Below are 115343 nucleotides of genomic sequence, written 5' to 3'. Positions count from 1 at the left end.
GGAGTTCGCGAGCCCGGTCGATGCGGGCGGCGGCGATCCAGGCACCGGTCGAGGTTCCCGTCTCGTCGCGGAACCGCCGGACGAAGGTCCGTCGCGACAGGTGTGATCGGCGAGCAAGCTCATCGATCGTGTGCGGATGATCCAGGTTTCTCAGCATCCAGGCTCGTGTTTCCTCGAGGGTGCCGGAGGTGGCGGTGGGTAGGAACTGGCGTGTGTATTGCGCTTGACCTCCTTCGCGTACCGGCGGCGCGACAAGATCGCGGGCACGCTCGTTGGCGACGGCAGCGCCGAAGTCCTTGCGGATGATGTGCAAGCACAGATCGATCCCGCTGGTGACGCCCGCCGAGGTCAGCACGTCGCCATCGTCGACGAAGAGCCGATCGGGTTGAACCTCGATGTCCGGGTATCTGCTCTGGAGCAAGGCTGCGGCGCGCCAGTGCGTCGTTGCCGGCCGGTTGGTCAGCACCCCTGCGGCGGCCAAGGCGAAAGCCCCGGTGCAGATCGATACCAGCCGCGCGCCACCCGAATGCGCCTGACCGAGGACGTCGGTAAGTGGATCCGGCGGTAGGTGGTCGAACCCGGCGTAACCGGGCATCACGATCGTGTCGGCATCAGCCAAGGCATCCAGCGTGATCGTCTCACTTGATTGCCAGGGAACCCAGGTGGCGGCACTACTCGATGCCGGGCACACGACAAGGTCGTAGTTGGGGTCGGAACCGAATACATCGATCGGAATCGCGGCGTCGAGCATGACGACCTTGTCTGGCACTACCACGGCGACGCGCCGTTTCCCCGCCCCCGCTGACATGGCCCGATCGTAGCGTTTCGCGGCACCAGGGCCACTCCCGCAATCGTAAGCGTCGAAATAGCCTGGCTTTCATGGCCTTTCGTATTCAATTACCATCCAGTCGACTGGCTGATGCCGCTCTCGCGATCGTGCGCCGGTCGGAGGCCGAAGCGATCGTCAACCACAGCATCCGTAGCTATCTCTTCGCCGAGATGCTCGCCGACCACGAGGGCTTGCACGCCGATGCAGGCTATGACCGGGATCTGTTGGTCGCGGCCACGGTCATGCACGATCTCGGCACGGGCGAATTGGCTTCTGGCAAGGAACGTTTCGAGGTCGAGGGCGCCGATCTCGCCGCCGGAGTCCTCTCCGATCACGGTCTTCCGCAACCGGATGTCGACCGAGTGTGGGAGGCGATCGCGCTGCACACCTCGCCCGGGGTCGCCGAACGGCGCGGCGTCTTGGCGTACTTGACGGCAGAGGGCAGCAAGATGGACATCGGCTTCCACGCCCACCTGACCGAGTCGAATCAGGCAGCGATCCACGCCGCCTATCCTCGACTGCGGATGGTGAAAACGCTGACCGATGCGGTGGTCGACCATGCAGACAGATCGGAAACCGCGGCACCGATCTACTCGATGGAGTATCTATTCAGGCTCGAACGACGCGAGAATGGCGCCACACAGCTGGAGAGCCTGGTAGCAGGCCGGTCTCCCTGGGGCGAGTAGCGACCTCGGGAGACGTTCGCCGGTTGTGGGACCTGCCTGTTGGAGAACTCGTACAGGGGGCATCAACGTATGTGAGCCGGTTGGCCGTGGTTCTCTACCGGCACCGCTGATCAGCGACCACCCGAGAATCGCCAGATCCGTCAGGGTCATCCGGTGAGCTCACGACTTCGGATACACGACCCTGCGATGGGCGTATTCGCAAGAACACGGGGGTTCGCCTTCGCATCCGTCGAAGTCTTCGGCGAGGTGGACCAGCACGCAGGCGCCATCGGATCGCGTGAGTATCCACAACCACGGCTGCGGCTCGTCGCCGAAGCCGCAGAGGAGGTCGCAGCCGATCTGTGCTGCGAGCAGGACGACGAATCCTTGGTTGTCCAGGGCATCATGTCCGGATGGTGGCGGATCCGCACTGATCGAGAACGCTGCCGCGAAGTCCCCGCCGACCGGCCCGTATGTGCAGAAGACCGCGAAGGGGCCATCCCTCTGGACATCCCGGAGCGCCTGGTCGACCAGGTCGTCGCTGCTGACGAAGATATCCGAATCAGGGACTTCGAAGCATCGCCGCAAAAAGGTGCGGAGTTCCATCGTGTCGAGAGGACGAGTGCACAGCCCGTCGCATGCGATCACTCGACGAGCGTACTGGGCTGACGCCATGCAGTTCGTCTGACCGAGCTCGGTGCCGGTCTTCGCCGACTCGAGGCCGCCCTGCGTCAGCGACGAGAGTGCGGGAGGATGCACATCATGGCGTCGCACGATGGGACCTTGCACCGCAGGCTCGGACTCACCGATTCGGTGATCATCGGGCTCGGAGCGATGATCGGGGCGGGCATCTTCGCGGCGCTGGCGCCAGCGGCGGCCTCGGCCGGCAGCTGGTTGCTGCTCGCGCTGGCGGTGGCGGCGCTGCTCGCGTACTGCAATGCGATGTCGTCGGCGCGGCTGGCGGCGCGGTATCCGGTCTCCGGGGGAACGTACGTGTACGGGCGGGAGCGGCTCGGGCCGTTCTGGGGCTACCTCGCCGGGTGGGGATTCGTCGCGGGGAAGACTGCCTCATGTGCGGCAATGGCATTGACGGTCGGTAGTTACGCCTGGCCCGAGCAGGCGCATGCGGTGGCGGTTGGGGCGGTGGTGGCGATTACCGCGATCAACTACACGGGGGTGCAGAAATCGGCGTTGGCCACTCGGGTGCTCGTCGCGGTGGTGCTCGCGGTGCTCGCGGTGGTGGTCGTGGCCGGGGTGTTCGGAACGCACTCGGCGGCAAGGACATTGCCCGACCGGATCGGTCCGCGCGCCGTTCTCACGGCGGCCGGGCTGCTGTTCTTCGCGTTCGCCGGATACGCCCGCATCGCCACCCTCGGCGAGGAGGTGCGCGAACCGGAGCGCACCATTCCGCGCGCCGTCATGATCGCGCTCGGACTCGCTCTAGCGGTCTACGCGCTGGTGGCGGTCGCGGCGCTGAGCGTGCTCGGGTCCGCCGGACTGGCCCAGGCGACCGACCCGCTGGTGCGAGTGGTCACCGCGGCGGGCGTCCCGGCGGCGGCCCCGGTGGTGCGAATCGGCGCGGTGATCGCAGCGGCCGGATCGCTGCTGGCGCTGATCCTCGGTGTGTCCCGGACGGTGCTAGCCATGGCGCGGGACCGCTATCTGCCGGGTGCGCTGGCCGCGGTGCATCCGCGCTTCGGCGTGCCGCATCGCGCGGAAGTGGTGGTCGGCGCGGTCGTCGCGGTGATCGCCGCGGTCTTCGATCTGCGCGCGGCGATCGGCTTCTCCTCGTTCACGGTGCTCGGCTACTACCTGATCGCGAACATCTCCGCCGCAACACTGACCGCCGAGGAAAACCGCCCGCCCCGCTGGATTCCCATCGTCGGCGCGGCGGGCTGCGTCATTGTCGGATTCTCGCTGCCTCTCAGTTCCGTCCTCGCCGGACTCGGCACACTTGTCCTCGGCGCCGTGCTGTACGCGCTGCGTATGCGATCGCGTGGATAGGAACGAGCAAACCCTCCCGCCTGTTGAACGTGCGATCACATCCGGGAGCGCTAGCCTTTTTCACATGCGGCGTTTTGGTGGATTCCGAGCGGGAATCGCGGCGGTTTCGCTGGTAGCTGTCAATCTGCTGGTCGGGAGCGCACACGCCGCGCCCGATGATCAGGTGCGGTGCGCGGTTACCTCGAGCCGTGACCTGGAGCGGGCGGCGCCGGAGCAGGTCGGGTTGGATTCCGGGCGGCTGCAAGAAGCGTTGCGGTTCGTGGCCGGGCGAAACCGGTTCAACGTGCAGGTGTTCCGGCACAACTGCCTGATCGGCGAGGGGCTGACGAACAATCAGACCGATAACGTCGCGTGGAATATCTGGAGCGCGACCAAGAGCGTCGTCTCCGTGCTCACCGGAATCGCCTGGGACCAAGGCAAACTCGAACTCGACGCGCCGATCGACCGGTACCTGCCCCCCGGGCTCGGCGGCCCCGCGCACCGGTCTATCACCGTGGAGAATCTGCTCACCGAGACGTCGGGCATGCGGGTCGGAGTGGTGACCGAGGGCATCACCGGCGTGATCCCCATCGACCCGAACAGTGCGGTGCAGGCGCTCGGTGTGCCGCTGGACAATCCGCCGGGCACGGTCTTCACCTACAGCCAGCGCAATGTCGACCTCCTGGCTTACGTGCTCGAACTCACCGTGGGTGAACCACTGCAACAGTTCGCGCAGCGTGAATTGTTCGATCCGCTCGGCATTCCACGTGGTGACTACTACTGGGCCCGCGACCGCTCCGGACATACCTACGGCTACGCACACCTGATGATTCCGCCGAAGGATTTCGCGAAGCTCGGACTGCTGGTGAGCAACGACGGACGGTGGGGCGACCAGAGCATCGTCTCCGCCCAGTACCTGCGGAAGGCGCGCACGCCCTCGCCTGCGAACTCGTGCTATGGATACCTGTTCTGGCTAGGGCCCGGTTGCGCCGAGACCGCGGATTTCCTGCCCCGCGACGTCTACACGATGGCGGGCCTCGGGATGCAGAACGTCTTCATCATTCCGAGCTTGGATCTCACCGTGGTGTGGACCGGCGTCTTCGGAAATGTCAGCAGGCAGGGCGTAAGCGGGATCATCCAGAACACCCAGGAACTGCCCTATGAATTCTTCCGCAAGGTATTCGACGCGTTCGACGAGCGGCCGGTGCCGGACCCTGGCCCCTACATCGAGCCGCCGGTGCGGCTGGACCCTCGCCGCTTCGTCGACAACGACATCCTGATCGCGGTCTTCGGCCTCGGGCCAGCCGCCTACCCTGGCTGCAACGTCTTCGCCTGCCTGAATTACCCGCTGGACCCGCCATTCGCGGACAGCCCGCCGGGCTGCGCCATCGTGGCTTGCCTCGGGCCGGATCCACGCACCCCGGGCATCCGCTGAGCGGAACAAGCTCGATCGCACCCGCCGTTCTCGGACACCCGGGCAGCCGCTGGGCCGAACAAACTCGGTCGCACCCGCCGTTCTCGGACACCCGGGCAGCCGCTGGGCGGAATAACCCTCGGGCGCGCCGGTACCGTTTCTTGCCTGTCGACTTACCGCACCGTGCGGGTGCGCGCGGCTAAGCGGACAGATCCGTAACCCATCCGTGCACGTCGTCGGTGCGCAGCGCGGCGTAGTGGCGCTTGCGTAGCGCCTGCGAGATCGGCCCCGGTACGCCGTCGGCGATCAGGCGGCCGTCCACTTCCACGACCGGAGCCGCACCGGAAGACGTTCCGGTGACAAAGACTTCGTCGGCGATGTACAGCTCGGTGAGGTCCACGGAACGTTCCACCACCGGAATGCCGTCCTCGGCCGCCAGGGTGAGGACGGTCCTGCGGTTGATGCCGTCGAGGATGTCGCAGGACACATCCGGGGTGATCAGCGTGCCGCCCCGGACGAGGAAGATATTGGCCGCGCTGAGTTCGCAGACATGACCGTTGCCGTCCAGGAAGACACAGTCGTCGTAGCCGCTGTCGATCGCGTCCTGCTTGGCCAGGACCGAATTCACATACGCGCCATTGACCTTGGCGCGAGACGGGATGGCGTTGTCCGGAATGCGCCGCCACGGACTGGACTTCAGCCGCATCCCGTCCTGTGGGACGATCGGTACCGCGTCGTAGACGAATATGCTCACCTGGATCGCACAGCCACGCACCCGAGTGCCGGGAATGGATTCGACCACGTGCACCGTCGCCCGCACGAAGACATCCTCGGCGGGGGCGTTCGCCGCGACCAGTTCCACCACGGCGGCGCGAAACCTGGCGAAGTCCCACTCCACGGCGAACCGATCGATACCGATGATCTTGCACGACTCCTCGAGCCGCCGGAAATGATCATCCAGTCGAAACGCGGTCCGTGCCGCCCCCTCCACGTGCACCGGGAAGACGGTGTAGACGCTCAGTCCGTACAACACCGCAGACGAGGCGATACCGACCACGGCCGCATCGGCCGCAACGATCCGGTCGCCGAGATACACGTGGGGATGAGGGTTGACCATCGCCGCAGGCTAACAGCGCGACGGCCGGGCGGGCGAACCTATTTATCGGTAGCGCTTGCCGACCTTGGCGATCCAGAGCGCATCATCCACCACTCGATAGACGATGCGGTGTTCCTGCGTGATTCGACGGGACCAGTAACCCGCCAGGTCATGCTTCAACGGCTCGGGCTTGCCGATGCCTTCGAGAGGATCGGACAGGGTCGCCTTGATCAGCACGTTGACCTTCTTCAGCACAACACGGTCGTGCTGAAACCACGCCGAGTATTCCTCCCATGCGGACTCGGAAAAGACGACCTTCATTCGATGAGGTCGCGTTCGACACCGCCACCGTTCTCGAGTTCCTGGATCGATCGACGTAGGCGCGCCCCATCGCGCCCGCTCAACAACTCGACGGTCTTCGCCGGATATTCAGCGGTTGCTGAGCAGCACCTCGGCGATCTGAATCGTGTTGAGGGCGGCGCCCTTTCGTAGGTTGTCGCCGGAGATGAACAGCGCGAGACCGCGACCGTCGGGAACGCCGGGGTCTTGGCGAATGCGGCCGACGAGGGAATCGTCGATACCGGCCGCGGCCAACGGGTTCGGCACATCGACCAGCTTGACGCCGGGGGCCTTGGCCAGGATTTCCTTGGCGTGCTCGACGGAGAGCGGCTCGGCGAACTCGGCGTTCACCGACAGCGAGTGACCAGTGAAGACCGGGACGCGCACGCAGGTACCGCTCACCGCGAGATCCGGGATGCCAAGGATCTTGCGGCTCTCGTTGCGCAGCTTCTGATCCTCGTCGGTCTCGCCGGAGCCGTCGTCGACCAGCGAACCGGCCAGCGGAAGCACGTTGAACGCGATCGGCGCGACGTACTTGTTCGGCGCGGGGAAGTCGACGGCGCGGCCGTCTTGGGTCAGCTTCTCGGCATCATCGATCACCGCGCGCGCCTGACCGACCAGCTCCTCGACACCGGCCAGGCCGCTGCCGGACACCGCCTGGTAGCTGGACACGATCAGGCGGCGCAGACCCGCGATGTCGTGCAGCGGCTTGAGCACCGGCATGGCCGCCATCGTGGTGCAGTTCGGATTGGCGATGATGCCCTTGACCAGGTTGCGCGTCTGTTCCGGGTTCACCTCGCTGACCACCAGCGGGACTTCGGGGTCCTTGCGCCAAGCCGACGAATTGTCGATCACGGTGACACCAGCCGCCGCGAAACGCGGGGCCTGCACCCGGGACATGGTGGCCCCGGCGGAGAACAGCGCGATGTCCAAGCCGGACGGATCGGCGGTCTCGGTGTCCTCGACGACGATCTCGCGGCCGCGCCACGGCAGCGTCTTGCCCGCCGAACGCGCGGACGCGAAGAACCGCACCTCGTCGGCGGGGAAGTTGCGCTCGTCCAGCAGTTTCCGCATGACGGCGCCGACCTGTCCGGTCGCGCCGACGACTCCTACCCGAATGCCCATGGCCTATCGCCCCGTTCCCGCGTGGACCACCGCGACCTCGTCGCCGCCGAGGTCGAACGCCTTGTGCAGCACCTTGACCGCCTCGTCCAGTTCGGTGTCCTTGACCAGGACCGAAATCCGGATCTCCGAGGTGGAGATCAGATCGATGTTCACACCCGCCTTGGCCAGCGCCTCACAGAACGTGGCGGTGACCCCGGGATGGCTCTTCATGCCCGCGCCGACCAGCGACACCTTGCCGATGTGGTCGTCGTAGAGCACCTGGGAGAAACCGATGTCGTCCTGGCGCTTGGTCAGCATCTCGACGGCGCGGGCGCCCTCGGTCTTGGGCAGCGTGAAGGTGATGTCGGTCTTGCCGGTCTCGACCTTCGAGATGTTCTGCAGGACCATGTCGATGTTGATCTCGGCGTCGGCGACGGCACGGAACACCTTGGCGGCGTAACCCGGCTCGTCCGGCAGCCCGACCACGGTCACCTTGGCCTCGCTGCGGTCATGTGCGACGCCGGTGAGGATTGCTTGCTCCAAGGGGATGTCCTCCATCGATCCAGAAACGTAGGTGCCCCGCTTGTCGGTGTAGGACGAGCGCACATGCACGGGCACGTTGTAGCGGCGGGCGTATTCGACGCAGCGCAGCATCAGCACCTTGGCGCCGCAGGCCGCCAGTTCCAGCATCTCCTCATAGGAGACCTGCTCGAGCCGCTGCGCGTCGGGCACGATCCGCGGGTCGGCGGTGAAGACGCCGTCCACGTCGGTGTAGATCTCGCAGACGTCCGCGTTCAGCGCGGCGGCCAGCGCGACCGCGGTGGTGTCCGAACCGCCGCGGCCCAGCGTGGTGACGTCCCTGCTGTCCTGGCTGACGCCCTGGAAGCCGGCGACCAGCACGACGAGGCCCTCGTCCAGCGCGTCCCGGACACGGCCGGGCGTGACGTCGATGATCTTGGCGTTGCCGTGCGCGCCCGTGGTGATCACGCCGGCCTGCGAGCCGGTGAACGAGCGGGCCTCGGCGCCGAGGGAGTGGATGGCCATGGCGACCAGCGCGTTGGAGATGCGCTCGCCCGAAGTGAGCAGCATGTCCATCTCACGGGCGGGCGGCGCCGGCGCCACCTGCTGCGCGAGATCGAGCAGCTCGTCGGTGGTGTCGCCCATGGCGGAGCAGACGACCACCACGTCGTGGCCCTGCTTCTTGGTCTCCACGATCCGTTCAGCGACGCGCCGGATGCGCTCGGCGGTCGCCACCGAGGATCCTCCGTACTTCTGAACCACGAGAGCCACGACAGGGTCCTCCAAGATCGACAACAAACTGGTAACAGTCATCCAGACTACCGGCCGGGTGCCAGCGGTTTTGCCGATACCTACCCGGCTTGTGCAAAAACCCACAGCCGCATCCCATCCCGGGCAGGCCGCGCGGCCCGCGCGCGATGAGGGACCATGAGCTTATGAAGAGCACGCTGCTCGACGTGAGAACGGGCCACAGCGAGGTGGTGCAGGACATCACACCGCAGTGCGCGACATTCGTCCGCGAAGCGGGCGGCGACGGGCTGCTGCACGTCTTCGTACCGCACGCCACCGCGGGGATCGCGATCATGGAATTGGGCGCACGCAGCGACGACGACCTGCTGGCCGCGCTGCGCGAGCTGCTGCCCGCCGACGACCGATGGCGGCACGCGCACGGCTCCCGCGGCCACGGGCGCTCACACGTGATGCCCGCACTGATCCCGCCGTACGCGACGGTCCCGGTGCTCGGCGGGAAGCTGGCCCTCGGCACCTGGCAGTCGATCGCGCTGGTTGATCTCAATATCGACAACCCCGACCGCCAGGTACGGCTGTCGTTCCTCTCCGACGCCGGCTGAGCAGGCTCAGGCCCTGGTGAACCAGCTGACCTGAACGCCGTTGCCGAACTGCTTGCGCTCGGTGGGGCGGAACTGCGTGGGACGGAACTCGCCCGCGAACCCGGGAACGCCGGTGCCCGCGACCACCGGATAACTCTTGATCACCAGCTCATCGATCTCCTCCAGCAGCGCTGCGGCGAACTTGCCGCCGCCCGCCAGCCAGATGTCCATGCCGTCCTGCCGCTTGAGTTCGCGGACCAGGCCGACCGGATCACGCTCGACCAACTCGACGCCCGGATCATCGATCCGGCCCAGCGTGCTCGACACCACGTACTGCTTCATGTGTGCGTACGGGCTGGTCACGCCAATGGACAGGGCCGGATCGTAGGTGCCGCGACCCATCACGAGCGTGTCGAATTTCTGGTTCGGCGCGTCCACGTCGAGCCCGACGTGGGGGCGCACGTGGGTGGGCAGCGTCTCCGGATACTCCGCGCGCATCCATTCCCACATGTCGTCTGCTACCGGGTAGAAGTCGATTTCGCCATCCGGGCCCGCGATGTAGCCGTCGAGTGAAACACCGACGAAGTAGACGAGTTTTCGCATGGGATTACCTCTTTCTGTGGATTTCGGTGGCGGTCAGGCGCGGGTGAACCAGGTGACCTGCGCGACGTTGCCGAATTCCTTGCGCTGAGCTGGAGTGAACAGCGTCGGACGGAACGCGCCGGAGAACACGGACACGCCGCCGCCCGCGACGACCGGGTAGCTCTTGATGATCATCTCGTCGATCTCGCCGAGCAGTTCGGCGGCGAGCTTGCCGCCGCCGACGAGCCAGATGTCCCCACCCTCGGCCCGCTTCAGCCCCCGCACGAGCTCGACGGGGTCGCGTTCGACCACCTCGATGGCCGGATCGTCGACTGGACCGAGCGTGCTGGACACCACGTACTGCTTCATGTGCGCGTACGGGCTGGTCACACCGAGGGACAACGCGGGCTCGTAGCTGCCCCTGCCCATCACCGCGGTGTCGAACCGCTTGTTCGGCTCATCCACCGCCATTCCAGCCTGCGTACGCAGGAAGCTGGGCACGAACTCCGGATATTCGCCGATGGCCCAGGCCGTCATCGCGTCGTCGAGAGGGTAGAAGTCGAACTCCCCCGCGGGGCCTGCAATGTAGCCGTCGAGCGACACACCCACGTAGTAGACAAGCTTTCGCATACCTATACCGCCTAACACGTTGTACTCTGTCTGTAGTGATTTGAAATGTAGTACTACGACTGGAGTGGTGTCAAGTGCGGACCAACCCGGAGCGACGACAGGCGCTGGTGGACGCGGCGATCGAAGTTCTTGCGCGCGACGGCGCACGCGGACTGACCTTTCGCGCGGTGGACAAAGAGGCCGCCGTACCAGCGGGCACGGCGTCGAACTACTTCGCCAATCGCGACGACCTGCTGACCCAGGCCGGCGGCCGGTTCTACGAGCGGCTACAACCGAGTGAAGCGACCATGGCCAAGCTGACCGAGGGGCCGAAGACCCGTGCGAATATCACCGAGCTGATGCGGGAGACGGTCGGGCGCATCGAAGCCTTCCGCACCGGCTACCTGGCCCTGCTCGAATTGCGACTGGAGGCGACTCGGCGACACGAGCTTCGCGCCGTGCTGACCGAGCGTGTGCGCCAGGACATCGAGTTCAACGTGCGCAACCACCTCGAGTCCGGCCTGCCCGGCGACGAGAAATCAGTGCTACTGCTCTATCTGGCACTGAACTGGTTGATCGTGGATCGGCTCACCCTGCCCGAGGTGTTCACCGAGGAACAGAGCCAGGCATTGATCGAGGCCGCCGTCGAGCGGGTCATCGGCGGAGACGAATGAATCGACTCGCCCACAGCTTCGCGGAACGGTTGTGACGCGCAGCACTCCGTTCGATAATGGGGCGATGATCGCACATGTAGGAGATCGACTCTGCGTACACGGACACGTGGTGGGAGAAGTGGATCACCTGGCCGAGATCATCGAGGTCCGCGGCCCGGACGGGACGCCGCCCTACTTGGTGCGCTACTCCGACGGTCACGAGTCTTTGGTGTATCCAGGACCTGATGCGGTGGTCGAGCCCGCCAACTGAACGCCACGCCGGATCGAGCGCTAGGCCGCTACCTCGCCTGCGCTCGGTCCGGCGCAGGCTACGGACGGACTTCGTCCGGCAGCGCCCTTCATGCGGCTACTCGCCTGCGCTCGGTCCGGCGCTGCCGCGGCTACCACCCCTTCGTCGCCCGGCGCAGGCTACGGACGAACCGCGTCGGGATGCGCCCGTCAGTCGTGTAGCGAACGCGGCGCGCCAGCGCAAAAGCGAGGATTCCCGCGATCAGCACCTTGCCGGCCGTCTCGATGATCGCGTTGACGTCCACGGCCGGGTGCCAGGTGAGTCGACCGTCGCGCAGGACGTACGCGCCGACGGGCTTGGCGCCCACACCGAACGCCACTCCTTCGCCCCCGCCCTCCCCCTGGCCATCTTTTCCGCCACCGCCGCCACCGCCACCGCCGCCTCCGAGCGAGGCGGCGGGAATGATCACTGCCCCATTGGATTCGTACGGCTCCCCGTAGACCCGGCGAACCGTGATCGTGTCCCGCACCTGCGCCAGCAGTTCGGCGTACTTCATGACAACCTCCCACCCGTGCCGACGGAGTCGGACAGCGACGATCTTTTCGATCCGATCGTATGCGAGCGGGCCGAGCGCGAGCCCTTCCACACGAAACCTGCTACTCGGAAGTTGTTCGGGCAGTGGCCAATCCCCGATCTCGAGCAGATAACGGCACGTTATCCGTGGTAATCGAGAATCGCGCCAGCGGTCAGGTTGACGACGCCGACAAATGGCGGCGACAATCGGCCGACTTGTCCACGTGGGGGTCGGAGGTATGCCATGCGCACCAAAACAGATATCCGATTCCTCGTCGACATCGCCCCCGAACAGGTCATGGACGCCCTGATTGCGGTCGAATCACTACCGGAATGGTCGTCCTCCTACAGCGACGTGCGGGTCGCGACGCGCGATCGGTGGCGCAGGCCGCGACGCGTCTTCGTCAAGGCGGAGCTGCTCGGCAGCGCGGACCTGCAAGTGCTGGAATACGATTGGACCGATGACCGGTGCTCATGGATCGTCGCCGACAGCACTCGCGGCGTCCGGGGCGGCGGCTGGTTCGAGGTGTCCGAGAGCGTCGACGGCACGCACGTCTGGTACCACGTCGAGCTGTATCTACCCCTCCCGATTCCCGGCTTTCTGCTCAAACGCACGGTCCGCAAGGCCAATGAAGTAGTGGTGGAGTGCTTCATCGATTTCGCCGAGCATTTCCCGGAACCGGAAACCTATCAACACATATAGCCAAAGCAAATAACTGCCCGCGGCGCTGCGCTCTGCGCGAAATCGCCGGGCCCGCCACGCGGCGAACCGGCGCCGAACCGGCCGGAGTGCGACGATATGCACCATGATCGGTACCAAGCGGGTTCGGTTCCAACCGACGGCGGAAGGCGCATCGGTAACCCAGCTCGAGCTGTTTTTCGACCTCGTGCTCGTCTTCGCGTTCACCATGGTCACCGGCCTCGTCGCCGAAGAGCCCAGCGCGAAGAACATGCTGCGCGCCTTGCTGGTACTCGCGGTGATGTGGTGGTTGTGGATCGCTTACTCCTGGCTCGGCAACGTGGTCCGCGCCGACGAGGGCATCGCACGGATCGCGATGTTCGTGGCCATGGGCGGCGGCTTCCTCGCCGCACTCACCATTCCCGAGGCATTCGACGACCTGCCCGGCGGCTGGTTCGGCCCGCTGGTCTTCGCCATCGCCTACTTGATCGTCCGATTGGTACATGTCGGGATGTTCTGGCTGGCCAGCGCCGAGGACTCACGCCTGCGGAACCAGGTGCTGCGCTGGGCGCTCGGGTCGATCAGCATCGGCACCACACTGCTGGTCATCGCCGCGATGACGTCCGGCGTCGTGCAGATCGCGCTGTGGATCGCCGCCGTCGCGGGCGACTACCTGTGGACGCTGTTCGCGGGGACCGATTGGCGGTTGAATTCGGCCAGGCATTTCGTCGAGCGGTACGGGCTCATCATCATCGTCGCGCTCGGTGAATCCATCGTCTCGATCGGCATCGGGGTGGCCGGACTGCCGATCTCCTGGCCGATCGTGCTCGGCTCGATGCTCGGTCTCGCCATTTCCGGTCTGCTGTGGTGGGCGTATTTCGACGTCGCCGCCCTATCGGTGGAGCACGAGCTCGTGCGCGCCGAAGGCACACGTCAGATCAAGATCGCGACGGGTTCCTACACCTTTTGGCATTTTCCGATGATCGTCGGGATCATCGCGCTGTCGCTCGGGCTGAAGAAGGTGCTCTACTACGTCGGCGACTCCTCGCACCACACCCTGCAAGACGCGCTCTACGGAATTCCGCTGTACGCCCTCTACGGTGGTGTCGCGCTGTATTTGATCGCGCTCGTGGGGTTCAAGCACTACGCCACGGGCGCCGTCACGGTGCCCCGGGTGGTCGCCGCGGCGGTGCTGCTCGCGCTCATCCCGCTGGCCTGCGCGCTGCCCGCGCTGGCGTCACTGTCCCTGCTGTGCGTGCTCCTGATCGGGCTGATCGCTTGGGAGACCGTTCGATTCGCGCAGCCGAGAGACGAGATCAGGCACGCGGCAGCCGACTGAGCTGGTGCCGCACGCCGTTCTCGGGCGGCGTCGGGCCGTACGCGGACGGCGGCACCCGGACGCCGTCGCGGACCGCGTCGCGGATCTGATCGATGTTCTCCCGCAACATGTCCGAGACGAGTTCGTCGGTCCGCGGGTCTTCCAGCACCTGGAACACGATGCGGAACGTGGTGTCGGCGATCAGCCGGATGATGTCGTCGTGGAACGGGATGTAGCGCACCCGGCCCGCCTGCGGGTCCTTCTTGATCAGTTCGAGGATCATCTCGTCCAGTTCGGCGCGGTTCTCCTCCAGTGCCGCCGCGATGTTGCGGGTGTAGTGGCCGGTGCGCAGCACGTGCGCCACCTCGTCCATCACCGCGATCGTCATCGGACGGCGGATGGTGTCCACGATGGTCGCCACGAAGTGGTTCACCACCGCGGCCGTCACGCGGTCGCCGAACACCCGGTCGGCCACCCGGGCGAGGCGGACGATGATCACCACGATCCGCAGCAGCCGGAAACCGCGGAAGAACGGGCTGGTCACCGGGATCATGCCGAGGACTTCGTACCAGTAGACGAGCGGGAAGGTCCACGGCCAGCCCGCGCGGCGCCAGCGCCACAGGAACTCCGCGGCGAACACCGCGCACAACGACCAGTCGACGAACACGATCACGCGGTAGGTGTGCCCGGAGACCGGGAAGAAGGTGATCCAGACGACCAGCGCCACCGAGACGATGGCCAGCGCCAGCATCACGAAATCGGTCCACAGCTGGGGCGGCTTGCGCGGATACTCCTGCGGGTGCGGTGCTTCCCGCAGACCGTATCGCTCGAGAGACGAGCCATCGAGGCCCGAGCGGGGGGTTGGAGCGGACACTGCGGATCCCTTCGACGCCGAACGGTGCCCCGACAGTAGTACGCGGCAAGCACGCTCGGCACGGTTGAGGAGAACACCGCGCACGGCCGGAGCGAAGGCGGAGGTACGTCTACGGGAAGCGGCGCCGACGCGATCAGCGACCGGCGCGGACGATCGCCTCGATATTGCGTTCGGCCAGTGCGGCGATGGTGAGCGACGGGTTGACCGTTCCCGTGCTGCCGGGCACCGCGGCGCCATCCATCACGTACAGCCCGGGGTGGCCGTGCACGCGCCCGTAGTTGTCGGTGGCCCGCCCCAGCACCGCGCCGCCGAGCGGATGCGCGGTGAACAACGCGTTCGCGTCATAGCCGAGAGCGCCGTATTCGACGAGCGCGCCCGCGCGTTCGGCGATCCGGTGGTCGACCGCGCGCGCCGCGGCCACGATGTCGTCGCGGTTCTTCGCCGACCAACTGAGCCCGACGCCGTTCGTGGCCCGGTTGTAGCCGAACCGGGTGCGGGTCGGGTCGAGCACCATGCCGAGCGAGGCCAGCGCGCCGGTCTCGAACGGAATACCGGGGATGTACCAGCTCTCCAGGGTCAGCGGCACACCGGATTCGTCGAAGATCCGGCTCGCGCTCGGCACGCCTTGGCCGTGCCCGGCCAGCACGCTCGCGCCACGGGCGAGCACCACGTCGCCGTTGGTACCCCAGCCGTCGCCGATGTGCTCGTTCAGGCGGGGCAGCGCACCGGTGGCCTGGGCGCGTACCAGCAGCTCGGAGGTACCGATCGAACCCGCGCCGAGGAACAGCCGATCGCAGGTGAGTGTGCGGGTGGCCAGCACCTCACCAGTGGGCGACAGCTTCGCCACGGTGACCGCGTAGCGGTCGCCATCCTGCGCGATGGCGTCGACGCGGTGGCCGGGGAAGATCGCACAGCGGCCGGTGTTCTGCGCGTACCCCAAGTAGTTCTGATTCAGGTCGAATTTGGCGCCGTTGGAGTTGCCCAGATTGCTCCTGGCCGCGGTGGCCGAAGGCCGTGTGGCTCCGGCGAGTTCGCCGCGCAGGATGTCCCAGTTGAAGATCGAGTCGTTCGGCTGCGGGTGGTAGCCCGCCTTGCGCACCTGGTCGTCCCAGGCGCGGGAGTGCGTGAACGGCGAGGAGTGGTAGATGTCCGCTGGCATCGCGCTCAGCCGCAGCATCTGCCGCACCCGCGGGTAGTAGACGCGCTCCATCTCGCCGTAGTCGACGGTGCCACCGAAGACGTGGTCGAAGAAACGGCGTTCCGGGGCGACCATGGCTCCACTGAAGATCACCGAGCCGCCGCCGACCGCCGCCGCCCGCCAGACATCGATGCCCGGGTATTCCGTGCAGTCCAGCACGCCGCCGAAGCTGGCGAACCGCATCGGTACCTTGGTGACGCCGGTGAAGTGGGTGCGGTGCCAGAAGCCGCGACCGTCGGGCAGGTCGTCGCCGGTGAAGATCTCCCGCCACGGGTCGTTCGGCCAGCGTGAACCGCGTTCCAGCACGGTGGTGGCGATCCCGGCCTCGGCAAGGCGAAGCGCGGTGACCGCGGCGCCGAAGCCTGAGCCGATGACTATCGCGGGCGAGTGCTGCGGTGGATCGGGAAGGGGCGCAAAGATTTCCGGTACCCACCCGCGGAACAAGGCCTCCCAGGCCGGGTCCGTGGACGCCGCGCTCGTACCGGCCATCGTTCCCACAGCACCGAGCAGCGCGGCCGTGCCCGCCGCCTTGAACAAGGCACGTCTACGCACCAGTCACCTTTCATCATCACGCCTAGCGTGCGCAGACTACCGGTATTCCCGTTTTGTGAACAGATATCCGATTTTGCTATCGACCGAACGGCGTCTCGTCGGCGCGGCAGGTGGCCCCCGGAGCGGGCAGCTGCACGTCGATGAGGTAGCGCTCCCGCAGCTTCCGGGTGCAGTCGTTGAGCGGGGTGTGCCCATACCCGCCGTCCACGACGACCAGCCTGGCGTTCACCAATTCCTGCTGTGCGCGCCGTGCGGCGGTCAGCGGGGTGACCGGATCGAATCGGTTGTTGACCAGCAGGGCAGGGGTGTCCGAGCGCAGGATCCACGGTCCGGTGTAGCGCTGGCCATATCCCTCGGGCGGTGCTGGCCAAGACGCGCAGGCTTGGTGCATATACAGCCAGAACGCGCCGTAGGTGGGGCTGATGGCGGCGAGATCCCTTGCCAGCGTCGGCCATTGGTCGGGATCACGCGGGAAGGTGTTGTCCGCGCACGAGATCGCGGTGAACGAATCCAGGAAGTCGTCCGTGGCCGCCGTTGTCGTCAAGATCTCGTGCACGGCGTCCGGGTTGCCCTGCGGACCGCGCTCCAGCTCGGCGAGCAATCCGGCCAGCGCGGGCCAGCCCTCTTTCGGGTCGTACAGCAGCAGCGCGTGCGATGACATCGCCTCGGAGTAGGTGACCGTGCGCGCCCGCTCGCCCGTCCCGACCACGATCGGTGCCTCCCGAAGCCGTTGCAGTACAGCGTCGTTGCGGGCACGCAGACCGGTACTACCCTGTGCTACGGCTTCGTTCGAGCCGCTCTCGGGCGCGAAGGCGCAGCGCGGCCGTCCCGCCTCCGCGCACAGTCGCAGGAACTCGCTCAGTACCTGCTCGGTACCGGCGGCGGTGCTCTCGATCGAGCTTCGCGTGTCGTTGGTGTACGCGTTCGGGTCGATCAGCGAAGGCAGGTGCAGCGCGCGTACCCGGTCGCCGAACAGCGCGCCGTACACCTGGCCCAGATAGCTTGCGTAGGAACCGCCTTCGTACGTCAGCCGCGGTTCGCCGACCGCGCGGCGCAGCAGGTCGAGATCGCGCGCGACATCGACGGTGGTGAGGTGCCCGAGCAGCTCGCCGCCGTGCTCGGCACATCCCGCCGCCAGCTCGCGGCTCGCCGCGGCGGCGGCGCGCTCCTGTTCCGGATTCGCCGGCGGCAACCACGCTCCAGACCAGAATTGTTGCTGCTGTTCGGCATTCGGGAAACACCGGACCTGGCCACTGCGACCGACGCCACGCTGGTCGAAGGTGATCACGTCGAACCGGCGCGCGATCTCGCCGCCGGACAGCTCCCCCTCCGCCGCCCAGCGCAATCCCGAACCGCCTGGACCGCCGACCGCGGCGAACAACGTGCCGATCCGCCGATCCGGGTCGGTAGCCCGCTGCCGCACGACCGCGAGCGGAAGGGTCGGGCCGTCGGAACGGGCGTAGTCCACCGGCACGGCCGCGGTCGCGCACTCGAACTTGCTCAGCCGCGGTTCCGCGCACGGCGCCCAGTCCAGCCGCGGTGTCGGCGCCGCATCGGCCTGTGCGACCAGATCGGCGACAGCCGACTCCTGGCGGCTCGGCGTTCCGGCACAGCCGCTCACCGCCGGTAGCACGATGACGAGAGCGACGACGACCAACTTCCAGCTACGCACGGAGATCATCCTGTGCCCACACACGGGCGGGCGTCGTCCTCCTCAGGGCTGACATCGGACCCTGAGATTCCCCGGCCGCCCCCTGAAAGACGCAGCCGGACGAAGTCCGCCCCCACCCCGCGCCGGACCGAGCGGAGGCTGAGGCAGCCGCATGAAAGACGCAGCCGGACGAAGTCCGTCCACAGCCCGCGCCGGGCCGAGCGGAGGCGAGGCAGCCGCTTATGACGTCACCAGTCGGACCACCGCGATCAGACCGACCACGACGATGACCGCGCGCAACACGGTCGGCGGCATCCGCCTGCCCATCTTGGCACCGAGCTGGCCACCGATGATCGAACCCAGCGCGATCAGCGCGGCCGCCCGCCAGTCCACGTCCGCGATCACGATGAAGATCACCGCGGACACGGCGTTCACGATCAACGCGAGCGCGTTCTTCGTCCCGTTGAGGCGCTGGATGTCGTCGTGCACGAAGACGCCGAGCAACCCGATCAGCAGTACGCCCTGCGCGGCGCCGAAGTACCCGCCGTAGACACCGGCCGCGTAGATCGCGGCGAAGAGGATGGCGCCGCCGTGCTCCGGGACCGGCGCGCCGTCGTTCTCCCGCCTGCGCTTCACCCAGCTCGCCAGCCGCGGCTGCACCACGACCAAAACCAACGCCAAAGCGATCAGCACCGGTACGATCGCCTTGAACGCCGCGGGCGGAAGCACGAGCAGCAGTACCGCCCCCGTGATGCCGCCGAGCAGCGACGCGGTGCCCAGCCGCAGCAGCCGGTCCCGCTGCCCGGCGAGTTCGCGGCGGTAGCCGTGCACACCACTGAGCGAACCGGGGACCAGGCCTATGGTGTTGGACACATTCGCGGTCACCGGCGGCAAGCCGAAGGCGAGCAATACCGGAAAAGTGATCAAAGTGCCCGAGCCGACGATCGTGTTGATTCCGCCCGCCGCGATGCCAGCACCGAAGACGGCCAATTGCTCCAGCCAGGTCATAGCTATCCTTCGACGTCCCGTCGGACCCCTGGGCCCGTACAAGCGTGTCCACTATCGGACCGAACCGTAGCGGGTCATCGGATCACCCGACGACGGCACCACTCTTCCCGGCGGTAGGACGGCACGGTAAACTCGCGGACATCATGCAGCGGGCACTTCTTCTCGACCGCCGCGACGGGGTCTGATCGGACCGGCTCCCGTCGCGGGGTTTTGCCGCGCCGGTCGACCCAGCCCTATGGGAAAAACCACACCCCACGGAGAGACTCCCCATGTCCCCTGCTGACGCGTTCGTTTCCGGTGCGAGGACCATCACGGCGCCGAGCAAACCCGCTCCCGCCGGCCAGCCGGCCTGGAACAAGCAGAAGAACTCCTCCATGCCGGCCTTCCGCTATCGGCCCTTCGCCGAGGAGGTCGAGCCGATCAGTGTGCCCGACCGCACCTGGCCGGAGAAGGTCATCGACACCGCGCCCGGCTGGTGCGCGGTCGACCTGCGCGACGGTAACCAGGCGCTGATCGACCCGATGAGCCCGGCTCGCAAGCGCCGCATGTTCGATCTGCTGGTGCGGATGGGTTACAAGGAGATCGAGGTCGGCTTCCCCTCGGCGAGCCAGACCGACTTCGATTTCGTCCGCGAGATCATCGAGGACGGCGCGATCCCCGACGACGTGACCATCCAGGTGCTGACCCAGTGTCGCCCCGAGCTGATCGAACGCACCTTCGAGGCCTGCGCCGGCGCGCAGAACGTCATCGTCCACTTCTACAACTCGACCTCGATCCTGCAGCGGAAAGTGGTGTTCCGCGCCGATCGCGCGGCGGTCAAGAAGATCGCGACCGACGCCGCGGCGCTGTGCCTGGAGATCGAGAAGCGCTACCCGGACACCAACTGGCGGTACGAGTACAGCCCGGAGTCCTACACCGGCACCGAGTTGGAGTACGCCAAGGATGTGTGCGACGCGGTCTCGGAGATCATCGCGCCGACACCGGACAAGCCGCTGATCATCAACCTGCCCGCCACCGTGGAGATGGCGACGCCGAACGTCTACGCCGACTCGATCGAGTGGATGAGCCGCAACCTGGCCCGTCGCGACGCGATCGTGCTGTCGCTGCACCCGCACAACGACCGCGGTACCGCCGTGGCCGCCGCCGAGCTGGGCTTTCAGGCCGGCGCCGACCGGATCGAGGGTTGCCTGTTCAGCAACGGCGAGCGCACCGGAAATGTGTGCCTGGTCACGCTGGGGATGAACCTGTTCTCCCGCGGCATCGATCCGCAGATCAACTTCTCCGACATCGATGAGATCCGCCGCACCGTCGAATACTGCAACCAGTTGCCCGTGCACGAGCGCCACCCCTACGGCGGCGATCTGGTCTACACCGCGTTCTCCGGCAGCCACCAGGACGCGATCAACAAAGGCTTGGACGCGATGAAGGCCACGGCCGACGCGTCCGGCGCGGACGTCGCCGACATCGTGTGGGAAGTGCCCTACCTGCCGATCGATCCGAAGGACGTCGGCCGCACCTACGAGGCGGTCATCCGGGTCAACTCGCAGTCCGGCAAGGGTGGCGTCGCCTACATCATGAAGACCGATCACGGGCTGGCGCTGCCGCGACGTCTGCAGATCGAGTTCTCCCAAGCGATCCAGCGGATCACCGACGGCGAGGGCGGCGAGGTGACGCCCAAGGAGATGTGGGACGTCTTCTCCGAGGAGTACCTGAGCCCGATCCGTCCGCTGGAGCGGATGCGCCAGCGGGTCATCGCGTCGGAGACCGACGGCGGGGTCGACTCGATCGTGGCGGTGGTGAAGGTCGACGGCGTCGAGCAGGAGATCACCGGCAAGGGCAACGGACCGCTGGCCGCGTTCGTCGACGCGATCGCAAGCGTCGGCTACGACGTCGAGGTCTTGGACTACTCCGAGCACGCGATGTCCGCGGGCGACGACGCGCAGGCCGCCGCTTACGTGGAATGCGCGATCGGCGACAAGGTGGTGTGGGGCGTCGGCATCGCCACCTCGATCACCACCGCGTCGCTGCGTGCGGTGGTGTCGGCGGTCAACCGGGCGCACTGAGCGAGTAGCACGGCCGGAGCGAAGGCGGAGTACGCATCAAGGACGCAGTCGGACGTAGTCCGTCTCGAGCCTGCGCATGGCCGGAGCGAAGGCGGAGGTACGCCTGTCCCGGAACGTGTCCGGCGAGGGCGCCGCGGCGGTTCGTCCGCCCGGCGCCCGATCTCGCTGTCGCAGACCATTTGTCGATGGCGTGTCGCTCGGCGCGGCCGCCTTACCTACCGCGACACGGCGCAGCGAACCCCGTGCTAGCGTGGATTCGCACTCCAAGCGCCGAGCTCTCTGCTCGAACTCCCGAGCAGATGGGGGAACCCGTGACAACAAACGACCACAATCCGACCTCTCCGCCCTGGCTGCAGAGTCATTCCGTGGACACGGCCGAAGTCACCGAGGCGGAGTCATCGTCCACCGACCCGTCGACCGAGCACACCGGCGGCGTGGAAGCGAAGGAAACCGACGTGGCGGATGGGCTGGATCAGCCGGACGCACAGCCCGAACAGCCGGAGCCGCAGAGCTCGACCGAGCAAACCACTGTCTACCCGCATGCTGCCGGGCCCGCGCAGTCCTACGGTCCGCCGCCGTCCGGTCCTCCCGAGTCGTCCGGTCCTCCCGAGTCGTCCGGTCCTCCCGAGTCGTCCGGTCCTCCCGAGTCGTATGGTCCCCCCGAGTCGTATGGTCCGCCGCCGTCCGGTCCTCCTGAGGCGTACGGTCCGTACTCCGCACCGGGCGCCGGTCCGTACGCGCCACCGGCTTTTCCCGGTGAGCCGTTCCCTACCGGCGCATTTCAACCGCCGCCGAGCCACAGCGTCAGTCACCCCGTCCCCCAGGGGCCCGAGCACAGCTACGACGAGTACCGCCAGGAGATCGGCCCCGACGGCTTGGTCCGGCGCGTACCCGTCGACTCCGCGCAGCCGGAATCCGCTGCGCCGCAGCCCGATCAGCCCGGCGGGCCGATCTACAGCTGGGCTCCGCCGCCTCCGCCGGTGACGCATCAGCCACCGCCGCCCGCCTACCAACCGCCGCCGCCCCCGCCACCGGTCGGGCAACCCCAGGGGCCGGGCTGGCTGGACGGGCCGAATCCGCACCAGACCGCACAGCCGTTCCAGCCGCAGCATGTGCCGCAACCCGGACAGCCGGGGCACTCGGTGAACGATCTGAATCTGCTCCGACGGGCCCGCAGGGCGCCGCGCAGCGGGTGGCGCCGTGCCGTGCACAAGGCCTCCGGCGGCATGATCAATCCGGGCGAGTCGGCCTCCGACATCGTCTATCAGGACTTGGTCGACCGGGTGAATCAGCCGGTGCGCGGCGACTATCGGATCGCGATCCTCTCGCTGAAGGGTGGTGTCGGCAAGACCACAACTACGGTCGGCCTCGGCTCCACCTTCGCATCGCAGCGCGGTGACCGGGTGATCGCGATCGATGCCAATCCCGACCTCGGCACGCTGGCGCACCGAGTGCCGCGCCAGACCAGGTCCACCGTACGCAACCTGCTCGAGGACCAGCACATCTCCAGGTACTCCGACGTGCGGGCGCATACCTCGCAGGCGCCGAGCCGCCTGGAAGTGCTTGCCAGTGAACAGGATCCGGCGGTGTCCGAGGCGTTCAGCGAGGCGGACTACCGCAAGGCGATCGGCATCCTGCAGTCGTTCTACAACATCATCCTGACCGACTGCGGCACCGGCTTGATGCACTCCGCAATGGCGGGCGTGCTCGACATGGCCAGTTCGCTGGTGCTGGTCACCTCCCCGGCCATCGACGGCGCGCGCAGCGCGTCGGCCACCTTGGATTGGCTCGATCACCACGGCTACGGCAAGCTGGTGGAGCGAACGGTCGTGGTGGTGAACGCTTCCCGGCGCGGCGCGTCGACCGTCGATCTCGATCAGCTGCGCAAGCTGTTCCTCGACCGCACCCGCGCGGTACAGGTCGTGCCGTTCGACGACCACCTCGCCGAGGGAGCCGAGATCGATCTGGAACTGGTGAGCAAGCCCACCCGGCGGGCGCTGCTCGAGCTGGCCGCGATGGTGGCGGACGACTTCAACTACGTCGGCGCGCAGTCTCAGCACCCTTACCGTTACCCCGGGCCGCCCGGAATGTGATCGACGCGCCGGGCAATTCTCGATATTGCCCGGCGTGCAAGCACATCCACCGCGGCGCGGCGAGGTCGTCACGGCTCGGGACGCCGTGCTATTCGCTGGTTCTCGCGGAGTCGGCGGTCGCCAGCGCGGCGGCCGACTCGAAGGCGGCGAGCACGGCGGCGATAGCCGGACGGGCGTCGGCGCGCGGGCGGGTGGCCAGTTCGTACATCCGGGCGGCGCGCACGCCGGACAGACGCAGCACCGCGAGCGTGGGATCGCTCACCGCGTAGCGCGGCATGAGCGCGACGCCGTAGCCGGTGGCGACCAGCGTCTCGATGACGCGGAAATCGTTGAGACGCTGCGCGATACGCGGTTGCACGCCGGTCACGGTGGCGATGGAGCGCAGCACGTCGTCGACCGGGAAGCCGCCGCGCACACTCAGCCAGGTCTCGTCGGCGAGTTCCTCCGGCGCGACGGCCGAGCGCCCGGCGAGCCGATGCGTCGGAGCCGCGACCACGTCGATCGGTTCGCGCATGAGCATCCGGATCGCGACGCGTGGATCGGCGATCGGCGCGGCGCGTTCGTCGCGATGGGTCAGCACCACGTCGTAGTCGGCGAGTAGTCGCGCCACCTCGGACGGGGGCACGTCTTCGTCTCGCGCGACCACGTCCACACCGCTGTCCGCCATGCCGCGCAGCACATGCGGCAGCAACAGCGCGCCACCCGAAGGGAACACCGCCACGCGGACCCGGCCGCGCGGCGAGCCGCGATAGTGGGCCATCTCGGCGACCGCGCGATCCATCGCCGCGAGCACCTCGTCGGCACGCACCACCAACGCCCGCCCGGCGTCGGTGAGCCGGACGCGGCGGCCGTCGGGTTCGAGCAGGGCCACGCCCGCTTCCTTGGCCAGCACCTTGAGCTGCTGTGAGACCGCGGAGGGCGTCATCGACAACGCGGCTGCGACGGCGGCGACGGTGCCGCGATCGGCGAGTTCACGCAGCACACGCAGCCGTTCCAAGGCCATGGGCGGGCCGGGCACGGCCTTCTCGAATCCGGAAACCATTAAGCGAAACTACATTATCGATCCATATTTATTCGATTGTTCTGATGGTTGGGCGGCCGCACGATGAAACGCGTGACCACTCGCGATCGCCTGCTCGGCTGCACCGTCGTCCTGCTCTGGGGACTGAACTTCCTCGCCATCCGGGTGGGGCTCGATCACTTCCCGCCGTTCTTCTTCGCGGCACTGCGTTTCGCGGTGCTGGCGATTCCCGCGCTGCTGTTCATTCCGCGCCCACCGGTGCGGACGCGCTGGATCCTGCTGTACGGCACCGGTTTCGGCATCTTGCAGTTCGCATTCCTGTTCACCGCCATGCGGGTGGGGATGCCGACCGGGCTCGCTTCGCTGGTGCTGCAATCCTCGGCGCCGTTCACCGTGGTGCTCGGTGCGCTGGTGCTGGGCGAGCGGATTCGGCCGGTGCAGGTCGCCGGCATCGCCGTCGCGGTCGCCGGAATGGCGGTGATCGGGTGGGACCGGCTGGAACACGCCACTCTGCTTCCGGTGCTGCTGACGCTCGCGGGCGGACTGGGCTGGGCATTCGGCAACATCGGCGCACGTTCGGCCGGTACCGAGTCCCCCGGTGTCAATCCGCTGCACCTGATGCTGTGGACCACCGCCATTCCGCCATTGCCTCTGTTCGTGTTGTCCGTGTTCACGGAAGGGCCGACCACCGGTTTGCACGCTCTCACCGATTCGTTCTCGCTCGCCGGTTGGCCCGCCCTGGTGGCGCTGGCTTACATCGCCGTCCTGGCCACGGTCGTCGGCACTGGGCTGTGGACCTATTTGATGGGCCGCTATCCGGCGGGCACGGTCGCCCCGTTCTCGCTGCTGGTTCCGGTCGTCGGGATCGCTGCGGCCTGGGCATTCCTCGGCGAGGCCCCTACTCCGCTGTCGCTTCTCGGTGGTGTGGTGGTGATCACAGGCGCCTTTGCCGCGACCTCGAGCAAGCCGCGACCGGTGGACGCCGCCGCCCCGCCGACGGAGGCCCTGATAGGTACGGGACGGCCTGCCGGGGCCTGAAGCAAAACGGGATGATCAGCTCCCCGAGGCGCCGCTCGCCCTCCACGGGTGGGCGGCACGCTCGGTAGCACTCGACCGCACCGACAGGACGATAATCGGTTTGCGGGGTCGATGCGACCGGGAAGACCTACCGCTTTACAGTAGTGCCCGAGCGTGGAAGTTGGTCCCGAGGCTAGACAGCAGATCGGCGCATGGCAGAACATCAGTGGACCGTCTCGCGAAGAGCACTGCTTCGTGGCACGGTTGCGGCGGGGGTGGCAACGGCGGGGGGACTGACGGCGGGTGCGCTGAGACCGGCGGCGGTCGCGGCGAGTCCGGGCGGGCCGCGGGTCGCGGTTCTCGGTGGCGGTGTCGCCGGTCTGACCGCGGCGCATGAGCTGGCCGAACGTGGATTCCGGGTCACCATCTACGAAAGACGCGCGTGGGGCGGCAAAGCCCGCAGCGTCGGGGTGCCAGGAACCGGAGCTGGGGGACGGGCGGACCTCCCCGGGGAACACGGGTTTCGCTTCTTCCCCGGCTTCTATCAACACGTGCCGGACACCATGCGGCGAATCCCGTTCCCGGGTAACCCGAATGGCGTCTGGGACAACCTGGTCGCGGTGCCCGAGGCGCGCTTCGCCCGGCACGGTGGCGACGACTTCCGCGTGCCGCTCGGTCCGCGCGCCCGCTCCGGATTCACCCCGGACGGCTTCCGGGAGACGCTCGGCGCCACGCTGGCGACCACGCTGAAAATGCCTCCCCGAGAGGGGATCTACTTCGCCGAACGCCTGCTGGTCTTCAATTCCAGCTGCGATGCCCGCCGCCTCGGGCAGTGGGAGCACACCTCCTGGCACGACTTCGTCGGTGGGCACGCGCGCTCGCACGAGTTCCGTGCGCTGCTGTCCCGCACACTGACCAGCATCATGGTCGCCGCGAAGGAAAACGCGGCGAGCGTGCGCACCATCGGCACCATGGGCGAGCAGTTCCTCGGCAATCCCTTCGAGATCGGCAACGACGGCGGGCTGGACCGCGTGCTGAACGGCCCGACCAACGCGGTCTGGATCGACCCGTGGATGCGGCGGATCCGCGAGCTGGGCGCGGAATTCGTGCTCGGCACCGAAGTGCGCGGGCTCCAGGTGCGCGACCACAGGATCACCGCCGCCAGCGCGGTGGACGAAACCGGCACCGAGCGCACCATCGAGGCCGATTACTTCGTCGTCGCGCTGCCCGCCGAGCAGGCCCGCACGCTGTGGTCACCGCAGGTGCTGGCGGTGCGGCCCGAATTGGCCGGGATGGACCGGCTGGTCACCGACTGGATGAACGGCATCCAGTTCTACCTGCGCCGACCGGCCGACATCTCGCGCGGCCATACCGCCTACGTCGACGCGCCGTGGTCGCTCACCTCGATCAGCCAGAATCAGCTGTGGCGCCACAAGCTCACCGAATTCGGCGACGGCAGCGTGCAGGACTGCCTGTCGGTGGACATCTCCGACTGGAACACTCCCGGCATGGTGTTCGGCAAACCGGCCAAGGAGTGCACACACGAGGAGATCGCTCGCGAGGCATGGGCACAGATCAAGGCCCACCTCGACGATCGCGGTGAGGTGCTGCGCGACGCCGATCTGCACTCCTGGTTCCTCGACCCGGGGATCAGTTGGGAGGAGGGACAGCGGCGCAACGCCAACGCCGACCCACTGCTGATCAACACGGCCGGTTCCTGGGAGTACCGCCCCGCCCCGCACGGCGCGCTGGAAAACCTGTTCCTGGCAGGCGATTACGTGCGCACGAACGTCGATTTGGCCACCATGGAGGGCGCCAACGAATCCGCGCGCGCCGCGGTGAACGCGCTACTGGACGTGGCCGGATCGAATGCGGAGCGCTGCCGGATGTTCACGCTGTACCGGGCGCCGGAACTGGAACCGTTGCGCAGCATCGACGCCGACCGCTACGCGGCCGGGCAGCGGAACATGTTCGACGTGCCGGTCTGATCCCGGCCGGGCGATCGATCTCCACACACCCGAAGGGAATTCGATCGCCACACCGTCCGGGCCGATGTTTGAATCGAAGTATGCGCGAAAGCACCGTCCCGAACGAGATCACCGACCCGGCGGACCTGCGGCAATTGCTCGGCGAAGTGATGCCACGTGCCGCCACCAAGGAGCGGGTCGCCCTGCACGCACGGGACCGGGAGTGGATCGCGAACTCCCCGTTTCTGGTGATGAGCACCAGCGACGCGGACGGCAACTGCGACGCCTCGCCGAAGGGCGATCCGGCTGGGTTCGTGCGCGTGCTCGATGACACGACGCTCGCCATCCCGGAGCGTCCCGGCAACCGGCGCGCCGACGGCTACCTCAATATCCTGGCCAACCCGCACGTCGGCCTGCTGTTCCTGATTCCGGGCCGCCGCGAGACGTTGCGGATCAACGGACGCGCCCGGCTGGTGCGTGACGCGCCCTACTTCGACGACATGGTGGTGCGCGGCCATCGCCCGATCCTCGCCGTCGAGGTGGACGTCGAGCAGATCTTCTTCCACTGTGCCAAGGCGTTCATGCGCAGCCATCTGTGGGAGCCGCGGCAATGGCCGCAGGACACCCTGCCGAGCGCTGCCTGCCTGGTCAAAGAGGTGCAGAAGGACGTCACCGAGACGGTGGAGCAGCTGGAGCGCTACTACGCGCCGGAGAACTACGAGGCGAAGCTCTACCGCGACTGAGCCGGGTGGCCCACGCCCCTGGAGACCGCGCCGCGCCCGGATCGCGGGGCGAACATAGACTCGCGACGTGGCAGACATATCGGTGCGCGGACGGCTCGCGCTGGCGGCGGCGGCCGCGGCGTCCTGGGCCTCGCAGAAGGCGGGTCGCGGCAAGGGTTCGATGATCGGCGGCCTGATCGCGTTGAAGATCGATCCGACGGTCATGGACCAGCTCGGACGGCAGCGGCGCACCGTGCTGGTGACCGGCACGAACGGCAAGTCCACCACCACCAGGATGACCACCGCCGCACTCAGCACGCTCGGCCAGGTCGCGACCCAGGCCGACGGCGCCAACATGGACGCGGGCATCGTCGCCGCGCTCAACGCCCACCGGCGCGCTCCGCTGGCCGCGATCGAGGTGGACGAACTGCATCTGCCGCACGTCACCGACTCGCTCAACCCTTCGGCGGTGGTCCTGCTGAACCTCAGCCGCGACCAGCTCGACCGGGTCGGCGAGATCAACATGATCGAGCGCAAGCTGCGCGCGGGGCTGGCGAAGCACCCGGCCACCGTGGTGATCGCGAACTGCGACGACGTGCTAGTCACCTCGATCGCCTACGACCACCCCAATGTGGTGTGGGTGGCCGCGGGCAGCGGCTGGGCGATGGACGCGACCAGCTGCCCGCGCAGTGGTGAGCCGATCATCTGGGAGGGCGCGCACTGGCGCAGCACCGGTGCGGATTTCCAACGCCCCGAACCGGATTGGTGGCTGGACGGAGACGATCTGATCGGCCGCGACGGCGCGCGTTTCCCGTTGCGGCTCGCACTGCCGGGGCGGGCAAATCGCGGCAATGCCGCACAGGCGGTGGCCGCCGCCGTCGCGCTGGGCGCCGACGCCGCGCAGGCTGTCGCGGCCGCGGGCACAGTGCGTGAGATCGCGGGTCGCTACCGCACCGTGCAGGTCGGCGAGCACGACGCCCGTCTGCTGCTGGCGAAGAACCCGGCCGGGTGGCAGGAGGCGCTATCGATGATCGAACCGACCTCGGCGGGCCTGGTGATCGCGGTGAACGGCCAGGTGCCCGACGGCGAAGACCTCTCCTGGCTGTGGGACGTACGGTTCGAGCACTTCGAAGGCGTGCAGGTGGTCGCGGCGGGCGAACGCGCCGCCGACCTCGCGGTACGGCTGACCTACGCAGGCGTGGCGCACACCACGGTGCCGGACCCGGTGCGTGCCATCGCGTCCTGCCCTGCTGGCCACGTCGAGGTGCTGGCGAATTACACCGCGTTCCGTGATCTCAACCGCGACCTCGAGCAGCGGACGGCATGAGCGGTCGAGCCCGGAGGCGGCAGCGAAGCGTGACCATGGAGGGCTCCGCGCATGGCAGAGAGGACACAGTATGAGTGAATCGACCATCCGCATCGGCTTGGTTCTGCCGGACGTAATGGGTACCTACGGCGACGGCGGCAACGCGCTCGTGCTGCGTCAGCGGCTGCGTATGCGCGGCTACGACGCCGAGATCGTCGATATCACGCTGCCCGACCCGGTGCCCGATTCGCTGGACATCTATACCCTCGGCGGCGCGGAGGACTCCGCGCAGCGGCTGGCCACCCGGCACCTGCAGCGCTACCCCGGCTTGCAGCGGGCGTCCGCGAAAGGCGCTCCGGTCCTGGCGATCTGCGCGGCCATCCAGGTGCTCGGCCAGTGGTACGAGACCTCGGCGGGCGAGCGGGTCGACGGCGTCGGCCTGATCGACGTCACCACATCGCCGCAGCACAAGCGTGCCATCGGCGAGGTGACGACCACACCGCTGCTCGACGGGCTCACCGCGGCGCTCACCGGCTTCGAAAACCACCGCGGTGGCACCAAACTCGGCGGCGATGCGACCGGCCTGGCCCGGGTCTCCCGCGGGGTCGGCAACGGTGTCGGCGACGGGCTGGAGGGCGTCGTCCAGAGTTCGGTGATCGGCACCTACATGCACGGCCCAGTGCTGGCGCGCAACCCTGAACTCGCCGACCTGCTGCTGACGCGCGCCCTCGGCGTCACCGAACTGGCCCCACTCGATCTCCCCGAGGTCGACCAGCTCCGCCGCGAACGCCTGCGCGCCTGAACCACGGCTCGGCCGGATCGGGTACGGCGAGTCTCAGTTGTCGGTTCGCCACAAGATCCACTCGGGGTTCATCGACCAATACCCCAGTCGTCCACCGAGGGTCTCGCCGACATCGCTCATGGTGTCGTCGTCGATCTTGCCGAGCGCGGATACCGACACGACTTGCACCTGCCAGCGGCCCTCGTGCCCGGCCGGGCCGAGGTTGACGCAGACCGAAGGACGCATGCCTGCCGCCTCGAGCTTGTCCCAGGCCCGGCCCAGTTCGTCGATGGTCGGACGGTTGTTCACCCACTCGACCGATTCCAGGCCACCGATCAGCGAGTGCCATCTGACCGGTGCGTTGAGCTCGCAGACCCACGGGCCGCCCTCGACCTCGGGCACATCGATGCCGTACACCTCCGGGTGCCACCATCGTGGTTCGGCGGTCCACGGCCGCAGGATCAGCCACAGCGCATCCGGAGGATCTTCCGCCCGGATCCGCCCCACCAGCTTGCGCAGGTCCTCGTGTGATACGTCCGGCCGGAATCCGAGCTCGTCTGCCGCCCACGTGTCGGTCATGTGCTTGCTCATTTCGTCCCCATTCCGGCGTCAGTTCCCCGAAACTCCGGCTGGTACCGCGGCGCCGCCGGACGGTCGGCTACGGGCTACCTATGATGTTTCCACAGTTCGCGCCCCGCGCACGCCGAGTGCAAAGCGTGTGACCGGCCAGACAGCGGGCCGAGGCCGTGCGCACGGTGATCACCCGTCGACCTCGGAAACGTCGACGGAGACGGTGATGACGCTGTCTTTCGCGTCGGTGTAGATGATGCCGCGCAACGGAGGTACGTCGGCGTAGTCGCGGCCCCATGCCACGGTGACGTACCGCTCGTCGCCGAACTGGTCGTTGGTGGGATCGAAGTCGATCCAGTGGCCGGTACGGTCGTGTTCGCCGGCGCCGGGCAGCCACACGGCCGCCCAGGCGTGGGTGGCGTCGGCGCCGACCATCCGCTCCCTGCCCGGCGGCGGATCAGTGGCCAGATAGCCGGACACGTACCTGGCGGCAAGACCGTGCGACCGCAGGCAGGCGCAGGCGAGCCGCGCGAAGTCCTGGCAGACGCCGGCGCGGGCGGCGAACACGTCGGCGACCTTGCTCGACACGGTCGTGGCGCCGGACATGTAGGTGAAATCGGTGAAGATGCGGGTGTTCAATTCGGCCACCGCGTCCAGCAGCGGCCTGCCCGGCCGGAGGGACTCGGCCGCGTACGCGACGATCTCCGGAGTGATCTCCCGCGGGTGCAGGTCGAGGGCGAACTCCGTCGCGAGCGGTCCATTCGCACTGGTCGGACGCGCTATCTCCCACAGCTGCGCGGTGTCGGCCGGATCGCGAACGGGCACGTCGACCTCGACCAGCGACGCGCCGGTGACGGCGAGGACGCGGTGCTGCGTGGTGACGTGGAAGAAGGAGGTGACGTTGCCGTACACGTCCCCGCCGACCGACCGGTCCGACGGCGTCGGGTCGATGTGGACGTCGTGTGTCAGTAGCCGTTGGCCAGGCAAATCGCGCGGCGTCAGAAACGCGCGTCCATAGGAGCTGATGACCTCCCCGGAATACGAATACGTAGTGCGGTGCTCCACCCGATAGCGCCGGGCCGCGCCGCCGGCGATCATCCGACAACCCGCGCGCTGCCCCATAGTGGCTGGATGCCGACCGGCAGCGACAGTGTGGTGGTCTCGAACGATTCGGACAGCTTGCGCAACCGCACGTGCACCCCATCCAGGAGTTCGGCCAATTCGGTCCGCCGATCGTCCGTGTCGGTGACTTCGAGGTCGTCGGGGTCCAAGCGCCGCAGCATGCGTTGCGCGTCCGCGAGGAGCCGCCGCGGGCGCGACGATCGCGCCGCACCGGGCAGCGCGCGGAAATCGGCATCGAGGCGGTCCAGTTGATACGCCAGCGACCGCGGGTTGCCGGTGTCGAACAGCAGCAGCGCGGCGACGGCGGCGATCCGCACCGAATCCCGGTGCCTGCGGCGGTAACTCACCGACGACTCCGTGACGCGCAGCACCCATTCGGTGACCTCGCGTTCGGTCTCCTCCGGATACTCCTGGATCAGCGCGGCCGAGAGCAGTGCGGTCAGCGTGAGTCCGCGCTCGATGCGCTTGCCGATGTCCATCACGTACCAGCCGGGTTCACGTACCAGCGACTCGGCGTCGATTCCGGACAGCGCGAGCAGGCCGGCCAGGGTCAGCGAATGCACCTGCGAGAGCTCCGCCTCCTCGTCACCCGCCGTTCCGCGATAGTCGGCCAGTGCTCGGTCGACCGCGCTGAGAATCATCCAGGTGTCCACCGATAGCTGGTCGCGCACGGCTCGCGCCGCGATGCCGTACCGGTCGATCGCGAAAGCCAGCGACCCGGGCTGCTCCCGGTCGATCGTCAGCGCGACGAGGTAGTCGTGTCCCGCGCGCGAGGCCGAATTCTGCTGCGCAGCAAGGTCTTGCCCCTGTCGACCGAACGGGCTGTCGGTCGGTGCGGCGGTGGTGGTGGTCCGGCCGACGGCGGCCAAGAGGACCGGCAGCGCGTCCGCGCCTTCCAGCCAGGGACGGTAGCGGAACTCCTGATAGCGATCGTGGGTGGCGATCAGCAGGCGCGCGGTGGTCTCGGCGCGCTCGCCGTAGCGGCCCATCCAGAACAGATCGTTGAGTACACGTGGGGAACTGATCGATTCCACGACCGGGACGGTGGGCCGTTCGCGTTCCTCACGCGGCGGCTCGGCGCCGACCGCGGCGGCGGTCGTCGGCGCGGCACGCACCCAGATGTCTTTGGCGGCCACCTTGGTCACGACGCCGTCGGGCACCACGCGCTCACGCACTTGGCCGAGACCACCGGACATCACGGTGTAGCCGCCGCGCCGGGCCAGCGAGAACAGCCGCATACCGACCGGAGCCGCGGCGAGCCCACCGTGCTCCCGCACGGCCGGCGCGACGGAGAACTGCGCCGGTTCCTGACCGACCCACTGCCATCCGCACGCGTCGATCCCGGCGATCAAGTCGTCCCGCTGATCCCGGCTCAGTTCGGGTCCGAACAGCGTGGCGCCGTCGACCGCCGAGCGGATGATCAGTGTGTCCAGATTCGCGAGCAGGTGCGCGCGCTCCCGGTCGTCACCACCCCAATACGACGGCGCGCTCTCCAGCAGCAAGTCCTCCCCCAGCAGCGAGCGCGAGAGCCGAGGCAGGAACCCGGCCAGCGCCGGATTCTCCAGCAGCCCGCTGCCCAGCGTGTTCACCACGGTCACCGCTCCGCGCCGCAGCACTTCGACCAGTCCCACCACACCGAGCCGGGAATCCGGGCGCAGGTCGAGCGGATCGGAGTACTCGGCGTCCACCCGCCGCAGCACCACGTCCACCCGCTTCAGCGTGCCCAGCGACCGCATCCACAGCGCCCCGTCGCGCACTACCAGATCCGCGCTCTCCACCAGGGGAAAGCCCAGCGTCGAGGCGAGATACGCCTGATCGAACGCGGTCTCGGAGTGCACGCCGGGGCTGAGCACCACGATCACCGGCTCGTCGTCGTCGGCCTGCGCCGACTCGATCAGCATCGCCCGCATCGCCCTGGCGAAGGGCGTCAGCGGCCGGGGATTGGCGTGCTCGAACGACTCCGGGATCGCCGTCGCCACTACCCTGCGATCGGCCAGCGCGTATCCGGCACCCGACGGCACCTGCGCCCGGTCGGCGATCACCCGGAATCGGCCGTCGCTCCAGCGGCTGAGGTCGCAGGCATGCAGGAACAGCTGATGCCGCCCCGGCACGGTGATGCCGTGCGCGGCTCGCACGTAACCGCGGTTGCCGAACACGACTTCCGGCGCGAGCAGTCCCGAGCTGAGCGTCCTTCGCGGGCCGTAGATGTCGGTGAGTACCTCATCGAGTACTCGGGAACGCTGTTCCAGGCCCGCCTCCAGCCGGGTCCAGTCGTCCGCGGAGACCAGCAGGGGGATCGGGTCGAGGCGCCACGGGCTCGGTGCCGCGCTTTCGGCCGACGCACCGGCCTCGAAATAGGTGATGCCGTCGTCATCGACCAGCCTGCGCACCCGGCTGTCCAGCCGGTCGAGTCCGTCGCTGCCGAGGTCGACGAAATCGGCCGACAGTTCCCGCCACATCGGCCGCACCTTGCCCTCGGCATCGACCAATTCGTCGTGATAGCCGGCGGTGGGCCTGCCGCATTCGTCGTACGCGGCGGTGCCGGCACCCTCGGCGCGGTAGCGCGCGAACTGCTCGCGCGCATTCGCACCGGTCGCCGTGTCTCGCGGCTCATCACGCACCGCCACCGCGCCGACCTCACTTCCGCCATCAAGGATGCTAAGCAGTCGCCGGAAACTCTCGAGCATTCCGTCCAGACATGCGGTGAGCGGGTTCGACGAACTGCAATCGGTGGACTTTGCTGTCATTTTCGCACGTAACAGCTCTAGAGACATGGAGAGTTGGGAACGAGATCCGTCACAAAGAAAAAGTTGCGACATGATTGCTGAATGATCGAGAAAGCGCGGCAACACACGCCACAATGGTCCTGCCGCACCCGGTGCGGCGCCGATATCACCGAATGACAACTCCGGTCTCTCCAGGAGGTCACATGGGCACAACAGGTTGTTCATCCTGCGACTCCGCGTTCGACCACTGCCACGGAACCTTGATCGTGCATGCGGGGCGGATCTCCGAATGCACCGACGAGCTGTGCATCGATCCCGCCCATGCTCGACACGCCTTCGTCATCGATTGCGGCGATCTCGCGGGCGGCTGCCGGTGCACGGAAGGCGACGGGACCCGTCGGCGGGTTTTCGCGGTTCCGTACCCTGGCCGAGGTGAGCTATGACCACGTGTTGCTGCCTTCCGGTGTCGCGTCGTCGATCGCGCAGGTCGACGCCTACCTGAGCACCCAGCAAGGCATCCCCGAGGCGGGTGTGGTCGCGCAGATCGCGGCCGAGCTCAACAGACGCAACGCGGAACTACCCGAAGAGGACAGCTTTCTCAGCACTGCCCCGGTGGGCGGCACCGCGACCGGCGCGGCGCTGTACGTACCTTGCCCGTATGACGCGATCGGCTTCGTGCGCCACCTGCTGTTCGAACTCGCGACACCACTGAACTACGCCGTCTACGACCCGCAGCTGGCCTGGCTGATCGATCCCGCCGGGCACATCGCGGCCACCGTCACCCACGGCGGCGCGGGCGAGTTCCCGTACCTCACCAAAGCGCTCGCCGAGCAGTGGGTTCCCGAGCTGAGCCCGCCGAACCCTTACCTCGTCGTCGAGCGCGGCGAGCAGTTCTATATCCAGACCTACCGCGAGAACACCGGGGTCTACACCCTCGAATACCGGGACGGCTCCCCTGAGAAGCACTTCGGCACCACCGTCGCCGATCCCGCCACCGTAGCCGCCGTCATCTGGGACTGGGCCAACGACAACCGGGCTCGCTTCCCCAGCCTCCCTTGGTCCCGCGTCGAACTCTGACCGCCCACCGCCGCGCGCTTCCCGGCTCCGAGCGGAAGTCCGCTCACTGGTTCTGGGCGGCGAGACGGCCTGCGAGGGCGACGAATGAAGCGCCGAAGGCCCGGCGCATCCAGGTCACCGCGGCGGGGCGCGAGATGACCTGGTCGCGCACCGCGGCCGCGCAAGCGCCGTAGATCGCGAACACCACGAAGGTGGCGAGCATGAAGATGCCGCTCAGTTCCAGCATGCGCGCCAACGCGTTCGGCGCGCCGCTGGGCACGAACTGGGGCAGGAACGCGAAGAAGAAGATGGTCAGCTTGGGGTTGAGGATGTTGAGCAGCACCGCTGAGGTGATCACTGTGCGCGCTGGCGGTGCGGCGTGCTCGGCCTGCTCCGGGACCGCGAGCGCGCCCTTGTCCCGGAACGTGGTCCATGCCATGTACAGCAGGTAGGCGACGCCGAGGTATTTCAGTGTCTGGAACGCGACCGCGCTGGCGTTGAGGACCGCGGCCAAGCCGGTGATCGCCGCGATCATGTGCGGAACGATGCCGAGCGTGCAGCCGAAGGCCGCGATCACACTGGCCCTGGCGCCTCGCGACAGACCGGCCGCGAGCGTGAACAGCACACCGGTACCGGGGGTGGCGACGATGACGAGCGTCGTCAGCACGAATTCGATGCTCATCCCCGACACAGTAACCCACGCTCGCCGCGGCGCAATGCCCCTCGAGCGCAATGGTGTTGTCGCGCAAGCGGGCTACAACGCGCGCCGCCCGGACAGCGCGCGACCGAGGGTCAGCTCGTCGGCGAACTCCAGATCGCCGCCCATCGGAAGGCCCGAAGCCAGTCGGGTCACGCTCAGGCCGGGAAAGTCGCGCAGCATCCGGACCAGATAGGTGGCGGTGGCCTCGCCCTCGGTGTTCGGATCGGTCGCGATGATCACCTCGGTGACGTCGACACCGTCCTCCTGATTCGCGATGCGCGCCAGCAACTCCCGGATCCGCAGCTGATCGGGGCCCACACCGCTGAGCGGATCGAGCGCGCCGCCGAGCACGTGGTAGCGGCCGCGGAACTCCCTGGTGCGCTCGATCGCCTGCACGTCCTTGGGCTCTTCGACCACGCAGATCATGGCGCGGTCCCGCCGCGGGTCGGCACAGATGCGGCACAGCTCGCCGTCGGAGACCGTCCCGCAGACCACGCAGAACCGCACGCCGTCGCGCACCTTCTGCAGGGCGGCCTGCAACCGATCGATCTCCGGCGGCTCCACCTGGAGCAGATGAAACGCGATGCGCTGCGCGCTCTTCGGACCGACGCCGGGCAGCTTGCCCAATTCGTCGATCAGATCCTGAACCGGACCCTCGTACAACTGCTACCTCGGCTCAGAAACCGGGCAGCGAACCGCCGCCGAAACCCCCGGACAACGGCCCGAGCCGTTCCGCGGCGAGGCGCTGCGCGTTCGCCATCGCGTCGTTGACCGCGCCGATCACCAGGTCCTGCAAGGTCTCGATGTCGTCGGGGTCGACGGCCTTCGGGTCGATGGTCAGCGACACCACCTCACCGGTCGCCTTGATGGTGACCTTGACCAGCCCACCACCCGCCGCGCCGTCCACTTCGCTCGCCGCGATCTCGGCTTGGGCTTCCATCACCGCCTGCTGCATCTGCTGCGCCTGGGCGAGTAACTGTTGCATATCGAACTGACCACCTGGCTGCACGGGAGTGTCCTCTCTGGAGAAGGTGTCATCGGCCAGCCTAGTCCTGCCGCACCGGATGTCCGGCGCGGCCCGATCGGTCCGAGGTGTTCGAAGCAGTGCCGGTAACAGGTTGGGTAGTTTCCATGGAGAGAGATCGACCTCGCCTTACCATCGAACTGGGTCGGCGACCGATGCGGCATAACTGGAGATAACGATGAGGGCATACCGTTTCCTGCCCAGCGTGGTGCTCGCGCTGGGCATCCCGAGCATATTTCTCGGCGCTGCCACCCCCATTGCGTTCGCCGATACCACCCCAGCCGCGTCCGCCGACGTCAATCCCGCCGCGTCCGCCGACGCCGATCCAGTTGCGTCCGCCGACGCCGAGGTCATCGAAACGCAGGTCGTCGTCCCGGCCGTAGCCGACTACGGCGGTGGCTGCGTTCTCTACCCGGACGACAAGGCGGCGACCCTGGATTCGCTACGGTTCCGCTGCTCACCGGAACAGCAGGACGCCATCTTCCGCGACGCACCGCTCGGCGCGGTCCCGATGGGCGTGAAGGCCGGCTGGGTGACGCGCCCGCCGATCATGCAGTCTCTCGCGCCCCCGTTCTGGACCGGCAAGACCTTCTATACCGGACCGGACGGTGGTTACCTGATGAACCGTCTCACCGGCGCCGGCATCGAAGGCTGGCGTGCCGACGTCTATGCCGCGCCCGCTTTGACCGACGGCGGCCTTATCTGGGCGCTCAACTACACACCGTCGCCGACGCCGCAGGTGTACGACGAAATCCGGGAGGTCACCCCGGGCGTTTGGTTCGGCTACTCCTGGTGGCGCGGCGCCGTCCAGACCACCCTGCTGCTGACCTTCGCTCTCGCCTGACCACGGGATGCGGTGACCCTCCCGTCACTGGACGGTGTTGGCTGAGGCCATGACGGCCACCGTCCCGATCGGGGAATTCTCAGGCTGAGCCACCGCAGCGTGAGGTTGCTGCTGCGGCGGCGGCGCGCTATTACCACGAGTTGACGTCCTCCCCAGTGTGAGGGCTGGGATTCCTGGCTGTTGTACGCAACGGCCAGGGGTTCCTGCTTCGCAGACCGGCCACCGCCGAGGTCTCCGCAGGCTGTCACCGCACGTCCTGCGGCGAGAATGTTCTTTGCGGCGTTCACGTCGGCGTTCTCGCTGTATCCGCACCTGGTGCACCGGTACACCGCTTGGCTCTCACGGCTTTCCGGGTCCACACTGCGGCAACGGGAACACCTCAGCGACGTGTACGCGGCCGGGACCTTCACTATCCGGGTGCCCGTGTACCGGGCCACGTTGGCCAGCGCCTGTTCGAACCGGTACCACCCCTTGCCGAGGATGGCGCGATTCAACCCCGCTTTCTGGGCGACACCGCGACCGGGCTCGGCGGGTGCCCTTCGCGCTGGCCGTCATGTTCATGATGTTGAGGTCTTCCAGCACCACCACGCCGTGGCGGGTGGCGAGCCAGTTGGCGACCTGGGCGGCGAAGTCGCTGCGCCGATCCGTCTCCCGCCGCTTCAACGTGCGCAGGGCGGCGATCGTCTTGCCCCGGTTGACGCTGTGCTTCTGCTGCCGCGCGAGCTTCTGCTGCAACCTGCGGTAACGCTGGCGCTCACCGACCGTGGTGAATGCGCGGTCGTGCATGCTGCCGTCGGAGCAGGCGAGGGTGACCGCGACACCCCGATCCACACCGACCGCGCCTGCGCTCGGGTGCTGTTCGGGTGTCTGTTTGCCCACGGATGCTCGACCTTCGCCGCGGCCAGCTGCCCCACCTGTTCGCGGTAGTTGATCCAGGCGTCCCTGCGCCGATACTCGCGACGCTGCTCCAACCCGGTGTTCCACACCGCACGACAGGTATCGCCGACCAACTGCGCATACTGCGCCTGAATCTCGTTGAGAGACAGGCGATAACGGCGGCCAGTCCACACACCCGAACCCTATCCTGCCGCACCGACAAACACGGACTGGTGAACCGACACACAATGGCCCGCCGCCAACGCGACGCCGGGCCATTGTCGTATCCGGGCCGATCAGGCCAGTTCGCTCTGCAAGTTCCCCAGCACCTCGGCCTGGATCTTCTTCAGGCCCAGCGGCGCGAAGATCCCCTCGAAGATGCCCGAGATGCCACCAGCACCCTTCCACGTGGTGCGCAGCGTGACACGCGCGCCGGAGCCCTCCGGGGTGACGGTCCAGGTGTTCACCATCGTGGAGTTCGAATCACGCTCGGTGACAATTGAATCCGATACCGAGACGACCGCGTGCACATTGCGAGTGCGCTTCTCGGTGGCCTGCAGCGTCCACTCCGCGACGGTGCCCGCTCCCTTACCACCTTCGACCACTTTGTAGTCGCGGTAATGCGAGGAGAGGATGCGCGGACGCATCGTGTCGTAGTCGGCGATTGCCTCGAGGGCGCGCTGCGGATCCGCCGCAACGACGATCGAACTGCTGGCGCTGACCTGTCCCACAATGAGCTCCTTGTCCGGATGCGGTGTCTCGACCGTTCCCTATCCTGCCCTGCCTCCTTGCGGGCTCACCGTCCAGCCTCGCCTTGTTATGCTCCGGTTCAGCCAGTCGAGGGAGGGGGCCGCATGCGGAATTTCATCTACCAGACCGTCCGCATCAAGAACATCATCGTCTACCTGATGGGTGTCGTCTTCGGGATCGGCATGATCATCGCGGGTATCGCCGAGCTCTCGTCGGATTCCGTGGCGTGTGGCGAGGACACCCAGTCGGCAAGTCAGCTGTGCGTCGAGACCCGCGACGGCACGGAGACCGTCCGCGACCACAACGCGCAGAAGGCCGATAACAGGAAGAACGCCTTCATCATGCTGGGCATCGGCCCGTTCGTCGCCCTCGGCACCGCCTACCTCCTGCGCGGCGAGTTCCGCCGTGGGAGGCCCGCCCGGCGAACGCCCGCGCCGCAGCAGGGTGACGCTTCCCGGCCACCTGCCCACCAGTACGCCCCCGCCCAGCAGCCGAATTACGCTGAGCCATCCGCTGATCCCCGGCACGGCGGCTACCGGCAGCATGCCGGATACCCGGCCCAGTACGGTGAGCCACAGGGCGCTCAGCGGCCAGGCTATCCGCAGCTATACGGCCAGCCGGGCCATCCGCCGCAGTACGGCAACCGGCCGGGCTATCCGGGACCGCAGTACGGCCCGCCGCCGGGGTATCCGCCGGACTGAATCGGACATTGCCCCGGCGCAGGCTTGTCACGTCGAACGCGCGGTATTCCCGATGCAACATTCGCGTGACTTTTCTCCCGGATTGATCATTTCTCGCTGGCTGTAGGTCACGGTGCGTACTAGCGTCGAGGGGTGGCAGTGAGTCTGTTGGGGAAGGCCGGACACGCACCGGCCACACGCGAATCAGGATTTGCCGCGCATCGAGCGGGCGTCGACCGCCTTTTGGCGAGTTACCGCGCGATACCCGAGCACGCCAACGTCCGGTTGGCCAAGAAAACTTCGAACCTATTCCGTGCCAGGGCCAAGAACACCGCGCCCGGTCTGGACGTCTCCGGCCTGACCACGGTCATCGCGGTGGATCCGGTCGCAAAGACCGCCGATGTCGCTGGCATGACCACCTACGAAGAACTGGTCGCCGCCACCCTGCCGTACGGGCTGGCGCCGCTGGTCGTTCCGCAGCTCGAGACGATCACGCTGGGCGGAGCGGTCACCGGGCTCGGCATCGAGTCCACCTCGTTCCGTAGCGGTTTGCCGCACGAGTCGGTGCTGGAGATGGACGTGCTGACCGGAGCGGGTGCGATCATCACCGCGACGCCGGACAATGAGAACGCCGATCTGTTCCGCGGTTTCCCGAACTCCTACGGCACGCTGGGTTACACCGTCCGGCTGAAGATCGAGCTGGAGCAGGTGCAGCCCTATGTCGCCCTGCGGCACGTGCGCTTTCGCGATCTGCGCGAGCTGGAGACGACCCTCGCGACGATCGTGACGGACCGGAGTTTCGAGGGCGAGCGGGTCGACTATCTCGACGGCGTCGTGTTCTCCGCCGAGGAGAGCTACCTGACGCTGGGCCGCCGAACCGACGAGCCGGGCCCGACCAGCGACTACACCGGCATGGACATCTACTACCGGTCCATCCAGCACGACGGCAGCGCACCCAAACGCGACCGCCTCACCATCCACGACTATCTGTGGCGCTGGGACACCGACTGGTTCTGGTGCTCTCGCGCGTTCGGCGCACAAGACCCCAGGATCCGCCGGTTCTGGCCGAAACGCTACCGGCGCAGCAGCTTCTATTGGAAGCTCGTCGCGCTGGACCACAAATACCACATCGGCGACAAACTGGAGGCCCGCAAGGGCAATCCGCCGCGTGAGCGGGTGGTGCAGGACATCGAGGTACCGGTGGAGCGCACCGCCGACTTCGTGGAATGGTTCCTGCGGGAGATTCCGATCGAACCGATCTGGCTGTGCCCGCTGCGATTGCGCGAAACCGACGACGAAAACCGGCCGGGCGAGCGCACGTGGCCGCTGTATCCTCTCGAGCCGAACCGAACCTACGTAAATGTCGGATTCTGGTCGGCCGTCCCCACCGTCCCCGGGCAGCAAGAAGGAGCGGCCAACCGTGCCATCGAGCGCACGGTGACCGATTTCGACGGACATAAGTCGCTGTACTCGGATTCCTTCTACGACAAAGATGAGTTCGCCGCGCTTTACGGCGGAAACACCTACACCGAACTGAAGAAACGCTACGACCCAGACCAGCGCTTGCTGGATTTGTATTCGAAGGCGGTGCAACGCAAATGACGACATTCCGGGACCGTTCCGATGTCTTCGCTGACCTCGGAACCAAGCTCAGCATTGCCGACATCTTCGAGACCCTCGTCGAGGGCGATGTGCCGATCCGCCTGACGGCCTACGACGGCAGCGCGGCCGGACCGGAGGATTCGAAGTTCGCGCTGGACATCAAGACGCCGCGCGGCATCAACTATCTGGCGACCGCCCCCGGCGACCTGGGTATGGCCCGCGCCTACATCGCAGGCGACATGACCGCCAGCGGCGTACACCCCGGTGATCCGTACGAAATCCTGAAGGCGATCGACGGGCTGAAGTTCCGTCGCCCGTCCGCGCTGGCCCTGGTGACCATCGCGCGCTCGCTCGGCTGGGAGCGGCTCAAGCCGATCGCCCCGCCGCCGCAGGAGACCCTGCCGCGCTGGCGCCGCATCGCCTTCGAGGGCCTGCGGCACTCCAAGACCAGAGACGCCGAAGCCATCCACCATCATTACGACGTCTCGAATGCCTTCTACGAGTACATACTCGGCCCATCCATGACCTACACCTGCGCGGTCTACGGTGACGAGAACTGGTCACTGGAGCAGGCGCAGGAGAACAAATACCGCCTGGTGTTCGAGAAGCTGCGTTTGAAGGAAGGCGACCGGCTGCTCGACATCGGCTGCGGGTGGGGCGGCATGGTGCGGTACGCCGCCAAGCGCGGCGTCAAGGTCATCGGCGCGACGCTGTCGGCCGAGCAGGCGGATTGGGCGCAGAAGAAGATCGCCGAGGACGGCCTGACCGACCTGGCGGAGGTGCGCCACTCCGACTACCGCGACGTTCCGGAGGGCGACTTCGACGCGGTGTCCTCGATCGGTCTCACCGAACACATCGGCGTGCACAACTACCCGTTCTACTTCGACTACATCAAGAGCAAGCTGCGCGACGGCGGCCTGTTCCTGAACCACTGCATCACCCGCCCGGACAACACCCGTACCACCAAGGCGGGCGATTTCATCGACCGCTACGTGTTCCCGGACGGCGAGCTGATCGGTTCCGGCCGGATCATCTCCGAGATCCAGAACATCGGACTGGAGGTGCTGCACGAGGAGAACCTGCGCGAGCACTACGCGCTGACCCTGCACGAATGGTGCAAGAACCTGGTCGCCAACTGGGACGCCTGCGTCACGGAAGTCGGCGAGGGCACCGCGAAGGTGTGGGGCTTGTACATGGCGGGCTGTCGGCTCGGATTCCAGCGCAACGTGGTTCAGCTGCACCAGGTACTCGGCGTCAAACTGCCCGCCGACGGCGACTGGACCGTGCCGCTGCGCCCATGGTGGCAGCCGTAATTCAAAACGCCTGGCTGCCCGCCTCCTCCAGGAGTTCATCCAGGAACGGGGCGGGCAGTTCGGTGTCTGCGACCTGTCCCGACGGCGGCAGATCGGCGCGCAGCACGCGCAGGATGCCGACCACGCCGGGGCCCGCGTCCAGCAGCGGCCTGGTCCAGCCGAGGTCGGCGCAGGTCGCGACGGCGGGCAGCAGCAGGTTGGTGGCCTCGCCGACCCAGCCGGAGGTGGCCAGGCATTCCGCGAGCAGCAGCGCGGCGTCCAGTTGCGCACGGGGACGGTGCTTTTCGAGCGTGTGATCGTACAAGGCGCGGGCGCGGCGCACCGCCCGGTCGTCGGAGCCGAGGCGACGTTCGGTGAGCAGCGCGCGGATCGCGGCCAGCTCCTCGGCCTCGGCGGCGAGCAGGGCGGCGCCGGTCAGCCGGTGGCCCGCCTGCAGCGGCGTGGACTCGGCGACATCGGTGTAGCGGCGGTCCGCGGCGTCCGGCGGCAGGCCGAGCCGCAGCCGTTCGGCGCGGATGTGCGCGCTCAGCCTGGCGAGGCGATTGTCGGCCGCGATGCGGGCGCCCTCGTCCAGCCGGGTGGCCGAGGTGTATAGGTCGCCACGGACCGCCTTCACCCGGGCGCCGACGACGAACGTCGAGATCAGGAAGTCCACCGGGCCGACCCGGGTGACCAGCTCGTGACTCTCGTCCAGCAGCGGGTCGGCGCTGCCCAGATCCCCCCGGCGGTAACTCAATTCGCCGAGCAGCGCGGCGGCGACGCGCACCGCGTGTGAGCGCGGGCCCGAGCGCGCCCGCGCGGCCTCCCATGCCTGCTGGAAGCACCTGGTGGCGGTCGCGACGTCGAGTTGCTCGTAGGCGGCGGCGCCCTGGCCGCATAGGCCGAAGACCATGCCGAGCGGATCCTTCGAACGCTCGTGGTATTCCGCGGCCCATTCCTGGACCTTCCTGGCGCCCTCGAAATCGAACTCGCACAGCCGCACGAAGCTGGTGAGATTCGCCGCGGTCGAGACCGTCCACGGCGGCAGTTCGTCCGGGTGTTGCATACAGTCGGCGACCCGGTCCAGCACGCCTTCGGTGTGGTCGCGCGCGATCTGGTCGGCCGCGGCGAGTACCACGGCCTGGCAGCGCTGCACGCGTACGTCGTCGTCGCTGGATGACCCGCGCGCCAGGATGTTCGACAGCCTGCCCAGCGCGTTGCGCGCCGCGCCGGACTGCTGCAGGTTGACATTCGCCCTGGCCACCGCCATCAGCAGCTTCGAGCGCGAAGCCACCTGCTGCATCGGCAGTTTCGACACGCTGCCGAGCAGCGTGGCCAGGCGAGAACCGTCGATCAGGTCCATGCCGCCGCTCTCCAGCAGGTCCAGCGCCATCTTCAGATCGGTCGCGGCCAGCGCGTGGTCGACCGACTTGCGCAGCAGCTGGTGCTCGGCGTACCACCGAGAAGCCTTGCGATGCAAAGCCTTCGATTTCCCGGGATGCACGCGGTCGAGCCGCGTCCGCAGATGCTCGGCGAACAGCGGCTGCATCCGGAACCAGTCCGGATCGTGCTCGATGCGCCGCAGGAACAGCTCGCGCTGTTCGGCCTGTTCGAGCAGCTGGTCGGCGTCCGCCTCGTCGGACAGCGCCGCGGCGAGTGAGGCGCTCACCCGCTCGGTCACCGCGATCGACATCAGGAACTCGAGCATCCTCGGTTCCAGGGTGTCCAGCACGTTCTCGGCGAGGTACTCGCGGATGCCGTGGTCACCCTCGGAGAGCGTCGCGATCAGCTGTGCGGGATCGGTGTTGCCACGCAGCGACAGGCCGACCAACTGGATGGCGGCGGGCCAGCCGTCGGTGGCCGTGTGAATCTCGGTGACCTGCTCGGGCGTGAGTTCGAACCCATTGCGCTCCACCAGGATCTGCCTGGTCTCCGCCTCGGTCAGGCGCAGCGCGGCCGAGCCGATCTCGACCAGTTCGTCGTGCACTCGCATGCGGCCGGTCGGCAGACCGGCCTGCTCCCGGCTGGTCACCACGAATCGCAAGTGGTGACAACCGTTGTCCAGCAGCGCCTCCATCGCGCGATGCGCGCCCGCGTCGGTGATCCGATGCCAGTCCTCGACGATCACCACGATCGTCTGGCGCGCGGCATGGATCTCATCGATGAGCGTGGGGATCACGAACGCGGCCGCGTCGGCGGGCCGTTCCTCGAGCACCTGCTCCAAGCCGTTGCCGACATCCGGACGCACACGGCGGATCGCCTCGATCAGGTGAGCCAGGAACCAGATCTCGTTGTCGTCGTCGCGGTCGATGCCGATCCAGGCGACCGCGGCGTCGCTCTCGGCGAGTTCGGCGCGCCACTGCGCGGCCAGCGTGCTCTTGCCGAATCCCGCGGGCCCGTGGATCACCGCCAGCCGACGCCGGTCGCCCGCACGCAGGATGTCCAGCAAACGCGGCCGCGGTATCGGGGCGCGCGTAGGTGTCGGCGGACGAAATTTGGTTACCGCCGTTGGCGGCGTCGTGATCGCGCCGGGCGTACCGGGGTGCTGCGAGACGGCGGGCCGCAGCGTCAGCGGCCAGCTGCGCCGCGCGGTGACCGCGGGATGGGTACCGGTCCACACCACGGTGGGCTCGCTGAGGTCGGTGGAGGTAGTCGACTGAGATTCCGGCGTGGTTTCCAGCAACGCCATCTCATCGGGCAACTGATCGTGGTCGCGCTGAACCGTCCGCAGCATTTCGCCGAATTCGTACGCGCTGTCCGGGCGGTCGCGCGGATCCGGGGACATGGCGTGTTCGATGACCGCGGCCAGGTCCGGGGGAATGTCCTGTTCGCGCAGGTCGGGCACGGGCTGCGTGGTGATCCGCAGGAACTGGGCGACCACCCGCTCGCCCGCCTGCCGCTCGAAGGCCGCATGCCCGGTGAGCAGAGCGAACAACGTCGAGCCGAGGCCGTAGATGTCGGAGCGGACCGTCGGCTCGTCGCCCTTGAGCACTTCGGGCGCGGTGAAGGCGGGCGAGCCGGTGATCATGCTGCTCGACGTACGGAATCCGCCCGGAATGCGGGCGATGCCGAAATCGGTCAGCTGCGGTTCGCCGTAGCCGCTGAGCAGGACGTTGGCCGGTTTCACGTCCCGGTGCAGGATGTGGGCCCGGTGCGCGCTCTCGATCGCTCCCGCCAGCTTCACCCCGGCGCGCAGTGAGTCCGGCCAGGTCAGCGGGCCGTGATCGCGAATGAGCTGCTCCAGCGACCCGCGCGTGCAGTACGGCATGACGATCAGCGGCATACCGGTTGCGGTGACGTCCACCTGGAGGATGTCGACGATGTTCGGATGACCGGACAGCCTGCCCATGGCTTGTTCTTCGCGGAGGAAGCGCTCCCGGCTCTCCTCGTCGATCTCCGAGGAGAGCACCTTCACCGCGACCACCCGGTCCAGTGCGGTCTGGATGCAGCGATAGACCACCCCGAACCCGCCACGACCGATCTCCACCGCGCCGGACAGGCCCATCGCCTCCAGCTCGTCACCGATGTCGATGGGCGTCTGACGCTGCGTATTCGATTCGGCCGCAGACGATTCGGGGCCCACCCGGCCCGAACGCGTCTGTGGATTCATGTGATCACCTCGATCCCACATCGAATCGGCGTCACCGGCGGCCAACTTCGCGCCGAAGCCGGACACCGCGGGTGTCCGATATGTCTGCGCATACTCCAACGTAGCGCGGCGGGAGACCCCGCGGGAGATGTTTCGGAACCGGATGGAGCGTGTCGCGGGCCCGGGCGTTTCGCGCCGCTCAGCACACGGCCGCAGGCTCATGTTCTGGCGCTTGGCGTTCTGAAACGCCGACGATTTGCCAGCCGACATCTACCCGGCGCTCACCTTCTCGGATGTCGCCTTGCTGGCAGCCCAGCCCATATCCGGCCCCGGGAACGGATACCCGAGTAGGAGTCGGCCAATCGGATGCCCTCGAGAAATCCGGCGACAGGCCGCGGCGGCCGCCAAATTTTGTTGAAGAAGCAATTAGAAATCGGGACGTGTCAATACCCGAAGACGACCCCGCCGAGCGGCGACTCGAACTCGCCGGTCTCCGGGTGACCGGCGCAGGGCGGCGAGAACCCGCACCGCACCGACTAGCCGACGGCCAAGGCGATGACCTGGTTGATCTGGTGACGGTCGAAATTGTTGTCGCTGACCAGCACCAGGGTTCGTGCTCCCGAAGGCAGGCGCGGACCCCAGGTCATGCCCTCGACGTTGTCGATGGCGGAAAGTCCGACGTCGTCCAGATCGACGACCAGCCGCTTGGCCACCGAACGCGCGGCACCGATCGGAGCGTCGAGGATATTGGTCGCGACACCGAGATCGGCCTCGTAGACCCGGATCTTGTTGCCCACGCCCGGGACGAACGAGCGTTCCAACACAAGAAGTTTCGTCGGATCCAGCGGGTCGGCTGCCAGGATCGAGGCGATCCCGGTCCCGCCGCGCCCCGGTTCGGGACGTGACTCGGCGTGCACCGGCTCCATCGGATACGCGAACTGGGCGAGCAGCTGTCCTGAGCGTGCCTGGACGGTGATCCGGGCGCTCGCGCCGCTGGACGTGGTCGCCATCGGGCCGTCCTCCAGCAGCGGCCCCTCCACCGAGGTCAGGAACAACGTGCCCCCTGCCGCGAAGGTCGCGCCCTCCAGCCCTTGGTTCTGCCTGGGGCCGGAGCCGGGGCGCATTCGTTCGTTGTCCGGGATCGGCAACTCGCCCGCATACGAGCCGTCGGGGTGCGCGATGCGCGCCGAAGGGTCCGCGAGGACGGTGTCGAGCCGTTCGCCCTCCTGTGTCCAGTAGTAGTCGCCGGTCCACGGATCGACCCGGATCTCCTCCGGGTCCACCGAATTCGGCGGGTAGGCGGCGCCCGTCGGGGTGGACAGCGGACGCATGCGGGTGAACGCCACCGGACCGACCCCGTGCTCACCGACATCGATCCGCGCGGTGTAGTACCGTGCGGGATTCTTGTTCGACCGGTCGTCGCTGATCAGCACGTACTCGCCGGTGCGTTCGAGATAGTCGATACCGGACAGCCCGCCCACGATGGTGCCCTCGAAATCCACATCGTGCGCCACCGTCTGTTCGCCGAGCAGCCGCACCGACGGACCCGCCGCCGGATCGGCGGCGGCGAGCGGCGCCGACGCGAGCGCGAGCGCGCAACTGGCGATCAGGATTCGGTGACTACGTCTGGGCACGCCTTGTAACTTATCCGCGCGAACGAAAGCCCGCCATCGCGGAAAGCGATGGCGGGCTTCGTCGTTCGTTCGGCGCGGAGACTACTTACGCAGCGAGGCCGGAACCTCGAAGCGCTCGCCGTAGGTCTTGGCGAGGTAGTCGGCGCGGGCCACGAAGGCCTCCTGGCCACCCGGGTAACCGACGATGTACTGGTGCACACCACCGGTCCAGGCCGGGAAGCCGATGCCGAAGATCGAGCCGATGTTGGCGTCGGCGGTCGAGGTCAGCACGCCCTCGTCGAAACACTTCTGGGTCTCGATCGCCTCCGCGAACAGCATGCGGTCGATCAGATCCTGCAGCGGGGCGGTGAAGTCCGCCGTGGTCTTGAAGTGCTCGCGCAGGCCCGGCCACAGACCGGTGCGCTTGCCGTTCTCGTCGTACTCGTAGAAGCCCGCCTTCTCCAGGCGGCCCGGACGACCCTCGGACACCATGTAGTCGATGACGTCCTGCGCCGGGTGCCGCTTCGCGCCCATGGTGGTGTCGCCCGCCTGGGCGGCCTCCTGGGTCTCCTTGGCGATCTTCTGCATGAGCTTCATGTTCAGCTCGTCCGACAGCTGCAGCGGCGCGGCCGGGTAGCCCGCCTGCAGACCGGCCTGCTCGATCGTGGCGGGCTCGATGCCCTCCTTCAGCATGGCGATCGCCTCGTTGACGAAGGTGCCGATCACGCGCGAGGTGAAAAAGCCGCGGCTGTCGTTGACCACGATCGGGGTCTTCTTGATCGCCAGGGTGTAGTCGAACACCCGGGCCAGCGCCTCGTCCGAGGTCTTCTCACCCTTGATGATCTCCACCAGCGGCATCTTGTCGACCGGCGAGAAGAAATGGATGCCGATGAAGTCCTCCTGGCGCTTCACGCCGGTCGCCAGACCGGTGATCGGCAGGGTGGAGGTGTTCGAGCCGAGCAGCGCGTCGGGGGTGACGATGTCCTCGATCTCCTGGAACACCTTGTGCTTCAGCTCGGTGTTCTCGAAGACGGCCTCGACGACGAAGTCCACTCCGGCGAAGTCGGCCGCGTCCGCGGTCGGCTTGATGCGTTCCAGCAGCGCCTTGGACTTCTCCTCGGTGGTCTTGCCCCGGGAGAGCGCCTTGGCCTCGATCTTCTCGGAGTAGTTCTTGCCGCGCTCGGCCGCCTCGATCGAGACGTCCTTCAGCACGACCTCGTAGCCCGCCTTGGCGGAGACGTAGGCGATGCCCGCGCCCATCATGCCCGCGCCGAGCACGCCGATCTTCTTGATCTCCTTCTTCGGCACGTCCTTCGGACGCGAACCGCCGTTGTTGATCGTCTGCAGGTCGAAGAAGAACGCCTGGATCATGTTCTTCGCGACCGGGCCGGTGAGCAGGTGCACGAAGTAGCGGGACTCGATCAGCGACGCGTTGTCGATGTCGACCTGCGAGCCCTCCACCGCGGCCGCCATGATGGCGCGCGGCGCAGGCATGTTCGCACCCTTGATCTGCTTGCGCAGGTTGGCCGGGAACGCGGGCAGGTTCGCCGCGAAGGCGGGCGAGGACGGGGTGCCGCCGGGGATCTTGAAGCCCTTCTTGTCCCACGGCTGGACGCCGGCCTCGGGGTTGGCCTTGATCCACGCCTTGGCCGCCGGGATCAGCTCCTCGACCGAACCGACCAGCTCGTCGATCAGGCCGATCTCCTTGGCCTTGGCCGGCTTGTTGCGCTGGCCCTGCAGCAGCACCTGCATCAGCGCGTTCTGCAGGCCGAGCATGCGCACGGTGCGGATGACGCCGCCACCCGCGGGCAGCAGGCCGAGGGTGGCCTCCGGCAGACCGATCTGCGAACCAGGCAGGTCCGCCGCGATGCGGTGGTGGGTGGCCAGCGCGATCTCCAGGCCGCCACCGAGCGCGGCGCCGTTGATAGCCGCGACGACCGGCTTGCCCAGCTGCTCCAGGCGCCGCAGCGCGCCCTTGATCTCGCCGAGCTCGTCCATCAGGGCTTTGGCGTCGTCCGGGCCGACCTTCATCATGTTCTTCAGGTCGCCACCGGCGAAGAAGGTCTTCTTCGCGGAGGTCAGGACGACACCGGTGATGCTGTCCTTCTCCGCCTCCAGCCGATCGACCGTGGCGGTCATCGACTTCTTGTACAGCTCGTTCATCGTGTTGGCGCCCTGGTTCGGGTCGTCCATCGTCAGCACGACGATGCCGTCCGAATCCTGCTCCCAACCGATCATGTTGGTTTCGCTCACAGCTCTGTGTCTCCTGTGTCTAATTGCGGCGTTCGCGGGCCCTACGTGGTTACGCAGGCTGCCTCCTCCGGGCCTGACGCTCACGCCGCGTGAAATATCAGCTGTCGGTTGGGGATCAGACCCGCTCGATGATGGTGGCCACGCCCATGCCGCCGCCGATGCACAGGGTGATCAGCGCGTACCGGCCGTTGCGGCGCTCCAGCTCGTCGACCATGGTGCCGGTGATCATCGCGCCGGTCGCACCCAGCGGGTGGCCCATGGCGATCGCGCCACCGTTGACGTTCAGCTTCTCGTCCGGGATGTTCAGGTCCTTCTGGAACTTCAGCACCACGGAGGCGAACGCCTCGTTGATCTCGACCAGGTCGATGTCGTCGAGGGTCAGACCCGCCTTGGCCAGCGCCTTCTTGGCGGCCGGGGTCGGACCGGTGAGCATGATGGTGGAGTCGGCGCCGCTGGTGGCGGTCGCGACGATGCGCGCACGCGGGGTCAGGCCGGACGCCTTGCCCGCCTCTTCGGTACCGACAAGCACCAGCGCGGCGCCGTCGACGATGCCGGAGCTGTTGCCGCCGTGGTGCACGTGGTTGATCTTCTCCACGAAGTGGAACTTCTGCAGCGCCACCGCGTCGAAGCCACCCATCTCACCGATCACGGCGAAGGACGGCTGCAGCTTGGCCAGATCCTCTGCGGTGGTGCCGGGACGCATGTGCTCGTCGCGGTCCAGCACGACGATGCCGTTCTGGTCCTTGACCGGAACGACCGACTTGGCGAAGTAACCGCCGGTCCACGCCTGGGCGGCCAGCTCCTGCGAGCGCACCGCGTAGGCGTCCACGTCGTCGCGGGAGAAGCCCTCGATGGTGGCGATCAGGTCGGCGGACACGCCCTGCGGAACGAAGTAGGTGTCGTAGTTGGTGGCCGGGTCCATCGCCCAGGGGCCGCCGTCGGAGCCCATCGGCACGCGCGACATGGACTCGACGCCACCGGCCAGAACCAGGTCGTCGAACCCGGAGCGGACCTTCTGGGCGGCCATGTTGACCGCTTCCAGGCCGGAGGCGCAGAAGCGGTTGATCTGGACGCCGCCGACGGTGTCGGGCAGAGCGGCCGCCGTGACCGCGGTGCGGGCGATGTCGGCGCCCTGGTCGCCGACCGGCATGACCACGCCAAGGATCAGGTCGGAGATCCGGTCCTCGTCGAGGTTCGGGAAGCGGCCGCGCAGCTCCTGGATCAGACCAACAGTCAGGTCGATCGGCTTGACCGAGTGCAGCGAGCCGTTCTTCTTGCCGCGGCCGCGCGGAGTGCGGATGGCCTCGTAAATGTAGGCCTCTGTGGTCATATCGGAGTTTCCTTCCTCAAGGTGCGGCGGCCGGACCTTCGTCCGTCCGAGCGCTGGTGTGCGGCGACACCGCGTATGCGGCGTGGCTGCGGCTGACCTCGCCGACCGGCCCTGTGGCCGACCGTTCCTAACGCTGTACAAAACCAGGTAGGCAACAGCGGACGCACGTTCCGGTCGCCCGTACGCCTGCGCATACCATAGAACGTCGTCGTCCCGGAGCTCACGGCTACCCGTTCATACTACCGCGGTATGCGAACTCCGGTTAACTTAACGTCGTCGGAACGGTGGTTGTCAACCATCCAACCGTGTGGCACCCAGCTCACTCTTCAGCAATTCCAGGGCGACCTCGTCCGGGTCGCGCCGGTCGCCGGGTGCGACCGGATCGGCCGCGGCGGCCATCATCTCCTGCTCCTCCTCCGGCGTCGAGGCGGGGACGACCCCGTCGTGGTCCCAGCCCCTGCTGGTGACGGCGCTGTTTCCGCTCGGCTCCTGTTCGTGCGGTGGATAGTCCGCCGGGCCGGGATCGTCAGGTAGGTCGGGGTAGTCGGGCGGTGGGATGTCGTCGTCCGCGACGTGTGGGCGCGGGTTCGCGCCGGCCGAGCGCGAATGGCCCGCCTCGGCCGACTTGTCCGCGCCCGCGTTCCTGGACTGGCTCGGTCGCGAAAATCGCGGCGGCGCCACCGTGTCCGACGCGCGTCCGGGCGCGTTGCCGGATTCACGTCCCGCCGCCTGGCTGCCCGACGTGCGCGAGCGGTTCGCTGATCCGCCGGACCGGGGCGCGGCGGGTCGCTGCGGCGCGCCGCCCACTTCCCAGCGCACCTCGAGTTCGCGCCCGAGCACCGCACGCACCGCCGACCGCACCGCCTCCAGATTCCGCGGATCGGACAATCGCTGCGCCAGCGGCGCGTGCTGATGCGCGAACACGATGACATCGCCCTCGACCCGGGCGACCGACGCACCGGCGAGCATCGCCTGCACCGCCGCGCCGAACTCCCGCACCTTGGCCCGGATCTCCGCCCAGGCGGCTTCCACCTCGCCGAACAGGTCACCTGTGGCGGCGAACGCCGGTTGCGCGGCGGCCTGCGGTGCCGCGCCTGCGGGCTGAGCGCCGGCGGCGCGAGACCCCCGCGCATCAACTGGCTCGACGCCGTGGCCGCCTGACGTACCGCTCCCTTCCGGAATCCCGGACCGTGCACCGGCTGTCCGCGCGGAAGTCGAATCCACGGCAGAGGCGGGAGTTCGTGGACCGGCTACATCGTCAGTGGAAATCCGTTGCCGGGCCTGTTCCGGACCGGACGAACCGGATTGGACTTGTCCCGTCGCACCGTCCGCAGGCCCGCCACGCCCCGACCCGACCCTGCCGCCGGGCGCGGCAGGCCCGGCACCGGAGGCATCGCCGACTCCGGCCTGCGGAGCACTCGCGGCCCCCGTCTCCACGGCTGTGTTCGGCCCACCCGCCGACTCCGCACGGCTGGGCGACGCGCTACCCGGACCGGATTCCGCGGCCCCGGTGGGCCCTTGCCGACCAGTGGATGCCGCCTCAGCAGCGCGCACGTCACCGCCGGGCACAGCCGTGGTGGAATCGGACACGCCGGAATACGAACTGTCCCCTGGCGCGCTGTCGCCGACGGGCGCCGCGCGATCGGCGACTCCGGCTTCGGCGGCTGTACCTCCCTCCGGCACCACATCGCCGACACTCGCGGCGCCGCCGGTCCGCGACGGACCACCAGCGGACGGCACACCTGTTTCCGTGACAACCGTCGAGCCGGACGCCTGAGCCGAACCCGTACCGGCACCCGCACGGCTGTCGCGGCGAATCGCGGCCAGCGCCTCCGCACCTCGGCGCCGCGGCGGCTCCGACGGCGACGTACCCGCGGGAGCGGGCTGGGACGGCGCGGCGGGCGGCGCCGAGGACGCAGCAGGTGCCGCACCGAGGGAACCACTGGCCAACCCCCGCTCCAGCCGTTCCAGACGCTGCAGCGTGGCGGATTCGGCATCGGACACCGAGGGCAGCAGCATGCGGGCGCAGACGACCTCGAGCAGCAGTCGCGGCGCCGTGGCGCCGCGCATCTCGCCGAGCCCTTCGTGCAGCAGATCGGCGTAACGAGTCAGGGTGGCCGGGCCGAGGCGCTCGGCTTGATCGCGCATCCGGTCGAGCACGTCTCCGGGGCCGGTGACCAGGCCGCGTTCGGTGGCGTCGGGGACCGCGCGCAGCAGGATCAGGTCGCGGAAACGGTCGAGCAGGTCGACGGCGAAGCGGCGCGGGTCGTGGCCCGCCTCCATCACCCGGTCCACGGTGCCGAACAGTGCGGCTCCGTCGTCGGCGGCCAGCGCCTCGACGGCGTCGTCGATCAGCGCCACGTCGGTGACGCCGAGCAGTGCGACGGCCCTGGTGTACGTGACCCCCTCGGGGCCCGCGCCCGCGAGCAGTTGATCGAGCACGCTGAGGCTGTCGCGTGGAGAACCACCGCCCGCGCGAATCACCAAGGGGTACACCGCTTCTTCGACCGGCACCTGCTCCTGCTCGCAGATCCGGCCGAGCAGGCCGCGCATGGTGGCGGGCGGCAGCAGGCGGAACGGATAGTGGTGCGTGCGCGAGCGGATGGTCGGCAGCACCTTGTCCGGCTCGGTGGTCGCGAAGATGAAGATCAGATGGGCCGGCGGTTCCTCGACGATCTTCAGCAACGCGTTGAAACCCGCGGTGGTGACCATGTGCGCCTCGTCGACGATGAACACCCGGTACCTGGACTCGGCGGGCGCGTAGAAGGCGCGATCACGCAGCTCACGGGTGTCGTCGACACCGCCGTGGCTCGCGGCGTCGAGTTCGATCACATCCAGGTTGCCCGGACCGCCCGGGCCGAGCGCCAGGCACGACGGGCAGACGCCACACGGTGTCGACGTCGGGCCCTGTACGCAGTTCAGCGATCTGGCGAGAATGCGCGCGGAGGAGGTTTTGCCGCAGCCGCGTGGACCGGAGAACAGGTAGGCATGACTGATCCGCCCGGTGTCGAGCGCGATACTCAGCGGGTCGGTGACGTGCTCCTGACCCACCACCTCAGCGAACGTTGCCGGTCGGTACTTCCGGTACAGAGCCACGGCCAGAGGTTACCGGCGGCCACCGACAAAGGACATGCCCGGCCGGTATGGCGGATTCCAGCGCGTATATGTGATTCAGATCACAACATGCCGAGCGCCTTCTTCGGCGATCAACCGCCCCTCACCAGATGGCAATGATCTAGCAATCACATATGCCTCGCGGGTCAATTCGGAAGTCGGTCGCCACATCACTCCTCATGAGCCCGAAAATATGGACGCACACCCCGATTGACGCCGACTTTTCGGAGATAACGAATCCGTCACCATGAGTGACATGACGCAATCCGCTGGCTAACGTGACTGTCGGCAACTTCGGTAGCCAAACCTTCATCAGGTTGGTGACCCCGGCCGGTCCCTCATCCCGACCGGGGCACAACCAAAAGTTCGGCCCACGGGTGACCAGCGCCAACTCCCACACTTCCACCGGAGGAACTTCCACCGTGCCGTCGTGTGACGACATCGCCGCCGCCTGGCTGTCCAGCACCGATTTCGCCGGCGACCGCTCCGCAGTAGCTCTACTCAGCCGCGCGATCAGCCCGGAGGATTTCGCGATCAAGCGCGACTCGCTCCCGGTGACCGCGGCCGCCGACCCAGCTACCTCGGCCGCCATCCTCGAACTCCTCGAACGCGGCCAGGTCCCCACCATGGCCGCGATCCGCACCCTGACCGCACAGAACGAGATGCGCCGCGAGGCCGAGCGCATCGAACGCCTCGGCCGTCGCGCGCAGCGCAGCATCGACGACTTCGGAAGGGTGCTCGCCAAACTCGCGGACGCGCACTGGACCACATACGGATACGGACCCACCCGCCGCGACGTGTTGTGCAGCGAGCAGATCATGACGCTGATCCGCACCCGGGTCGGCAATATCGCCCCGTCGGCGGTCAAGCATCTGTGGCTGATCGAACGGGCGCAGCGCGCCGGCTGGATCGCCTCCAACGCCAATCCCCGATCCCTCTGTGCCGCACGGCGTTTCTACGCCGCCCAGTACGGCAACCGCGTGTCGCTGCGCCCGGTGAACACGATTGGTACCGCCATCGCGACTTACCTCGCCGACTATCTGGACGAGCACGGCCGCCCGCCCCGCTGGTCGGTGGTCGCACAGGAATTGCGTGACGACCGCGGCCGCCGGATCTTCCACAACACCGCCGATGCCCGCGCCCAACAGCTCTGGCTGACCACCGCCGAGTGGGTCGCCATGCGCGACGATCTCCCCGAACCAGGACGCAGGGGCCTACGGGCGATCCGTAAATCCCGCGGCTGACCTCCGGCTCGTCGAGCGGCCTCGACAGCGCCAGGTTAACAGCGTTACTGTAACGTCGTTAACCTACCGAGGAGAGCCACGATGCTGACCCGGATAGCCGGCTTCACCACCCGCTCACCCCGCATCGTGCTAGCGACGGCGTTCGCCCTTGCCGTGCTGTTCGGCGTCTTCGGCGCGACCGCGGCCACGCACCTGAAGTCCGGCGGCTTCACCTCCGACGACGCCGAGTCCGCCCGGGTGACCCAGCTCATCGCCGACAACTTCGGCGGCGCCGCACCCAACTTCGTGCTGCTGGTCAGCTCGGACGCGGGCGCCGACGATCCGGCCACAAAAGCGACGGGCCTCGGACTGGTGGACGCGCTGAAGGCGCGCTCCGGTGTGCAGGGCGTCCAGTCCTACTGGACCGCACCGCCGCCCTTGGCGAGCGCGCTGCGCAGCACCGACGGCAAGAACGCCCTGGTCATCGCCTTCCTGGATGGCGACGAAACACAGATTCAGCAGACCGCGGGCGAGTTGGAGAAGCAGTTGGCCCTGGACTCCGGCGGCATCACGGTCCGCCAGGGCGGCATCGCGGCGATCTATCACGACGTGACCGAACAGACCACCCGAGATCTGGCCCTGGCCGAGGGCGTCGCGGTACCGCTGTCGATGATCGTGCTGATCCTGGTGTTCGGCAGCCTGGTCGCCGCCGCTCTCCCGCTGGCCATCGGCCTGTTCGCCATCCTCGCCACACTGGCGATCCTGCGGCTGTTCACGCTGTTCACCGACGTCTCGATCTACGCGCTGAACATGACGACGGCAATGGGCCTGGCGCTGGCCATCGACGCCAGCCTGTTCATCGTCAGCCGCTTCCGGGAAGAACTCGGCAACGGCCTCGACACCACCGCGGCCACCATCCGCTCCGTACAGACCGCCGGACGCACCGTGCTGTTCTCCGCACTGACCGTGGCGCTGTCGATGGCCGTGCTGAGCGTGTTCGATCTGTACTTCCTGAAATCTTTCGCGTACGCGGGCGTCGCGGTCGTCGTCGCGGCGGCGGCCGCCTCGATCGTGGTCCTGCCCGCCGCGCTGGTGTTGCTCGGCCCTCGGGTGAACTCCCTCGATCTGCGGGTTCCGCTGCGGCGCCTGTTCCGTCGCGGCGCGCCCGCGCCCGGCCCGCAGGCGCCGGAGGAAACCGGCTGGTACCGAATGGTCAGCTGGGTGATGCGGCACGCGGCGCCGGTCGCGATCGTCATCATCGCGGTGTTGCTGGCGCTCGGCGCTCCGTTCCTGTCGGTCAAGTTCGGTTATCCCGACGACCGGGTGCTGCCGACCAGTGCCTCCAGCCGCCAGGTCGGCGACGCGCTGCGCACCCAGTTCCCCCAGGCCGACCCGGTCGCCAATACCACGATCGTGCTGGACGGATACCGCGGCGACACCGCGGCGATCGGCTCTTACGCCGCCGAGCTGTCTCGGGTCGACGGTGTACCGGCGGTGCTGTCCAGCGCCGGGATCTACGTCTCCGGAGCCCGCCTCGGCGCGCCTCCACCCGGTATGGCCACCGACACCGGGACATATCTGAGCGTCGCGACCAAGCTCGATCCCTTCTCGCCCGCCGGTGACCGGCAACTGCGCGAGATCCGGGCGGTCCCGGCACCGGGCCCGGCACTCTACGGCGGCGCGGCGGCGGCCAACGCCGACTCGCTGCACGCACTGGCCGCCCGGCTGCCGCTCGCCGTCGCGCTGATCGCGCTGACCACTTTCATCGTGCTGTTCTTGTTCACCGGCAGCGTGGTGCTGCCGATCAAAGCGCTTGTGTTGAATACCCTTTCGCTGGCCGCGGCGTTCGGCGCGATGGTGTGGGTGTTCCAGGAGGGCCACCTATCCTGGCTGCTCGGCTTCACTCCGGTCGGCTACCTGGTGCCGACCATGCCGATCCTGATGTTCTGCCTGGCCTTCGGCCTATCGATGGATTACGAGGTGTTCTTGCTGTCACGGGTGCGCGAGGAATGGCTGGCCACGCACGACAACACGCGCGCGGTCGCGGTCGGCGTGGCTCGCACGGGCCGGATCTTCACCGCGGCCGCCGTGCTGATGGCGATCGTGCTCGGCGCCCTGGTGACCTCCAAGGTGTCGTTCATGCAATTGCTCGGCCTCGGCCTCACGCTGACCGTGCTCGCCGACGCCACGATCATCCGCGGCCTGCTCGCGCCGGCACTCATGCGGCTGCTCGGCAAGGCGAACTGGTGGGCGCCCGAACCGTTGGCGCGCCTGCACGCCAAGATCGGGCTGACCGAGGGCGAGGAGAGCACCGCGTCCCGCACGCTGGAAGGCGCGGGCCGGGCATGATCGGTGGCCGACGTCCGCGATCGCCGCGCGGTTCCGGAGCACAACTGCGCGAGGAGATTCTGCGCGCCACCGCCGAACTGCTCGCGCGGACCGGCCATGCCGACGCGGTCTCGATCCGGGCGGTGAGCAAGCTGGTCGGGGTGAGTGCGCCGTCCATCTATCGGCATTTCGCGGACAAGGACGAACTCATCGAGGCCGTGGTGGCCCAAGCCTTCGAGGATTTGTCCGCCGCACTGCGCGCAGCGATCGACCCGAATACCTCTCCAATGAACCGCCTGCGCGATCAGGGCATGGCATATGTCCGCTTCGCTCTGCAACATCCGGAGCAGTACCGGCTTGCCACCGCGCCGACTACGAGCCGAGGGGCGGTCGATCAGGTGCTCACCAGCGGCGCGTTCCAACTCTTCGCGGTGACGGTGCGCGAATGCATGGACGAGGGGACGATCGCCCCGGGCGACCCGCTGCCTGTCGTGCTCCAGATGTGGGCGGTCGCTCACGGCATCGCGTCGCTGCTGATCGCCAAGCCTTATCTGCCCTGGGGCGAGGTCGAGGCGGCCGCCGACCGGGTGATGAGCGCCGCCTGTGTCGGCCACGCCGTGCTCGACCTGATCGGCGGCGCTCCAACCCCCGACGAGGTCACCGACTGGATCGGTCGGCTCCGGGAGAAAAATCCAGCGCCCCTGGCAAAGGCGCCGGGTCAGTAGCCCGGCCGCGCGGCTGTCCCGTGCTCGGCCGATGGTTAGTACCACGCAACCGCAGTCCCACATCGGAATCGCGCCTGATCACCCGCCGATCCAGTGGTATCGGCGCTCCGGGCGGCCGGTGCCGCCGTAGCGCAACCGTACGTGGGCATGTTCGGTTTCCACGAAGTACTCGAGATAGCGGCGGGCACTGACGCGCGACAGTGCGGTCGCCTCGGCGCACTCCTGCGCGGAGAGGTCGGGAGTCGCCGCGCGCAGCACTCGTTCCACCAGTTCCGCGGTCTGCGCGGTCAACCCCTTCGGCAGCGCGGCCGATCCGCGCGGCCGTCCGCCGAAGACCTCGTCCACATCCGACTGCGCGGCCCGCGACAGCACACCCAGCTTGGCGTGTAGCGCGGCGAAATGCCGCAGCTGGTCGTAGAGCGCGCCATAGGTGAACGGCTTGATCAGGTAGTGCAGCACGCCGCCGCGCACCGCAGCGCGGATTGTGTCCACATCGTCGGCCGCGCTGATCACCACGACATCGGTCGCCTCGGCGGATTCCCGGATGCCTCGCAATACGGTCAGGCCATCGATATCGGGCAGATAGATGTCGAGCAGTACCAGATCCGGGGCTAGTTCGCCGATCATGCGCAGCGCGTCCGCGCCGGTGCGGGCCACGCCGGCGACCGCGAAACCCGGTGTCTTGGCGACATATCCGGAGTGCACCTTGGCGACCATGAAGTCGTCGTCGACGACGAGCACCCGGATCACCGCCGTGTCTCCGCAACGATCGGCAACGACGCGGTGAACACCGCGCCCTCTGCGTTGTGCACCGAGACCGAACCGCCCCGTCGCACACATGCCTGCCTCGTGATCGCCAGGCCGAGACCACGCTGCCCGCCTTGCTCGGCGGCCTTGGTGGTGAAGCCGTTACGGAAAACCTCCCGCGCGAGTTCGGGCGCGACACCGGGACCGGAGTCGCGGACCACCACGTGCACCTCGGTATCGGACTGCCGCAGATCGACTTCGATCCACCCGGCGCTCGGTCCGCGCAGGGCGTCCAAGGCGTTGTCCACCAGATTGCCGAGCACCGTGACGAGATCCGCGGACAGCGATTCGTCCACCTCGCGCAACTCGCTCGTCGTCGACATGCGCAGCCCGACACCTTGTTCCGCGGCGAGGCTGGCCTTGGCGATCAGCAGCGCGGCGACCGCGGGATCACCGATCCGGCCGGTCACCTCGGCCTGCCACTGATCGCTGCGGGCACTCACCCGGTCGACGTAGCGGCGGACCTCGTCGTACTCGCTGAGTTCGATCAGCCCGGCGATGGTGTGCAACCGGTTGCGGAACTCGTGCGCTTGAGCGCGCAGGGTTCCAGTGGCGTTGCGGTGCTCGGTCAACTGATCTTGCAGCCGGACCAGCTCGGTGCGGTCGCGCAACGTGACGACCGCGCCGAGGGTGCGCTGCCGCCGTCTGATCGGGGTCCGGTTCATCACCAGCACCCTGCCTCGGCGCAGGCCGATCAGGTCGGTGCCCGCGACCTTTCCGGTGAGCACGTCCAGCACACGCTCGTTGAGTCCGAGGTCGTGGAGGTTCTGCCCGACCACCGTCCCCGGCAGCGAGAGCAGCACCCTGGCCTGATCGTTGACCAGGGTGATCCGCTGCTGCTGGTCCAGCCCCACGACGCCCTCGTGGATGCCGTGCAGCATCGCTTCTCGATGTTCGACCAGCCCGCTGATCTCGGCCGGTTCCAGACCGAAGGTCTGCCGCTTCACCCACCAGGCGACCGACAAGGATCCGACGATCCCGAGCGCGCTCGCGATGCCGAGCAGACCGAGCAGGCCAGGGAACGAATCGGTGAGTATCTGCCAGACTGCGGGATGCTGTTTGCGCGCGGCGACGAAACCGACGACGCGGTGCGTGTCCTGGGCGATGACCGGAACGTGCGCCACCACCGCACCGTCCATCTCGCCCACCCAGGCCCGGCCGTCGCGCACCGGCGAATCAGCCAGCCGTAGCGGCTCGCCGATCTCGCCGGGGTACTGCGAGGTGAGCACCTTGCCGTCGGCCCGTGCGATCACCACCACGTCCGCGCCGGAAGCCACCTGCGCCGACGTGGCGAACGGCGCGAGCCGCAGATGCTGCTTCGGATCGGCGAGCAGCGCACGCAGGCTCGGATTGGCCGCGACATCTTCGGCGATACCGAGCATCCGCCGCGATTCGGTGGTCCGGAATGTCTCGCTCGCCTGCGCAACCACCACCGCGGCTACCGCCGCGAGCAGGACGAGCACGATCAGCAGCTGCAAGGCGAGCAGCCGACGTGCCAGCGAGCCCTTCTTGCCCACGGTCCTGATACCTCCTGGCAAATCCCTCGCAGCCAGTGTGACCCGTACCACGCCGATCCGCGGCCTGCTCTGCTGTGAACACTACGAACACAACGACCGTTGCGGACGCAAGGCAGACATGACCCAGTGACAGGACTCACAATTTCGGCCAGCTCGATGAAGAGATGAGGATCCACAATGCCAACCCCGAAACTGCTTGCCGCCATCGTCGGTGTGCTGGCAGCCGTATCCATGACGGCCTGCACCGACACGGGCGGCGGTACCGATAAGATCACCGGCCTGCGGATCATGGTGCCGAATTCCCCAGGCGGCGGCTACGACATCACCGCCCGCACCTCGGCGAAGGCCATGGAGGACGCGAACATCGCGCGGTCCGTCGAGGTCTTCAACCTGCCGGGCGCCGGAGGAACGGTCGGCCTCGGCCGATTGGTCGGCGAGAACGGCAACGGCAAATTGGTGATGCAGATGGGCCTGGGGGTGGTGGGCAGCGTCTACACCAACAAGTCGCCGTCCGACCTGACCGAGACCACACCGATCGCACGGCTGGTCGAGGAGCCGGACATCATCGTGGTGTCGAAGAACTCCAAGTACACCGATATCAAGCAGCTCGCGGCCGAGTGGAAGGCGAACCCGGGCGCGGTCCCGGTCGGCGGCGGCTCCTCGCCGGGCGGACCGGATCACCTGGCTCCGATGCTGGTGGCCAAGGCGATCGGAATCGAGCCTAAGCGGGTCAACTACGTACCATTCGACGGCGGCGGCGAGCTGCTCGCGTCGATCCTCGGCAACAAACTCGGCTTCGGCGTTTCGGGCGTCGGTGAATACCTCGACCAGATCGAGGCGGGTGAACTGCGGGTGCTCGCGGTGACCGGCCCCAAGCGAATCGACGGTGTGGACGCGCCGACACTGCGGGAGGCGGGCATCGACGTCGAATTCACCAACTGGCGCGGCGTCGTGGCACCCCCTGGCATCAGCGACAGCGACCGCCAGGCCCTCATCGCCGCCTATACGAAAATGCACGGCTCCGCGCAGTGGAAGAACGCGCTCGCGAACAACGGTTGGGGCGATGCGTTCCTCACCGGTGACGAGTTCGGCGGCTTCATCCAGCGGCAGACCGACCAGGTCGGGTCGGTGCTGAACGAACTGGGCCTGGGATGAGCAGCGGCGCACCCGGGCGTAGCGATCCGGCGATCGGCCTCGGCGCATCCGACGGCAGCGGCACAGGCGAGCAGCGGCGCGATAACTGGACCGCGCGCCCCGTGTTCGGCTGGCTGCGAGAACACTCCGAACTGGGGGTGGTCGTCCTGCTGGCCGGTTCCGGTGCCCTGGTGATCATCGATGCGCTCACCATGTCGGTCGGCTACACCCAGCGCGGCCCGGTCGGCCCGAAGGCGATGCCGCTGGCCGTGGGGGCGCTGCTGCTGGCGGTCGCGGTCGCGCTGGCCGTCGACGTACTGCGCGGTGGACGGGGCGAGGCCGAAGGCGGCGAGGACATCGACTTGACCACGCCGCCGGAGTGGCGGACCGTTCTCCTGCTCGTCGGTGTCTTCGTCGCCAATATCGTGCTGATCGAGATCGTCGGATTCCCGATCGCGGGCGCGCTGCTGTTCTGGGGCGCCGCCTACGCACTCGGCAGCAGGCATTGGCTTCGCGACCCGCTGGTCGCCGCCGCGCTCGCGTTGGTCACCTACGTGGTCTTCGTGCGACTGCTCGATGTAGCACTGCCCGGCGGGCCGCTGAGCGGGGTGATCTGAGATGGGTGGACTGGAAAACCTGGTCGAGGGCTTCGGCACCGCGCTCACGCCGACACATCTGCTGCTCGCTGCGATCGGGGTACTGCTCGGCACCGCGATCGGGGTGCTGCCCGGTATCGGGCCTGCGATGGCGGTCGCACTGCTGCTGCCGATCACCTACAGCGTGGAGCCAACTGGCGCGTTCATCATGTTCGCCGGGATCTACTACGGCGGCATGTTCGGCGGCTCGACCACCTCGATCCTGCTGAACACACCCGGCGAGACCGCGGCGGTGGTCACCGCGATCGAGGGCCATCCGATGGCGCGGCAGGGGCGCGGCGCGCAGGCGCTGGCGACCGCGGCGATCGGCCACTTCATCGGCGGTATCGCGGGCACGCTGCTGCTGGTGCTGCTGGCGCCCGCGGTCGCCGATCTCGCAGTGGACATCGGCGCACCGGACTATTTCGCGATCATGCTGCTGGCGTTCATCGCGGTCACCTCGGTGCTCGGCAGCTCCCGAGTACGCGGATTCGCCTCGCTCGGCCTCGGTTTGGCGCTCGGCCTGATCGGACTCGACCCGATCACCGGGCAGCAGCGGCTGACCTTCGGCTCACTGCAGCTGGCCGACGGCATCGACCTGATCGTGGTGGCGGTCGGCCTGTTTGCGGTCGGTGAGGCGCTGTGGGTCGCCGCGCATCTCCGCCACCGGCCCACCCAGCCCATTCCGGTGGGCAGACCCTGGTTGAGCAGGCAGGACGTGGCACGGTCATGGAAACCCTGGCTGCGCGGACCGCTCATCGGGTTCCCGTTCGGCTCGGTTCCCGCGGGCGGAGCGGAGATTCCGACGTTCCTGTCCTACGCGACCGAGAAGCGGCTGTCGAAGCACCCCGGCGAATTCGGCAAGGGCGCCATCGAGGGCGTCGCCGGACCGGAGGCCACCGCGAGCGCGTCCGCGGCGGGAACGCTGACCACGATGCTCACCCTCGGCCTGCCGACGACCGCGACCGCGGCGGTGATGCTCGCAGCCTTCCAGCAGTACGGCATCCAGCCGGGACCGCTGCTGTTCCAGCGTGAATCGGAATTGGTGTGGACGCTCATCGCGAGCCTTTTCATCGGAACCACGCTGCTGCTCGCGCTGAATCTGCCGCTGGCGCCGCTCTGGGCGAAACTGCTGCGGATTCCGCGCCCGTACCTCTACGCAGGAATTCTGTTCTTTGCCACGGTCGGCGCGTACGCACTCAGCGCTGATGTGGTCGACCTGGTGCTGCTGCTGATGATCGGCGTCATCGGACTGCTCATGCGGCGATTCGGGCTGCCGCTGCTGCCCGCGATCATCGGAGTGATCCTCGGACCGAACGCGGAACAGCAGATGCGGCGGGCCCTGCAGATCAGCGACGGTCACCTCAGTGGGTTGGTGAACACCTGGTTCTCGGTGGCCGTGTACGCGGTGATCGCGGTGATCCTCCTGTGGCCGCTGATCGCGCGGGCGATCCGGTCCAGGGAGAGCCGCAGGGTTTCCGGTGATGGCCCGACAGGCGGTGGGACACCCGCGGAGCCGGTGGGCGTCGACACCTAACCGTTTGTCAGTCCGCCGATGAGCTGGCTGGAGGCAATTCGCCGGGGCGCTTCGATGAGGGGGCGCCTCGGCGGATCCGCTCGGTCCGGCGACCCGAGACGCCAGCACGCCTGGACAGCGAGACCGAGCCGACCGAGGAATGCGGCCGCACACCGCGACGACAGGCGGGTGCGTCACCCCCTCAGCTCACCGAGCTGGCCGACGCGGTGAACGTATTGCACTGTGCCGCACGGTTCTTGTCCAGCCCCGTCTCGAACCACTGACCGCCGTTCTCGGACGAACCGTGGTCGCGCATGTCTCCTGCCTGGTCACCACGGCCGTAGGCATCCTTGCGCGCGAGGGTGAGCTGCCGATCGGTCAGGGAACCGCCCTCCGCCGAGGACGAGAGGTACATACCGTCGAAGCAATTGGCCTGCAATTCGACTCGGCGCGACAATTCCAGCCCCTTGGCGCTGCGTGGGCCCACGTCGGCGCGCTCGCTGTTGGCCCGGCGCAGGATTCCCGACATCGCCTGCACATGATGTCCGTACTCGTGTGCGAAGACCGACAGGTAGACCACCCAGTTGTCCTTGAAGTAATCGGTCTGCAATTGGCTGATCGGCATGTAGATGGTCTTGTTCGCCGGGCAGTAGAACGCGGCGAAATTGCTCGTCGACCCGGTGCAGGGCGTGGTGATGCCGGACGTGGTCGCGCTGACGTTCACCGTGGGCGGCTGGAACGGCAGATTCGCTTTGCGCAGCACCGGTTTCCACGCCGCCTCCAGGCACGACGCGGCGCTTTCGAAGAACTTGCGCGCGGCGTCCACCTGGGTTCCCCACGGGGAGTAATCACACCGCGCCGGGAGCAGCGTCGCGTTGGGGTCGGTCAGCAGCGGGTTGTTGCCGGTCTCCGAGGGACCGGTCGAGCCGTCCGCCTGCGGGTCGAAGGTGAAGGTCGGCTGCGGACCGGACGCGTCGCTGTCGTCGCGTCCGACGGAGATCGCGTTACGAACCAGGCCGCCCGCGACCAGGAAGACGACCACGACCAGCAGCGCAATCCAGCCGCCGCCACCTCCGCGTTTGCGCGGCGGTGGATAGGGCGGACGTCCGGGCGGACCATAGGGCATCGGCGGCGGAACATGCGGGCGATACCCCGGCACACCGTGGGCGGGCGGCGGGCCATACCCGGGCGGCGGGGCATATCCCGGCGGAGCACCGTGACCAGGAGGCGGGGCATATCCTGGCGGAGCACCGTGACCAGGAGGCGGAGCGTATCCCGGCGGAGCACCGTAACCAGGAGGCGGGCCATAACCCGGCTGCGAGCCGAAGGGCGCACCGTAACCGGGCTGCGGCGGAACCGGGCGCCCGCCATGCGGAACCGGTCCGTGTCCGTACGGTGGTTGTGTCACGCCCCCGTACCCCCTCATCTCAGTGATCGCCGACAGCCGCTGACGCAGAATAGCAAGCTGTCTAGAGTAGGCAGCCATGCTGACTTTTCGGGGGGCCGCCGTAGGCGCGCTGCTACTCGCCTCCGCGGGAATGCTCGCGTCGGCCCCGGTCGCCCACACGGAGCCCGCACCGAGCGGTGTAACCATCACCGCCGATCTGAAGTTGAACCGCGAGGGCGTCCTCGAGGTGGTCGAACAGGTGGCGGTGCCGCCGGACGGCTCGTTCCGGATGTCACTTCCGCTGCGGCTGAAGGTGAGCGACGACGCCGAGCGCATCTTCCAGGTCACCGACGTGGATACCGAGGGCGCCGGCACCGCGACGGTGGCGAACGACCAGTTCACCATCGAGGCGAAGCCCGGCGAATCCACCTTCAGGTACTCGGTGCGGAACACGGTCAGCGACGCGCCCGGCACCCAGGTATTCCGTTGGCTCGGTGTGCTCAACGCCGATATCGCCGCGATCAGCGCGACGCTGATCAGCCCCAGCTTCGAAATGGGAATCGTCGACTGCAAACTCGGCCCGCCCGGCAACACGCGGCCGTGCGCCGACGTCAAGATCGAATCCGACGGAGTGCTCTTCCTGGAGCAGGCCGACCTGCACAAGGGCGACGCGATCGATCTGACCTTGCAGCTGCCGCCCGGCACCGTGCCGAGTAACGCCGACGTGCGCGGCAGCGGCACCGGAGGTCCCTTCGCGATCACCGGCCCGGTACTCGTCGCATTCGGCGTCCTGCTGCTCGCCCTGGCCGGCCTGGTCGCGTTCGTGCTGCGCGCCCGTCGTCAGGACGCCGCCGCGGGCAGCGGTTCGGCGACGATCGATCCGCTGCTGCGCGAGAGCGACCGCGTGCAGTTCACCTCGCCCGACGGCGTGCTGCCCGGCGAGGCCGGCCTACTGCTGGACGGGTATGTCGACCCCGTCGACATCGCCGCCACCGTGGTGGATCTCGCGGTGCGCCGATACATCCGGCTCGCTCCGCTCAGCGACCGGGACTGGCGGATCACCCGCGTGAACGCCCCCGACGATCAGCTGCGCGACTACGAGAAGGCCGTCTACCAAGCGCTGCTGCCCGCGGGCACCGACGCGGTGACGCTCGCCGAGCTGCGCGAGCCGGGCCGTATCGCCGCCGGTCCGGTCCGCACCGCCCTGCTCGCCGACGCCGTAGCTCGCGGCAACTTCCTCGATCGCCGCCGCCCGGGTCTCCCGGTGTGGCTGGGCGGTGCGCTGGTCGTCGCGGGTATCGCCGCGACCGTCGTGCTCGCCCTGACCTCCGGGCACGCCCTGGTCGGCGTCGCCATCGCCCTCGGCGGCGTGGCGACCTTGCTGCTGCCGAAGTACCTTCCGGTCCGCACGGCTCGCGGGTTGGAGCTCACCCGGCAGATCCGCGCGCTGCAACGCGGGTTGGAAGCGACGCGGCGCGAACAGATCCCGCCGATCGACCAGGAGACGGTGTTCTCCCGTGCCCTGCCGTTCACGGTGATCGGCGGCCGCGTCGACAACTGGATCCGCGTCTTCCGCGACCTCGATCCGTCAGCCGACGCGCAACCCGGCCTCTACTGGTTCGCCGGCTTCGAGCGCGAGCGCAACCTCCAGCGCTTCGCAAGCCACTTCCCGTTCTTCATCACCGCGCTGGAAGGGCTGTTCGCGAACGCCGGAGATCCGCACCGCTAGCGCGTTCACACCCACGAAAAGGGGCGACCAGCCACATGGCCGGTCGCCCCTTTCTCGTATCGCTCAGTCGATCGACGCGCTTCGCCGGATGGCGGCGAGCGGATCGGCGTAGAGGACACTCAGCGATGTCACCACCGCGGCGAATTCCTGCACCTTTCCGCCGAATCCGCTGATCCGGATATCGGTCGGCGGCAGCGTGGAGCCCTGGTTGAACGCACGCGCCACATGGGCGACCGCGGGCCGGTAGGCGGTGAAGGCCTGGCCGCCCAGGATCACCCGATCTGGGTTGAGCATGTCCCGCACCATGGCCACCGTGTGCCCGAGGATGGCGGCTCGTTCGGCCAGCAGTTCGCGCGCGGGTTCCGAGCCCGCGGCCGCCGCCCGGTACAGGTCGGCGATGGTCGAGCCCCCGGTTCCGTTGTGGGCTGGGATGATGCCGCGACCGACCGCCCTGGAGTGCAGCGACCGATCGCCTACGGTCACCTCCAAGCAGCCGCGACGGCCGCAGGCGCATTCGACATTCGAACCGGTGGGCAAGTGCGCGATCGAACCGGGACCGTTGCTCGGAGTATGCACGCGACCATCCAAAGTCACCGCAACACCCGCGGTTTCGCGCACGTAGAAGTACAGACTGCTGCCGCGGGCCTGGTCCTTCGGGTCGCCGGTGGGCAACAGCAGCTCGGAGGCGGCCATCGCCTCGACGTGCGGCGCCACCGACACCGGCAGCTCCAGTACCTCACCGAGCACCGAGCCCACCGGCGCGCCACGCCATTCCAGCTTCGGATGATCGACGACGCCGGTGAGCGGGTCGACCCGGCCGCCGATCGCGACGCCGGCCCACAATGCCTTGCGCCGATGCCAGCGCTGCAGGAACGCTTTCGCGCTGCGGGCGACCGTGGTGGTGGCGAACTCTTGCCCGGTCTGCGGGGTGGCGATGGCCAGCCCGCCGAGAATGCGGCCGCGCAGATCGGAGGCCACGATCTTGGTGGCCGCGGCGCCTACGTGAATACCGATGGTCAGGTAGGCGTCGTGATCGATTTCGAACGGCACGCGGGGGCGCCCGACCGCACCCGAGGCCGTCAGGTCGGGGCGCTCACGCAGCAGGCCGGCCGCGAGCAGCGCGGAAACTTGGCGATTGACCGTCGCGATGCTCAAACGCGTTGTGCGCGCGGCATTGTCGCGGGAAACGGGACCGCCGGTGGCGGCGCGCAGGACCGCGGCCGCCGGGTTGTCGCCGATGCGGAGTTCGGGAGCAACCACGGGACGCTGAACCCGGACACGACCGTTGGCGACCCTGGAGACGGACCGTTCAAGGGCGGGAAGGGACATTGTGTAGATCCTTGCTGAAGTCCCGTTATCCAACGGGACATGCCTACATGGGCGGCGAGGCAGCAAATGAGCAGGTAAAACGGCTCAGCTGCAGCAAGAAAGGCGACACAGCTCGCGCGTCAAAGGCAGCCGCAGGCCCAGCGCCGCAGTCACGTAAGCGACCCGCAGGGGGTTCCATCGGCCAGCAGACATGTCATCAAAATTAACACCGATGTCCGCGACGCACCAACCCGCGACTCGCCGTTGTGCGCACCCGCACATTATCTCCGCAGGTCGTGAACACACGAAAAGGACCCCGGTCCACCGAGAAGTCCTCGGGGCGGGGTCTTTTCGCGCGCCCGGATTACTTCGGCGCGACGAACGGTTGATTGATCGTGGTGAAGTACTGGATCACAGCCGAGGCGGCTGTAACCACCATGAATAGTGGTTCGCAGTGTGACCGGTCGGTTGACGGCTGAGAAACTCGACTTTGGGGGCACCGTGGGCGAGTTTGCCGCAGTGCGACGACGCGCAGCGACGGCCGCCGACCCGGAGAGAGCCTTCGACAAGACCCGCCGCGACGTCGTGTGGATAGTGGGCGCCGACTGGGAGCCCTATGTCCAGGTACCGTGGACTACTCGCCGACCTGAGACTAGCCGTGGCCGTATCGGTGGCAGTTGACCTCGGTCCCGTCAAAGAAGGCCCAGTTGATCTTACCGAAGGTTTCGGGCCCAAAGATGCCATCGGCGCCAGCACCCGCTTGCTTCTGGGCATGGATCAAGGCGGATTTCGTCTTGGGACCGAAAACGCCGTCGCGAGAAATGTTCTGGCCGTAGCACTTCCACAATGTAGACTGGAGGGCTCTGACGGCATCGCCCGAGTTGCCCTCGCGCATCGTGCACTCCCCGGGTATCGGAATCTTGGCGACCCGGCCTCGACTGTCTTTCTGCGAGACAGAATCGTTGCAAGTCGTGGCCGCGGTCGCGGGGGCCGCAGTCACGACGCCCAGCCCGGTGCCGCTCAGCAGGACGGCCGCAATGGAACCAACCACCTTCATACGCATGTTTCCCATTTTTTCCTCGTTCTCGTTGCGCATTCAAGTAATTGACGCATTTGATCGTCCGAGTAATATCGTCGTTCCCGACGAAATCGATTGGGTCAATCAATGTCGTCACAACCCGAATAACGTTGCGTCGTACCCTGGTTTTCGTTCCACGGCAGAGCAGCGTTACCGCCGAATCGAGTCCGCCGACCACCTTTTACACTCCTTTGAGATTCCAGCCGATTGACCCGAGCCGGATGGGCCCAGCGCGGCGTTCGCGAAACCGAGTGTTGTATTCGTCTATGGGAGAACTTGGTCGCCACCTCAGGTACATCGGCCGTGCCACAGATCGACCGCGCCTGGACCGAGCACATTGCGATGCTGAATCACGCGGGCAGTGATAGCCGGGTGCGAGAGCGTGCGCATTGCCGTCGTGAAATTGCTGCGTGAACAGGCGGCAGCTGTCAGCGATTTCGCGTCGCTGGACGAGCTGTCACAGCTGGCTCGATTGCTTCGGACTCGGGCGCTGCTCGAGGAGACCGTGGCGGTGATAGCGCAGGTCGTGGCAGCGGCGGACAGGGAGGTCGATATCGACGACGTGTCGTCGATATCGACAATGACCAGATCGCTCTTATATTTTGGGGACGATTTCCAAGCCGTTGGCCGACGCGCGGAGGCAGCAGCCGCATGGCGGCGCTTCATAGACGTGGAAAAGCGGTCGGCGGCGGGTAGCAGGCCCGCACGGCTCGGTAATGCCTTATGAACGGGTTGTCGCGCGGGCGAAAAAGTGCGGGGCCGTTCGGCGGCAGTCGAATTCGGCGCCGAAGCCCTCGCGCAAAACTCGCCTTGACCCTGCACAATCGGGCGGTCGCGGCCGGTCAGCTTCAGCTGCCCGACCTGTGCGGCATGGGTTATCCGCCATCTCGTAGGCGGGGCCTGAACAGTTCGGGCTCGGCCGGTGCGAGCTGGGTGTATATCCGGAGAGCGCGCTCGTTCAGTGCGTCAGCGGTGGCCGGATCGCGGTCGACCACCAGCCGCGCGGTGTCCTCGCAGATCGCGGCCAGTTCGGGTAGATACCGCAGCGGGATTTTCGCGGCTGCGGGTTCGATGAATCGCAGTGCCCTCCTGGCATTTTCGAGCGCGTCATCAGCTCTACCGATGGCGACCAAGTGGCTTGCGTGGTGACGCAAGCACGTCGCCAGGTCAGCGCCGTGCGTATCCGGGTCGGGAATCGCGTTGGACTCGATCATTTCCAGGGCTTGCGCCGAGATTTCTACGGCCTCCGTGTGCCGCCCCACCCGCGCCAGGTGCCGGGCATGGTCGACGAGCGCGCCCGCCAGGTACTCCACTTCCTCCGGGTCCGCTCGGCACAACTCCCGGTAGATCCGTAGCGCTTCCATCGAATAATGCAGTGGCACAGCACTTTCCGCTTCGGCTTCGGCGTGCCAGGCGGCGTGATGCCACAATGACCACGCCAGATTGCTGCGGTGGGCGCGACCCTTGCCCGCCATCTGACGCCACAGCTCAAGGGCACGAGCGTTGTACCGCAACGCTTCTCGGTATCGCCCACAATCCGCCAACGCGTCGGCGAGAGAATCGAGAGTGTCCGCGAGTTTCGCGCGATGGTCGTCGTCGCTGCCTTCGATGACCTCTTCCACCAGCGTCACGGCGGCCTGTGCCGTATCGAGAGCAGCCTGCCGCTGCCCGGAATCGCCGAGCATCCAGGCGTAGGTGCCGAGTAGGTTCACCACCAGGAGGCGGTCCTTCGCATCAGCAGTCGATCCGAATTGCCTTGCCCAGCCGATGATTTCGCCGAGGTCGGTAGCGGCGCCCGCCGAATCCCGACGGTCGTGACAGTACTCGGCGTGGCGGTCCACGACGTCTACCAGGTCAGACAGATGCCGCCGGTCGTGCTGGGCCGCCTCCCACCACAGCCGCACCGCTGCCGCCGAACGATGCTTGGCCTCAGGCCACTGATCGGCTGCGGACATCCAGGCGGCCAGCGCACGCGTGGTGCGCGCCAACTGCGGCAGGAACGCCAGGTGTTCCTCGGCGGCACAGTCCTGGACGATTCGGACGGCCCGCTCCTGCACCCGAACCGCTTCGTGGTGACGATCGAGACGGCTCAACGCCGTCGCGTGGTTGGCTAGTGCTTTGGCCAACAATTCCGAAGTTTCGCAGGGGTTCGGCTCATCGAATACTGCCACCGTGCGCACCGCGGCCTCGAGTGCTTCCTCATAACGCTCGAGGTTGATCAGCTGGTTCGCGTAGTTGAGCAGGTTGATGCCCACCTCGCTACGATGGCGCTCATCGAGCAGACTCAGCTCTTCGTTGATATCGATAGCGCGAGCCGTGAAGATGATCGCTTCCTCCGGGCGCCCAGAGTTGTCGAGCCGGAAAGCGTGATTGTTCAGGACCTTCCCGACCGTGACCAGATGCGTATCACGATTGCTCGCCAGCAGCTGCTCGGCGTAGGTGAGAGCCTGCGCGGACATCTCCAGTGCTTCATCGTGGCGCCCGGTCTCTGTAAGCGCGCTGGCATACCGGTCCAGGACGTCCGCGCACTTGCGCGGATCGCGCTCGGATTCGGATAGCTCGTACAGCAAAGCCACAGTGCGCGTGCTGGTTTCCAGCGCCTCCAAGGTCTCACCCACCCGTGACAGGCATCGCGTCAGAACCGAGAGGGCGTCGATGAGGTCGGCCTGCTCAGATCTGCCTTCGTCGACCATCCGCTCGCCCAGCTCCAGCAAGGATCTCGCGTACTCCAGCGCCGCCCGATCATTGCCGCTGTCCGCGGAAATCTCCGCCAGCGTGCGTAACGCGTCGAACCGACGCTCATCGCGGCTGTGCCCCGGCTTCAGCCGGCCGCAGAACTCGAGCGCCGCGGCGGCGGCGTGCTGTGCGAGTTCATACTCGCCGATTCTGTGGTGCAGCACCGCCTGAGTGGTCAGGGCGTAAGCATGATCGCCCAGGTACCTATTCGGGTCGGCGCCGGCGAGCCGCGCGAAGGTTGCCTCCGCCTCCTGGACGCACGCCAACGCCTCCTCATATTCCGACAGATCGATCTGGTTCGCCGCGGCGGTGCAGAGCACATTCGACAGCGAACCCTGCATCTCGGTGTTGTCCGCGGCGATCGAGCGGTAAAGCGCCGCCGATCGCGTCAGCAATTCTTTCGCCGCTGTTCGGTTCCCGAGACCGCCCAGCACGAGAGCCCGGTTGTGCAGGGCATTCGCCGCATGACTCAGAGAATCGGGATCGGCTTGCGCGAGCTGCTCGGCCACCGCCAGCGCCTCCGCCGATCGCCGGTCGGCGGCCGTCAACTGGCCGGCTTCCCGGTGCATGGCGGCGGCACAGGTGAGCATCCCACTGAGTTCCGCGCGATGTTCCACCGGATCCTTCTCGACCAATACCCGCGCGTGGGTGAGCCCGCGTTCGGCGACCTCCGCGGCCTCGCTGGCGAGACCTACCGAATGCAGCCGATACGCGTGCGCGCGCAGCTCCTCGACCAGGATGGCCAGGTGCACGTCCGGATCCCGGTCCGCGCACTCGGCCCGTTCCACGGTCGCGTATCGGCCGAATGCCACTGCCATAGCCGGGTTTTCGAGCTGGTCGGCGAGGCGGACGAGTTGCTGAAACGCTTCCGCGACACCGTCGGCAGCAGCGCCGAGATCGACGATGCGCTGCCGGACTTCGATGAATCGCTGCCAGGACAACGCCGCATCATCGTGGCGGCCCGCGCGATATTGGGTTTCCCCATGCGCGCGCAGGGCCGTGGCCAGCGTTCCCCACGCCGGAATATCCTCGGCGACAGCGGCTTCGGCAGCCAACTCCACCACACGCGCGGACACCGTCACCGCGTCGTCGAAACATTCCCGCCTACGCAACACATCCAGCCACTGTCGAAGCCCCTGCGCCGACGCGGACTTCGTGAGCGCGGCCACGCAAGCATGCAGCACGGCGCGGTGCTCGCTGTGAGCCGCGCTGGCCTGTGCGCTGTCACCGAGGCGCCTGAGCAATCCACGGTGCGTGGCCCAGGCCTTATCCAGCGCGAGCGCGGAGCCGATCTCCGGTGTGCGCCGAAAATGCTTCTGACTCAGTTGAATCCCGTGTTCCGACTCCGCTATCGCTGGCTCGGGTGAGTTCGCGCTTGCCAGGAACTGAGCCGCCGTGAAATGGGCGGCCGCGAGCCACCGTAGGTAGGTCGGCTCGTCCCGGCCCGCCAACTCGGTGAGGATCGTCACTACGCGCCTGGAGTTCACGACACCGTAGGCAACCTGCTCCGCAGTCCGCTCCCGCACGAGATCTAAAGCCCCGACCAGGTCTTCGAGCACGCGGACCTGCCACACCAAATCCTCATCGGAGTCGGTGGCCACCATCGCGCTCAGCTCGGCGGCAACGGTGAGCAGTTCGACGGCAACCTGATCGGCCGTCTCCTCACCCTCGGCCCAGCGCCGCAGAATCTGCACGCGCTCCCGCATATCCGGGTCCGCATGCCAGGTCGGCCGCGCCGCCCGCACCAGCGCCAGCCGCAACGGCTGCAACTCGGGCGCATCGAAGGTCGCGACCTGGAACAACAGCGCCGCCGCCCGCGACACCACCGGCTGCTCGAGGCATGCCTCCAGCGCCGCCGTCACCTCATCGGCAACCCGCGTGGCCTTGTCCCGCAAGAATTCCCACACGGCGTCCGCGACCAGCAGCGGGAGTTGATCGGCGAACCCCTCGCTCGCCAGGTAATGCCCGGAACCCTCCACCCATCTGGAACCCATGCCCCGCAACGTAACACCCGCGGAAATGGGATCCGCTCGAGGAAACCTTAACGGCGCAAATCAAGACACGTTGCCCACATGAGTGACTGGAATCACAGCGTTGGAAAACAGCTGGTAAACCCCGCCTTCCAGTCATTTCCCCAGGTCGGATCAGTTCCCCGGGAATGAGGAATTGACCGTTGTGAAGTACTGGATCGCGGCGCCGATCGCCACCGGAGCGGTGATCAGGATCTGGCCCGCGAGGGTGCCGAGCGCACCGACCGCGATGATGCCGCCGAGGCAGCCGATAGCGGCGGCCGGGATGAACGCGCCGAACAGGCCGACGATCGCCGCCGAGGCGACGGTCGCGCCGGCGATGCCGCCGAGCACGCAGCCGACGGCCCCGCCCGCCAGGCCGCCGACGAGCGTGCCGATGGTCGCCCCCGCGCTGATCGTGCTGGTCAGGCGGGTCCAGGCGGCGACCTCACGGTCGTACTCGGTCTTCCACGGCGCCTTGTCCTCGTACGGCAGGGCGACCGGCTTGTAGACCGCGTGCTCACGGTCGAAGATCGGGGTCAGGGTGGCGCTGCGGCCGGAAATCTGTGCGGCGATCGGGAACTCGAAATCGTCGAGCCGAAACCGCAGCGGCGTGGCCGCGACCACGGTACCGTTGGAGGCCTTCACCTCGAGCACTTCGTCCTCGACGACCAGCGAACCCGCGTCGGTTTCGATGATCGACTGGGTATCGGTCGCATGCGCGGTGAAATTGATCGCGCCCTCGGCACTTTCCTCCGCAGGCGCGGCACCGGCCGTCCCCGCGGCCACTCCGGTCGCCACGGTCACCAGCGCCGCGAGTACGGCGAGCTTCCTCATCCTCATGTCCTGCAATCCCTCATCTCGGGTGGAGCTGTTCCAGCCGAAAGCATCGGCCACAAACTCCGGAAGAACGAGGAAAAAACGCACGAAGATTTCAAACAGGCAACCCACGAGTTACGGCCGCCACGCTAGGTCGTTTTGGCGGCCGCTTTCGCCTGCTTCTTGAATTCCCGCACCTGCGCGAGAGATTCGGCGTCGGTCACGTCGGCTACCGAGCGGCGCGAGCCCTCCTCGCCGTAGGCGCCCGCTGCCGCGCGCCACCCCTTGGGCCGCACGCCGCGCTGCTTGCCGAGCAGCGCCAGGAAGATCTTGGCTTTCTGCTCGCCGTAGCCGGGCAGAGCCTTCAGGCGCCGCAGCACCTCCTTGCCATCCGGGTCGCCCGCGGTCCAGATATTCTCGGCCCTGCCGTCGTAGTGCTCGATGACGTAGCGGGCCAGCTCCTGGGCGCGCCGAGCCATGGAACGGCCGTAGCGGTGGATGGCGGGCGGCGTCGCGGCGAGATCCTCGAACTCCTGCGGGTCGGCCTCGGCGATGCGGTGGATGTCGAACCCGCCCATCCGGTCGGCGATCTTCTTCGGGCCGCGGAAGGCGTGCTCCATCGGGTACTGCTGGTCGAGGAGCATCCCGAGCAACGTGGCGAAGTGGTCCTCGGTCAGAAGCTTGTCCGCCTCGGCGTCCTGCGCCAGACACAGCGTGCGAGACATCGCCTACCTCCTGCTCGGTGTACTCCGGACCGGTTCGATCATCCCACCAGTGCCGACGACCGGGGAACGCCCGGTTCATCGGCCACGGTGAGTGACGCGAGTCACATGCCCTACGCGCGGGTAGACGACACGCCGCGTAGGCTCCAGGCCATGCCTCAGATGACGGCGACCCCGACAGGCACGACGGCAACGGCCAGGGACGGACACGGGCCCATGAACACCTACGGATTGCGCCCAGATCGGTTCGACCGAGCAGGTCAGGACCAACTTGTCGACGTGCGCGACCTGCAGGCCGCGCTACCCGGTATCCGCCGCTTGCGCACCTGGGCGCATGAAGCGCTCGCGCTGCGACCCGGCGAGCACGCCGTGGACATCGGCTCCGGCACAGGTACAGAAGTCATCGGCTTCGCCGAAGCCGTGGGCCCGAACGGCAGCGCGGTCGGCGTCGAGCCCGACCCGCACCTGCTCGCTTCCGCGGAACGCCGGGCCGCCGAGTCGGGCTCGACGGCAACATTCCACTCCGGCGACGCCTACGGCGTGCCGTTCGGCTCGGACAGCTTCGACGCCGCACTGTGCGAGCGCGTCTTCCAGCACCTCACCGCACCGGCTCGCGCGGCCAACGAGATCGCGCGCGTGCTGCGACCCGGCGGACGCGTCGTGGTGGTGGACAGCGACTGGGGCACGGCGATCATGCACCCCGGCGACCGCCGGGTCGTGCGCGAGGTGATCGACACGCTCATATCGGCGACCACCAACCCGCTGGCGGGTCGCCGCATCCCCGGCCTGCTCACCAAGGCCGGTTTGGTGGTCGACGACATCAACTCGCAAGCCCTGGTGCAGGACCGCAGCGTCGGCGTCGGCTCGCTGGTCACCAGGATCTCGGCGATGGCGGTCGCGCGCGGCGCGATCACCGAGGCGCAGCGCGATCAACTGCTCACCGACCTCGAGGCGGGCGCGGCCAGCGGCGACATCCACCTCTCGGTCACCATGTTCGCCGTCCTCGCACACAAACCACGCTGAACCGGCCCGATGGCCGTCGACGTACTGACCGAAGTCGAGATCGACCGCTCGCGCGAGCTGGTCGCGGCCTTCGCCGGCGACCCGACCCATGCTCCCGCCTGGTACTCGCGCATACACAGCGCCACCTGGCAGACGGAGCCGCCGCTGCGGGTCGGCGCGCGGATGTCATTCGTCGCCCACTTCCTGGGGCGTCGGCTGACTTACACCTATGAGGTCGTTGACTACGTGCCCGGCGAGCGGTTGGTGATGCGGACCGCGGAGGGCCCGTTTCCAATGGAAACGACCTACATCTGGGCGGACACCGCGGCGGGCGGCACCCGCATGACGCTGCGCAACCGCGGCGAGCCCAGCGGGTTCGGGAAACTCGCCGCGCCACTGCTGGAAGCGGCGATCCGCCGGGCCAACCGCGCCGACCTCACGCAGCTCAAGACGCTGCTGGAGACCGGATAAGCGGCGGCCCGCCTTGGTCGGGCTGGTCCGGGTGCGGGCAGACCCCGACCGGCTGGGCCCAGGAGCGAACGCCCGGCACGAAATCCATGCCGGGCGCCGCTGGGTGCGATCTGTCCCCGATTACTTTCCGAGCAGCTTCTCGGTGGCCGCGAGCAGCACGCAGGTGGCCAGGCCGTCCATCGCCTTCTCGAGCTCGGGGAGCTTCGGGAAGCTGGGTGCGATGCGAATGTTCTTGTCTTCCGGGTCATTCCGGTACGGGAAGGCGGAGCCCGCCGCAGTCAGCGCGATGCCCGCGTCCTTGGCGAGCGCGATCACCCGCGCCGCGGTGCCCTCCAGCACGTCCAGGCTGATGAAGTAGCCGCCCTTCGGCTCGGTCCAGGACGCCACTTTGGACGCGCCCAGGCGGTCCTCCAGGATCTTCAGCACCAGCGCGAACTTCGGCTCCAGAATCGCGCGGTGCTTCTGCATGTGCGCGCGCACGCCGTCGGCATCCTGGAAGAAACGCAGGTGACGCAACTGGTTGATCTTGTCCGGGCCGATGCTCTTCTTCGACGCATGGCTCAGGTACCAGTCCAGATCGGCCTTGGAACCGCCGAGGAAACTCACACCCGCGCCGGCGAAGGTGATCTTCGATGTGGAGGCGAATACCAACGGACGGTTCGGGTTTCCGGCCGCGGCGGCCATGCCGAGTACATCGTGCACCGGGGCCGCGGTGTCGGTGAGCGGGTGCACCGCATAGGCGTTGTCCCAGAACAGCCGGAAGTCCGGTGCCGCGGCGGGCATCGAAACAAGCTCGCGGACCACATCTTCGGAGAACGTGACACCGGTCGGGTTGGAGTAGTTCGGCACCGCCCACAGACCCTTGATCTGCGGGTCGTTCGCCAGCAGTTCGGCGATGGCGTGGATATCGGGACCGTCGTGGCGCATCGGGATCGGAATCATCTCGAAGCCGAGCGCCTCGGTGATCGCGAAGTGCCGGTCGTAGCCGGGGGCCGGACACAGGAACTTCAGTGTGTCCTCGGCCGCCCAGCGCCGTTCGGAGTCGTTGGTGCCGTACAGCATCGCGTAGGTGATCACGTCGTGCATCAACTCAAGGCTGGCGTTGTTGCCCGCGAGCAGGTTGTCCACCGGGATGCCGAGCAGCTCACCGAAGATCGCCCGCAGCTCCGGGAGACCGTGCAGGCCACCGTAGTTACGGCAATCGGTGCCGGTGCCGTCGCGGTAATCCCCCTCGCCGGGCAGGTCGAGCAGCGCGGCGGACAGGTCGAGTTGTTCCGGAGAAGGTTTGCCCCTGGTCAGGTCCAGCGTCAGCTTCTCGGTCTTGAGCGTCGCGTAGTTCGCGGTCTGGGTGTCGTGCTCGTGCACGAGTTCCTCATGGCTCATCAAACCGATCTGCGTTTGCCGGGGCATCCTGGGCAGCCTTTCAAGCAGCGAAGGGACGATGGGTTGGCCGGACCGATGTGCGGCGGCGGCCGAACATGGTGTCCGTGCAGACGCACGTGCATCCGCGGACGGTGTTCACGTTACCCGTGCGCTGCTCGGAATTGGAGGCGTTATCCGACGGCGGATCGCCCGTCCGCGCGAGCCCTTTGAAAGGGGACCCCGCGCACCCGGCAGAGCCCGTTGACCCTTGCTGCCTTCCGGCCCTGGGGGGGTTCACAGGATGCGCGCCGCGCGGGATCCGTCGGCCAGTGTAGCCGCTCCCACCCGCAGGTCCATCCCCCGGGGTCCGCCACCCCGTCTTACCAGGCGCTTCACCCCATCCCCCTCCCCTATTTGGCGACCAGCCGGGCCCTACCGGTATGCTGCTCCACGGAGGATTCGCCTAGTGGCCTATGGCGCTCGCCTGGAACGCGGGTTGGGTTAACGCCCTCAGGGGTTCAAATCCCCTATCCTCCGCCACAACGGCCCGGGTCAGGAGCTTTTCCGGCTTCCGACCCGGGCCGTTCTGCGTCACAATTTTCTCCCCTCCCTGAGAAACTCGTTGTTCAGCCCGCTGACGACGGGGATGGCAGAGCCGCAGCTGACCGAATGATCCGGCTAGCTAGCCGTCGACCGACCGGATAACGGTCGTGCCGTCCAGGCTGCGCACCCGGTACTCGCCCGGTCCGGGGATCGGGGCATCGATGATTTGCGCCAACCGGCGGATCAGTTCGGCGGGATCGACGCCCATCCGATCGCGCAGCTCAACGGTCGAGATTGCGTCGGGGTCGGAGAAGGCAGCGATCAAGACGTGCTCGACGCCCACCCATCCGTCTCCGCGGTCGCGCGCGAGCCGTTCGGCGCCGGCGAGCAGCTGCTCGTACATGGGCGTGTGGATGATCGGCTCCGCCATCACTCCAGTCTCCCATCTAAGAGACGAGTACCTCGGTCCATTCGTAGTAGGTGTGTCCCCACGAATCCTTGTACTTCTTGCATATCCAGTGGCGTTCGCCGAGAGGATCTGGCAGTCGGGTCGCGACCCGCTGGCCTTCGTTGAGCCGGGCACACAACAGCGCCGGGGTACCGTCCGGGGTCGATTCCGATTCCGGCCATTTCGCCGAATCCGAACCGTGGCAGGCACTGTTGTCGTCGTTCGGATCGACGTGCCCGAACAGGCAGGGCCCGGCCTGCGCGACCGGTATCGCGGTCGATGCCATCGTCCCGCCGACCAGCGACGCAGTGAGGCGCAACCGGCGAGCAGGGCGCGCAGAGCGGTGCTGAACATCATGGTTTCCTCCTTCGGGGGTGGGCGTGCCGACCACCTCGGCGGGTCGGTGCCGTGTATGAATCCGGTGTGGCGTCGATGTCCGGCGTCGCGCCCGCCGCGCGCAGCGTTCGCAAGATCTCCTGCTTGCGTGCGCAGTAGCTGAGGCGGCATGCGAGACGCCGCGGCCACTGTTGGTTGGCTTGCTCGACTGTCAGCGGTCGGATCGGGGGCTCGTGGCTGAGCCGTTCATCGATCTCGCTGACGCGCGGCCCGGTCGCCGGTACTCCGGTCAGCAGCCACGCGATGAGAAAGGCGATGGCGAAGATGCCGATGACGGCTGCCGTCGCCGCTGCGAGGATCAGCACCGGCCCGGTGAGCGGCTAGGTGGACAGGGCTGTCCGTCGATCACCGCGAGCGTGGTGGAACTCGCGCGTGAACGCGGCGTGCCGGTCGATGTCGTGTGGCCGGAAGGCGCCGCACGGAGCTGACGCCTCATCTGGAGCATGGCGTCAGACTTCCCTGGCTGACGCTGCCGTTGCCCGGTCCGGTGCTGCGATGATCGGCATTTCCTCCCGCGAATCCGAAAGCGCGTCGGCTTGTGGATGATTCCGAGGCCGATAGCGGGAAGAGATCCAGGCGTGGGATCAGCCGCTACCCGCAGCGATCCGATCGAGACTGTGCGACTTCCGATTACGATGCGATGATCTCCCCGTGACTCAGTGGCTTCCACTCATCGGTTCCCTCATCGTCGCCGTTGCGGCATTGGTCGGCGTGCTGGTCAACAACCGCACGAATCGTGCGGCGCTTACCGCAGCGGACGAGCGGAACCGAGTCACACTCGATGCCGCGCAGCGGAACGTGGAGCTGACGAACGCGGCGGCGGAACGCCGGGAGCAGGACAAATGGAGGCGGGAATCCGTGCTGACCGCGGTCTCTTCCGTGCTGGCGATCTCCAGTGAGGTCCGGCGGCAGTTGATGCACTGCGACCGCTGGGCGGACGACGAGCTGGACCGGGTGGGTGCGGAACTGCGCCAAACCATTGCCGGTTCCGTGGGATTCATCAGCAGTCTGCGCGTCGTGGCGCACCGCAAGCTCCCCAATCGCTGTGAGGATCTGATGCGCACGCTCAGCGCGGCGCTGAACATCACCCTGCAGCGCCGTGGCATCGAACTCGACGGCGAGGCCACCGGCGAGGAGATCGCGGAAATCCAAGCGCTGTGGTCGCGGGCGATCGAGAACACGGTCGAGGAAGAACGCTCCGTGATCAGCGCGACGCGGATCGAACTCGAGATCAAGGTCTCCAGCGAACTCGCGCAGGCCACGCCCCCACCGGCCCTCGCCCGAGCCTGAATCCTCCTGGTCGAAGATCGGCTCGGCACAGGGCCGTACGGAAATCCCGGTGTGCGCCCGGGGCTCACAGCGCGGCGATCACTTCTTTCACGGCGGAGCGGAGCAGGTCGGCGTAGGTGTCGACATCAGGCACGACCGCGGAATCCGCGTGCAGGGAAACGGTGACGGTGTCGCCGAGGCCGTGCACGCCATGGGTGAGGTGCATGACCGACCCCAGAGCTGGGAAGCCCGCGGTGAACCGTATGGGGCCGCCCCCGAAGACGAGGTCGGCGGGGCCACGGTCGACGCTGGAGACGACGGTGTGGCCCGCGATCGAGTCGGGGACGGTGTCGATGGGATAGCGGTCGACATCGCGGCGCAGCAACGGGGCGGGGATGGTCGCGGTGACCCGGTCCTGCGCGGACAAGAGCGGGTGCTGAGCGCGCAGGCGTCGCTCGACGAGCGCGGCGGCGATCTTGTCGGCGCGCAGGCGCAGGTCCGGCTCGTCGGTGAACAGGTCGACGCCGAGGCTGCGGTAATTGTTGCGCGGCCGGATGCCATGTTCGGTGGACGACTCCGGCAGGGCCATCGGCACCTGTGCGCCCAGGCGCCGCATGAGCTCCTCCTGGTCGGCCAGGTAGCGAGCGAGCGCCGACGACACCGCTGTCAGGACGACAACGGTGACGGTGCGACCGGGTACCCGCAGGTCTTCGGCCGAGAACACGAGCATCCGGACCTCATGGCGCGAGATTCCCTCGGCCACCGACCGATTCACCGAGCTGGGTGGGAAACCCGCTCCCGGTGGGGAGAGTCGGCCCGACTCGGTCAACTGTGCGAGTTGCTGCTGCGCCCGAAAGGCTTGGTAACCCCGCACCGCGGTCGCCCCCAGCCGAACCGGCATACGCAGCAGCCCTAGCGCCGAATCGGCCAGTACGCCGCTGCCTCCCGGCACCGACGCCTCTCGACGACCGGCCCGAGACGCGACATCCTCCGCGGGCTGGCTGAACAGCGCCCGCGCGATCGCCGAGGCATGCCGTCCATCGGCAAGCGCATGCGACATCTGCAGCACCGCCACCAGGGCGGGCCCGTTCCCCGGCCCTGGTGCGTCGACGATCCCGCGGAACACATGCAATCGCCACGGACGCACGGCGGCGTCGACCCCGGTGCCGAGCACACCGCCGAGCGCGTCCAGCAGCCGCGACCAATTCGGCTCCGCCAGTCGGTGTTCCACGAATTGCTCGGCGGCGAATTCACAGGGTGTCCAGTACGGGTAATCGATGTCTGCGGGCAGTTCGCGCAGGCGCACCCGCAGGTCTGCGATCCGTTCGCTACGTTCCGCTACGGCGGCGCGCAGTTCTTTGGTCGGCCGCCCAGAATCCGCGAAGCAATACAGCAGAAACAGATCGTTGCGCGTACGTCGGGACAGCCAGTACATCGTCGCGTCCTGCGGTGCCATCGCGCTCACAAGTAAAACGATATCGACTCGGATACCACCGCTTCCGGCGAGCCCGAAGTAAATGTGATGATCTTGTTCCACAACAGGCCGGAAAACCCCATCGATTCCGCCGCCAAGCTCTGCTACCGTCTGTAGTAGCAACGGATACCACTCTCTCCCTGGGCAGGGTGTCGGCCATGGCTACAGATCTAGCTCGCACAATCGCTACGCAAGCCCACGAGGCGGACGAGCGGTACAAGGGCGCCGCGTTCATGAAGCGGTCGATCAACAAGGTCTTCCCGACGCATTGGTCGTTCCTGCTCGGCGAGATCGCGCTCTACAGCTTCATCATCCTGCTGCTGTCGGGTGTGTATCTGACGTTGTTCTTCGACCCCTCCATGGCGGAGGTCGTCTACAACGGTTCCTACCAGCCGCTACGTGGTGTGACGATGTCGCGGGCGTACGAGACGGCGCTGAACATCTCCTTCGAGGTGCGCGGCGGCCTGTTCGTCCGCCAGGTGCACCACTGGGCGGCGTTGCTCTTTGCGGCGTCGATCATCGTGCACCTGTTCCGGATCTTCTTCACCGGCGCGTTTCGCAAGCCGCGCGAGGCGAACTGGGTGATGGGCTCGCTGCTGCTGATCCTGGCGATGTTCGAAGGGTTCTTCGGCTACTCACTGCCGGATGACCTGCTCTCGGGCACCGGTCTGCGGGCGGCGTTCTCCGGCATCACGATCTCGATCCCGATCATTGGTACTTGGATGCACTGGTTGATGTTCGGCGGCGACTTCCCCGGCGACATCATCATCCCGCGCCTGTACATCGCGCACGTGCTGCTGTTCCCCGGCATCATCCTGGCATTGATCGCCGCGCACATTGCCCTGGTGTGGTACCAGAAGCACACCCAATTCCCGGGTCCCGGCCGCAGCGAGAACAACGTGGTCGGTGCCCGAATCGTGCCGGTGTTCGCCGCGGACCAGGGCGCGTTCTTCGCCTTCACCCTGGGCATCGTCGGCATCATGGGCGGCGTCTTCCAGATCAACCCGATCTGGAACCTGGGGCCGTACAACCCCTCGCAGGTGTCGGCGGGCTCGCAGCCGGACTTCTACATGATGTGGACCGACGGCATGGCGCGGCTGATGCCACCGTGGGAGCTGTATCTGGGCCGCTACACCGTCCCGGCGGTGTTCTGGGTCGCGGTGATCATGACTTTGGTGTTCGCCCTTCTCATCGCCTACCCGTGGATCGAGAAACGGCTGACCGGCGACAGGGCCGCGCACCACAACCTGCTGCAGCGTCCGCGTGACGTGCCGGTCCGCACCGCGATCGGCGCGATGGCGATCGCGTTCTACGTGGTGCTGACGCTGTCCTGCGTCAACGACATCATCGCCTACAAGTTCGACATCTCGCTGAACGCGACGACGTGGGTCGGCCGGATCGGGCTTCTGCTCGCGCCACCATTGGCCTACTTCCTCGCCTACCGTATCTGCCTCGGCTTGCAGCGCAGCGACCGCGCGGTGCTCGAGCACGGCGTGGAAACCGGTGTGATCAAGCGCTTGCCACACGGCGAGTACATCGAAATCCATCAGCCACTCGGCCCGGTGGGCAAGCACGGTCACCCGATCCCGCTGGAATACCAGGGCGCCCCGGTCCCGAAGAAGATGAGCAAGCTGGGTGCGGCCGGTCAGCCGGGCACCGGTAGCTTCCTGCGCGCGGACTCGCGCCAGGAGAGCGAGCAGCACTTCGCGACCGAGCACGAAGAAGAACGCAAACAACTCGCCGTGCTGCGCAAGATCCAGGAGCGGGCGAACGGCAGCGGAAACGGCTTCCCCCATTGATGATCGGACGGCACGGAAAGTCGTCCACGGAAAGCCGCGAAGGCCCCGAGTCCATACGACTCGGGGCCCGCTTTGCCTGGCTCAGGCGACTCCGGTGCGGTTTATCCGCGCCGGAACTCCCCCGCCGAGACCCCCGCTAGGAACGCATCCCACTCGCCCGGCACGAAGGCCAAGACCGGGCCACGTCCGTTGTCCTTGGTGTCACGAACCGCGACATTGCCGTTCCCGAGGAAAGCGACTTCTACGCAGTTCCCATCCGGACCGCTGTATGTGCTCTTGCGCCACACAGCGCCCGCCCAATCAACTTCCACGGCACTAGCTCCTTTGCTGCGTCGAGAGCGAGATAGATTTCTCCTGACATCGTTTCAGCTAGCCTCGGCACTCGGCTGAAAGCCGAATCCCGCAGTGCACCCTTTGCAGAGCACACTTTCCCGGTGCGGGGATATCGCACATCGAGTTCGAGAGGAAATTAACCTCGCGCGGGGCTTGTCCCCGCGGGCCCACACTAGCAGGTCCATCGAAAGTTTGCCCATCTCTTGCCTATTCAATCATCGCAGCCACACACGTTTGCGAAGGAAGGGGGTTGCGGAAACATTGCCAGCCGCTGGCATTCATTCCCAGCACTGGCGTACCACAATCTTTTTAACGGATGTGATTGCTCTGTTATCGGCCGACAATTCGCCGACCGCCGCGGGCCGCTTCGACCACGACGCCGCGGCCGTGCATCATGGAAACTATGGTCCAACGCGATCGCGACGACGCAGGTCGCGCCCGCAATGCCCGCCCGCGCGACCGACTCGGGCGGCCACTGCCGCCGGGCAGCACCGGAGTTGCCCGAATTCCGGATGAGCTCGATCTGGCACCCCAGCAAACCTTGACCTTCGCCCAGCAACTGCTGGACGATGGACTAGCATTCAACGCACATGAGGTTTTAGAGGCCGCATGGAAGAACGGCCCGTTCGCCGAGCGGATGCTGTGGCAGGCGCTCGCACAGTTCGCTGTCGGTCTCACCCACATACAGCGCGGAAATCACAAGGGGGCGCGTACACTCCTCGCCCGCGCGGTGTCCCGGCTGACCGCCTATCGCCCCGAGAAAGATAAGATGCCCTACGGTATCGATCGTCCGGGACTGGTTGCCCACGCGGAATCTCTGCTCGCCGCGCTGGAGGCCGGCGAAGAACTATCGGAGGCCGACCTGAGGCCGCGTCTGCGCGGCTGATCGCCTCGCTCCTACGATGGCAGGAGTGCGCATCTCCTCGTTCACCAGCCGAGCCCGTGGCTGAGCCGGGCGCGGGCCGGTACGCGCCGAGCCCGTCCGGTGACCTGCACCTGGGCAATCTCCGCACGGCGCTGCTCGCCTGGGCGTTCGCCCGCTCCACCGGCCGCCGCTTCGTGCTCAGGATCGATGATCTGGATCGGGTGCGCCCCGGTGCCGAGCGGCGGCAACTGGACGATCTGGCCGCGATCGGCCTGGATTGGGACGGCCCCGTGGTACGCCAGTCCGAACGGCTGCCGCTTTACGATGCGGCCATCGAAAGCCTCACCGCCGCCGGGCTCACCTATGAATGTTATTGCACCCGAAGAGAAATCCAGAAGGCAGCGACAGCGCCGCATGGGCCGATGGGCGCCTATCCCGGCACCTGCCGCGGATTGAGCGCGTCCGAGCGCACCCGGCTGCGCGCCGAGGGCCGCCCTGCCGCGCTGCGCCTGCGCGCGACGGTCACCGAGTTCGAGGTGAACGACGACCTACACGGCCGCTACCGCGGCCCGGTCGACGACGTGGTGTTGCGCCGCGGCGACGGCGTACCGGCCTACAACCTCGCGGTTGTGGTGGACGACGCGGCACAGGGCGTCGACCAAGTCGTGCGCGGCGACGATCTGCTGCCGTCGACACCGCGACAGGCATACCTCGCGACGCTGCTCGATCTTCCGGCGCCGCGCTACGCCCATGTGCCGCTGGTGCTCAACACAGAGGGACGGCGGCTGGCGAAACGGGATGGCGCCGTGACCCTTACCGACCGGCGGGCGCTCGGCAACACGCCCGAGGAAGTCGTCGCGGCGCTCGCCGCTTCGCTCGGCTACACCGCGACCTCGTCCGCCGAGCTACTCGCGCATTTCGACCCGCGCCTGGTGCCGCGCGAACCGTGGACACTCGACGTGAATGGGTTGTTGCAACACAGCCGATGTCCGTAACGTACGCATCGTCCAACTACTGATCAATCGACGAGGACAAATAACTATGACAAGCGGTGGGTACGACCCCAACCAATATCCGCAGGGCGGGCAGCCGTATGGGCAGCCGTACCCGCAGGGCGGCGACCAGTACGGTCAGCCCCAGTATGGCCAGCAGCCGCAGTACGGCCAGCAGCCCCCGCAGTACGGGCAGCAGCCCCCGCAGTACGGCCAGCAGCCGCAGTACGGCCAGCAGCCGCAGTACGGGCAGGAGCCCTACGGTCAGTACCCGCAGCAGCCCGGTTTCAACAACTACGGCGGTCAGCCGGGTGACCTCGGCACCCGCATCGGCGCCCGCGTCATCGACGCGATCATCCTGCTGATCCCCTACTTCATCCTGTACGCCCTGGTCAGCGACTCCTTTGTGCTGACCATCGTGCTCAGCCTGGTCTGGACCCTGGTGCAGCTCGGCTACTTTGTCGGCCTGGAGACCTCGCAGGGCGCCACGCTCGGCAAAAAGATCCTCGGCCTGAAGGTGCTCGCCCCCGGCGGCGCGGGCAATGTGGACGCGGTCACCTCGCTGAAGCGCAACGCGTTCATTGCGGCGAACATCATTCCGTGCGTCGGCGGCCTCGTGTCGCTGGGCTTGGTGATCTACATCATCATCACCATCTCCCAGGACCCGAACAAGCAGGGCTGGCACGACAAGTTCGCCGGCGGCACCCAGGTCGTCAAGGCCTGAGCCGCGTAAGTCGTGGCGAAACGCGCAGGGGCGCACCCATTCGGGTGCGCCCCTGATGCTTTCCCGGCCCGGCGGCTACGCGCTGGAGACCCCGACCACGATCACGACGACGAAATACAGCAGGCCCAGCACGAACGCGCCGACACCGACCCAGATGCCCGCGAGCGCCATGCCCCGCCCCTCCTGGCCGGACTGCTTGATCTGATTCAGCGCGACCACGCCGAGGATGATGCCGATGATCGAGCCGAGCCCACAGGTGACGAACCCGACCAGCGACGAGATCAGCGCGCCGATCGCGATGCCGTTGGTGCCCTGCGCCGGAGCGCCGTAGGGCTGGTAGGGGCTCTGGTAGCCGTAATTCGGCTGCGGATACGGCTGCGCGGGCTGCTGATAAGACGGGTACTGCGGTTGCGGAGGCGGCGTCGTCGGCTGCGACGGCGGCTGCACCGGGTACTGCGGCGCCGACGGATAACCCGACGGCTGCTCGGCGCTCGGGTACTGCGGCACCGAACTCTGCCCACCGGACTCCGGCGACACGCCTTGGCCGCCGTACTGCTTCCACCACTCGTCGGAATCGCCGGGATTCGTCATTGCTACAGGGTATTCCACAACCTGGTTGGATGATGCGGGTGAGTGAGTCGAATACCACCGAAGAACACGGCGGGCCTGGATGCCCCGCGGACCATGCGGCATTTGCCCAGGTGGCGCGGGGGTACTACGCACCGATCGTGGCCCTGTTCACCGCGACCCTGATCATTTCCAACATCTGTGCCACCAAGGGGGTGGAGTTCCTCGGCGATCGCTCGGCGTCGCTGGGGCCGCTGCAAATCCTGCCCATCGCCACCGACGGAGCCTTCTTCCTTTTCCCGCTGGCCTACATCCTCGGCGACGTGCTGAGCGAGGTGTACGGCTTCCGCGCCACCCGGCGCGCCATCTATTACGGCTTCGCCGCCCTGCTGCTGACGGTCGTGTGCTTCGCCATCGCGATCCGTCTGCCCGCCGCAAGCTTCTACGAGAACCAAGAGGCGTTCCGCACGGTCCTCGGGACGACGCCCCGGCTCGTCATCGCAGGCCTGGCCGGATACTTCGTCGGACAGCTACTGAATTCCGCGACACTGGTGTTGATCAAGGAGAGGACCAAGGAAAAGTACCTGTGGGCCAGGCTGATCGGATCGACCATCGTCGGCGAGTTCGCGGACACACTGATCTTCTGCTCGATCGCCGCGGGCGCCATCGGTATCGACACCTGGCAGCAGTTCGTGAACTACGTGATCGTCGGCTTCCTCTGGAAGACCCTCGTCGAAGTACTGGTGCTTCCGATCACCTATCGCGTGATCGCATTCCTGAAGAAGCGCGAACCTACCTACTCCCCAACGGAAGTCGCCCCACTCCAAGCCTGAGCTGGGCTCGATTCGCAGCGCATACGCGAACTCGTAAGCTCGCGTCCGAGCGACTGCCGCTTGCGACTTCGTTGCGGGTCGGCCGCTCCGACGCGAGCCGGGCCGCGAACGGCGATGCTCGATCTCGCTTCGCTCGAAACCGGCGGTCGGCCGGTGTTGTCGTCTGGAAGCGCAAGCGCTGTTTGCTCGCCCGGACACGGCTGAGCCGCTGGTCAAGTCACGTTTCGCTCGACAGCGGCCAGACGAGCGCGACTGCGTGAGGCATACGGCAGCGCCGGTGTTCGCAGGCGGTGCGGATCAACCACCACTTCGCCGCCAGCGGCCCAACACTTCCGCTTTGTGCTCGTCGAAGTAGCCGCCCTCGATGCTCTGCCGGATGCGGTCGACCAGGCGTACCGTGAACCGCTCGTTGTGGATGGTGCACAGCGTGGCCGCCAGCATCTCCTTGGCCTTGAACAGGTGATGGATGTAGGCGCTGGTGTAGTTGGCGCAGGTGTAGCAGTCGCAAGTCTCGTCGATCGGGGTGAAGTCCCGCCGGAAGCGGCTGGTGTTGATATTGAACCGGCCGGTGTCGACGTAGATCGCCGCGTTGCGAGCGACCCGGGACGGGTTCACACAGTCGAAGGTGTCCGCGCCGTTCTCGATGGCGGTAAAGACGTCCTCCGGCTCGCTGATGCCGAGCATGTGTCGCGGCTTGTCCTCGGGCAGCTCGTCACAGCACCAGCCGACGATAGCGCCCAAGTTGTGTTTCTCCAGCGCGCCGCCGATGCCGTAGCCGTCGAAACCCGTTCCCGCGCTACCCCGGATCGATTCGAGACCGCGACAGGCCTTGCGGCGCAAGTCCTCGTATTGCGCGCCCTGGATGACGGCGAACAGCGCCTGATACGGGCGGTGCGAGCGTGCGGCGGTCAGCCGCTCGTGTTCGTCGATGCAGCGCTGCGCCCACTCGTGCGTGCGCTGCACCGACCGCTCCTGGTAGGCACGGGTGTTGAGCAGCGTGGTGAGCTCGTCGAAGGCGAACATGATGTCGGCGCCCAGCTGGTGCTGAATGCCCATGGACACCTCGGGGGTGAACCGGTGCACAGAGCCGTCCAGGTGCGAGCGGAAGGTGACGCCGTCGTCGTCCACGGTGGCCAGCCGTTCCTTGCCGGGGGCGATCACATCATCGCTGCGGACGTCGACGGCCTCCATCGCGAGCACCTTCTTGAACCCGACGCCCAGCGACATCACCTGGAACCCGCCGCTGTCGGTGAAGGTCGGCCCCGGCCAGTTCATGAACGCGCCGAGCCCACCCGCTTCGTCCACGATGTCGGCGCCCGGCTGCAGGTAGAGGTGGTAGGCGTTGGCCAGCAACGCCTGGGCGCCGAGGTCGCGCATGGTCTCCGGCAGCACCGCCTTGACCGTCGCCTTGGTGCCCACCGGAATGAACGCGGGCGTGGCGATCGAGCCGTGCGGCGTACCGATCACACCGGACCGGCCGTGCCGCCCATCCAGACGCGTACCAGCGGTGAAGGAGAACGATTCGGGACTGGACACCCCGCTATCCTCGCAGTTCCCCGGGCACCCACCACATCAGGCCACCAACAGGGCGCGCGCGTAGCACCGCAAGCCTCTGCAAAGCCACCACAGCACCGCGAACACCCCGGTGCCGCGGCTACCTACCAATCCGACCCACATGGCCCACCCCGGTTTTCGCGCGAAGCGAGACCGAGCATTGCCTGTTCGCAGCGCCGCAGGCGCTGCCAAACTACACAGCCGCGGCGAACTGGGCGTTGTAGAGGCGGTAGTACGCACCGCGCTCCTCGAGGAGGCGTTCGTGCGTGCCGTGTTCCACGATCCGGCCCGATTCCATGACGACGATCAGGTCGGCGTCGCGGATGGTGGACAGGCGGTGGGCGATGACGAAGCTGGTGCGGTCCCGGCGCAGTGCGGCGGTCGCGTGCTGCACCAGCAGCTCGGTGCGGGTGTCCACCGAGCTGGTGGCCTCGTCCAGGATGAGGATGGACGGTTTGGCCAGGAACGCGCGTGCGATGGTGATCAGCTGTTTCTCGCCCGCGCTGACGCCGGATCCCTCTTCGTCGATGACCGTGTCGTAGCCGTCGGGCAGCGCGTGCACGAAGCGGTCCACGTAGGCGGCGCGCGCCGCGGCGAGGATGTCTTCCTCGCCGGCGTTCGGGTTGCCGTAGGCGATGTTCTCCCGGATGGTGCCGCGGAACAGCCAGGTGTCCTGCAGCACCATGCCAATGCGCGAGCGGAGGTGGTCGCGGGTGATCTGGGTGATGTCGACCCCGTCGACGGTGATGGTGCCCGCGTCCAGTTCGTAGAACCGCATGAGCAGGTTCACCAGCGTGGTCTTGCCCGCGCCGGTGGGGCCGACGATCGCGACCACGTGCCCTGGCTCGGCCACCAGCGAGAGCCGCTCGATCACCGGCTTCTCCGGTTCGTAGCGGAACGAGACAGCCTCGAACTCCACCCGGCCGCGATCGACCGGACGGGCAGTGTCCATCACCGGGTCCGGGGTCTGCTCCTCGGCGTCGAGGATCTCGAAGATCCGCTCTGCCGAGGCGACGCCGGATTGCAGCAGATTGGCCATCGCGCCGAGCTGGGTGAGCGGCTGGCTGAACTGCCGGGAGTATTGGATGAACGCCTGCACTTCGCCGAGCGAGAGGCTGCCTGTCGCCACCTTGAGGCCGCCGACCAGCGCGACCAGCACGAAGTTCACGTTTCCGAGGAACATGATGGCGGGCATGATCAGCCCGGAGATGAACTGCGCCTTGAAGCTGGCTTGGTAGAGCTCCTCGTTGCGCTTGTCGAACTCCTTGCCGACCTCGCGGTTACGCCCGAACGCGGTGACCACCTCGTGCCCGGTGTAGGCCTCCTCGACCTGGGCATTCACCAGGCCGGTGTATTTCCACTGGTCGACGAAGTGCGGCTTGGAGCGTTTCGCGATCTGCGCGGTGACCACGATGGCCGCGGGCACGGTGAGCAGCGCGATCACCGCGAGCAGCCAGGAGATCCAGAACATCATGGCCAGGATGCCCAGCACCGAGAACACCGAGATCAACAGCTGGCTCATGGTCTGCTGCAGGCTCTGCGACACGTTGTCCACGTCGTTGGTCACCCGGCTGAGCACGTCGCCGCGCGGCGCGGAGTCGAAGTAGCGCAACGGAAGCCGGTGGATCTTGTCCTCGACGTCGCTGCGCAGCCGCTTCACCGTCCGGTTGATCACGATGTTGAGCAGATGCCCCTGCAGCCAGCCGAAGACCGCGGCGCCGAGGTAGAGCACCAGCACCAACCCGAGAACCCGGGCGACCGCGTCGAAATCCACACCAACGCCGGGCACCACGTCCATGGCGCTGAGCATGTCGGCGAAAGTGTCGTCGCCCTTGGCCCGCAACGCTTCTATCGCCTGATCCTTGGTGACGCCCGGCGGAAGCTGCTTGCCGACCACGCCGTCGAAGACCAGGTTGGTCGCCCTGCCGAGAATGTAGGGACCGAGGGTGTTCAACACCACCGAGGCGACGACGAGCGCCACGATCAGCCCGACGTAGACCCGCTCCGGGGCCAGCCTGCGCAGCAGACGTTTCAGAGACGGCCCAAATGATCTCGCTTTGGCGTCCGGCGCACCCGGGGTAGGCATTCCTGGTCTCATCGCGCCTCCTCGGCACTCAGCTGCGATTCGACGATCTCTCGGTACTCCGAGCAGTCCCGCATCAGCTGCTCATGCGTGCCGATGCCCGCCATCGCGCCGTCCTCGAGCACCACGATTTGATCGGCGTCCCGGATGGTGGCGATGCGCTGGGCCACGATGAGCACCGAGGCATCGGCGGTCTCCGGTTTCAGCGCCTCCCGCAGCCTGGCGTCGGTGGCGACGTCGAGCGCGGAGAACGAGTCGTCGAACAGGTACACCCTCGGCTTCTTCACCAGCGCTCGCGCGATGGCGAGCCGCTGACGCTGGCCACCGGAGACCGTCGTCCCGCCTTGCGCGACCGGTGCCTGCAGCCCTTCCGGCATCTCCCGGACGAAATCGGCGGCCTGAGCGATCTCCAGGGCGCGCCATAGTTCCTCGTCGGTAGCGTCCGGATTGCCATAGCGCAGATTGCTCGCGATGGTTCCCGAGAACAGGTACGCCTTCTGTGGCACGAGCCCGATCTGCGAGCGCAAGAGCTCCAAATCGATGTGGCGGACATCGGTGCCGCCCACGTAGACCGCGCCGTCGGTGACATCCATCAGCCGGGGAACGAGGTTGACCAATGTGGTCTTGCCCGCGCCGGTCGAGCCGACGATCGCGGTGGTGGTGCCCGGCCGCACCTGGAACCGAATGGCTTTCAGCACCGGCTTCTCCGCGCCAGGGAAGGCGAACTCGGCGAACTGGAAGTCCACCACGGCCGGGTCGTCGGTGAACGGCTGCGGAAATCGCGGCGGATGGACCGAGGACTCGGTGTCCAGCACCTCGCCGATCCGGTCGGCGGACACCGCGGCGCGCGGCGCCATCATGGCCAGGAACGAGGCCATCATCACGGCCATCAGGATCTGCATGATGTAGGACAGCAACGCGGTGAGCGAGCCGATCTGCATGTGCCCGGCGTCGATCGCGCGTCCGCCGAACCAGATCACCGCGACGGCGGTGACATTGCTGATCAGCATCACCGTCGGGAACATCAGCGCCATCAGTCGGCCGACGCGCAGCGCGGTGTCGGTCAGTTCGGTGTTGGCCAGGCCGAATCGCCAGGTCTCCTGCCGCTCCCGCACGAACGCCCGGACCACGCGGATACCGGTGATCTGCTCGCGCAGCACCCGATTCACCTCGTCGATCCTGGCCTGCATGTCGCGGAAGCCGGGCACCATCTTGGAGATAAGCACGGCCATGGCCAGACCCAAGGCGGGCACCGCGATCAGCAGCAGCCAGGACAGGCCGAGATCCTCGCGCAACGCCATGACGATGCCGCCGACGCACATGATCGGCGCCATCACCAGGATGGTCGCCGACATCACGATGAGCAGCTGGACCTGCTGAATATCATTGGTGTTGCGGGTGATCAGCGAGGGCGCGCCGAACATCCCCACTTCGCGGGCGGAGAACGTGCCGACGCGGTGCAGCACCGCACCGCGCAGATCCCGGCCCGCGCCCATCGCCGCCTGCGCGCCGAGATAGACCGAAGCGGCCGAGGCGACGATCTGCACGCCGGTCACGGCGAGCATCCACAAACCGGTGGTCCAGATGTAGCCGAGATCGCCCTTGGTGACGCCGTTGTCGATCAGGTCCGCGTTCAGGCTCGGCAGGTACAGCATCGCGATGACGGAAATCAGCTGCAGCGCAACGACCCCCGCCAGCTGGGCGCGGTAGGGGTGCAGATACGTGCGGAGCAGTCTGATCAGCATGATGAACCGCAGGCTACCGGCAATCGGCGCGAGGCGTCGTGGGGATTTCTGACCAGCATGAATGCCCTTCCGTCCGGCATTATCTTCGCGCCCAGGCGCCCGGGTCCTCGGTAAGTGCCTCGATGAATCCGGGCAGCCGGTCGCGCACGATGTCGTCGATGGTCACGTTCTCCAGCACCGCACGGATATTGACCCGCAGCGCGATCCACACCCGTTGCAACGCCTCGGCCGAGCCGGAGTAGCGCACGTCCTCCGGCCGCGCCCCGCGCACCGACGCGAGCGGGCCCTCGATCGCGCGGATCACGTCGGCGATGGAGATCTCGGACGCCGGCCTGGCCAGCCAGTAGCCGCCGTCCGGACCGCGTCTGCTGATCACCAGATCGGCGCGGCGCAGCTCGCCGAGCACGGACTCGAGCACCTTGGGCGGGATCCGCTGGGCGGTGGCGATGGCCTCGGCCTTGACCACCGGAGCGGCCTGCACCAGGGGTGTGCCGTGCCCGGCCACGGACTGATTCAGCGGCGGCGCACTGGCGATCTCGAGCAGCGTCCGCACCGCGTAATCGACCTTCGCGGTGATGTGCACAGCGGTGACTCCTGGCGTCCGGCGGTGGGTAGCTCGAATCTACGCGGCGCCGCCCACACCGAGCACACAGGTCGCCGCGTCCAGCAGCGATGACTCGACCAGTGAGTCGTCCGCGCCCGGCACCAGTTCCTTGGAGATCAGCGCCACGCCGATCACCTCGAGTGCCGCGCTGGCGCGCAGCTGCGCCTCCTCGGTGGCGTTCGGCCCGGCCAGCCAAGTGCGCAGCACCTGACTGGCGTCCATCAAGTCCGGATAGCGATCGGCCATGGCGTTGATGATCGCCACCGTGTCGCGCACGACCAGCGCACCGGCGTCCCTATGATGAATCAGACCGCGCAGATAGGTCCGCAGTACCTGGCGGATGCCCTCCGCGTCGTGCTGCACGTGGTCGAGTTCGTCGACGACCGACCGCATGTGATCGACGATCGGATCGATGATCGCCAATAGCAGATCTAGCTTCGAGGCGTAGTGATAGTAGAGCGACGCCTTTGTGATTCCTACCGCATCCGCGACCTCGCGCAGGCTCGTCTGCTCGAATCCTTTGGCCCCGAAGAGCTTCACCGCGGCGTCGCGAATCGCGGCTTTAGTGCCTCCACCTGGGGAAACAGCGCCGGGTGTGTCTCGGACAACCATTCGACGATCCTCTCATCACTCGCGCGCCGGGCGAACGCCACCCGCAAAATAGAGGTTGTACCTCCACTTACTTCGTAGGTAGTCTACCTACCGCACGGTAGGCAGAAAGCGTCAGTGGAGGTGGGGACATGCAGGGCGCCCCGCGAGTGCTGTCTACACACGCAGATCCAGCACGATCCCAGTCATCGCTAGGAGAAACCCCTCGTGTCCGTTTATCTGTATAGATGGGGAAAGTTCGCTTTCCGCCGGAAATGGATAGTCCTTCCCGTCTGGCTCGTCTTGTTCGTGCTCCTCGGCGGCCTGGGCGCCCAGCTCAGCAAGCCGATGACGAACGACTTCAGCATGCCGGACCTGCCGTCCGCCCGTGCCAATGACATCCTCGACAAGCACTTCCCCGGCGCATCCGACGCGTTCAAGTTCGACGCGGTCACCGGCACCTACGTCCTCGCCGCCCCCGAGGGGCAGAAGCTGACGGACCCGGCGAACCGTGCGGCGCTGGAAGCGTTCATCGCCAAGCTCGGCCAGCTCGACATCGTCGACCACGACAAGCCGATCACCAATCCGGTCGAAGCGGCCGAGAAGATGGGCTGCCTGGCCAGCCCCGACCCGGCGCAATGCAGCGGCGCACCGCTGAACGTGCTCAGCAAGTCCGCGCCGGAGACCGTGGCGGTGATCAACGTCCCGTTCACGATCAAGAAGTTCACCGACGTCACCGACGAGCATCGCGCAGCCGCGTACGACGTCGGCGCCGATGCCCGCAATGCCGGACTCACGGTCGAGATGAGCGGCTCGATCGCCCAGAAGCAGGAAGGCCCCAGCGGCAAGTCCGAGCTGATCGGCATGGCCGTCGCGCTGGTCGTGATGATCGTGGCGTTCGGCGCCATCGTCGCCGCGTTCGTGCCGATCGTCACCGCGATCATCGGCCTCGGCGCGGCCACCTCGCTGATCATGCTCGGCACCTCGGTGATCGAGGTCCCCAGCTTCACCACCTTCCTCGCCTCGATGATCGGCATCGCGCTGTCCATCGACTACGCGCTGTTCATCGTGTCCAGGTACAAGCACGAGCTGGCGGTGCAGGATTCGCCGGAGGAGGCCGCCGGCACCGCGCTCGGCACAGCCGGTTCCGCGGTGGTGTTCGCCGGTCTGACGGTCATCATCGCTCTGGCGGGCCTAGGCATCGTCGGTGTCGAGTTCATGACCTTCATGGGCCTGGGTGGCGCGATCGCCGCCGCTTTCGCGGTGCTCACCGCGATCACGCTGATGCCTGCGCTGCTCGGCGCGTTCGGCCGCTTCCTGTTCAAGCCGAAGCTGCCCGTGGTGGCCCAGCACGACCCCGAGGACGACACCTCGGTCACCAACGGCATGCGCTTCGGCCGGCTGATCGGCCGGGCGCCCTGGGCCGCGCTGATCCTGAGCGTCGCGGTGCTCGGCGCGCTCGCCGCCCCCGCGGCCGGCCTCAACCTCGGCCTGCCCGGCGACGACAGCATGCCGAAGACCTCCACCATCCGGAAGGCCTACGAGCTGCGCACCGAAGGCTTCGGCGAGGGCAGCAACGGCGTGCTGAACGTGGCCGCCGACCTGAGCGGCGTGCCCGCCGAGAATCGCGAGGCGGCGGTCAAGGCGCTGCGCGACAAGCTGGCGTCCTACCCCGACATGGACTACGTGACCGAGCCGCAGTGGAGCCAGGACCAGGAGGGCGTACTGCTGGACGGCGTGCCGAAGTCCGGACCCAACAACCAGGCCACCAAGGACCTGGTGCGCGACGCCAGAGAGGCCGAAGGCCAGCTGAACGCCGAGTACGGCATCGAGTACGGCATCACCGGCACCACGGCGATCTACGCCGACGTGGACCACGTGCTGCTCAGCAAGATCGTGCCCTACCTGGCGATCGTGGCCGGCGCGGCGTTCGTCCTGCTGATCCTGGTGTTCCGGTCGATCCTGGTGCCGCTCACCGCGGCGCTCGGGTTCCTGCTGTCGATGGGCGCGACCTTCGGCGCGACCGTGCTGATCTTCCAGGAAGGCAAGCTCGGCCTGATCGAGGACCCGCATCCGCTGGTCAGCTTCCTGCCGATCATGCTGATCGGCCTCGTGTTCGGCCTCGCAATGGACTACCAGGTCTTCCTGGTGACCCGGATGCGCGAGGAGTTCGTACACGGCAAGTCCGCCAAGGACGCGGTGGTCTCCGGCTACCACCACGGCGCGCGCGTGGTGACCTCGGCGGCGATCATCATGATCTCGGTGTTCGGTTCGTTCCTGATGGAAAGCGACGTGACGGCGAAGTCGTTCGGCTTCGCGCTGGCGGCGGGCGTGCTGCTGGACGCGTTCATCGTCCGCATGGTGCTGATCCCGTCGCTGCTGGTGCTGATGGGCAAGTGGTCGTGGTGGATGCCGAAGTGGCTCGACCGGATCCTGCCCGACATCGACGTCGAAGGCTCGAAGCTGCGTGAGCTGCAGCGGCGTTCGGCCGAGACGGCGAAGGTGCCGGTCGGCGTCAGCTGATCCGGCAGCTGTTCACTCGGCCCCGCACCCCGGACCTCGGGGGGCGGGGCCGAGTTCGTTTCCCGGTCCGAGTCCAAGGGTTGGCACCCATGGCGACCGGCGTCGGCGACGCCGATCCGCCTCAAGCAAACCGTGGACGATTACCGGCTGGGCTCCGGAATTTCACAGGCGCCGACCTTGGGATTGACGCCTACGTAATTGAGCGGTCCGGCCACCGCCGTCAGGGCGATCGTGCCCCATCCGGCACAGTCGATCGGGGGCCCGCTGTCGAGATTGTGCCGCTGAGCGGCCGCGAGCAACCCGATGGCCAGCCAGATCAGCAGCAGGAATCCGAGAACTCGGGAGCCTGTTCCGCGCCTGGCCGGCGTGCGAGGTTCCTGGTCGCGCATCTCATCGGTTCCTTCCGTGCTCCCCGCGAGCGGGATACCCGGAACTTTCGACAGCTACCCTTCCGGGCTACTGGCCGAGAGGCATTACCGAATAGTCCGCAACCTTTCAGTCACTCGGCTCGCGCCCAGCTTGGGACACCTCGGCACAGATGGATGACACGACTTCTGATGGCCGGGTGGAGTACCCACCCGGCCATCGTTCGCCACCTTCACCCGGTTGAGCTAGGGGCTCGGTTGCGGCACATCGCAATCCGCGACCTTCGGGTTCACGCCCATGTAGTTGAGCGGTCCCGCGATGACCGTGACGACGATGGTGCCGAAACCGGCGCAGTTCACCGGACCGGTGTCGAAATAGTTGCGTTGTGCCGCGGCGATCACGCCGATCAGCAACCAGATCAAGACGATGACACTTCCGATTCTCATGGTTCTCTCGCGCATCATTCCCGCGCGGACTGTTCGACGGCGCATTCGCGTCCCGCCCTTCCCGCACTTCCGTATCGGGCGTATACCCCCGATCGCACTGAATATCCGTCCCGGGAAGGACATTTCTCGAGCCGTCGGCGCCGGGCAACCTCGCAGGCCCGCTGGTAGCTTCGGTGGGTATGGCATCGGTGCTCCAGTGGTCGATTCCCGGCTGGGTGATCCTCCTCGTGCTCGTCGCGGTCTACGAGCTGACCGTGCACAAACGACGCAGGCGCCGCTGTCGAACCCCCATCTCCGGCACGTTTACCGATGAGTTCACCGCGCTGTTCTACGGCACCAAGCGCTTGGAGCTCGACCACCGCGAGTCGGTGTCCATGCTGCGTGGCGAGCAGGACCAGGGCGCGCCGCCGCTGGTCGGCCTCGACCTCGACCGCCGCACGGTGGTCCTGCGCAAGGACGAGCACCGGTAGCGAGTTGCCTTGCGCGCCTGCAAAGCCGGGCGAACACGGCGACGGTCGGCCAGAATGAGGCCATGCGAGGCTCGATGGGTGAGAAGTGGCGGCGGTTCGGTGAACATCTCGAGTCCGCGCCGGGGCGGCTGTCCAGCGAGGTCCGGCGGGTCCTGCGGGCCGCAGCCGCGGGTGGGGCGCCGGGCGAGGGCGCGGCGCCCGAACTGGCCGCTTTCGCCGAACTGGTGGCGAACCGGTCCTACCGGGTCACCGAGCGGGACATGGCGGCGCTGAAGGCGGCCGGGCACAGCGACGACGAGATCTTCGAGGTGGCCGCGGTCGCCGCCTACGGGGCGGCCGACCGCCGCTACCGCGCGGCGCGCCTGGCCTGGGAGGGTCGCTGAAATGTGGCTCGAAGCAGTGCAATCCGGGCATGACCGGCCGACCAAGTTCGTGCTGTGGACCATGCGGCGGTTCAGCGGGGTCGAGGTGCCCGCGGTGCTGAAGGTGCTGTTCTACCGGCATCGATTCTTCGGTTCGCCGCTGTCGGATCTGATCCAGGACGCGATGCGCGGACCGTCGTACTGGACCGTCGCCGAACGCGAAATCTTCGCGACGCACACCTCCCAGGCCAACGAGTGCCCGTTCTGCGCGACCTCGCACGAGGCCATCGCGGGCGCGTACGTCGATGCCGACGTAGTGACTCGCGCCTTGGCCGATGGCGCCGACTCCCCGCTGCGCCCCGAAGCGCGCGTCATGCTCGGTTTCCTCGCGAAAATGGCCCGTGATCCGGACGGGCTGACCGCCGAGGACGCCGCGCTGGTGCGGCTGGCGGGTGTTTCCCAGGAGGCGTTCGAGGAGGCCGTCTGGGTGGGAACCTGCTTCAATGTGATCAACCGGATGATGAACACCGTCGGAGCCGGTCCCCTGGAAGGGAAGCAACGCCCCCTGAGCGCACGATTCATCAAGCTCGTCGGCTATCGCATGCCTCCGCCGGTGACGTTGTTCTCCCGCGGCGTCTGACTCCATTTCGTCCGATCCCCTGCCGCGCCGAGTTGATTTGTGTTCTCCTCGAAGAGTGAGCCAAGTCCACTTGGGGCACATTTTTCACATCGCCGGTGGTCCCGTTACCGGCGAAGTGGCCGACGCCCTGGTCGCCGTGCCGGACGGGGCGCTGGTAATCGACGACGGCGGGCGCATCGCATACTGCGGAAGCAGAGCCGATATTCCGGCCGATTACCGCGGCGAAAAAGTGTTCGATCACCGCCCGGGTTTTCTTCTTCCGGGGTTCGTCGACACCCACGTTCATTTTCCGCAAACCTTCGCGGGCGACGCGTACGGTGGCGGTCAGCTGCTGGAGTGGCTCGAACGGTGCATCTATCCCGCGGAATCTCGTTACGCCGAACCGCAATTCGCGCAATTGGCGGCCGTGGAATTCTGCGAACGGCGCGTCGCGGCGGGCACCACGGCGGCGATGGTCTTCGGCTCGGCCTTTCCCCATGCGCAAGACGCACTGTTCGCCGAGACCCAGCGGCGCGGTCTGCGAATGGTCAGCGGTCGCGGTATCCAAACGACAGGGGAGCCGTCAGCGGCGCCGCTGATCACCACCGAGGACGACGCCATCCGGCTGACGAGCGAAGAAATCGACACATGGCACGCGGCCGATACCGGCGATGTCGGGACGGCGTTGCTGCATGTGGCGATCGTCCCGCGTTTCTCGCTGGCGGTCACGCGCGAGACCTTGAAAAACCTTGGTGAACTGTACGATTCGGTCCGCGACCGTGGTGTCTATTTCCACAGCCATCTCAACGAGAACAACCGTCCGGGAACCGGGGAGGTCGACAGCACCAAGCAGGCGTACGAGGTGGCCACCTACCTGGACACCTACGACGGGAAGTTCCTGCCGGGATCGGCCGAGGGCGGCACGAGCCTGCTCGGCAGGCGCAGCATCCTCGCCCACTGTGTGCACTGCCAGGACGTGGAACTGCGGCGGATGGCCGAGACCGGCACGTCGATCGCGCACTGCCCGGTGTCTCAGCAGTTCCTCGGCTCCGGCACGATGCCGTGGCAGCGGACGATCGCCGCGGGCGTCACGGTGGCCGCGGGCACGGATTTCGGCGGCGGCGACGAATGGCTGATCCCGCAGGTATTGTCGGCCGCTTTCAAGGTGCACATCTCCGAACCGGGTGAAGACGGGGTGTCGATGCACCCGGCGGAAATGCTCTTCACCGGCACGCTGGCGGGCGCACGGGCCCTGGACATGGAAAGCCGGTTCGGAAATTTCGACCTCGGCAAAGAAGCCGATTTCGTCGTCGTCGATCCCGCTCGGATTCCGTCGCTGGAAAGCACGCTTGCACATGGGATTCGTTCCGAAGACCCCGTATTGGCACGGGATCAGACGTTATTCGCACTGTTGATGGGTCTCCGCGCGCCGGCGATCGCCGAGGTTTACGTGCGGGGTCGCCGCATCGACCTCCACTAGAAGCTGGCGATGAACGCTGCCGCGACCGCCGTCACTCTCTTCCACCATCCCGCCGACGACGCGGGTTTCCGAGCTTGGCTGGCACGGATGACCGAAAGCGCGCGAACTGCTGAGGGATTCGTGGATGCCGCCAGTGCGGTGACCGAAGACCCGTGGCTGGAGCCGGGTTTCAGCGTCACATTTCGATCCGAGCAATTGCTGCACCACTTTCTGGACTCCGCCGAGCGAGCACGCTCCCTGAGTGAGGGCGAGTCGCTCGGATTTCGCCGCAAGAGCTCGGACCTGATCATCGTCGAAGGAGAATCGCCGCCAGGGATCGGCATATTTCGGCACAGTGTCGCCCGTGGCAAAGAAGCCGAATTCGCGGCGACCGAAGCGCGACTTGTCGCGGTGAGTTCCGAGTTTCCGGGATTCGAGGGTGCCGCTCTCTTCCCGTCCGGCGAAAGCGGACGCTGGTTCTCGGTCCTCCGGTTCCGGACGGGAGGCCAACTGTCGGACTGGATGCGCTCGGCAGAACGCGCCGCCGCCTTGCCGGAGTTGCGCTCGAAACTGACCGAGGACTTCACCGTGGACGCACAAACCACGCCGTTCGGGTCAACGGTGCGGACGGTCCACGGCAAGACCCGGATGACGCCGACGTGGAAGACCGCCATGTTGGTGCTGCTGGTGCTGTACCCGACGGTGATGACGCTGTCCAGATTCCTGGGCCCGGTGCTGGACCGGATCGGAGCACAGCCGTGGCTGGCGATGTGGCTGAGCCAGATCGTCAGCGTCGGGCTGATGAGCTATTTCCTGTCACCGGCGGTCGCGGCGCGCTTCCGGCGCTGGCTCGATCCGATCGACGGCGCGGGCCTGCGGGTCAGCGCCGCCGGTGCCGCGGTGATCGTCGGGCTCTACGCGCTGACGCTGCTGCTGTTCGCGTCGGTGAAATGGCTGCAGTACTGGGACTACGACCAATGAGCCGCTAGGACAGGTCGAGGTGCCGGTTCATCGACATCGCCGCCTCCGCCAGCTCGGGCAGCTCGACCACCGTGACGCCTGCCTGCTGGAGCTTTTCCACACCGACGCAATTCGCGACGAACGTCGACGGTTCCCGCCACGCGATCACCACCACCGGGATACCGGCCCGCAGTATCCGGTCCGTACACGGCAGACGGGTCTTGGTCGCGCGCTCCGAGCACGGTTCCAGCGTGCTGTAGAGCGTGGCCCGCGCCAATCGGGGGTCGGCTGCGTCGAGCTTGTTCAGCGCGGCCTCCTCGGCGTGCTCCTTCGGGTCGGTCTCGCGGGAGTATCCGGCCGAGATCTCGGTGCCGTCGGCGACGATCACCGCGCCCACCGAGAACGCGCCCTCGACCACCGGGCACAGGCGCGCGAACTCGATGGCCCGCCGCATCCAGTAGTGATGGTCGGGTTCGGTCACCGCGTGGCCTCCTTCGGCTGGTTGTCCAGCGGAGCAAAAAGCCCCTCACCTGTGCGAACAGATGAGGGGCTGTGGCGGTGGCGGAGGGATTTGAACCCTCGGAGGGGGGTTACCCCTCACACGCTTTCGAGGCGTGCTCCTTAGGCCGCTCGGACACGCCACCGCCGACAACCATACCGGACCGTCGCCGGATCGCTAAATCGCCAGGTGACCTGCGATGACACCGTACTCAGCGCTGGGCGCGGAAGAACTCGTCGAGCAACGCAGCGCACTCGGCTTCGAGCACGCCCCCGCGCACCTCCGGTCGATGATTGAGCCGACGGTCCCGGACCACGTCCCACAGCGAGCCGACGGCGCCGGTCTTCGGCTCCCACGCGCCGAAGACCAACCGGCCGACCCGGGCGAGCACCAGCGCGCCCGCGCACATGGTGCACGGTTCCAGCGTGACAGCGAGGGTGGCACCCTCCAGCCGCCACCCGTCGCCGTGGACTGCGGCCGCGCGGCGCAGCGCCAGGATCTCCGCATGCGCGGTCGGGTCACCGAGCGCTTCCCTGGCATTCGCCGCGCGGGCGAGTTCCCTTCCAGAGGAATCGAAGACGACCGCGCCGACAGGTACGTCACGCTCCCCTGCGGTCGCCGCGGCGTCGAGGGCGACGCGCACCATGTCGGTGTCCGAGGGAAACGGGTCGTCCGGCAGAACTCCCACGTCAGCGCGGCAGCTTGTCCAGCACCGCGGAGAGTTCGTCGGCGAAGCCGAGCCGCTGGGCGATCATGCCGAGTTGCTCGTCCGGGTAGAGGTCGGTCTCGGCGAGGATGACACTCAGCACCGGTTCGGGCAGGCCGAGATCGGCGAGCACGCCGAGGTCGCCCTCTTCCCACGGCTCGACGTCGTCGAGCTCATCCGGGTCGATATCGGGGATGTCGACGTTCAACGCCTCCAGAACGTCGGCGGCGATGTCGTAATCGATCGCGGCCGTCGCGTCCGACACCAGCATCCGGGTGCCGCTCGGCGCGGGCCGTAGCACGATGAAGAACTCGTCGTCGATGTCGAGCAGGCCGAATACCGCCCCGGAGCTGCGCAAAGCCTTGAGTTCGTTTTCCGCGGCGGACAAATCGGTGAGCGCGTCCCGGCTCAGCGGGCTGCATCGCCATTTGCCTTCTTCGCGGACAACCGCCACTGCGAACCCTTCCACGTCGTCGTAATCTTCCGACGCCGCCCTGTTCGTGCCCGAGCGCTGTGCTGCCATGGCCGCAACGGTAGTCTGCTCGAGCTGAAATGTTGAAGTCGTATGCCAATCTGTTCCGGTGACTTCGGCGAAGAAAGCACCCGTATGCGTCCTCGGGACGGGCCTGATCGGTGGGTCGTTGCTACGCGCGGCTGCCGCCGCGGGCTATGACGGGTGGGGATACAACCGCTCCGCGGCTGGTGCGCAGGCTGCGCGCGCCGACGGATTCGATGTCACCGAAGACCTGACCACCACGCTGCAACGCGCCGCGGAAACGGATGCGCTGATCGTGGTCGCGGTGCCCATGCCCGCCGTGGAGCACATGCTCTCCGCGATCGCCACCTTCGCGCCGGGCTGCGCGCTCACCGACGTGGTGAGCGTGAAGGCGCCGGTCGCGGCGGCCGTGCACGCGCACGGTCTGGGCGACCGGTACGTCGGCGGTCATCCGATGGCGGGCACCGCCGAATCCGGATGGGCAGCCACCGATCCGGGACTCTTCCGCGACGCGGTGTGGGCGGTCGGCGTGGACGAGGGAACGCACGCAGAACCGTGGAGCCGCGTGGTGCGGCTCGCCCTGGATTGCGGCGCGGTGGTGGTGCCGGTCGTGGCCGCGGAGCACGATCGCGCTGTGGCGCGCATCTCTCATCTTCCGCATGTACTCGCCGAGGCGTTGGCTACGGCTGGCGCCGCGGGCGGCGAGCTCGCGCTGGGCCTTGCGGCCGGATCGTTCCGCGATGGAACGCGGGTCGCCGGCACCGCGCCCGATCTGGTGCGCGCGATCTGTGAACCGAATTCCACCGCGCTGCTGGAAGTTCTGGACGAAACGCTCCGAGTACTCGGCTCGGCGCGCGACAGCCTGCGCGCGGAGCAATCACTCGCGGGCTTGGTCGAAGCGGGGCACGACGCGCGACAACGCTACGAATCGGCGCGGCGCTGGGAGATCACCGATGTCCGACCCGGTGCCCCCAACTGGCTGGAGGACTTGCGGGCGGCTGGTAAGCGCGGCGGCGTCCTTTCCCGACTCGGCTGAAAAGGCGCGGTCACATGCGCTTACCCAGCCAGGCGAACACAAATGGCTGGAGGGCACGTGTTCGGCCGGAAACGCCGCGGCGTGCTCACGCGGCTGAATGGTGCGGTGGACCTCGTCAGGACGGGTACAACGGCCGGAGAACTCGCGTGTGGCCATGCAGCGCCGCGGCGTCTCACCCGACTCGGCTGAACGGCGTGGTCAGATGCGCTCGGCCAGGCCCGGGTAGTCCAGCAAGAAGCCGTCGGCGTCGACCGTGACGGTCGCGCTGGACACCGGGGAGAGCACGCTGATGCCGTCGGCTGCGCTGCTGTAGATCAGCGTGGCCTCCTGGACGAGCAGATCGGGCAGACGGACGTAGACCACCGGGACCTGTACGTCCTCGACCGCGTGCTGGAGGTCGTAGCGGCGAATCGGCAGGGTGTTGAAGAACGGGCTGAGCACCACGTCCACGTCGAGCGCGCCGGCGAAGGTGGAGCGGACGTGGTTGCCACCCGCGTCGATGAGCCAGTAGTTCTCCTCGTCGCGGGCGATCGAGGCGTGCCGCTCGCCAGCGGCCGTCGTGGTACGCAGCGAGAGCCGCTTCGTCGCACCGTTCTCGTCGGTGACCAGGTCATATGACGCGCTGAACGCGGGATGTTCCGCGCACGCGCCGCCGATCATGCGCCCGGCGGCGCGGATGCGGTTGCCGTTGAGCGTCACCCGCACTGACTCCATCCGCGACGCGTCGTGCGCACGCCAGGTGAGGATCGCCGGCCACCGGGATTCCGGCGGGCTCTCGGCGGGGCTCTCGGGGTCGGAGGCTTGGGTTGTCACGTATCTACCGTAAGCGACATTCAGCCCGCACCCGCATACCTAGCATCACACCAGCGACTCCCGCCACGCCGCGTGCAGGCCGGCGAACCGGCCGGTACCCGCGATCAGGGCGTCCGGCGCGCCATCCTCGACGATCCGGCCCGATTCGAGGACCAGCACCCGATCCGCGATCGCCACCGTGGACAGGCGGTGCGCGATGATCACCGCGGTGCGCCCGCGCAGCACGGTCTCCAGCGCCCGCTGCACCAGCCGCTCGCTGGGGATGTCCAGGCTCGAGGTGGCCTCGTCCAGCACGATCACGGCGGGATCGGCCAGGAACACCCGCGCGAACGCGACCAGCTGCCGCTGCCCCGCCGAGAGCCTGCCGCCGCGTTTGCGCACGTCGGCGGCGAAGCCCTCGGGTAGCTCCCGCACGAAGTCGTACAGACCGACCGACCGCGCCGCGGCGAACACCTCCGCGTCGGTGGCCTCGGGTCTGCCGAGCCGGATGTTGTCGGCCACCGAACCGGAGAACAGGTAGGACTCCTGGGTGACCATCACCACGTGGCGCCGCAGATCGGCGTCGGACAGGTCGCGCAGGTCGACACGGTCCAGGGTGACCGTGCCGCCGGACGGGTCGTAGAACCGCGTCAGCAGCTTGGCCAGCGTCGACTTGCCCGCACCGGTCGCGCCCACCAGCGCGATCACCTGCCCGGCCGGGATGTCCAGGGTGAACTCGGGCAGCACCGGTCGCGAATCCGCGCTGGACCCCGCGCCGTACCCGAACCACACCTGATCCATCCGCACCGCGCCCGAAGCCTTTTCCAGCGCCACCGGCTTCGCGGGCTCCGGCACCGAGGGTTCCTCCTCCAGCACGCCCGAGATCTTCTCCAGCGCCGCCGCGGCGGACTGGTAGGCGTTGAACACCTGGGCGAGTTCGTCCAGTGGACCGTAGAACTCGTTGAGATACAGCAGGTAGGCCGCGAGCACACCGACCGCGAGGTCGCCCTCGATCACCCGCCACGCGCCGACCACGATGATGATCACCGTGGTCAGGTTGCCGAGCAGTTTGGTCAGTCCGGCGTAGTCGCCCATGCCGCGCATGGCCGCGGTGGTCGCCTCGCGGAATTCGGCGTCCTCGATCGCGAGCACCGACTCGTTGCGCTGCTCGCGGCGAAACGCCTGCACCGCTCGCATGCCGCCCATCGACTCGACGAACTGCACCACCACCTTCGCGATCGCGCCGCGGGTGCGGCGGTAGCCCGCCCGCTGCCTGCGCTGCGCCCATCGGGTGACCAGCACCAGCGGGACGAAACCGGCCAGCACGATCGCGGCGAGGACCTGGTCCAGGTAGATCAGCAACGCCGCGATGGTCAGCACCGACAGAATCGCGCTCAGCGCCTGGTTGAGCGCGCTCTCCAGCAGATCTTGCAGAGTCTCGATATCGCCGGTGAGCCGGGCGACCACCTTGCCCGAGGTGTACTTCTCATGGAAGGCGACGCTGAGGCGCTGCATATGCGTGAACGAGCGCACCCGTAGGTCGAACAGCACGCTCTGGCTGAGCCTGCCGGACACCCGCAGGAAGGAGAAGGTGGTGAGCACGCCGACCAGCACCGACCCGAGGTATCCGGCCACGGACCAGGCGAGCGGCGCCCAATCGCCGGCGACGCCGCGCGCGATGCCGGTATCCAATCCGTGCGCGACGAACAACGGCGCCGACACCATGGCGATGTTGTCCACCACGATGAGCACCAGCGCGAGCGCGGCCAGCTTGCGATAGGGCCGGACCAGGTCGACCAGCAGCTGCCGGGACCGACCGGCCAGCACCAGGTTTCCGGTCCGGGTGACCTCCTTGTCCTCGCTCGCGATACCGCGCCAATCGGCCGCCTCGTCCTTGCGGCCCGAATCATTCTGCGCTGCTTCGTCTTTCGAAACGATCGTCTCGATACTCATTGCTACTCACCTCCCATCAGTTCTCGGTACCTCTTGCTGGTTCGCAGCAGCTGGTCGTGAGTGCCCTCGGCGACGATCCGGCCATCGGCGAGTACCGCCACCCGATCGGCCAGCGCCGCCGTGGACGGACGGTGCGCGACCAGCAGCGTCGTCGCGTCGGCCAGCACGGTGCGCAACCGCGCCTGCACCCGCTCCTCGGTCTCCACGTCCAGCGCGGACAGCGGGTCGTCGAGCACCATAATCCGGCTGCGCTTTCCGGCGCCCGCGCCGGCGAGCACCGCGCGGGCCAGCGCGAGCCGCTGACGCTGGCCGCCGGACAGACTCAGGCCTTGTTCGCCGATCCTGGTGTCCAAGCCCCACGGCAGGTTGTCCACGAATTCGGTTGCTTGCGCCACCTCCAGTGCGCGGCGCACATCGGCGTCGGTGGCGGACGGATCGCCCAGCGCGACGTTCTCCCGCACGCTCGCCGAGAACAGCACCGGGTCCTCGAACGCCACCGACACCAGCGAGCGCAGGTCGGCGACCCGCATCGTCGCGATGTCGATGCCGTCGATGGTGATCGCGCCACTGGTCACGTCGTACAGGCGCGGGATGAGGTTGAGCAGTGCCGTCTTACCGCTGCCTGTCACGCCGACCAGCGCCACCGTCTCACCGGGACGCACCTTCAGCGAAACATCCTCCAGCACTGCCTTTTCAGCGTCAGGGAAGACGAAACATACGCCCGTCAAACGCAATTCGCCTACGACGCGCTCCGGCAAATCCACCGGCCCGGCCGGGTCGGTGATATCGATAGGAGTGTCGATGATCTCCCAATACCGGTCGGCGGCGGTGCGGGCGTCGTTCAGTTCGGCGAGCAGGAAGCCGGTCCAGATGATCGGCCACTGCAGGAAAGTCGCCAGCGTGATACCCGCGACCAGGGTGCCGAGCGTCATCGTGCCGTGCGCCACCGCGTAGCCGCCGTAGCCGAGCGCGAACGCGATGGCCAGCTTCGGCAGGCTCACCATGCCCGACCACAGCGTCGCGTCCAATCGCACTTTCAGCATCTCGGTCTGCCGCAGCTCACGCGCCTGCGCGGTGAACCGGCGGCCGAAGAAGACACCGCGGCCGAACGCCTTCAGCACCCGCACCCCCTGCGCGGATTCCTCGGCCGTGGTGGCCAGGTCACCGGCCTGATCCTGGGAACGCCGCGAGGCCACCGAGTACCGGCGCTCGAAGCGAAGGCAGATGACCACCAACGGCATCGACACGATCGCGAAGATCAGGCCGATCTGCCAGCTCAGCGCGACCAGCGCGACGAGCCCTATCGGGATGATCACGGTGTGGATCAGCAGGAACGGCCCCGCGAAGGACACGAAACGCCGCATGGTGGACAGGTCATCCACCGCGCGCGACAACAGCTGACCCGACTCCCATGCGTCGTGCCTGCCGATCGACAGCGCCTGCAACTTGCGGAAGAGTTTGGCGCGCAAGGTGATTTCGAAGCGCGTGGCCGGCGCGGCGATCAGCCAGCGGCGTCCCCACACGCCGCCCGCCTCCACCAGCCCGAGCACCAAGACGAAGGCCACCGGACCGATGGCGCCCGCGAGATCGCGATGTGCCACCGGGCCGTCGATGATTCGCGCGATCATCAGCGGAATCACGATGGCAGTCAGGCTCGCGAGCGTCGCGAGACCGCTCGCGGCGAGCAGCATCCCGACATGCGGACGCAGGTACGGCCAGAACCGCCGCAGCGAATGCCCACGGCCCGCGACTGCGGACCGCTCCCGTCTGTCGGCCTCCAGTTCGGCCGATGAAATGTCCAGTGCGACAGACAAAACTCCCCCTCGAGGTATGTGACTGGCGGCGTGGAACGGGCCCCTCGGTGATGTTCGCATCGAGGTCCGACATTTCAGGGTCGCATCGGAGCGTTCGTCGACCAACCGATTTTCCGGCCGTTCCCCTGCCTGCGGCCGCGCATCCGCGCCGGACGACGTGGTCGCGGGGGGATCGTGACTCATGCACCGAGCCAACTACCTCGAGTTACCTCGAGGTCAAGGCGCGGGGACCTAGACTCGGTAGCGTGCTGATCGTCGCCGGATACCTGCGCGTCACCGATCGCGACCGCTACCTCGACAACTGCCGCGAGGTGGTGCGGCTGGCCCGCGCCACCGAAGGATGCCTGGACTTCGATCTCGGCGCGGATCTGATCGAGCCCGACCGAGTCAACGTCTACGAGCGCTGGGCGACCCGCGCCGCGATGGAGCACTTCCGCGGCACAGGTCACTCGAGCGACCTCTCCGCCCAGATCGTGGGCGCCGACGTCCGGGAATTCGAGTACCACACCGAACTCCGGATCTAGCGCCTCCGCTCGGCCCGGCGCGAGCTGATGACGACTCCGCTCGTCAGCGCCGTTTCTGCAGCTGCGTCAGCTCTCGCTCGGCGCGGCGCAAGCTGATGACGACTCCGCCCAACTGCGGCCATCCTCTGGCTGCCTCAGCTCTCGCTCGGCGCGGCGCGAGCTGATGACGACTCCGCCCAACTGCGCCCATTCTCCGGCTGCCTCAGTCGTCAGAGCGGCCCCGCCCAAGCTGACGACGGACTCCGTCCGGCCGCGCTTTACTGCGGCCGCCTCGGCCCGGCTCAGACCACGGACGGACGCCCGCCAGCCCGCCTTTATACGACGACCACGGATTCGGACTCCCACTCCCGCGGCGCGTCCGGGAACGACTGTTGCTGATGGCCGCCACGCAGCGTGCCCTCCAGATAGGCGGCCCGGCAGGCCCGCCGGGCGATCTTGCCGCTGGACGTCCGCGGAATCGAACCCGCGGGCACCAGCAGCACATCGCGCACCGTGACGCCGTGACGCCGCGCGATCGCGGCACGCACGGTGTCGGCGACCGGCTCGGGTTCCAGTTTGCCGGCGCCGGTATTGCGTTCGGCGACGATCACCAGCTGCTCGGAGGTGTCCTCGGCGTCGAACGTCAGTCCGGAGTGACTGTCCTGCTCGAAGACCAGCGCGGGCAGTTCGTTGGCCGGAACCGAGAACGCCGCCACGAAGCCGGGACGCAACGCCTGGCTCGATTCCTGGGCGGAGAACTCCAGATCCTGCGGGTAGTGGTTACGTCCGTCCACGATGACCAGATCCTTGACCCGGCCGGTGATATACAGCTCGCCGTCGAGATAGGCGCCGAAATCGCCGGTGCGCATCCAGTTGGCGTCCTGCGGCGTTCCCTCCGCATGACTGCCCTCCGGCAGCCGCGCCGCCAGCTTGGCGCGGAAGACGGACTCGGTCTCCTCGGGACGGCTCCAGTATCCGATGCCCATGTTCTCGCCGTGCAACCAGATCTCGCCGACCTCACCGTCACCGCGCTCGGTGCCGTGCTCCGGATCGACGATCACCGCCCACTGCGACAGCGCGACATAACCGCAGGACACCTGGGCGATGGCGTTGTCGGCATCCGGCGCCACTTCGACCATCCGCCCGGCGCTCAGCTCGGCGCGGTCGACGTAGACCACCTTCGCCTTGTCCTCGGCCTTGGTCGCCGACACGAACAGCGTCGCCTCGGCCATGCCGTAGCACGGTTTGATCGCCGTCTCCGGCAGTCCGTACGGCGCGAACGCCTCGTTGAACTTCTTCATCGATGACGCCGAGACGGGCTCGCTGCCGTTGATCAACCCGATCACATTGGACAGGTCCAATTCCTCGCCCGGCTTCGGCTTGCCGCGCGCCGCCGCGTGCTCGAACGCGAAATTGGGTGCGGCGGCGAAAGTTCCGGCGCCATCGGAAGCGGCGGCCAGTTCCTTGATCCAGCGATAGGGGCGGCGCACGAACGCGCTCGGCGACATGATCGTGATGAACCCGCCACCGACGGTCGGCAGGATCACGCACAGCAGGCCCATGTCGTGGAACAGCGGCAACCAGGTGACCCCGCGCGAATGCTCGGTCACGCCGATGGCGTCGATCATCTGCAACAGGTTCGTGCCCACCGCCCGGTGGGTGATCTCCACGCCCGCGGGCGTCCGGGTCGACCCCGAGGTGTACTGCAGGTAGGCGACGCTGTCGATGTTGACATCCGGCCGCACCCAGGACGCGCCGACCCCGTCCGGGATCGCCTCCACCGCGATGATGCGCGGACGCTCCGGCGCCGGTAGATGACGAAAGAATTTCCGCACACCGCCCGCCGCGGAACCAACGGTGAGGATCGCGGCGGGCGTGCAGTCGCCGAGTACCGCGTGCAGCCGATCGGTGTGGCCCTGCTCCTCCGGATCGAACAGCGGGACCGCGATATTGCCCGCGTACACCGCGGCGAAAAGCGAAACGACGTAGTCCAGCCCTTGCGGAGCGAGAATCGCCACCCGGTCACCAGGCCGCGTCACCTGCTGCAACCGGGCCGCCACGGCGCGAAGTCGCACACCGAACTGGCGCCAGGTGAGTTCGAGGTATTCACCGTCGCGTTCGCGGGAGTAGTCGATGTAGCGGTAGGCGAGGTCGTCGCCGTTCTCCGCGCAGTGCTTGTCGACGAAGTCGATCAGGGTCTTGTCCCCCCTGATTTTGATATTGCCCTGATCGTCCAGATAGTCGTCGAAGGTTTCGTCGATCATCGCCTTATCCTTTTCCAACGCACAGGCACTCAGGCTGTGCAATGACACCGAACACAGGTCGATAACGAAGCGTCGGGAAGGCTAGCAGGTGTCCCGGCCACCCGCGGTCAGTATCGGCCGAAGGCGAGCGCGACGTTGTGCCCGCCGAAGCCGAAGGAGTTGTTCAGGGCGTAATCCATACGGCCGGGACGGGATTGGCCGCAGACGACATCCAGATCCACCTCCGGGTCCTGATTGTCCAGGTTCAGTGTGGGCGGCACGATAGCGTCACGCAGGCTCAGCACGGTGATCACCGATTCGAGCGCGCCGACCGCGCCGATGGAGTGGCCGAGGGCCGATTTCGGCGCGTAGACCGACGGGTGGTTGCCGATGGCCTTGTTGATCGCGCGCGCCTCCGCCGTGTCGCCCACCGGCGTGCCCGTCGCGTGCGCGTTGACGTGCGTGATGTCGTTTCTGGTCAGACCCGCCGTCTGCAGCGCCCGCGTCATCGCGCGGGCCGCGCCGGAGCCCTCGGGATCGGGCGCGACGAGATGGAAGCCGTCGGAGGTGAGGCCGGCGCCGAGCAGCCGGGCGTGGATGGCCGCGCCGCGCGCCTTGGCGTGCTCTTCGGTCTCCAGCACCATCATCGCGCCCGCCTCGCCGAAGACGAAGCCGTCGCGGTCGGCGTCGAACGGTCGCGACGCGCGCTTGGGTGCGTCGTTGCGGGTGCTCATGGCGCGCATCATCGTGAACGCCGCGACCGCGAGGGCCTGGATCGAGCCCTCCACCCCGCCCGCGACCACCATGTCGGCGTCACCCATGACGATCATTTTCCAGGCGTTCGCGATCGCCTCCGAGCCGGACGAGCAGGCCGACACCGTCGTCGCCGCACCGGCGCGCGCGCCGATCTCCAGCGCGGCGCACGCCGCCGCCCCGTTCGGCATCGCCGCCTGCACGGAGTACGGCGAGACCTTGCGGTAGCCACCGTTGTTCAGTTTGTCCCGCGCGTCGATGATCGCCTCGGCGCCGCCGAGACCGGTGCCGATGGACACGCCGAGACGGTTCTTGTCCACCTCCGGGGTCCCCGCGTTGCTCCAGACCTCACGAGCGAGCGCGACGGCCATCTGCTCCACGTAGCCCAGCCCGTGCGTCTCTCCGTTGCCGAGGCACATGGCGGGCGCGACCTTCAGGTGGCCGCCGATCCGCACCGGCAGCTCGAACTGGTCGACGAAGCCGTCTTCCAAGAGGTCGATGCCGCTGTCACCACTGAGCAGACCCTTCCACGTGGAGTCCACGTCACCGGCGATGGACGTCGTCGCCGCGAGACTGGTGACCACGACAGGGCGGAAATTTCCGTTCTTGGTGGAAGAAATCTGCATCTTCGCTCACTTTCCCTAGCGTCGCTCGAGGAAACGTCGTGGAGCAAAAGCACTGCG

General features: G+C 67.4%; 103 protein-coding genes, 2 tRNA genes, 1 other RNA gene and 1 pseudogene (1 of these 107 only partly in view). 47 read left to right on the top strand and 60 right to left on the bottom strand.

Features of this window, described 5'->3' with window-relative positions:
* Window positions 1-808 carry the 5' portion of a helix-turn-helix domain-containing protein gene (locus AB0M45_RS12610; RefSeq protein WP_364326691.1) on the bottom strand. Its footprint begins 158 nt before the window's first position, so 808 of the gene's 966 nt are visible here — the first part of the coding sequence; its start codon is at window positions 806-808; the stop codon falls past the left edge of the window.
* A 71-nt stretch (window positions 809-879) separates the two neighbouring features.
* Here AB0M45_RS12610 and AB0M45_RS12605 point away from each other — a divergent pair, with 71 nt between their 5' ends.
* The 4 genes from AB0M45_RS12605 to AB0M45_RS12590 all read left to right on the top strand — a co-directional run bounded on the left by AB0M45_RS12605 (window position 880) and on the right by AB0M45_RS12590 (window position 4912).
* Complete coding sequence (locus AB0M45_RS12605) at window positions 880-1515, top strand: HD domain-containing protein (protein ID WP_364326688.1); 636 nt, start codon at window positions 880-882, stop codon at window positions 1513-1515.
* A gap of 186 nt (window positions 1516-1701) precedes the next feature.
* The gene (locus AB0M45_RS12600) at window positions 1702-2163 is read left to right on the top strand and encodes a hypothetical protein (protein ID WP_364326686.1); all 462 of its coding nucleotides are present in this window, start codon (window positions 1702-1704) and stop codon (window positions 2161-2163) included.
* 93 nt (window positions 2164-2256) lie between these two features.
* Window positions 2257-3498, top strand: coding sequence for an APC family permease (locus AB0M45_RS12595; protein ID WP_364326683.1), 1242 nt, complete (start codon window positions 2257-2259; stop codon window positions 3496-3498).
* A gap of 64 nt (window positions 3499-3562) precedes the next feature.
* A complete protein-coding gene (locus AB0M45_RS12590; protein ID WP_364326680.1) occupies window positions 3563-4912 on the top strand; it encodes a serine hydrolase domain-containing protein in 1350 nt (449 codons plus the stop codon).
* 178 nt (window positions 4913-5090) lie between these two features.
* Here the strand turns inward: AB0M45_RS12590 and AB0M45_RS12585 are convergent, their stop codons facing one another.
* The 4 genes from AB0M45_RS12585 to AB0M45_RS12570 form a co-directional block, all read right to left on the bottom strand.
* Window positions 5091-6008, bottom strand: a complete 918-nt coding sequence (locus AB0M45_RS12585; RefSeq protein ID WP_364326677.1) for an aminotransferase class IV — start codon at window positions 6006-6008, stop codon at window positions 5091-5093.
* A gap of 42 nt (window positions 6009-6050) precedes the next feature.
* Window positions 6051-6308 (bottom strand): Txe/YoeB family addiction module toxin, encoded by a 258-nt coding sequence (locus AB0M45_RS12580; protein ID WP_364326674.1) that lies wholly within the window; start codon window positions 6306-6308, stop codon window positions 6051-6053.
* A gap of 108 nt (window positions 6309-6416) precedes the next feature.
* A complete protein-coding gene (locus AB0M45_RS12575) occupies window positions 6417-7451 on the bottom strand; it encodes an aspartate-semialdehyde dehydrogenase (protein WP_364326671.1) in 1035 nt (344 codons plus the stop codon).
* Window positions 7452-7454: 3 nt separating this feature from the next.
* Window positions 7455-8720, bottom strand: a complete 1266-nt coding sequence (locus AB0M45_RS12570; RefSeq protein ID WP_364326668.1) for an aspartate kinase — start codon at window positions 8718-8720, stop codon at window positions 7455-7457.
* A gap of 164 nt (window positions 8721-8884) precedes the next feature.
* Between AB0M45_RS12570 and AB0M45_RS12565 the strand changes: the two genes are divergently transcribed.
* Window positions 8885-9298, top strand: a complete 414-nt coding sequence (locus tag AB0M45_RS12565) for a secondary thiamine-phosphate synthase enzyme YjbQ (RefSeq protein ID WP_364326665.1) — start codon at window positions 8885-8887, stop codon at window positions 9296-9298.
* 6 nt (window positions 9299-9304) lie between these two features.
* Here AB0M45_RS12565 and AB0M45_RS12560 read toward each other — a convergent pair whose 3' ends face one another.
* Entirely contained in the window at window positions 9305-9880 is a 576-nt protein-coding gene (locus AB0M45_RS12560; protein WP_364326662.1) for a dihydrofolate reductase family protein, read from the bottom strand.
* Between the two features lie 33 nt (window positions 9881-9913).
* Window positions 9914-10489 (bottom strand): dihydrofolate reductase family protein, encoded by a 576-nt coding sequence (locus AB0M45_RS12555; RefSeq protein WP_364326659.1) that lies wholly within the window; start codon window positions 10487-10489, stop codon window positions 9914-9916.
* 74 nt (window positions 10490-10563) lie between these two features.
* Here AB0M45_RS12555 and AB0M45_RS12550 point away from each other — a divergent pair, with 74 nt between their 5' ends.
* Window positions 10564-11142 carry a TetR family transcriptional regulator gene (locus tag AB0M45_RS12550; RefSeq protein WP_364326656.1) on the top strand — a complete coding sequence of 193 codons (579 nt, stop codon included), beginning with the start codon at window positions 10564-10566 and terminating at the stop codon, window positions 11140-11142.
* A gap of 64 nt (window positions 11143-11206) precedes the next feature.
* On the top strand, window positions 11207-11392 hold the full coding sequence (locus AB0M45_RS12545) for a DUF1918 domain-containing protein (protein ID WP_040773002.1): 186 nt from the start codon (window positions 11207-11209) through the stop codon (window positions 11390-11392).
* A gap of 130 nt (window positions 11393-11522) precedes the next feature.
* On the opposite strand, the gene AB0M45_RS12540 is transcribed toward AB0M45_RS12545, so the two are convergent.
* Complete coding sequence (locus tag AB0M45_RS12540; protein WP_364326651.1) at window positions 11523-11927, bottom strand: sporulation protein; 405 nt, start codon at window positions 11925-11927, stop codon at window positions 11523-11525.
* Between the two features lie 261 nt (window positions 11928-12188).
* On the opposite strand from AB0M45_RS12540, the gene AB0M45_RS12535 reads away from it, so the two are divergent.
* Both AB0M45_RS12535 and AB0M45_RS12530 read left to right on the top strand, forming a co-directional pair.
* Window positions 12189-12647: an SRPBCC family protein gene (locus AB0M45_RS12535; protein WP_364326648.1), complete on the top strand. Its 459-nt coding sequence runs from the start codon at window positions 12189-12191 to the stop codon at window positions 12645-12647.
* A 103-nt stretch (window positions 12648-12750) separates the two neighbouring features.
* Complete coding sequence (locus AB0M45_RS12530) at window positions 12751-13962, top strand: low temperature requirement protein A (RefSeq protein ID WP_364326645.1); 1212 nt, start codon at window positions 12751-12753, stop codon at window positions 13960-13962.
* Here the strand turns inward: AB0M45_RS12530 and AB0M45_RS12525 are convergent.
* The 4 genes from AB0M45_RS12525 to AB0M45_RS12510 form a co-directional block, all read right to left on the bottom strand.
* A complete protein-coding gene (locus AB0M45_RS12525) occupies window positions 13940-14815 on the bottom strand; it encodes an ion transporter (RefSeq protein WP_364326642.1) in 876 nt (291 codons plus the stop codon). The two genes, AB0M45_RS12530 and AB0M45_RS12525, sit on opposite strands and share 23 nt — an antisense overlap.
* A 133-nt stretch (window positions 14816-14948) precedes the next feature.
* Window positions 14949-16565 carry a GMC oxidoreductase gene (locus AB0M45_RS12520; RefSeq protein WP_364326639.1) on the bottom strand — a complete coding sequence of 539 codons (1617 nt, stop codon included), beginning with the start codon at window positions 16563-16565 and terminating at the stop codon, window positions 14949-14951.
* Window positions 16566-16641: 76 nt separating this feature from the next.
* On the bottom strand, window positions 16642-18246 hold the full coding sequence (locus AB0M45_RS12515) for an alpha/beta hydrolase (RefSeq protein ID WP_364326636.1): 1605 nt from the start codon (window positions 18244-18246) through the stop codon (window positions 16642-16644).
* A 210-nt stretch (window positions 18247-18456) separates the two neighbouring features.
* Window positions 18457-19224, bottom strand: coding sequence for a sulfite exporter TauE/SafE family protein (locus AB0M45_RS12510; protein ID WP_364326633.1), 768 nt, complete (start codon window positions 19222-19224; stop codon window positions 18457-18459).
* 269 nt (window positions 19225-19493) lie between these two features.
* Here AB0M45_RS12510 and leuA point away from each other — a divergent pair, with 269 nt between their 5' ends.
* Together leuA and AB0M45_RS12500 are read left to right on the top strand one after the other, a co-directional pair.
* Entirely contained in the window at window positions 19494-21287 is a 1794-nt protein-coding gene (gene leuA, locus AB0M45_RS12505; protein ID WP_364326629.1) for a 2-isopropylmalate synthase, read from the top strand.
* 299 nt (window positions 21288-21586) lie between these two features.
* Entirely contained in the window at window positions 21587-23380 is a 1794-nt protein-coding gene (locus tag AB0M45_RS12500; RefSeq protein WP_364326626.1) for a MinD/ParA family protein, read from the top strand.
* 88 nt (window positions 23381-23468) lie between these two features.
* Here the strand turns inward: AB0M45_RS12500 and AB0M45_RS12495 are convergent, their stop codons facing one another.
* Window positions 23469-24383, bottom strand: coding sequence for a LysR family transcriptional regulator (locus tag AB0M45_RS12495; RefSeq protein WP_364326816.1), 915 nt, complete (start codon window positions 24381-24383; stop codon window positions 23469-23471).
* Between the two features lie 111 nt (window positions 24384-24494).
* Here AB0M45_RS12495 and AB0M45_RS12490 point away from each other — a divergent pair, with 111 nt between their 5' ends.
* The 5 genes from AB0M45_RS12490 (at window position 24495) to AB0M45_RS12470 (ending at window position 30215) form a co-directional block, all read left to right on the top strand.
* Entirely contained in the window at window positions 24495-25439 is a 945-nt protein-coding gene (locus AB0M45_RS12490; RefSeq protein WP_364326623.1) for an EamA family transporter, read from the top strand.
* A 191-nt stretch (window positions 25440-25630) separates the two neighbouring features.
* Window positions 25631-27406 carry an FAD-dependent oxidoreductase gene (locus AB0M45_RS12485; protein WP_364326620.1) on the top strand — a complete coding sequence of 592 codons (1776 nt, stop codon included), beginning with the start codon at window positions 25631-25633 and terminating at the stop codon, window positions 27404-27406.
* Window positions 27407-27486: 80 nt separating this feature from the next.
* Complete coding sequence (locus AB0M45_RS12480) at window positions 27487-28128, top strand: pyridoxamine 5'-phosphate oxidase family protein (RefSeq protein ID WP_364326617.1); 642 nt, start codon at window positions 27487-27489, stop codon at window positions 28126-28128.
* A 67-nt stretch (window positions 28129-28195) separates the two neighbouring features.
* The gene (locus tag AB0M45_RS12475) at window positions 28196-29434 is read left to right on the top strand and encodes a MurT ligase domain-containing protein (RefSeq protein ID WP_364326613.1); all 1239 of its coding nucleotides are present in this window, start codon (window positions 28196-28198) and stop codon (window positions 29432-29434) included.
* 70 nt (window positions 29435-29504) lie between these two features.
* Window positions 29505-30215, top strand: coding sequence for a glutamine amidotransferase (locus AB0M45_RS12470; protein WP_364326610.1), 711 nt, complete (start codon window positions 29505-29507; stop codon window positions 30213-30215).
* A gap of 33 nt (window positions 30216-30248) precedes the next feature.
* On the opposite strand, the gene AB0M45_RS12465 is transcribed toward AB0M45_RS12470, so the two are convergent.
* The 3 genes from AB0M45_RS12465 to AB0M45_RS12455 all read right to left on the bottom strand — a co-directional run bounded on the left by AB0M45_RS12465 (window position 30249) and on the right by AB0M45_RS12455 (window position 34633).
* On the bottom strand, window positions 30249-30773 hold the full coding sequence (locus AB0M45_RS12465) for a hypothetical protein (RefSeq protein WP_364326606.1): 525 nt from the start codon (window positions 30771-30773) through the stop codon (window positions 30249-30251).
* 180 nt (window positions 30774-30953) lie between these two features.
* Window positions 30954-31862, bottom strand: a complete 909-nt coding sequence (locus AB0M45_RS12460; RefSeq protein ID WP_364326603.1) for a transglutaminase family protein — start codon at window positions 31860-31862, stop codon at window positions 30954-30956.
* Complete coding sequence (locus AB0M45_RS12455; protein WP_364326600.1) at window positions 31859-34633, bottom strand: circularly permuted type 2 ATP-grasp protein; 2775 nt, start codon at window positions 34631-34633, stop codon at window positions 31859-31861. Before AB0M45_RS12455 ends, AB0M45_RS12460 begins: the two co-directional genes overlap by 4 nt.
* 182 nt (window positions 34634-34815) lie before the next feature.
* Here AB0M45_RS12455 and AB0M45_RS12450 point away from each other — a divergent pair, with 182 nt between their 5' ends.
* Complete coding sequence (locus tag AB0M45_RS12450; RefSeq protein WP_364326597.1) at window positions 34816-35055, top strand: hypothetical protein; 240 nt, start codon at window positions 34816-34818, stop codon at window positions 35053-35055.
* A complete protein-coding gene (locus AB0M45_RS12445) occupies window positions 35045-35689 on the top strand; it encodes a hypothetical protein (protein WP_364326594.1) in 645 nt (214 codons plus the stop codon). Before AB0M45_RS12450 ends, AB0M45_RS12445 begins: the two co-directional genes overlap by 11 nt.
* Before the next feature lie 43 nt (window positions 35690-35732).
* On the opposite strand, the gene AB0M45_RS12440 is transcribed toward AB0M45_RS12445, so the two are convergent.
* The 3 genes from AB0M45_RS12440 to AB0M45_RS12430 all read right to left on the bottom strand — a co-directional run bounded on the left by AB0M45_RS12440 (window position 35733) and on the right by AB0M45_RS12430 (window position 37377).
* Window positions 35733-36350 (bottom strand): LysE family translocator, encoded by a 618-nt coding sequence (locus AB0M45_RS12440; RefSeq protein ID WP_364326591.1) that lies wholly within the window; start codon window positions 36348-36350, stop codon window positions 35733-35735.
* 72 nt (window positions 36351-36422) lie between these two features.
* Window positions 36423-37031: a recombination mediator RecR gene (gene recR, locus AB0M45_RS12435; RefSeq protein WP_364326588.1), complete on the bottom strand. Its 609-nt coding sequence runs from the start codon at window positions 37029-37031 to the stop codon at window positions 36423-36425.
* Window positions 37032-37044: 13 nt separating this feature from the next.
* Window positions 37045-37377, bottom strand: coding sequence for a YbaB/EbfC family nucleoid-associated protein (locus AB0M45_RS12430; protein ID WP_067477672.1), 333 nt, complete (start codon window positions 37375-37377; stop codon window positions 37045-37047).
* Window positions 37378-37570: 193 nt separating this feature from the next.
* Here AB0M45_RS12430 and AB0M45_RS12425 point away from each other — a divergent pair, with 193 nt between their 5' ends.
* Entirely contained in the window at window positions 37571-38236 is a 666-nt protein-coding gene (locus AB0M45_RS12425; RefSeq protein ID WP_364326584.1) for a hypothetical protein, read from the top strand.
* On the opposite strand, the gene AB0M45_RS12420 is transcribed toward AB0M45_RS12425, so the two are convergent.
* The 4 genes and pseudogenes from AB0M45_RS12420 to AB0M45_RS12405 all read right to left on the bottom strand — a co-directional run bounded on the left by AB0M45_RS12420 (window position 38176) and on the right by AB0M45_RS12405 (window position 39843).
* Window positions 38176-38646, bottom strand: coding sequence for a zinc ribbon domain-containing protein (locus tag AB0M45_RS12420; protein ID WP_364326813.1), 471 nt, complete (start codon window positions 38644-38646; stop codon window positions 38176-38178). The two genes, AB0M45_RS12425 and AB0M45_RS12420, sit on opposite strands and share 61 nt — an antisense overlap.
* Complete coding sequence (locus tag AB0M45_RS12415) at window positions 38576-39115, bottom strand: transposase (protein ID WP_364326581.1); 540 nt, start codon at window positions 39113-39115, stop codon at window positions 38576-38578. The genes AB0M45_RS12420 and AB0M45_RS12415 overlap by 71 nt, the downstream gene beginning before the upstream one ends.
* A 74-nt stretch (window positions 39116-39189) precedes the next feature.
* Window positions 39190-39306 (bottom strand): annotated as a pseudogene (locus AB0M45_RS12410) (helix-turn-helix domain-containing protein); the annotation flags it as partial.
* A 102-nt stretch (window positions 39307-39408) separates the two neighbouring features.
* On the bottom strand, window positions 39409-39843 hold the full coding sequence (locus AB0M45_RS12405; RefSeq protein ID WP_364326578.1) for an SRPBCC family protein: 435 nt from the start codon (window positions 39841-39843) through the stop codon (window positions 39409-39411).
* Between the two features lie 123 nt (window positions 39844-39966).
* On the opposite strand from AB0M45_RS12405, the gene AB0M45_RS12400 reads away from it, so the two are divergent.
* The 3 genes from AB0M45_RS12400 (at window position 39967) to AB0M45_RS12390 (ending at window position 43457) form a co-directional block, all read left to right on the top strand.
* Window positions 39967-40563, top strand: a complete 597-nt coding sequence (locus AB0M45_RS12400) for a hypothetical protein (protein ID WP_364326575.1) — start codon at window positions 39967-39969, stop codon at window positions 40561-40563.
* Between the two features lie 138 nt (window positions 40564-40701).
* On the top strand, window positions 40702-42144 hold the full coding sequence (locus AB0M45_RS12395) for an FAD-binding oxidoreductase (RefSeq protein WP_364326810.1): 1443 nt from the start codon (window positions 40702-40704) through the stop codon (window positions 42142-42144).
* On the top strand, window positions 42141-43457 hold the full coding sequence (locus tag AB0M45_RS12390) for a class I SAM-dependent methyltransferase (protein ID WP_364326572.1): 1317 nt from the start codon (window positions 42141-42143) through the stop codon (window positions 43455-43457). The genes AB0M45_RS12395 and AB0M45_RS12390 overlap by 4 nt, the downstream gene beginning before the upstream one ends.
* A gap of 1 nt (window position 43458) precedes the next feature.
* On the opposite strand, the gene AB0M45_RS12385 is transcribed toward AB0M45_RS12390, so the two are convergent.
* From AB0M45_RS12385 to AB0M45_RS12365, 5 genes are all read right to left on the bottom strand, one after another.
* Window positions 43459-47046 carry a protein kinase gene (locus AB0M45_RS12385; protein WP_364326569.1) on the bottom strand — a complete coding sequence of 1196 codons (3588 nt, stop codon included), beginning with the start codon at window positions 47044-47046 and terminating at the stop codon, window positions 43459-43461.
* A 515-nt stretch (window positions 47047-47561) separates the two neighbouring features.
* On the bottom strand, window positions 47562-48659 hold the full coding sequence (locus AB0M45_RS12380) for an esterase-like activity of phytase family protein (protein ID WP_364326566.1): 1098 nt from the start codon (window positions 48657-48659) through the stop codon (window positions 47562-47564).
* An 81-nt stretch (window positions 48660-48740) separates the two neighbouring features.
* Complete coding sequence (locus AB0M45_RS12375) at window positions 48741-50891, bottom strand: 3-hydroxyacyl-CoA dehydrogenase NAD-binding domain-containing protein (RefSeq protein ID WP_364326807.1); 2151 nt, start codon at window positions 50889-50891, stop codon at window positions 48741-48743.
* 115 nt (window positions 50892-51006) lie between these two features.
* Window positions 51007-52221, bottom strand: a complete 1215-nt coding sequence (locus AB0M45_RS12370; RefSeq protein ID WP_364326563.1) for an acetyl-CoA C-acetyltransferase — start codon at window positions 52219-52221, stop codon at window positions 51007-51009.
* A 291-nt stretch (window positions 52222-52512) separates the two neighbouring features.
* Entirely contained in the window at window positions 52513-55317 is a 2805-nt protein-coding gene (locus AB0M45_RS12365; protein WP_364326560.1) for a DNA polymerase III subunit gamma and tau, read from the bottom strand.
* Window positions 55318-55757: 440 nt separating this feature from the next.
* On the opposite strand from AB0M45_RS12365, the gene AB0M45_RS12360 reads away from it, so the two are divergent.
* The 3 genes from AB0M45_RS12360 (at window position 55758) to AB0M45_RS12350 (ending at window position 59611) form a co-directional block, all read left to right on the top strand.
* The gene (locus AB0M45_RS12360) at window positions 55758-56579 is read left to right on the top strand and encodes a hypothetical protein (protein WP_364326557.1); all 822 of its coding nucleotides are present in this window, start codon (window positions 55758-55760) and stop codon (window positions 56577-56579) included.
* Window positions 56580-56660: 81 nt separating this feature from the next.
* Entirely contained in the window at window positions 56661-58907 is a 2247-nt protein-coding gene (locus AB0M45_RS12355; protein ID WP_364326553.1) for an MMPL family transporter, read from the top strand.
* Window positions 58904-59611 carry a TetR/AcrR family transcriptional regulator gene (locus tag AB0M45_RS12350; protein ID WP_364326550.1) on the top strand — a complete coding sequence of 236 codons (708 nt, stop codon included), beginning with the start codon at window positions 58904-58906 and terminating at the stop codon, window positions 59609-59611. The genes AB0M45_RS12355 and AB0M45_RS12350 overlap by 4 nt, the downstream gene beginning before the upstream one ends.
* Before the next feature lie 78 nt (window positions 59612-59689).
* Here AB0M45_RS12350 and AB0M45_RS12345 read toward each other — a convergent pair whose 3' ends face one another.
* A complete protein-coding gene (locus tag AB0M45_RS12345; RefSeq protein ID WP_364326547.1) occupies window positions 59690-60361 on the bottom strand; it encodes a response regulator in 672 nt (223 codons plus the stop codon).
* The gene (locus AB0M45_RS12340) at window positions 60358-61935 is read right to left on the bottom strand and encodes a sensor histidine kinase (protein ID WP_364326544.1); all 1578 of its coding nucleotides are present in this window, start codon (window positions 61933-61935) and stop codon (window positions 60358-60360) included. The genes AB0M45_RS12345 and AB0M45_RS12340 overlap by 4 nt, the downstream gene beginning before the upstream one ends.
* A gap of 177 nt (window positions 61936-62112) precedes the next feature.
* Between AB0M45_RS12340 and AB0M45_RS12335 the strand changes: the two genes are divergently transcribed.
* The 3 genes from AB0M45_RS12335 to AB0M45_RS12325 are packed head-to-tail and all read left to right on the top strand — an operon-like array spanning window position 62113 to window position 65241.
* Window positions 62113-63090 (top strand): tripartite tricarboxylate transporter substrate-binding protein, encoded by a 978-nt coding sequence (locus tag AB0M45_RS12335; RefSeq protein WP_364326541.1) that lies wholly within the window; start codon window positions 62113-62115, stop codon window positions 63088-63090.
* Entirely contained in the window at window positions 63087-63686 is a 600-nt protein-coding gene (locus AB0M45_RS12330) for a tripartite tricarboxylate transporter TctB family protein (RefSeq protein WP_364326538.1), read from the top strand. Before AB0M45_RS12335 ends, AB0M45_RS12330 begins: the two co-directional genes overlap by 4 nt.
* Window position 63687: 1 nt before the next feature.
* Window positions 63688-65241, top strand: coding sequence for a tripartite tricarboxylate transporter permease (locus AB0M45_RS12325; RefSeq protein WP_364326535.1), 1554 nt, complete (start codon window positions 63688-63690; stop codon window positions 65239-65241).
* A gap of 181 nt (window positions 65242-65422) precedes the next feature.
* Here the strand turns inward: AB0M45_RS12325 and AB0M45_RS12320 are convergent, their stop codons facing one another.
* Window positions 65423-66346, bottom strand: coding sequence for a neutral zinc metallopeptidase (locus tag AB0M45_RS12320; protein WP_364326532.1), 924 nt, complete (start codon window positions 66344-66346; stop codon window positions 65423-65425).
* 358 nt (window positions 66347-66704) lie between these two features.
* On the opposite strand from AB0M45_RS12320, the gene AB0M45_RS12315 reads away from it, so the two are divergent.
* Window positions 66705-68336, top strand: coding sequence for a DUF2207 domain-containing protein (locus AB0M45_RS12315; RefSeq protein ID WP_364326529.1), 1632 nt, complete (start codon window positions 66705-66707; stop codon window positions 68334-68336).
* Window positions 68337-68399: 63 nt separating this feature from the next.
* On the opposite strand, the gene AB0M45_RS12310 is transcribed toward AB0M45_RS12315, so the two are convergent.
* Both AB0M45_RS12310 and AB0M45_RS12305 read right to left on the bottom strand, forming a co-directional pair.
* Entirely contained in the window at window positions 68400-69665 is a 1266-nt protein-coding gene (locus tag AB0M45_RS12310; protein WP_364326526.1) for an ROK family protein, read from the bottom strand.
* Between the two features lie 631 nt (window positions 69666-70296).
* Window positions 70297-70740, bottom strand: coding sequence for a peptidoglycan-binding domain-containing protein (locus AB0M45_RS12305; protein WP_364326523.1), 444 nt, complete (start codon window positions 70738-70740; stop codon window positions 70297-70299).
* A gap of 364 nt (window positions 70741-71104) precedes the next feature.
* Between AB0M45_RS12305 and AB0M45_RS12300 the strand changes: the two genes are divergently transcribed.
* On the top strand, window positions 71105-71449 hold the full coding sequence (locus AB0M45_RS12300; RefSeq protein ID WP_364326520.1) for a hypothetical protein: 345 nt from the start codon (window positions 71105-71107) through the stop codon (window positions 71447-71449).
* A gap of 148 nt (window positions 71450-71597) precedes the next feature.
* Here AB0M45_RS12300 and AB0M45_RS12295 read toward each other — a convergent pair whose 3' ends face one another.
* From AB0M45_RS12295 to AB0M45_RS12285, 3 genes are all read right to left on the bottom strand, one after another.
* On the bottom strand, window positions 71598-75452 hold the full coding sequence (locus AB0M45_RS12295; protein WP_364326517.1) for a tetratricopeptide repeat protein: 3855 nt from the start codon (window positions 75450-75452) through the stop codon (window positions 71598-71600).
* Window positions 75453-75602: 150 nt separating this feature from the next.
* A complete protein-coding gene (locus tag AB0M45_RS12290) occupies window positions 75603-76310 on the bottom strand; it encodes a hypothetical protein (protein WP_364326514.1) in 708 nt (235 codons plus the stop codon).
* Window positions 76311-76435: 125 nt separating this feature from the next.
* Entirely contained in the window at window positions 76436-77011 is a 576-nt protein-coding gene (locus tag AB0M45_RS12285; RefSeq protein WP_364326511.1) for an HhH-GPD-type base excision DNA repair protein, read from the bottom strand.
* Window positions 77012-77224: 213 nt separating this feature from the next.
* Between AB0M45_RS12285 and AB0M45_RS12280 the strand changes: the two genes are divergently transcribed.
* A complete protein-coding gene (locus AB0M45_RS12280) occupies window positions 77225-78031 on the top strand; it encodes a methyltransferase domain-containing protein (protein WP_364326804.1) in 807 nt (268 codons plus the stop codon).
* 9 nt (window positions 78032-78040) lie between these two features.
* On the top strand, window positions 78041-78481 hold the full coding sequence (locus AB0M45_RS12275) for an SRPBCC family protein (RefSeq protein ID WP_364326508.1): 441 nt from the start codon (window positions 78041-78043) through the stop codon (window positions 78479-78481).
* A 120-nt stretch (window positions 78482-78601) separates the two neighbouring features.
* Here the strand turns inward: AB0M45_RS12275 and AB0M45_RS12270 are convergent, their stop codons facing one another.
* Window positions 78602-79891: an aminotransferase class I/II-fold pyridoxal phosphate-dependent enzyme gene (locus tag AB0M45_RS12270; RefSeq protein ID WP_364326505.1), complete on the bottom strand. Its 1290-nt coding sequence runs from the start codon at window positions 79889-79891 to the stop codon at window positions 78602-78604.
* Between the two features lie 181 nt (window positions 79892-80072).
* Window positions 80073-80167: signal recognition particle sRNA small type (ffs, locus tag AB0M45_RS12265), an RNA gene on the bottom strand.
* 128 nt (window positions 80168-80295) lie between these two features.
* Between ffs and AB0M45_RS12260 the strand changes: the two genes are divergently transcribed.
* Window positions 80296-80383 (top strand) — tRNA-Ser (locus tag AB0M45_RS12260).
* 142 nt (window positions 80384-80525) lie between these two features.
* Here the strand turns inward: AB0M45_RS12260 and AB0M45_RS12255 are convergent.
* The 3 genes from AB0M45_RS12255 to AB0M45_RS12245 all read right to left on the bottom strand — a co-directional run bounded on the left by AB0M45_RS12255 (window position 80526) and on the right by AB0M45_RS12245 (window position 81535).
* Window positions 80526-80816, bottom strand: coding sequence for a Clp protease N-terminal domain-containing protein (locus AB0M45_RS12255; RefSeq protein ID WP_364326502.1), 291 nt, complete (start codon window positions 80814-80816; stop codon window positions 80526-80528).
* Window positions 80817-80832: 16 nt separating this feature from the next.
* A complete protein-coding gene (locus tag AB0M45_RS12250) occupies window positions 80833-81120 on the bottom strand; it encodes a hypothetical protein (RefSeq protein ID WP_364326499.1) in 288 nt (95 codons plus the stop codon).
* Between the two features lie 67 nt (window positions 81121-81187).
* The gene (locus tag AB0M45_RS12245; protein ID WP_364326496.1) at window positions 81188-81535 is read right to left on the bottom strand and encodes a hypothetical protein; all 348 of its coding nucleotides are present in this window, start codon (window positions 81533-81535) and stop codon (window positions 81188-81190) included.
* 346 nt (window positions 81536-81881) lie between these two features.
* Between AB0M45_RS12245 and AB0M45_RS12240 the strand changes: the two genes are divergently transcribed.
* Window positions 81882-82520, top strand: a complete 639-nt coding sequence (locus AB0M45_RS12240; RefSeq protein ID WP_364326493.1) for a hypothetical protein — start codon at window positions 81882-81884, stop codon at window positions 82518-82520.
* A 64-nt stretch (window positions 82521-82584) separates the two neighbouring features.
* Here AB0M45_RS12240 and AB0M45_RS12235 read toward each other — a convergent pair whose 3' ends face one another.
* Window positions 82585-83955 (bottom strand): wax ester/triacylglycerol synthase domain-containing protein, encoded by a 1371-nt coding sequence (locus tag AB0M45_RS12235; protein WP_364326801.1) that lies wholly within the window; start codon window positions 83953-83955, stop codon window positions 82585-82587.
* A gap of 176 nt (window positions 83956-84131) precedes the next feature.
* On the opposite strand from AB0M45_RS12235, the gene AB0M45_RS12230 reads away from it, so the two are divergent.
* On the top strand, window positions 84132-85772 hold the full coding sequence (locus tag AB0M45_RS12230) for a cytochrome bc complex cytochrome b subunit (protein ID WP_364326490.1): 1641 nt from the start codon (window positions 84132-84134) through the stop codon (window positions 85770-85772).
* A gap of 101 nt (window positions 85773-85873) precedes the next feature.
* On the opposite strand, the gene AB0M45_RS12225 is transcribed toward AB0M45_RS12230, so the two are convergent.
* Window positions 85874-86083 carry a DUF397 domain-containing protein gene (locus AB0M45_RS12225; RefSeq protein WP_364326487.1) on the bottom strand — a complete coding sequence of 70 codons (210 nt, stop codon included), beginning with the start codon at window positions 86081-86083 and terminating at the stop codon, window positions 85874-85876.
* A 425-nt stretch (window positions 86084-86508) separates the two neighbouring features.
* Here AB0M45_RS12225 and AB0M45_RS12220 point away from each other — a divergent pair, with 425 nt between their 5' ends.
* Genes AB0M45_RS12220 through AB0M45_RS12210 form a run of 3 tightly spaced genes read left to right on the top strand, consistent with a single transcriptional unit; the run spans window position 86509 to window position 88686 of the window.
* A complete protein-coding gene (locus tag AB0M45_RS12220; RefSeq protein WP_364326484.1) occupies window positions 86509-86991 on the top strand; it encodes a DUF309 domain-containing protein in 483 nt (160 codons plus the stop codon).
* 56 nt (window positions 86992-87047) lie between these two features.
* Window positions 87048-87965: a tRNA glutamyl-Q(34) synthetase GluQRS gene (gene gluQRS / locus AB0M45_RS12215; RefSeq protein WP_364326481.1), complete on the top strand. Its 918-nt coding sequence runs from the start codon at window positions 87048-87050 to the stop codon at window positions 87963-87965.
* A 46-nt stretch (window positions 87966-88011) separates the two neighbouring features.
* Window positions 88012-88686, top strand: a complete 675-nt coding sequence (locus AB0M45_RS12210; RefSeq protein WP_364326478.1) for an RDD family protein — start codon at window positions 88012-88014, stop codon at window positions 88684-88686.
* Between the two features lie 75 nt (window positions 88687-88761).
* Here AB0M45_RS12210 and AB0M45_RS12205 read toward each other — a convergent pair whose 3' ends face one another.
* Window positions 88762-89277, bottom strand: coding sequence for a DUF4190 domain-containing protein (locus AB0M45_RS12205; protein ID WP_364326475.1), 516 nt, complete (start codon window positions 89275-89277; stop codon window positions 88762-88764).
* Window positions 89278-89309: 32 nt separating this feature from the next.
* Here AB0M45_RS12205 and AB0M45_RS12200 point away from each other — a divergent pair, with 32 nt between their 5' ends.
* The gene (locus AB0M45_RS12200) at window positions 89310-90086 is read left to right on the top strand and encodes a queuosine precursor transporter (RefSeq protein ID WP_364326798.1); all 777 of its coding nucleotides are present in this window, start codon (window positions 89310-89312) and stop codon (window positions 90084-90086) included.
* Window positions 90087-90383: 297 nt separating this feature from the next.
* Here the strand turns inward: AB0M45_RS12200 and tgt are convergent, their stop codons facing one another.
* The 5 genes from tgt to AB0M45_RS12175 form a co-directional block, all read right to left on the bottom strand.
* The gene (tgt, locus tag AB0M45_RS12195) at window positions 90384-91622 is read right to left on the bottom strand and encodes a tRNA guanosine(34) transglycosylase Tgt (RefSeq protein ID WP_364326472.1); all 1239 of its coding nucleotides are present in this window, start codon (window positions 91620-91622) and stop codon (window positions 90384-90386) included.
* 211 nt (window positions 91623-91833) lie between these two features.
* Window positions 91834-93738 carry an ABC transporter ATP-binding protein gene (locus AB0M45_RS12190; protein ID WP_364326469.1) on the bottom strand — a complete coding sequence of 635 codons (1905 nt, stop codon included), beginning with the start codon at window positions 93736-93738 and terminating at the stop codon, window positions 91834-91836.
* A complete protein-coding gene (locus AB0M45_RS12185) occupies window positions 93735-95468 on the bottom strand; it encodes an ABC transporter ATP-binding protein (RefSeq protein WP_364326466.1) in 1734 nt (577 codons plus the stop codon). Before AB0M45_RS12185 ends, AB0M45_RS12190 begins: the two co-directional genes overlap by 4 nt.
* Window positions 95469-95547: 79 nt before the next feature.
* Entirely contained in the window at window positions 95548-96051 is a 504-nt protein-coding gene (locus tag AB0M45_RS12180; protein WP_364326463.1) for an Rrf2 family transcriptional regulator, read from the bottom strand.
* Window positions 96052-96090: 39 nt separating this feature from the next.
* Window positions 96091-96684: a TetR/AcrR family transcriptional regulator gene (locus AB0M45_RS12175; RefSeq protein ID WP_364326460.1), complete on the bottom strand. Its 594-nt coding sequence runs from the start codon at window positions 96682-96684 to the stop codon at window positions 96091-96093.
* Window positions 96685-96888: 204 nt separating this feature from the next.
* Here AB0M45_RS12175 and AB0M45_RS12170 point away from each other — a divergent pair, with 204 nt between their 5' ends.
* Complete coding sequence (locus AB0M45_RS12170) at window positions 96889-99183, top strand: MMPL family transporter (RefSeq protein WP_364326457.1); 2295 nt, start codon at window positions 96889-96891, stop codon at window positions 99181-99183.
* 140 nt (window positions 99184-99323) lie between these two features.
* On the opposite strand, the gene AB0M45_RS12165 is transcribed toward AB0M45_RS12170, so the two are convergent.
* Together AB0M45_RS12165 and AB0M45_RS12160 are read right to left on the bottom strand one after the other, a co-directional pair.
* Window positions 99324-99572 (bottom strand): hypothetical protein, encoded by a 249-nt coding sequence (locus AB0M45_RS12165; protein WP_364326454.1) that lies wholly within the window; start codon window positions 99570-99572, stop codon window positions 99324-99326.
* A gap of 222 nt (window positions 99573-99794) precedes the next feature.
* Window positions 99795-99995: a hypothetical protein gene (locus tag AB0M45_RS12160; protein ID WP_364326451.1), complete on the bottom strand. Its 201-nt coding sequence runs from the start codon at window positions 99993-99995 to the stop codon at window positions 99795-99797.
* Between the two features lie 179 nt (window positions 99996-100174).
* Between AB0M45_RS12160 and AB0M45_RS12155 the strand changes: the two genes are divergently transcribed.
* From AB0M45_RS12155 to AB0M45_RS12135, 5 genes are all read left to right on the top strand, one after another.
* A complete protein-coding gene (locus tag AB0M45_RS12155) occupies window positions 100175-100465 on the top strand; it encodes a DUF6191 domain-containing protein (protein WP_364326448.1) in 291 nt (96 codons plus the stop codon).
* A 62-nt stretch (window positions 100466-100527) separates the two neighbouring features.
* Window positions 100528-100848 (top strand): hypothetical protein, encoded by a 321-nt coding sequence (locus tag AB0M45_RS12150; RefSeq protein WP_364326445.1) that lies wholly within the window; start codon window positions 100528-100530, stop codon window positions 100846-100848.
* Window position 100849: 1 nt separating this feature from the next.
* Complete coding sequence (locus AB0M45_RS12145; RefSeq protein ID WP_364326442.1) at window positions 100850-101467, top strand: hypothetical protein; 618 nt, start codon at window positions 100850-100852, stop codon at window positions 101465-101467.
* A 55-nt stretch (window positions 101468-101522) separates the two neighbouring features.
* Complete coding sequence (locus AB0M45_RS12140) at window positions 101523-102926, top strand: amidohydrolase family protein (protein WP_364326439.1); 1404 nt, start codon at window positions 101523-101525, stop codon at window positions 102924-102926.
* A 9-nt stretch (window positions 102927-102935) separates the two neighbouring features.
* Window positions 102936-103886 (top strand): antibiotic biosynthesis monooxygenase, encoded by a 951-nt coding sequence (locus AB0M45_RS12135; protein WP_364326436.1) that lies wholly within the window; start codon window positions 102936-102938, stop codon window positions 103884-103886.
* A gap of 4 nt (window positions 103887-103890) precedes the next feature.
* On the opposite strand, the gene AB0M45_RS12130 is transcribed toward AB0M45_RS12135, so the two are convergent.
* The 4 genes from AB0M45_RS12130 to AB0M45_RS12115 all read right to left on the bottom strand — a co-directional run bounded on the left by AB0M45_RS12130 (window position 103891) and on the right by AB0M45_RS12115 (window position 105593).
* Window positions 103891-104346, bottom strand: coding sequence for a deaminase (locus AB0M45_RS12130; protein ID WP_364326433.1), 456 nt, complete (start codon window positions 104344-104346; stop codon window positions 103891-103893).
* 72 nt (window positions 104347-104418) lie between these two features.
* Window positions 104419-104509: transfer RNA gene (locus AB0M45_RS12125), tRNA-Ser, on the bottom strand.
* A gap of 66 nt (window positions 104510-104575) precedes the next feature.
* A complete protein-coding gene (locus AB0M45_RS12120; RefSeq protein ID WP_364326795.1) occupies window positions 104576-105010 on the bottom strand; it encodes a nucleoside deaminase in 435 nt (144 codons plus the stop codon).
* 43 nt (window positions 105011-105053) lie between these two features.
* Window positions 105054-105593, bottom strand: a complete 540-nt coding sequence (locus AB0M45_RS12115) for a tRNA adenosine deaminase-associated protein (RefSeq protein WP_364326430.1) — start codon at window positions 105591-105593, stop codon at window positions 105054-105056.
* Between the two features lie 58 nt (window positions 105594-105651).
* Between AB0M45_RS12115 and AB0M45_RS12110 the strand changes: the two genes are divergently transcribed.
* Window positions 105652-106602, top strand: coding sequence for a prephenate dehydrogenase (locus tag AB0M45_RS12110; RefSeq protein WP_364326427.1), 951 nt, complete (start codon window positions 105652-105654; stop codon window positions 106600-106602).
* 198 nt (window positions 106603-106800) lie between these two features.
* Here AB0M45_RS12110 and AB0M45_RS12105 read toward each other — a convergent pair whose 3' ends face one another.
* From AB0M45_RS12105 to AB0M45_RS12095, 3 genes are read right to left on the bottom strand one after another with little or no spacing between them, the layout of a single operon-like run.
* Window positions 106801-107415, bottom strand: coding sequence for a putative glycolipid-binding domain-containing protein (locus AB0M45_RS12105; RefSeq protein ID WP_364326424.1), 615 nt, complete (start codon window positions 107413-107415; stop codon window positions 106801-106803).
* A gap of 45 nt (window positions 107416-107460) precedes the next feature.
* A complete protein-coding gene (locus AB0M45_RS12100; protein ID WP_364326421.1) occupies window positions 107461-109347 on the bottom strand; it encodes an ABC transporter ATP-binding protein in 1887 nt (628 codons plus the stop codon).
* 2 nt (window positions 109348-109349) lie between these two features.
* Window positions 109350-111161, bottom strand: coding sequence for an ABC transporter ATP-binding protein (locus AB0M45_RS12095; protein ID WP_364326418.1), 1812 nt, complete (start codon window positions 111159-111161; stop codon window positions 109350-109352).
* Between the two features lie 245 nt (window positions 111162-111406).
* Between AB0M45_RS12095 and AB0M45_RS12090 the strand changes: the two genes are divergently transcribed.
* On the top strand, window positions 111407-111685 hold the full coding sequence (locus AB0M45_RS12090; RefSeq protein WP_364326416.1) for an antibiotic biosynthesis monooxygenase family protein: 279 nt from the start codon (window positions 111407-111409) through the stop codon (window positions 111683-111685).
* A gap of 314 nt (window positions 111686-111999) precedes the next feature.
* On the opposite strand, the gene fadD32 is transcribed toward AB0M45_RS12090, so the two are convergent.
* Together fadD32 and AB0M45_RS12080 are read right to left on the bottom strand one after the other, a co-directional pair.
* Window positions 112000-113925 carry a long-chain-fatty-acid--AMP ligase FadD32 gene (fadD32, locus tag AB0M45_RS12085; protein ID WP_364326792.1) on the bottom strand — a complete coding sequence of 642 codons (1926 nt, stop codon included), beginning with the start codon at window positions 113923-113925 and terminating at the stop codon, window positions 112000-112002.
* 110 nt (window positions 113926-114035) lie between these two features.
* Window positions 114036-115286, bottom strand: a complete 1251-nt coding sequence (locus tag AB0M45_RS12080) for a KasA/KasB family beta-ketoacyl-ACP synthase (protein ID WP_364326413.1) — start codon at window positions 115284-115286, stop codon at window positions 114036-114038.
* Between the last annotated feature and the right edge of the window lie 57 nt (window positions 115287-115343).

This window comes from Nocardia sp. NPDC051787 (assembly GCF_040681325.1).
Lineage (GTDB): Bacteria > Actinomycetota > Actinomycetes > Mycobacteriales > Mycobacteriaceae > Nocardia.
The sequence above is the reverse complement of the archived record's forward strand: the minus strand, read 5'-3'. Positions and strand labels throughout refer to the sequence as shown.

Excerpts from the sequence above, each read along its gene's own strand:
- AB0M45_RS12255 (WP_364326502.1), bottom strand. The coding sequence starts at position 80,816 with ATGGCGGAGCCGATCATCCACACGCCCATGTACGAGCAGCTGCTCGCC.
- AB0M45_RS12605 (WP_364326688.1), top strand. The coding sequence starts at position 880 with ATGGCCTTTCGTATTCAATTACCATCCAGTCGACTGGCTGATGCCGCT.
- AB0M45_RS12100 (WP_364326421.1), bottom strand. The coding sequence starts at position 109,347 with ATGAGTATCGAGACGATCGTTTCGAAAGACGAAGCAGCGCAGAATGAT.
- AB0M45_RS12335 (WP_364326541.1), top strand. The coding sequence starts at position 62,113 with ATGCCAACCCCGAAACTGCTTGCCGCCATCGTCGGTGTGCTGGCAGCC.
- AB0M45_RS12320 (WP_364326532.1), bottom strand. The coding sequence starts at position 66,346 with ATGCCCTATGGTCCGCCCGGACGTCCGCCCTATCCACCGCCGCGCAAA.
- AB0M45_RS12515 (WP_364326636.1), bottom strand. The coding sequence starts at position 18,246 with ATGATCTCCGTGCGTAGCTGGAAGTTGGTCGTCGTCGCTCTCGTCATC.
- AB0M45_RS12530 (WP_364326645.1), top strand. The coding sequence starts at position 12,751 with ATGATCGGTACCAAGCGGGTTCGGTTCCAACCGACGGCGGAAGGCGCA.
- AB0M45_RS12210 (WP_364326478.1), top strand. The coding sequence starts at position 88,012 with ATGACAAGCGGTGGGTACGACCCCAACCAATATCCGCAGGGCGGGCAG.
- AB0M45_RS12235 (WP_364326801.1), bottom strand. The coding sequence starts at position 83,955 with ATGGCACCGCAGGACGCGACGATGTACTGGCTGTCCCGACGTACGCGC.
- AB0M45_RS12310 (WP_364326526.1), bottom strand. The coding sequence starts at position 69,665 with ATGTCCCTTCCCGCCCTTGAACGGTCCGTCTCCAGGGTCGCCAACGGT.
- AB0M45_RS12150 (WP_364326445.1), top strand. The coding sequence starts at position 100,528 with ATGCGAGGCTCGATGGGTGAGAAGTGGCGGCGGTTCGGTGAACATCTC.
- AB0M45_RS12290 (WP_364326514.1), bottom strand. The coding sequence starts at position 76,310 with ATGAGGATGAGGAAGCTCGCCGTACTCGCGGCGCTGGTGACCGTGGCG.
- AB0M45_RS12535 (WP_364326648.1), top strand. The coding sequence starts at position 12,189 with ATGCGCACCAAAACAGATATCCGATTCCTCGTCGACATCGCCCCCGAA.
- AB0M45_RS12175 (WP_364326460.1), bottom strand. The coding sequence starts at position 96,684 with ATGGTTGTCCGAGACACACCCGGCGCTGTTTCCCCAGGTGGAGGCACT.
- AB0M45_RS12145 (WP_364326442.1), top strand. The coding sequence starts at position 100,850 with ATGTGGCTCGAAGCAGTGCAATCCGGGCATGACCGGCCGACCAAGTTC.
- AB0M45_RS12190 (WP_364326469.1), bottom strand. The coding sequence starts at position 93,738 with ATGAGACCAGGAATGCCTACCCCGGGTGCGCCGGACGCCAAAGCGAGA.
- AB0M45_RS12135 (WP_364326436.1), top strand. The coding sequence starts at position 102,936 with ATGAACGCTGCCGCGACCGCCGTCACTCTCTTCCACCATCCCGCCGAC.
- AB0M45_RS12470 (WP_364326610.1), top strand. The coding sequence starts at position 29,505 with ATGAGTGAATCGACCATCCGCATCGGCTTGGTTCTGCCGGACGTAATG.
- AB0M45_RS12160 (WP_364326451.1), bottom strand. The coding sequence starts at position 99,995 with ATGAGAATCGGAAGTGTCATCGTCTTGATCTGGTTGCTGATCGGCGTG.
- AB0M45_RS12555 (WP_364326659.1), bottom strand. The coding sequence starts at position 10,489 with ATGCGAAAGCTTGTCTACTACGTGGGTGTGTCGCTCGACGGCTACATT.
- AB0M45_RS12510 (WP_364326633.1), bottom strand. The coding sequence starts at position 19,224 with ATGACCTGGCTGGAGCAATTGGCCGTCTTCGGTGCTGGCATCGCGGCG.
- AB0M45_RS12350 (WP_364326550.1), top strand. The coding sequence starts at position 58,904 with ATGATCGGTGGCCGACGTCCGCGATCGCCGCGCGGTTCCGGAGCACAA.
- AB0M45_RS12400 (WP_364326575.1), top strand. The coding sequence starts at position 39,967 with ATGCGGAATTTCATCTACCAGACCGTCCGCATCAAGAACATCATCGTC.
- AB0M45_RS12205 (WP_364326475.1), bottom strand. The coding sequence starts at position 89,277 with ATGACGAATCCCGGCGATTCCGACGAGTGGTGGAAGCAGTACGGCGGC.
- AB0M45_RS12185 (WP_364326466.1), bottom strand. The coding sequence starts at position 95,468 with ATGCTGATCAGACTGCTCCGCACGTATCTGCACCCCTACCGCGCCCAG.
- AB0M45_RS12580 (WP_364326674.1), bottom strand. The coding sequence starts at position 6,308 with ATGAAGGTCGTCTTTTCCGAGTCCGCATGGGAGGAATACTCGGCGTGG.
- AB0M45_RS12120 (WP_364326795.1), bottom strand. The coding sequence starts at position 105,010 with ATGGTGCGCGTCGCCCTCGACGCCGCGGCGACCGCAGGGGAGCGTGAC.
- AB0M45_RS12540 (WP_364326651.1), bottom strand. The coding sequence starts at position 11,927 with ATGAAGTACGCCGAACTGCTGGCGCAGGTGCGGGACACGATCACGGTT.
- AB0M45_RS12455 (WP_364326600.1), bottom strand. The coding sequence starts at position 34,633 with ATGACAGCAAAGTCCACCGATTGCAGTTCGTCGAACCCGCTCACCGCA.
- AB0M45_RS12460 (WP_364326603.1), bottom strand. The coding sequence starts at position 31,862 with ATGATCGCCGGCGGCGCGGCCCGGCGCTATCGGGTGGAGCACCGCACT.
- AB0M45_RS12560 (WP_364326662.1), bottom strand. The coding sequence starts at position 9,880 with ATGCGAAAACTCGTCTACTTCGTCGGTGTTTCACTCGACGGCTACATC.
- AB0M45_RS12115 (WP_364326430.1), bottom strand. The coding sequence starts at position 105,593 with ATGGCAGCACAGCGCTCGGGCACGAACAGGGCGGCGTCGGAAGATTAC.
- AB0M45_RS12480 (WP_364326617.1), top strand. The coding sequence starts at position 27,487 with ATGCGCGAAAGCACCGTCCCGAACGAGATCACCGACCCGGCGGACCTG.
- AB0M45_RS12545 (WP_040773002.1), top strand. The coding sequence starts at position 11,207 with ATGATCGCACATGTAGGAGATCGACTCTGCGTACACGGACACGTGGTG.
- AB0M45_RS12575 (WP_364326671.1), bottom strand. The coding sequence starts at position 7,451 with ATGGGCATTCGGGTAGGAGTCGTCGGCGCGACCGGACAGGTCGGCGCC.
- AB0M45_RS12200 (WP_364326798.1), top strand. The coding sequence starts at position 89,310 with ATGCGGGTGAGTGAGTCGAATACCACCGAAGAACACGGCGGGCCTGGA.
- AB0M45_RS12330 (WP_364326538.1), top strand. The coding sequence starts at position 63,087 with ATGAGCAGCGGCGCACCCGGGCGTAGCGATCCGGCGATCGGCCTCGGC.
- AB0M45_RS12495 (WP_364326816.1), bottom strand. The coding sequence starts at position 24,383 with ATGGCCTTGGAACGGCTGCGTGTGCTGCGTGAACTCGCCGATCGCGGC.
- AB0M45_RS12250 (WP_364326499.1), bottom strand. The coding sequence starts at position 81,120 with ATGGCATCGACCGCGATACCGGTCGCGCAGGCCGGGCCCTGCCTGTTC.
- AB0M45_RS12595 (WP_364326683.1), top strand. The coding sequence starts at position 2,257 with ATGGCGTCGCACGATGGGACCTTGCACCGCAGGCTCGGACTCACCGAT.
- AB0M45_RS12285 (WP_364326511.1), bottom strand. The coding sequence starts at position 77,011 with ATGTCTCGCACGCTGTGTCTGGCGCAGGACGCCGAGGCGGACAAGCTT.
- AB0M45_RS12280 (WP_364326804.1), top strand. The coding sequence starts at position 77,225 with ATGAACACCTACGGATTGCGCCCAGATCGGTTCGACCGAGCAGGTCAG.
- AB0M45_RS12465 (WP_364326606.1), bottom strand. The coding sequence starts at position 30,773 with ATGACCGACACGTGGGCGGCAGACGAGCTCGGATTCCGGCCGGACGTA.
- AB0M45_RS12355 (WP_364326553.1), top strand. The coding sequence starts at position 56,661 with ATGCTGACCCGGATAGCCGGCTTCACCACCCGCTCACCCCGCATCGTG.
- AB0M45_RS12165 (WP_364326454.1), bottom strand. The coding sequence starts at position 99,572 with ATGCGCGACCAGGAACCTCGCACGCCGGCCAGGCGCGGAACAGGCTCC.
- AB0M45_RS12565 (WP_364326665.1), top strand. The coding sequence starts at position 8,885 with ATGAAGAGCACGCTGCTCGACGTGAGAACGGGCCACAGCGAGGTGGTG.
- AB0M45_RS12385 (WP_364326569.1), bottom strand. The coding sequence starts at position 47,046 with ATGAATCCACAGACGCGTTCGGGCCGGGTGGGCCCCGAATCGTCTGCG.
- AB0M45_RS12500 (WP_364326626.1), top strand. The coding sequence starts at position 21,587 with ATGGGGGAACCCGTGACAACAAACGACCACAATCCGACCTCTCCGCCC.
- AB0M45_RS12370 (WP_364326563.1), bottom strand. The coding sequence starts at position 52,221 with ATGACCACAGAGGCCTACATTTACGAGGCCATCCGCACTCCGCGCGGC.
- AB0M45_RS12315 (WP_364326529.1), top strand. The coding sequence starts at position 66,705 with ATGCTGACTTTTCGGGGGGCCGCCGTAGGCGCGCTGCTACTCGCCTCC.
- AB0M45_RS12080 (WP_364326413.1), bottom strand. The coding sequence starts at position 115,286 with ATGCAGATTTCTTCCACCAAGAACGGAAATTTCCGCCCTGTCGTGGTC.
- AB0M45_RS12220 (WP_364326484.1), top strand. The coding sequence starts at position 86,509 with ATGGTCCAACGCGATCGCGACGACGCAGGTCGCGCCCGCAATGCCCGC.
- AB0M45_RS12230 (WP_364326490.1), top strand. The coding sequence starts at position 84,132 with ATGGCTACAGATCTAGCTCGCACAATCGCTACGCAAGCCCACGAGGCG.
- AB0M45_RS12425 (WP_364326584.1), top strand. The coding sequence starts at position 37,571 with ATGAGGGCATACCGTTTCCTGCCCAGCGTGGTGCTCGCGCTGGGCATC.
- AB0M45_RS12585 (WP_364326677.1), bottom strand. The coding sequence starts at position 6,008 with ATGGTCAACCCTCATCCCCACGTGTATCTCGGCGACCGGATCGTTGCG.
- AB0M45_RS12450 (WP_364326597.1), top strand. The coding sequence starts at position 34,816 with ATGGGCACAACAGGTTGTTCATCCTGCGACTCCGCGTTCGACCACTGC.
- AB0M45_RS12485 (WP_364326620.1), top strand. The coding sequence starts at position 25,631 with ATGGCAGAACATCAGTGGACCGTCTCGCGAAGAGCACTGCTTCGTGGC.
- AB0M45_RS12440 (WP_364326591.1), bottom strand. The coding sequence starts at position 36,350 with ATGAGCATCGAATTCGTGCTGACGACGCTCGTCATCGTCGCCACCCCC.
- AB0M45_RS12325 (WP_364326535.1), top strand. The coding sequence starts at position 63,688 with ATGGGTGGACTGGAAAACCTGGTCGAGGGCTTCGGCACCGCGCTCACG.
- AB0M45_RS12270 (WP_364326505.1), bottom strand. The coding sequence starts at position 79,891 with ATGCCCCGGCAAACGCAGATCGGTTTGATGAGCCATGAGGAACTCGTG.
- AB0M45_RS12295 (WP_364326517.1), bottom strand. The coding sequence starts at position 75,452 with ATGGGTTCCAGATGGGTGGAGGGTTCCGGGCATTACCTGGCGAGCGAG.
- AB0M45_RS12600 (WP_364326686.1), top strand. The coding sequence starts at position 1,702 with ATGGGCGTATTCGCAAGAACACGGGGGTTCGCCTTCGCATCCGTCGAA.
- AB0M45_RS12390 (WP_364326572.1), top strand. The coding sequence starts at position 42,141 with ATGACGACATTCCGGGACCGTTCCGATGTCTTCGCTGACCTCGGAACC.
- AB0M45_RS12305 (WP_364326523.1), bottom strand. The coding sequence starts at position 70,740 with ATGCGCAACGAGAACGAGGAAAAAATGGGAAACATGCGTATGAAGGTG.
- AB0M45_RS12590 (WP_364326680.1), top strand. The coding sequence starts at position 3,563 with ATGCGGCGTTTTGGTGGATTCCGAGCGGGAATCGCGGCGGTTTCGCTG.
- AB0M45_RS12155 (WP_364326448.1), top strand. The coding sequence starts at position 100,175 with ATGGCATCGGTGCTCCAGTGGTCGATTCCCGGCTGGGTGATCCTCCTC.
- AB0M45_RS12275 (WP_364326508.1), top strand. The coding sequence starts at position 78,041 with ATGGCCGTCGACGTACTGACCGAAGTCGAGATCGACCGCTCGCGCGAG.
- leuA (WP_364326629.1), top strand. The coding sequence starts at position 19,494 with ATGTCCCCTGCTGACGCGTTCGTTTCCGGTGCGAGGACCATCACGGCG.